We start from the raw sequence: 115,343 nt of genomic DNA, 5'->3' as shown, positions 1-115,343 counted from the left end.
GCTATGCGGCACTCGGCTCCGCCATCGCCGGCGCCGGCGCGCTGTGGCTGATGGGAAGCTACAGCCCGGACGGCTTCGCCTGGAAGGACAGGTTGACCGCACTTATCACGGTGGTGGTCGTCGGGCCCATCATGCTGGTGGCCTACGTTTTCCTGCTCAAGATCTTCCACGTAGCGGAACTCCGTGACCTGCTCCGCCCCTTGCTCGCGCGACTGGGCCGCGGCGGATCCGGACACTCGGAGCCAAACGGGGGAACGCCGTCGTCGGCTTCGGCTCCCGGTGACTCCGGCGGGGAACACCCGACGCCGGAACGCGCCACGGTCTCGGTGGACACCGGAATGATGCCGAGGATTTCAGGCGAATTCGATTCAGTATCGTTCCGCGCCGGGCCGGTGCCGGAACCCACCCCTCCCTCCACGGCACCAGGGCGGGTTCGCGAAAATGACGGCGCTGCTGCCGGGGGCGGTACCGGCGCACCCGAGGGGTACCTTCCGGCGGAGGACGTTCCGGGTACTGCCAGGGGCGGACTGCTGCGCGACGAGATTCCCCTCCCAGGCCGGCGCACCTTCCAGGGCAAGGCCGGCCAGAACCCCCATTTCAAGCCGCGACGGCCCCGGAAAAAGTGATTCCCGCCGCGTTCCCGGTCGCCTGTCGCCCGCGGCGGCCAAGGCCAATCGGCTAGGATCGACAGTGAACAGGGGTATTTGCAGGCAGGCGTCAGCCCGCTCGCTGGCCGGCTTTTGAGCGGTTTCCAGCAGGTGCTGGCCACCATCAGGCCGGCAATACCCGGACAGCCTAGGAGGAACACGTGTCCCACCCGATCGACGTTGGATCAGTACTCGGCGGCCGCTACAAGGTCACAGCCACTGTATTGACCTCACACGACCATGATCTGGTGCTGGACGGGGTGGACCAGGTTCTTAACCGTCCGGTCAGCATTCTGGTCGCCGGCCCGGACAACACCGAGCAGGTGGCGCAGAGTGCCCGCGAGGTGGCAACCGGTGAGCGCCCGGGAAACATGCAGGTCCTTGACCTCGGTGTCACCGAGGCCGCCACCTACCTGATCACCAACCACACATCAGCGGCAGACCTGCTGGACCTCGTGGTTGCCTCCAACCCGCCCTATGTTGAGCCGTTCTTCACGGACACTTTGGGCAGTGAAATTTTCGGCCAGGCACGTTCAAACGAACCGGAGCCTTACGACCACGAAGAAAACGTCGACGCCGGCTACATCAACTACGCGGATAACCACCCCAGCCAGGTGGACCCTTACCGGGCCGCCTCCCCGGCCGCTCCGCAGGCCGCACGGCCCGTGGTTCCGCCACGTCAGCCGGTCCGTCCGCCGTCGGCCCCGACCGGAGTGTCCGGGCGCGGCACAGGCGCCGGCCAGGGTGCAGCTGCCGCGGCCGCAGGTGCTGCGGCTGGAGTTGCTGCAGGGGCGGTTGGTGCCACTGGGAGGCAGCAGGCTACGTCACCGCAACCCGTTCAGCGCCCGGAACGGCAGGGATCCGGTCTCAATGACCCATCCGACTCCGGTCACAATAAGGGCGAGGCAGCGGAATCGCCCAAGGTCTCGTTGTGGTCTGAGGACGACTACACCTATGAGGACCAGGAAACCGGCTACGAGGAATCCCCTGACTCTGAGCGGTCCGCCCGGCCCGGCCGGGCAGCGGGCGCTTTCCCCTCCATTGCCCGGAAGTCGCCTCCTGCGGAAGCCGTGCCTCCGGCCGGCCCAACCGACGATTTCTACGACGACGACGAACCCGAGCGCGAACCCAAGTCCATGCGCTGGCTGGTGGGAGGCCTGCTTGCGGTATTGCTTATTGCGGGTCTGGTCTTCGCTCTGACCGGTTTGGGCGGCCTGTTCAGGCCAGATCCCGTAGCCAACCCGACGTCTGCTGCGGACGGCGGCAGTGCTTCCGCCACGGCAGCTCCAAGCCCGAATCCGAGCTCTGTTGCCCCCGTAGTGCCGCCGGCAATCGACAGCGTCACGCGGCAGGGCAACTTCGAATTCGCAGGCAACTACGACGTCGACCTGGTCAAGGCGTATGACGGCAACGCTGCCAGCTACTGGTCCGACATGGAGTTTGCCACCGAGGGTTGGGGCGGTCTCGCGGCGGATGGCGTGCCCCTGGTCGTCAAACTGAAGAGTCCTGCCTCTGTCTCTTCCATCACACTGACCCAGCTCGGTGCTTCAGGCGGCAACATCAGCGTCTTCACCAACGACAGGCCTTCGCTGGATGGGGCCAAGCTGGTGGGAACCAACAGCTTTACCTCAACGGACCTCACCATGCCCCTGGCCGAGCCCGTACAGGCGCAGTACGTGATCGTGTCCATCAAGACGCTCCCCAAGCTGGCCGCTCCGAAGACCCGGTACGGCTTCGGTATCCGGTTGGCCGAAATCAAGGTTCAGTAGGTAGAACCCTCGTGGCGGCTGTTTGGCCGCGGCTGTTCTGCGTGGAGCGCTGCGACTGCAGTAACAGGCGCGGCCCAGCTGTGTGCAGACGGTAATCTGGTAGGGCGTCCTGCAGGGCTGGCTCCGTGCTGGCCGCTCGAGGTTCTCCGTTCGCGCGGCGCCCGGAATATTCACTACCAGGATTCAGTTGTGCCATGTGGCCGGCCCCGAAAGCCGGCGCATCGATTAAGGAAGAGGTTCACCGTTCAGTGACCAACGCAGAAAACACCGCGTCCGAAGTACGTGATGTCATCATCGTCGGCTCGGGCCCGGCCGGCTATACGGCGGCTGTTTATACGGCACGCGCCAACCTGAAGCCGCTGTTGCTGGCCGGCTCCGTCACCGCCGGTGGCGAACTGATGAACACTACCGACGTCGAAAACTACCCGGGATTTCCCGAAGGCATCATGGGGCCGGACCTCATGGAGAACTTCGAAAAGCAGGCTGCGCGGTTTGGAACCGAAATCCAGTTCGAGGATGTCACGTCCTTGGAACTGGACGGCGCCGTCAAGACCGTCACCATAGCAACCGGAGAGACCTTCAAGGCACGGGCAATCATCCTCTCCACCGGATCGGCATACCGTGAGCTCGGCCTGCCCAACGAGAAACGCCTCTCCGGGCATGGTGTCAGCTGGTGCGCAACCTGCGATGGTTTCTTTTTCAAGGATCAGGACATCGCCGTCATCGGCGGGGGAGACTCTGCCATGGAGGAAGCGCTCTTTCTCACGAAGTTCGCGAAGTCGGTCACGGTGGTCCACCGCCGGGATTCGCTAAAGGCCTCAAAGATCATGGCAGACCGCGCCCTGGCACACGAGAAGATTTCCTTCATCTGGAACAGCACCGTTGATGACGTGATCGGTGAGAATAAAGTCACCGGGCTCAAAATCAGGAACCTCCTGGACGGCACCATTAGCGACCTCCCGGTGACTGGCGTCTTCGTAGCCATTGGAAATGATCCCCGGACGGACCTGGTCAAGGACATCCTGGACATCACCGACGCCGGCACTATCGCCGTCGAAGGCCGCAGCTCCAGGACGAGCGTCGCCGGCGTGTTTGCGGCAGGCGACGTCGTCGATCCGACCTACCGCCAGGCCATTACGGCCTCAGGCTCGGGGTGTGTTGCTGCAATTGATGTGGAACACTACCTGGCAGATCTTCACGCATAAAGCACTTACCGTCCATTCGAAGAGAGAGACACAAGGTTATGAGCAACGCTAAAGACGTAACAGATGCAAGCTTCGGCACAGACGTACTGTCCGCTGACAAGCCAGTGATTGTGGATTTCTGGGCCGAGTGGTGTGGCCCCTGCCGCAAGCTGGGACCGATCCTGGACGAAATCTCTGTTGAGTACAGCGAGAAGGTGGACGTGGTCAAGGTAAATGTTGACGACAACCCTGCCATCGCCGCCGAATACGGCATCACCTCCATTCCTGCCGTTTACCTCTTCCAGGACGGCCAGGTGAAGAGCACCGTCATCGGTGCCAAGCCCAAGCAGTTCTTCGAGAAGGAATTCGCAGACGTACTGTCCTAAGTTCGTGCTCGCCCTGAGCCTGCATCACGGCTAAGGGGTCCTGTGGCCACCGCTTCACTGAAGCGGTGGCCACACTGCTTTTGAGCGAATATTTTGACGCTGAACGACTCATATGGGTTGATGACTCGGGGTCGTGCTGTGGCTGCTGTGTGGCGCTGGGCCAAGTCGCCTAAAAGGGCCACGCCATCCTGGGTGTTGCCGCGCCAAAATGCCAGGTCAGCCCATGACGCGCGGGTTTCTTCAAGGAATGATTTGTTCCTTCTGGCAACGAGCCCACTGCTCCTCAAGGGGATGTTTCACGTGAAACATGTGGGAGGTTCTTCCTGAGCTGGCCGGGCCTCCTATGCCGCGCGGGCGTGGGAACTCGGAGGTTGCTCGGAGAAACGACCACTGCAGGAACTCAGAGGGTGCCCGGGGGACACAACCGCCGCGGGAACTCCGAGTCCGCTCGGCGAGACAAATGCCTCAATGGACCGCACTGGCGGCAGCAGTGCCTGGTCTGGATCCCGCGGGTACTGTACATCAGCGGCGTGCGAAAGTGCGACATCGTTCTGGTGTGCCGGCCATCATGCCCGACGATCACAGAAACAGTCCCGCTGGGAGTTTCGTACAGCAGAACCAGCAGGGGAATGGCCATACCGCTGCGAGCAGGCAACACATTGGGACACCCTGTGGCCACGCCACGGGACATGACCACCTTCCATCTGTCCCCGCGGCCAGGAAATGACGGCATGATTCTCGTAGCCAGGCTTGAAAGAGCCGGAAGCCTGAAATGCGTTCCCGCAGTGGAGGCGGGTTCGCTGTGCCAATGCCTTCACTAGTCATGTTCTGTTTCACGTGAAACATCGGGGACAGGCCCACAATGGCGCCGTCCTGCCATATCTCACCATCTCACCTTCCGCAGAAACTCGCCATCTCACCCCCCCGCCAAATCTCCCCAACCTTGCACGGTCCTGCCTCCCTGCACCTTCACCCCTTCACCTCCTCCTGTCTCTGTCTCTGTCTCTGTCTCTGTCTCTGTCTCTGTCTCTGCCCTCAGATTTAGCTTTGGCTTTGACTTTGCGCAACATATCGGCAGCAGCCCTCCAAAATTCAGCGGCGGTCTGCCAGTTTCTGTTGATATCAACAGCAACACACGACTGGCGTCACATGAACCGCGCACACAACCACCTAGAACACATGAGCCGGCGGGAAAGTCCGCAACCGATTGGGGACAGCCACACATATCGGTTCGGCTCCGGAGGGGGCCTGATCGTGCCAGGCTCAGCGATCAGGCGTTGTCGTCCGTTCTCAATAGTGCACCACCACGGTCGAGCCATTATTGAGTGAGCATTGGAACGCGATGCATTCTGTTGCATCAGTGAAAACGACGAATTTGCGGCTAGGGACCATTGTGTGTGCAGCTGGCGCTGCGTCGGCAGCCGCATTATCCGAACAACCAGGCCCTACGGGCGGAACACCATAAGTCCCATGGAATACCTGGCCATACATTCTCGATTGAACGCCCAAGTTGCTCGAAGTCGTAGCGTACTCAGTACAAATGACACAGCTGCAGTTGAACCTTTCCCTTGCAAACCGTCACTCATTCCAAAGGCCCGTGCACCCTCTAGTCGTCTTCCCGTTGGCCCACGCTGCGCAATTTTGCCTCAGAGGCTCTTCACCTATCCACATAGTTCCCCAGCCCGGCACAGCGCCATTCGACGTCCACCGGGGCGCGTTTTGATAGGCGGGATAGATTTGTTCTGTTCTAGGGCCAACCAGATAGCCGCACTTGAAGCATCAGTTCAGCCCGCTCGTTGCGGGCCACAATCAGTCTTTCGTCGGAGGCCCCACAAACCGGCGGCCCATAGATGTTGACTTCCGCACGGCTTCGGCCTGTCAGGAATGGCTGGAGTGCCCGAACCCTGGACTCCACGAAGGGACGGCTCACCGGCCCATCGCACGCCACGCAAGCGGGATCACAGTCTTTCAAGCTGAGCGACATAGCCGCCAATCAGTCGGGCCTTGGCCAGGCACCTGAGTGCCGCCTGGCTAGCCCCCAGCGCCATTAGATATCCCTACCGTAGCGGCGTCCCGACAAAATAGGGCGTGCTCTGGGATTACCACATAGCGCCCAATACTCTGTTGTCGATTGTCCATCGGATCTTGGTCTAATTTCTCGCGCGACAGCTAACGGAGTCAACATGGTGCCCTCCGCCGGACAGAGAGAGTAGGCATCCTCAGGCGTTGGGAACCGGATCAGATGTTTCACGTGAAACACTCGGGGAGTGGTGTGGCCGAGACCGGCAGTGGTTCCCACCTTGGACAAAGCCTGTGCCGGCCGCATTTGAACCTCCTGGCCAACCGTGGATAGCTCGTTTCCAGGGCGATGCCAACGCATGCCCGTGAGCGTGCATGGCTTGGCAGCAGTGCGATCGCTCAAAGGTGACAGATGTTTCACGTGAAACATCGTAAACCCAGGCCGCTTGGCAGCTTCATATTCAGACCCTCCGGAAGCACCGACTATCGCCAACGAAAACGGCGTCGGGCATGCACTAACTACGCTCCACCTATGACCTCGACAACTATGACCTCTACGCCGCGGGATCGTCGACGGCAAATGCGGGCTATTACCACTTCCGGATCTAGCCTGACTCGACCTCCCAAAGTGTCACTACTCATCACTGACAGATGCATGGTGCTTCCGACAGTAGCCAGTCCATCGCTAGGGTGCGCTGGCCCAGTACTGGGCAGACGGAGGCCGACCACAGAGGAGCCCCCGGTAGGTTCCCTTCCTCCAGCCTCATTCGACAGGCCCGAGTCGCGGGTAGGCGGCCTATCACGCTGACATGGGGACGAATGCAATTCCGTGAATCTACAATTGCGCGCGACATGATCCCATCGTCGTTCGCCTTGGATGGGGATTCGGCGGGCTGATTTTGGACCTCTATCCACAAGTTATCCCCACACGTTATCCACAGTCATATCCACAGCCAGGTTCGCAGGGAGCAGAGCGCTCGTATCCCTGCGTACCACGGCACGACACTGAGGGAGGCGAGTGGTTCTTAGCCGCATCCAGCGTGACCAAAACGCGAGGCCATCGTGGTGGCGAAAACTGGCGGAGTGGAGATACCGAAGTTGCAGCGTTCAAGCAAGAAATCAACTACTTTTGGCGATCTAAGACTAATTTGCCAGCGCGTTAGGACCCCTGACGGTCAGCGCAACATCCGGCGCTCACTGTTCACGTGAAACACTAACCTGCTGTCCTGGGCGAGGCTCATCGATAGTCGGAAAGGCAAGTGTGGAACTTGAGTGTGGCCCTCGAGTGACTAGGCTAACCCGGCTGTGAGATCCCTCTCCATCCACAAGGTTATCCACAGGGATATCCACTGCCCGCGTCGAGCCACTGTGGGTAATGTGCGTTCACTTTGGGACGCATACTCTGAGGCCAAAACGTGAGGCTGTGACCGTCAACCCGGCTGGCAATACTGTGCATCTCGGCCGGCCCGGGCATAATCTTCGATGCATCCATGCGCCAGCTTTCCCAGGGCATCAGCGGCAGTCCGATCCGCCCCAATTCAGCAAGTGGTCACTACGTCCATTCGGTGACGGGGTGGCTCCTTGGTCTTTCATGTCTTCTACGAGCTGACCGAAGTCATCCAGGACGAAACTTCTCTCACCCACCCTGCGTAGACAGCCTCCGTGAAGTGGCCGGCCGTGTATTGAGCCACAACCACAGCATGGCCGGGTTGGGGCCTGGGGCTCATTCTGCTGACGCGAACCCATCGCTAATGGGTCTCCGCCTATTACGTGTTTAGCCTGACAGCGTTGCGCCTAAACGGCCAAGGTCGAATTCCCGGAAGAACAGACCCTGCTTTTCCCCACGACAATCGGCTCGTGAGGCTGCGGTTTGGATGGGCTAGACGGCTTAGGCCGCCGTGCGTGCACCAGGCCGGAGTATCGATTGCAGGGACCACAAGTCAACGGGTAGATCGCCCATGTGGGTAGGCAGGATCGCTGCCAACTCAGTACGGTGCCGGTGAAGCCTGCCACGCTCATCTCCCACTGTCCTTCGGCTTGTGACTGCACCTGCTGCTGACATTCCCCCTCTGACATCTGCGGCGTGCTTGGGTGGCCGCACGCCGGTATGTTCTGTGCCAGACAAGGGCAGTTCCTACGCAGGTACGGCGGTCGCTAAGCTGCTAAAAGGTTCCAGTGCGTTGACCCTGTTTGTTCCTGGCGGCCGCAGTGGCCCTATCCCTCCGCACCGGTCAGCTCCCGGAGACGCTGTGCCGGCCCGGGGGAGACAAGCGCATGCTCAGCACTGAGTGATAGAGCCTCCGGCCGTCCCCTGCGGTTATCCACGCACAGATATACTCAATCAGCCGGTTCAAATCAGCTCCATGCACTGCCAATGGCCACGCAGTGTGCAAAGGGTATCGACGAGAACATCCTCCGGGGCGTCGGGTGGAACTGCACGCTCAAGGCCTCCTGGGGCCGCTCAAGCCGCTCTACGGCCTCAGAGATACTCCACACGCCGTTCCAGGATGACAGTCCCGTAGATGCGGGACGTACGCCATAAGCGACGCAGCCCCCGGTGGCTGGGGAGGGAGTTGTCTTGCCCTGTGCCTGCAAGTGCGCCTTCCAACCACGTCGGCATATCTGGGGCCGCCGCTATCCAAGCTAGAGCGTTCTCCTTGGCTATCTCTGAATCCATCGGTTCTACCATCCAGGCGCCCACAAATCTCGATATCCAGAAAACTGGGCGCCGGATCTCGCAGGCACAGCATGACAGCCATTTTTGGGCTCAGGGGAGTGGAACTGGCTGATTGGATCCAGAACTTTTGTCCGCACCAGAACAACTGGCTCGTTGCATTCCGCGACCTGTGTTTCACGTGAAACATGCTCCTTCGCAGGTCCTACTTCGGGTGAGTTTGGGAAACCCTAGCTGGCGGGGCCCTGGATACCAGGCCGGAAGTAGGTATCAGCGCATATGCGGCAGGGTTTACTGACCCACAATCCGCCCTATGCTGCCTCGCCGAGTCGGCCCACCCATGTTTCACGTGAAACGTGGAGGTGCTCGACGGGGCGGAATCATTTGCCCAAGCAAGCCATAAAAGCGCTGTGAAGTTTGACTAGGACTGTGGGGAGTAAACGTCAGTGAGCTCAAATCTCATGTGGGTGCAAAAAGTAGCCATTCGAGGGCCGCAAAGCGCAGCGTCAGGAGGAGGGGTCAGTGACAACAAGCCTGCACAGAAACAGTTAAGGCCCAGCCACAACCCACGGAACCGTGCCTGTCGCAGATTCAAACATCGGTTCCTAAGCCCCAAAATGCACAGATCACGCTAAAGCCCCCGGTTCCTCTTTAGGCAGGTATCGGTGCGCATTCGTCGCACCCACACAATGCGGACTCAGCGCGCCGCAAAGGCCCCGATGGACCGCAACGGGCCGCATCTGAATAGAGTCCACCACCAGTTATTTCTCGTACAGCCCGTTGAAACGGGGGACAATCGCAGGCGAAGAGCCAAAAAGGGAGGGCCTGTTTCACGTGAAACAGGCCCTCCTACGCTTTAGAACTAATTATCTGATCCCGGCGCCAATACTTCCATGATGCGGTTGAGATCCTCAACACTGGCGAACTCAATACTGACGCGGCCTTTTCGAACACCGAGCGAGATCTTTACGTTGGTATCCAAGCGATCGGAGAGGGAGGAGGCCAGGTAATCGAGCCGCTCATGCCGGGCCCCGGGCCGCGGAATGTTGTTTTTGGCCGGCTTTGTCGGATCCTGGTAAAGCGTCACTGCTTCTTCCGTGGCGCGAACAGACATTCCTTCGGCCACGATTTTCTGTGCAAGGCGTTCCATGGCGGCGGCATCCGGCAAAGCGAGCAGCGCACGGGCATGTCCGGCCGAAAGTACACTGGCGGCCACGCGACGCTGGACCAGCGGTGGAAGCTTCAGCAGACGGAGGGTATTTGAGACTTGGGGACGGGAACGGCCAATACGATCGGCCAGCTGTTCGTGCGTCGTCCCGAAATCTTCAAGCAGCTGCTGGTAGGCGGCCGCCTCTTCCAAGGGATTCAGCTGGCTGCGGTGCAGGTTCTCGAGAAGAGCATCCCGCAGTAGATCATCATCCGTAGTGTCACGCACGATGGCAGGGATGGTTTCCATGCCGGCGGCCTGAACTGCCCTCCAGCGGCGCTCACCCATAACAAGCTCATACGGTTCTCCACCCTTTTCGGTTGAAGTACGAACCACAATTGGCTGGAGGACGCCGATTTCACGAACGGAGTGAATGAGCTCCGCCATATCGTCTTCGTCGAAGACCGAACGGGGCTGCTTACGGTTCGGGTGAATGTCCGACACCGGGATCTCAGCAAAACGCACCCCGGGAACTTCCACGAGGTCCACGCCGTTATCTACTACTTCTACAGTCTCGTCATCCGGAGCCGACACCGCGGCGGGCTCGTCAACTGCACCCGCGTCCTCCGCCGGTGCAGGGGTGTTCGTCATGCCAGCGGTTGGTGGTTCTGCCGCAGCAGACGCCTTGGCAGGAGCCCCTGTCGCCGTTTTGGCAGAAGTCTTTGCGGACGCTGCAGTCGATGTCCTGGCGGGCGTCTTTGACGCCGACGCCTTGTCAGCTGACTGCACAGGGGCTGAAGTGGGTAGATCATCGCCCGAAATTGCCGCGCCGTTGTCTACGGCGTCATCCGGAAAGACTTTTTTGCGTCCCTCAGGAAAGAACAGATCCACGGGGCGCGAGGCAGCAGCACCGTTGCCCGATGCACTCCCGGCGGCGGAACTTGGAATGAGTGCGCCAAGACCGCGGCCTAAGCCACGTCGCTTCTCGCTCATGGATAAATCCCTCCGATGGAAGAGCCGGCCCCAGCCTGACTCCGGTTATTGCAGTTCTTGAAGATTTTAGCGCTCTGCGATTTCAGCAGCGGCTTCCAGGTAGGACAGCGCCCCACTGGAGGAAGGATCGTAAGTCATCACAGTCTGCTGGTAGCTCGGCGCTTCCGAAATCCGCACCGAGCGGGGAACCACCGCCCCAAGAACCTGATCCGGGAAATGTTGGCGTACCTCGGCAGCCACCTGGGCGGCGAGGTTGGTCCGGCCGTCATACATCGTGAGGAGAATGGTTGAAACAACCAGATCCGCGTTCAAGTGCTTCTGGATCATTTCGATGTTCTTCAGAAGCTGGCTCAGACCTTCCAACGCATAGTACTCGCACTGAATGGGAATGAGCACCTCACCGGCAGCGCAGAAGGCGTTGACCGTGAGCAGGCCAAGGCTTGGCGGACAATCGATGAAGATGTAGTCCAGACGTTCTTCACCGTTTTTCGCCCGGGTCTTGGCGTAGACATCGATCGCCCTGCGGAGCCGCTGCTCGCGGGCAACCAAAGACACAAGTTCAATCTCGGCGCCTGCCAGGTGAATGGTCGCGGGAGCACAGATCAGATTGCTGATGTCCGGGCACGGAGCCACGACGTCTGCGAGGGGAAAATCGTTGATCAGGACGTCATAGATGCTGTCCACATCGGCGTGATGCTCCACGCCCAAAGCAGTGGAGGCATTTCCCTGGGGATCAATATCGATGACCAGGACGTTGAGGCCTGCGGCAGCAAGGGCGGCGGCGATGTTCACCGTGGTGGTGGTCTTACCCACTCCGCCTTTTTGGTTGGAGACCGTAAAGATGCGCGTTTTTTCAGGCTTGGGCAGTTCGCGGCCGAGCAACCGTTCACGGCGTTTGGTCTCGTGCGCGAGCTCCCGGGCAATCGGGCTGGAGTCGTCCATCGTGTCAATGACGTTGGTTTTGCCACCAGCCGTTGTTTCACGTGAAACTGCAGCAAAGGCGGCCACATCTGCAACCACTTTGGGGTGTGTTTCAGTTCGGACCGGTGCAGAACCCAAGCCAGCAACTGATCGTGCTGACCCCAAAGACACAAACGGGGGGATCCGTTGTGTGGAGGCTTCGCTACTGGTCACTGGGACACACTCACTCTCGTTCAGCTTTTTGCTGCCGTTGTCTAGCCTAACCGCTTCGCCCTGCAGACCAAGGCTACCGGGCCCGGACTAGGCAATCTTTCCGGACTTGTTTACGACGATGCGCACCACCGTAGTGGGCTCCTCCAACAAATGTTCACCGACAGTCACCACCGAAGTCTGAATGCCCCCGAGCTTACGGATGACCTTCGCGGCCTTCTCGATTTCCTCGCCGGCACTGCGGCCCTTAATCGCCACCACTTCGCCTTTGCCGGCGAGCAGAGGGATGGTCAGTCCCGCCAGGTTGCTGAGCGCGGAAACCGCGCGGGCAGTTACAACATCAGCTTTGACGTGTCCCACCGCGAGCTCCGCCCGGCTCCGCATCACCGTGACGTTGGTCAGGCCCAGGTCATCCACCACTTCCTGGAGCCAAATGACCCTGCGCTCCAGCGGCTCAATCAGTGTCAGCTCCAGGTCGGGCCGGGCAATAGCCAGGCAGAGTCCGGGGAGTCCCGCCCCGCTTCCGACGTCGGCGACGTGGCTGCCATGCGCGATCTCACTTTCGATGACCGCACAGTTGAGAACGTGGCGGCTCCAGAGCCGGGGGATTTCCCGGGGACCGATGAGGCCCCGTTCGGTGCCGGACGTGGCGAGGTGCTCGACGTAGCGCTTGGCGAGATCCAGCCGGCCCCCGAAGATCTTCTCAGCCGCGAGCAGTTCAGCTGCCGTGATTTCAACCATGATTTAGCGGATCAGCAATTCTCTAGTCTGCGGATACAACGATGTGGCGGCCGGCGCCTTCGCCCTCGGACTCGCTCACCAGACCGAGGTCTGCGACGGCGTCGTGCACGATTTTGCGTTCGTAGGCACTCATCGGCTCCAGGGCAACGGCCTTGCCCGTCTCCTTGACCGATGCGGCCGCATCCTCGGCGATCTTCTGGAGGTGGCCCGCACGCTGCTGGCGGTAGCCGTTGATGTCCAGCACCAGGCGTGAACGGTTCTCGGTGGCCGACAGGACAGAAAGCCTGGTCAGCTCCTGCAGTGCCTCCAGGACTTCACCGTCTTCGCCCACGAGGCTGTCCAGGCCATCGGACTCCTCCTCGGCGACGATCGAAATATAGGTCCGGCCGTTCCTGACTTCGATATCAATGTCGCCATCGATGTCGGCGATGTCCAGGAGTTCCTCAAGGTAATCGGCAGCAACGTCGCCTTCCTCCTCAAGCCGGCTCGCGGCCGAGCCCTTCGGGGAACCTGCATCAGTCACGGACTCGTCGTGATCTTCGGTGACCTCGTCGGAAAGGGCGTGTTCGGTGCTCTCGGCTGACATTACTTCTTCTTCCTGTTCTTACGTTGTGGCTGGACGCGCTGTCCCTTTTGCTCGATAAGCGCAGCTGCGGCGGCTGCCTCCGCTTCGGCGTCGGCCTTCTTCCCGCCCAGGATGGGAAGGGCCGGCAGGCCCTTGGCGGCACGGCGCTCGGCCAGTGCCTTCGCGGCGGGGGATCCCGGCGTCGGCATGCGGCGGATGACGAAGAACTGCTGTGCCATGGTCCAGAGGTTGGTGGTGGTCCAGTAGATCAGCACACCGATGGGGAAGTTGATGCCACCCACACCGAACACGATGGGCAGGATGTAGAGCATCATTTTCTGCTGGCGCATGAACGGGCTGGCCATGGCCTCTTCCGACATGTTCTTGGCCATGATCTGCTTCTGGGTGATGAACTGCGAGGCCGTCATGGCCAGGATCATCAGGATCGACAGGACATACACAGCGAATGCGTTGCCCTCAGGATTGTGCAGCAGGGTTGCCGACAGCGGTGCCCCGAAGATGGTGGAATCATCGAACTGGACAACTTGATCGTGGCTCATGGCCCCGATCCCAAGGCCCTTGTCCCGGGCGGTGCTGATGCCGGACAGGACCTGGAACAGCGCGAAGAAGAACGGCATCTGGATCAGCATGGGCAAACAGGCGGAGAACGGATTGGTCCCGTGCTTCTTGTACATCGCCATCTGCTCCTGCGCCATGGCCTGGCGGGAAAGCTGATCGGTCTTGCCTTTGTACTTGTCCTGAAGTTTCTTCAGGTCCGGCTGCAGCAGCTGCATGCCGCGCTGCGCCTTGATCTGCTTGACGAATACCGGGATCAGAGCGGCCCGGATCACCAGCACCAGGCCGATGATGGAGAGCGTCCACGTCCAGCCGGAGGCTTCCGGCATGCCAATGGAGCTCAGGCCCTCATGAAAACCCACCATGATGATGGACACAAGCCACTTGAACGGAAACATGATTGTTTCAAAGAAGTCCATACGATATCCCTATTCGTCAGGCCGCAAAGCGGCCTTCTTCATCAGTCTGAGCAGCCAGGTACTTGTCCGGGTTGTTCAGCACAACAATTGTGGGGGTCCGGTGTTCGGGCCAGTGGCGGTGGCCGGCGGGGACATGGTCCACACCACCGGCATTCCAGGGATGGCAGCGCACGAGGCGCCGGACTGCCAGCCAGCTGCCCTTCACTGCACCGTGGACGGTGATGGCCTCAAGCGCGTACGCCGAGCAGGAAGGGAAGAACCGGCATACCTGGCCGTACAAGGGCGAAATCACCTTGCGATAGGCCATCAACAGCAGAATAAGAATGTTTTTGGGCAGGTTCCAGAGGAAGGTGCCCATGGCGGCAGCAACAGGTAGCAGGTGGTGGACGACGGCGGCAGTCACCTTACGCACGCTGTGTCCCCTCCTGTGTTGTACCGGTAGAACCGTCTACAGCAGCCTTTGGAAGGCGGCTGCCCAACCGGTTCATGGTTGATTCCAATGCGGCGTTATAGTCCGCCAGCAGTTGGTCCCAGCTGGCGGCAGCGGACGCAGGCAGCGCCCGGACCACTATGGTGAACCCGGTACCGTACTCGCGAAGCGAGGCAGCACCGGCTTCTCTCAATCTCCTCTTAACGAGGTTCCTGACAACAGCGTTCCCGACACCTTTGGAAACTATGAACCCGATCCGGCTGGGTTCGTCGGCAGCGATGGCTGCCGCATATAACACTACGTTCCGGCGTCCATTACGGACACCGGAACGCACAGTTGTTGAAAATTCGGTTGCAGTCCTCAAACGGTTACGGGTGGCCAGCACCTTAAACTCGCAAAGAAATGATTACCGACGAGTCAGAATCTAGGCCGACAGTTCGGTGCGGCCCTTGCCACGACGGGCTGCCAGGATGGCACGGCCGGCACGGGTACGCATACGAAGGCGGAAGCCGTGCTTCTTGGCTCGACGGCGGTTATTCGGCTGAAAAGTCCGCTTGCTCACGTTAGTTACTCCAGTGGATCAAAGGTGCGCCCACCCGATCAGTAAAAGGGGAAGAACTGGCCGACGCTAAGTTTTGTATATGCAACGCTTCCCCCGACTGCTCCAACGCGGTGCGCAGAGAGATTCAGATGGGGCCAAAAAGCGTACACAAAGGACTTCACAACGTTAGGGCAAAACGCCGGCCATAGTCAAACCGGGATGCCCTCCCTGCCCTGCCCCGGCTGTGGTTAACCCGGCCTCGCAGCCTGTGGATGAAGTGGCTCACAAGGCCTGTTTTCGAACCACACCGGTGTAATTATCCACAAGCTACTTCCCAGCTATCTTCTGGCCTTTTGATCCCCTAGAGTGGCTCAGTAGCCGATTATCCACGGACTGTGCATAACCCTGTGGATGAAGCTGGACCAGCATCCTGGTTCCGGACTTGGGGCTGCACGTAATGCAGGCACGCAAGTTTTGAGGAACTGATTGATGACAGTAGACGAAGCCAACCACGCCAATACTGTCGGAAGTTCCTGGCGGCGCGTGGTGAACCTCCTCGAGCAGGATGACCGCGTTTCACCGCGGCAGAGGGGCTTCGTCATCCTGGCCCAGGCCCAGGGCCTGATCGGTTCCACACTCCTCGTCGCAGTCCCCAATGAACTGACCCGTGAAGTGCTGCAGACCCAGGTCAAGGATGCCCTGGATGATGCCCTCCACAACGTTTTCTCCGAAGACATCCGCTGCGCCATCGATGTGGACACCGATCTGGTTCCCATCCACCAGGAGCCGGAACCTGTCGTCGTCCCTGCCTATTCGCCGGACCAGCTGATCGAACAGAAACCGCAGCCCATGCTGCCGAGCACGTCCCACGAATTCGGCCGGCTGAACCCGAAGTACGTTTTTGATACCTTCGTGATCGGCTCGTCCAACCGGTTCGCCCATGCTGCCGCTGTGGCCGTCGCCGAAGCACCCGCCAAGGCCTACAACCCGTTGTTCATCTATGGCGACTCCGGACTCGGCAAGACCCACCTCCTGCACGCCATCGGCCACTATGCCCGCCGGCTCTACAGCGGAATCCGCGTCCGCTACGTGAATTCCGAGGAGTTCACCAACGATTTCATCAACTCCATCCGCGATGACGAAGGTGCCAGTTTCAAGACCACGTACCGCAACGTGGACGTGCTGCTGATCGATGACATCCAGTTCCTGGCCGGCAAGGACCGGACACTGGAAGAGTTCTTCCACACGTTCAACTCGCTGCACAACAACAACAAGCAGGTGGTCATCACCTCGGACCTGCCGCCCAAGCAGCTCGCAGGATTCGAAGACCGGATGAAATCGCGCTTCGAGTGGGGTCTCCTCACTGACATCCAGCCGCCGGAACTTGAAACGCGTATCGCCATCCTCCGCAAGAAGGCCCTCAGTGAAGGCTTGTCCGCACCCGACGATGCCCTCGAATACATCGCCTCAAAGATCTCCAGCAACATCCGGGAGCTTGAAGGTGCACTGATCCGCGTGACGGCGTTCGCAAGCCTGAACCGCCAACCCGTGGATGTGGCTCTGGCCGAGATGGTGCTCAAGGACCTCATCACCGACGACGGCGCACAGGAGATCACCTCCAGCCAGATCCTCACGCAGACGGCTGACTACTTCAAGCTCAGCATGGAGGAACTCTGCAGCAAGTCCCGTACCAGGACCCTGGTGACGGCCCGCCAGATCGCCATGTACCTCTGCCGTGAACTGACGGACATGTCTCTTCCCAAGATCGGCCAGGAACTTGGCGGCCGGGACCACACCACGGTGATCCATGCTGACCGCAAGATCCGTGAGCTGATGGCCGAGCGGCGTGTGATCTACAACCAGGTCACGGAACTGACCAACAGGATCAAACAGCAGCAGCGCGACTCCTGAGCCCGCACTCCCTTACCTTATTAACAGGTGCATGTGGATAAGCCTGTGGATAGTTAAGGGGACAACAGTGCTTAATGGGCTTAAAACCCTTAAGCCACCTGTGGATTGGCTTGGGACCGAAAAATGTTATCCCCATCCACAGCCTGTTTAAAACTGCGCTCACCCACAGTCCATGAACAGGGCTTAACCGCCGGATCCTGCGGCCGGATCGAGTTATCCACAGTTTCCACAGCAGTTATTAACACTACTAATCCCAAGAAATTGATTTCCCTCAAACAACAATCTCGATCCACACCCAAAACGGGCCATGGTCCGAAGAGCGGCCAAGGGCCTGCGGACCGCAGGGGCGCCGGCCGGGGATGGGTTAATCGCTGATGTTCCGGCTAAGCTGTCAGCAGCGCTCCCATCCTTGGGTTTCTCTGTGGTTCGGTCACCGGATCACCATGCAGGTCCGGTGGTTGGGCGCCACTCATTTGGACTCCCCAACGGAGTTCCCGGTTTCGATATGGCAGCAGCAATGAAAGGCGGCACCCTTCCGTGAAGTTCAGAGTCGAACGGGATGTCCTGGCAGAAGCCGTCACCTGGACAGCCCGGTCGCTATCTCCGCGGCCGCCGGTTCCCGTGCTCTCCGGTCTGCTTTTGAAGGCTGAAGGCGGCACGGTCAGCCTCTCGAGTTTTGACTACGAGACCTCGGCGCGGTTGGAAATCGCTGCAGACATCACCACCGAAGGAACCATCCTCGTCTCCGGCCGGCTTCTCGCTGACATCTGCCGCAGCCTCCCGTCCGCCCCCGTCGAGGTGGAAACGGACGGCAACAAAGTCACGCTGACCTGCCGCCGCAGCAGCTTCCACCTGGCCACCATGCCGGAGGCCGAATACCCGCCCCTGCCGGCATTGCCCACCATCAGCGGAACCGTTCCGGGTGACGCCTTCGCCCAGGCCGTTTCCCAGGTCATCATCGCTGCGAGCAAGGATGACACCCTTCCCATCCTCACCGGCGTGCGGATGGAAATCGAGGACGACCTCATCACGCTGCTGGCGACTGACCGCTACCGGCTCGCCATGCGCGAAGTGCCGTGGAAGCCCGTCACCCCCGGCATCTCCACCAGCGCACTGGTCAAGGCGAAGACGCTCAACGAAGTAGCGAAGACCCTCGGCAACAGCGGCGATATCAACCTCGCCCTTGCAGACGACGACAGCCGCCTCATCGGTTTCGAAAGCGGCGGCCGCACCACCACGTCACTCCTGGTGGACGGCGACTACCCTAAGATCCGGTCCCTGTTCCCTGATTCCACCCCCATCCACGCCACGGTGCAGACTCAGGAACTGGTCGAAGCCGTCCGGCGCGTATCGCTCGTGGCTGAGCGGAATACACCGGTCCGGCTGGCTTTTACCGACGGTCTGCTTCACCTTGATGCGGGCACCGGCGAGGACGCTCAGGCCTCCGAGGAACTCGAAGCCCAGCTGTCCGGCGATGACATCACTGTCGCGTTCAACCCGCATTACCTGGTTGAGGGCCTCAGCGTCATCGAAACGAAGTTCGTCAGGTTCTCCTTCACCACCGCGCCGAAGCCCGCCATGATCACGGCCCAGGCAGACGCTGACGGTGAGGACCAGGACGACTACCGTTACCTGGTCATGCCCGTCAGGCTTCCCAACTAGTCCTCACCGCCACCCTCGCCTCGCAAGCTCGCCAGGGAACCCTGGCGGCGTGGGCCCAGACAGTTGTTGTCGTTCTGGGCCCTAAAACGACAACCGACACCCAATGGCAGAAAGAGAACCCCCATCGTGCATATCGGACTGATCGGCCTTGGAAAGATGGGTTTCAACATGCGCGAACGCCTGCGCAAGGGGGGCATTGAGGTCACAGGCTTCGACCGCAACCCCGAGGTCACGGATGTTGCCTCGGTGGACGAACTCATTGCGGCTGTCCCGGCGCCGCGGCTGATCTGGGTCATGGTTCCGTCAGGCGGGATCACCGATGCCGTCATTACCGAACTCGGGAACAAGCTCGACGCGGGCGACCTGGTGATCGACGGCGGCAACTCCCGTTTCACCGAAGACCAGAGGCATGGTGCCGCGCTGGCGGAAAAGGATATCCGGTTCGCGGACTGCGGCGTTTCCGGCGGGGTGTGGGGCCTGCAGAACGGTTACGGGCTGATGGCCGGCGGTGACGCGGCGGATATCGAACGGGCTCTGCCCGTCTTTGACGCCCTCCGGCCGGAAGGAGACCGCGCCGACAGCTTCGTCCACGTCGGCGGAATTGGTGCCGGCCACTACGCCAAGATGGTCCACAACGGGATCGAATACGGCCTGATGCAGGCCTACGCTGAGGGCTACCAGCTTCTTGCTTCCAAGGACATCATCAACGACCTTCCCGGTACGTTCCGCGCCTGGCAAAAGGGCACCGTGGTCAGGTCGTGGCTGCTTGACCTCGCGGTTAAGGCGCTTGATGAGGATCCCGGACTGCAGAACATCGACGACTACGTCGAAGATTCAGGTGAAGGCCGATGGACCGTGGAAGAAGCCATTGCCAACGCGATTCCTGCACCGGCCATCACCGCAGCACTGTTTGCGCGCTTTGAATCCCGTGAGGACAGCTCCCCGGCCATGAAGATGGTTTCCGCGCTGCGCCACCAGTTTGGCGGGCATGCCACCCGTCCCGCCAAGTAGCAACAACCCCGGGTCCCGCAGGGTTCCGAGAATTCTGAAGACCGCGTGTACCTAGAACACCTTTCGCTGACTGACTTCCGCAGTTACGCCCAGGTTGACCTTGTCCTCGAGCCCGGTGTCACGGTTCTGGTGGGCTCAAACGGCATCGGCAAGACCAACCTGATGGAAGCCATCGGCTACCTGGCCACGCTCAGCTCGCACCGGGTCAGTTCCGATGCTCCGCTGCTGCGTTTCGGAACCGACCGGGCGCTGGTGCGGGCGCGGCTGGTCCGTGGCGGGCAGACCACCGTGTTGGAACTTGAAATCAACGCCACCCGGGCCAACCGCGGCCGCATCAACCGCAGCAACCCGGTACGGGCAAGGGACCTGCTGGGGATCTGCCAGACAGTGCTGTTTGCGCCCGAGGATCTTGCCTTGGTCAAAGGGGATCCCTCAAACCGCCGGCGCTTCCTCGATGAGCTGCTGGTGAGCCTCATTCCGCGGCACTCGGCAACCCGCAGCGATTACGACCGTGTCCTGAAGCAGCGCAATGCCCTGCTTAAATCCGCACGGGCCGGCAAATTCACCGCGGGGCACGAGGCAACGCTGGATGTCTGGGACCAGCACATGGCAAAGGCCGGCGCCGAACTGCTGTACGCGAGGCTGGAACTTGTGGAGCGGCTGCGCCCGCACCTGGCCAAGGCGTATGCGCAGCTGACGGACGGCTCCAAGGAAGCGGGTGCTCTCTACCGCTCCACGCTCCAGAATCTGATGGACGACGACGGCGGCTCTCCGTCCGGCGCCGGATCCGGCGCCGGGATGGCTGTCCCTGCCCCTTCCGGACAGGGCGGTGGACCTGAGGATCTCCGGTACCTCTCCGTCGGGGAACTCACGGAACGCTACGTCCAGGCCTTCGCGGCATCCCGCCGCAAAGAACTGGAGCGGGGAATCTCGCTGGTGGGGCCGCACCGGGACGAGCTGGAGCTGGTCCTCGGCGAAGCGCCCGCCAAAGGATATGCCTCCCACGGCGAAACCTGGTCGATGTGCCTCTCGCTTCGGCTAGCCTCCTACTACGTCATGCTGGACGACGCCCGTACCGGCGGCTCCGCACCCATCCTGATTCTCGACGACGTTTTTGCCGAGCTTGATGTACAGCGGCGGCGTAAACTTGCGGCAATAGTCTCCGGCGCGGAACAGGTACTGGTGACCGCCGCCGTAGAGGCCGATATTCCGGCGGAACTGTCCGGCCGGCGGGTGAAGGTCATTCCGGGAGGAATCGATGAGTAGGGACGAGAAAAACGGCGGGCTGCAGCCCGGCCGCGATCCCGACAACATTGATGCCCCGCAGGCGGCGCTGAACCGAATGCGCGAGGCCGCTGCAGCGCGTGGGGAAATCCGGCGCAAAGCGTCCCCTCCCGTGGGTTCGGCCAAGACAAAACGCGGAATCCGGGACACCCGCGGCTTCAGCCAGTTCCACTCCACCGGCCGGGACCCCCTGGGCCTGGGCAAGGTGGTGGGACGCCTTGTGGCCGAACGCGGGTGGACCTCGCCCGTGGCGGTGGGATCAGTGATGGCCGAATGGGCAACCCTGGTTGGTCCGGAAATCTCGGCTCACTGCACGCCGGAAAGCTTTGCCGACACCACCCTGCATGTCCGCTGTGATTCGACAGCCTGGGCCACCCAGCTGCGGCTGCTGAGCATCAGCCTGCTGGAGAAATTCCGCACCGAACTGGGCGACGGCGTGGTGACCAGCATCCAGGTGCTCGGTCCGACGGCACCCAGCTGGCGCAAGGGCGGCCGTACCGTCAACGGCCGGGGACCCCGCGATACCTACGGTTAGCCCGCCGTCGGACCTTGAAAGTTCGTTCGGCGGCGTGTAGGGCGGTCTAACCGCCCTGAGGCGTATAGGCACCCGGCGACCGCACCGCAAGGGCGCCCTAGGCGTGATCAATGGCCAGACACAGGCAAAGACGGGTGCCGCGACGCCTCCGGAATGCAGGGTTGAGGCAGATTTCACGGTAGAATCACAGGAGATAACTGGGCGCCGGTGAAACGTTGACTGAGTCCGTTCTCCGTATGCCCTCAGCAGGCGGACTTCGGTTCTGCAGGTCGACCTACTCTTCAGCGCCATCAGCTTGTGCCTGTTGGCGGGTCTTTTCCCTTGGGAAGAAATCCGCTGGCCATCATCGAAAAAGAGGAGTCGACAGCACCTGTGGCTAACGACATGACAGACACCCAGGCAGTGGAGCGCGCAGCGGAGGATGTCCCTACCCCCGATACTCCGGCGGAAGCCGTGACGCCGAGGGAATACGGTGCCAGCGACATCACTGTGCTGGAGGGCCTCGAAGCGGTCCGGAAGCGCCCAGGCATGTACATCGGTTCCACCGGACTCCGGGGCCTCCACCACCTGGTCTATGAAGTGGTGGACAACTCCGTTGACGAAGCCCTTGCCGGCTACTGCACCCACATCGAAGTTGTCCTCCAGGCCGACGGCGGCGTCAAGGTTGTCGACGATGGCCGCGGCATCCCCGTGGACATGCACCCGACTGAGCACAAACCCACCGTCGAAGTGGTCATGACCATCCTCCACGCCGGCGGCAAATTCGGCGGCGGCGGTTATGCGGTTTCCGGCGGCCTCCACGGTGTCGGCATCTCCGTCGTCAACGCGCTCTCCAGCCGGGTGGACACCGAAGTGCGGCGCCAGGGGCACGTCTGGCGGATGTCATTCGCCGACGGCGGCAAGCCCCAGGGCGGACTGGTCCAGGGCGAAGAGACCGACAAGACCGGAACCACCCAGACTTTCTACCCCGACGCCGGGATCTTCGAATCCACCGAGTTCGATTTCGAAACCCTCCGCGCCCGGTTCCAGCAGATGGCGTTCCTGAACAAGGGCCTGCGCATCACGCTCACCGACGAGCGGACCTCCACGGAAAACTCCGACTCCACTGAGGACCTCGACCTTGATGCCGTGGTCACCGAAGGTGAAGTGACTGCTGAACACCGCACCGTGGTGTACCAGTACGACGACGGCCTGCTGGACTATGTAAAGCACCTGAACTCGGGCAAGAAGGTGGATGTGGTCCACGAGGACGTCATCTCCTTCGAAACCGAGGACACCGAACGCCACATCGCCTTGGAAATGGCCATGCAGTGGACCAATGCCTACTCGGAGAGTGTCCACACCTACGCCAACACCATCAACACCCATGAGGGCGGAACCCACGAAGAGGGTTTCCGCGCCGCCATGACCTCGCTCATCAACCGTTATGCACGGGAGAAGGGCATCATCAAGGAAAAGGATGACAACCTTACCGGCGACGACATCCGTGAAGGCCTGACTGCAGTCATCTCCGTCAAGCTCGCTGAGCCGCAGTTTGAAGGCCAGACCAAGACGAAGCTGGGCAACTCCGAGGTAAAGGGCTTCGTCCAGCGCGTGGTCACCGACGGTCTGGGCGACTGGCTGGAGCGGAACCCCGGTCCTGCCCGCGATGTCATCCGGAAGGCAATCTCAGCCGCCCAGGCCCGCATGGCTGCCCGGAAGGCGCGCGACAACGCCCGGCGAAAGAGTCCACTGGAGTCCTTCGGGATGCCCGGTAAACTCTCGGACTGCTCCTCCAAGGACCCCGCCCGCTGCGAGGTCTACATCGTGGAGGGTGACTCCGCCGGCGGTTCCGCCAAGCGCGGCCGCAACCCGGAAACCCAGGCGATCCTCCCGCTGCGCGGCAAGATCCTGAACGTGGAGCGCGCCCGCTTGGACAAGGCGCTCGGCAACGCCGAAGTCCAGTCCATGATCACGGCCTTCGGCACCGGCATCGGTGAGGACTTCGACCTCAGCAAGCTCAGGTACCACAAGATCGTGCTGATGGCCGACGCCGATGTTGACGGCCAGCACATCACCACACTGCTGATGACGCTGCTGTTCCGCTACATGCGCCCGTTGATCGAGAACGGCTATGTGTACCTGGCACAGCCGCCGCTGTACCGGATCAAGTGGTCCAACGCGCCGCACGACTACGTCTTCAGCGACAAACAGCGCGATGCCAAGCTGGTTTCCGGGCAGGCCGCCGGCCGCCGTATCCCCAAGGACAACGGCATCCAGCGCTACAAGGGCCTCGGCGAGATGGACTACACCGAGCTCTGGGACACCACCATGGACCCGGACAACCGCACCCTGCTGCAGGTCACCATGGATGATGCCCTGGCAGCAGACCAGATCTTCTCCACTTTGATGGGCGAAGACGTGGAATCGCGCCGCAACTTCATCCAGCAGAACGCCAAGGACGTCAGGTTCCTGGATATCTAGCCGGCCCGCCGCATAGATATTCCATGAACGACATATACCTGAAACGGAAAATATAGACGATGAGTGACGAGACACCTGAGAACCCGGCGGGATCCGCCGATCTTCCGGAAGACGTACTTGAAGGCGATGTGCTGGTAGACCGCGTGGAGCAGGTGGACCTGCAGACCGAAATGCAGCGCTCCTACCTGGACTACGCCATGGCCGTCATCGTGGGCCGCGCCCTGCCCGACGTGCGGGATGGATTAAAGCCGGTGCACCGCCGTGTGCTGTACGCGATGTTCGATGGCGGCTACCGCCCGGACCGTTCGTTCAACAAGTGCGCCCGTGTGGTGGGCGAGGTCATGGGCCAATACCACCCCCACGGTGACACCGCCATCTACGATGCGCTGGTACGCCTGATCCAGGACTGGACCATGCGCTACCCGCTGGCCCTTGGCCAGGGCAACTTCGGTTCGCCCGGCAACGACGGCGCTGCCGCCCCCCGGTACACCGAGACGAAAATGGCGCAGCTGGCCATGGAGATGGTCCGGGACATCGATGAGGAAACCGTCGATTTCCAGGACAACTACGACGGCAAGAACCAGGAACCCACCATCCTGCCGGCGCGGTTCCCCAACCTGCTGGTCAACGGTTCCTCCGGCATCGCCGTAGGTATGGCCACCAACATTCCGCCGCACAACCTGCGCGAGGTAGCCGACGGCGTCCAGTGGTACCTGGCGAATCCGACCGCCACCCGCGAGGAACTGCTTGAAGAGCTTCTGCTGCGCGTCAAGGGACCCGATTTCCCCACCGGAGCAACAATCCTCGGCCACAGGGGCATTGAGGATGCTTACCGGACCGGCCGCGGATCGGTCACCATGCGGGCAGTTGTCAACGTCGAGGAACTCCAGGGCCGCACCTGCCTGGTGGTCACCGAGCTGCCGTATCAGGCCAACCCGGACAACCTTGCCATCAAGATCGCCGAACTGGTTAAGGACGGAAAGATCTCGGGAATCGCTGACCTCCGCGACGAGACCTCCGGCCGTACCGGCCAGCGGCTGGTTATTGTGCTCAAGCGCGACGCCGTTGCCAAGGTGGTGCTGAACAACCTCTACAAGCACACCGAACTGCAGAGCAACTTCTCCGCCAACATGCTGGCAATCGTCGACGGCGTTCCCCGCACGCTGAGCCTGGACGCGTTCATCCGCCACTGGGTGACGCACCAGATGGACGTCATTGCGCGCCGGACCCGCTACCGCCTGCGCAAGGCCGAAGAAGAAGCACACATCCTGCGTGCACTCCTGAAGGCACTGGATGCCCTGGATGAAGTCATTGCGCTGATCCGTGCCTCCAACACCACCGAGGCCGCGCGAGACGGCCTGATGGAACTGCTGGATATCGATGAACTGCAGGCACGGGCCATCCTGGACATGCAGCTGCGCCGCCTGGCAGCCCTGGAACGCCAGAAGATCCAGGACCGCCACGCCGAACTCGAAGCGCTGATCGCGGAATACACCTCCATCCTGGAATCTGAACAGCGCCAGCGGGAGATCATCAGCACCGAGCTGGGCGAGATAGTCGCCAAGCACGGTGATGACCGCCGGACCAAGATCCTGATGGGCTTCGACGGCGACATGTCCATGGAGGACCTGATCCCCGAAGAGGAAATGGTGGTGACCATTACCCGCGGTGGGTACGTCAAGCGCACCCGCAGCGACAACTACCGGTCCCAGCAGCGCGGCGGCAAGGGCATCAAGGGTGCCCAGCTCCGCGGGGATGACGTGGTGGAACACTTCTTTGTGACCACCACCCACCACTGGCTGCTGTTCTTCACCAACCTGGGCCGCGTCTACCGGGCCAAGGCCTACGAGCTGGTGGAGGCCGGCCGTGATGCCAAGGGCCAGCACGTCGCCAACCTGTTGGCCTTCCAGCCGGACGAGCACATCGCCCAGGTCCTGGATCTGAAGGACTACCAGCAGTCTCCGTACCTGGTCCTGGCGACCAAGCGCGGCCTGGTCAAGAAAACCCGCCTGGAGGATTACGACACCAACCGTTCCGCGGGTGTCATCGCCATCAACCTGCGCGACGGTGACGAACTCGTCTCCGCCCAGCTGGTCTCCGAAACGGATGATCTGATGCTGGTCTCGCGGATGGGCCAGTCGATCCGTTTCACCGCCACCGACGATGCACTGCGCCCCATGGGCCGCGCAACGTCCGGTGTCACCGGAATGAAGTTCCGTGAAGACGACGAACTGCTGGCGGCCGACGTCGTCACTGACGGCTCGTTCGTCTTCATCGTCACCGGGGGCGGCTACGCCAAACGTACAGCCGTGGAGGAATACCGCCTCCAGGGCCGTGGTGGCCTCGGTATCAAGGTGGGCAAGTACCAGGAGGAACGCGGCCACCTGGTGGGCGCCCTTATTGTCCAGGAAGAGGATGAGGTCCTGGTGGTCATGGAGGGCGGCAAGGTTGTCCGGTCTTCAGTGGCCGGAGTTCCCGCCAAGGGACGCGACACCATGGGGGTCATCTTCGCGAAGCCGGACAAAAATGACCGCATCATCGAGGTGGCCCGGAACAGCGAACGCGGCCTTGAGGGCGAGGAATCCGCGGACGATGACGTAACGTTGGCTGAAGATGGCGGTTCCCCCGAGGGTGCCGCAGGGTCAGCATCAATGGCAGATACATCACCGGCTGTTGAGTCAGAGGACGCCTCCGGCGACGCTGAGCCGAACGAAGACTACACCGGAGGTAACGAGTGAGTAATCCCGACTCATATCCCAAGCCGAACAGCACTGCTCCCGCTGGAACACCGCAGCCCGCGGCCGCGCCGCGGGTGAATGCACCCGTCCGGCCGCAGCAGCGTCCGGCAGCGCCGGCGGGAGCTCCGTCTGCTGCTCCGGGCCAGCGTCCCGCCACACCAGGTCAGCGCCCGGCGCAGGGCCAGCCCGGCCAGCGCTCAGCCCAGGCACCGGCCGGCCAGCGTCCCCCGCAAGGCAGGCCTTTGCAGGGCCAGCCCGGCCAGCGCCCGGCCCAGGGCCAGCCCGGCCTGGTCAAGCCCGCACCCAAGGCCAAGGTCAGGCGTGCACGGCTGCTGGTCAGCAAGGTGGACCCGTGGTCGGTCCTGAAAATGGCATTCCTGCTGTCTGTGGCGTTGGGAATCGTCACCGTTGTCGCAGCCATCGTGCTGTGGACCGTCCTGGACCTCACCGGGATCTTCGATCAGGTGGACAGCCTCCTTGGTACCCTGGCCGGTTCTGAAGGCGGCGGGTTCGAACTGAAGAAGGTTGCATCCCTCGGCCAGGTGGCTTCCTTTGCCACCATCATTGCCGTGGTGAACGTTGTCCTGCTGACTGCCCTGTCCATGCTTTCAGCGGTCCTTTACAACATCTCCGCCACCCTCGTCGGTGGCATCGGTGTGACCCTCACGGACGACTGAAATCCCACTATTCTCCGGTTATTCTTCCGGAAAATGCCTCGATTTGAGATCGGGCCGGGATGTGCTGTAAAGTCATATCTCGGCCCGATGAGGCATCGGGGCGTATAGCTCAGGCGGTTAGAGCGCTTCGCTGATAACGAAGAGGTCCCAGGTTCAAGTCCTGGTACGCCCACGGAACCTGTGCAGGTTCTATGGAGGATCCGGTCTGTTTCGGCAGGCAGGATCGGAATGGGGTGCATGTGAAGAAGTTGCTCGCCATTGCAGCTGCGGTCGCAGGCATCCTGCTCTACAGGAAAGCACAGGAATCCGAGGCCCGGAAAACAGTCTGGAGCCAATCGACCGATTCGGTCGAATAGGCTTCGGTACCCGGTCCGGGAGCTGGCAAGAGGCTCCAGGGATTCAGGGTATGATTGACGGGTTGCTTCTTATGGGGGCATGGCGCAATTGGTAGCGCACCTGCTTTGCAAGCAGGGGGTTCGGGGTTCGAGTCCCCGTGCCTCCACCATAAGGAAAGTCCCGGACAGCGAAAAGCTGTCCGGGACTTTTTCGTTATGCAGACCATTAGGGTTGAACGGTGAACTTCTTTCTGGCGGCAATCGGCGTCCTTGGCGTGGCCTCTTCCGGGCCCCTGATTGCCGCTACGCTCGGTGCCACCACGGTCAGCGCCCTGGCCATCGCCTTCTGGCGGAACGCCATCGGGGCCGCTGTGATGGCCACTCCCACGCTGGTCCGTGAACCGCGGCAGTTCGGCCGGATTACCGCGCCCGAGTTCCGCTGGTCGCTGCTGGCGGCCGTGGCACTGGCACTGCACTTTGCCTGCTTCATCACCTCCCTCCAGCTCACCTCCGTGGCTGCCGCAACTGCGCTGGTCTGCCTGCAGTCAGCCTGGATTGCCGTCTTCCAGCTGTTCCGTGGAACGCGTCACCGCTGGCAGGTGCTGGTGGGGCTGGGCATTGCCTTCGGCGGCGTCGTCACCATTACCGGGTTCGATATGGGATCCTCGCCTGATGCCCTGGTGGGAGACCTCCTGGCGGTTGCCGGCGGTGCCCTGGCCGGCCTGTACACCCTGGCCGGCGGCAAAGCCCGGCAGACCATGACCACGGGAACCTACACCACACTGTGCTACGGGATGTGCGCTGCCCTCGTGGCCGTGCTGGCGCTCTTCAGCGGCCAGCCCCTGGTGGGGTTCGACGCCGTGGGCTGGCTGGGCATCGCTGCCATCACTGTCTGCGCTCAACTGGTGGGCCACACGGCCTTCAACCATCTGCTCGCCACCATGAGCCCGCTGCTGGTATCCATGATCATTCTGCTGGAGATCCCCGGCGCAGCCCTGCTGGCAGCCGTGTTCCTGGACGAGATGCTCCCCGGCGGTACCTATGCCGGTCTGGCTCTCATCCTGGTGGGCCTCGCCGTCGTGGTTCTCGGCCAGCGTTCCGTCGGCGCGCGGCAGCGCCGTGCTGAAGCAAGGACCGGCACCCAGGCGGGAGAACCGCCGTCGGACCGTCTGGCTGAACTGGGGACCGACTGACGCCTGCGGCGTTACTGGCCGCCGCGGCGGACGGGCTGGGCTGTATTGACGGTGTGGATCGCCCGCAGGAGCTTGGCCGGGAAGTAGACCGAGAAGAACACCACCATGGGCGCCTTGAGGGCCATCTTCTTGACGTTGTGTGCTTTGTACGTGCGGTCGAAGCGCGTCACGTAGTAGCGGTAGTCCCGAGGCGAATCCTCAAGCCGGCGTGCAGACATCCCGGACACCATCTGCGGCCAGTACTGGACCTTGAGATCGTGATCGGCGAGGTGCAGGGAGAGGTCAATGTCCTCGTGCATCTCGTCCTTCTCGTCGCGGCAGGTTTCGTCGCGGATGATCTCCCAGGCGGTGGCGCGCAGGGCCATGTTGGAGCCGAAGAGGAAGTGGTACTGGTGCTTGGCGAGCTTCAGCATCAGCTGGCGCATTTTGTCGTCAGCCTTGAGTCCGAAGCGCCGCATCGGCATGTCGTAGTAGACCACCGGCCCGGTGGCAGCCTGGACTGACTGGTCCTGGAAAGCCTTCTGTACCTGCTCCACCCAGTCCGGCTCCACCACCGAATCGGCGTCGATGCGGCCCAGGATGTCCCCGGTGGCGCTGTTCAGGCCGAAATTCCGTGTGGGAATCAGCCCCTGGTCCTGGTGCTGGCTCAATAGGAGGATAGGGCTTTCGGGGTATTCAAGCTGCATCTGGCCCACGATGGCCGCCGTGCGGTCCGTTGAGAGGTTGTCCACCACGATGATTTCGTGGGCCGGCACCGACTGGTAGACCGCAGCAATGAGGCACTGCCGGATCACACTTTCCTCGTTGTAAGCCGGGATGACAATGGACACGCGGGGCAGCTGTGCTGCGTCGTTCAAGGCATCCCCAGAGGATTTATCGGCTGACATCAGTCCAAATTTAGCACCGATCCACACCCGCCCGGCCGGCGACAAGGGTAATGACGCGGCTAACATCCGGAAAACACTGAAGGGGTCCCGCCCTGTGAACTGGTCACAGGGCGGAACCCCTTCAGTGGTGCCGCTGCTTAGCGGCGGCCCGTGTTCTAGTGCTCGGTCTTGTCCGCGGACCCGTTCATGTTCGATGCGATGTTCTTCATGGCCGTCTTGGCGTCCGGGGAACCCTTGGCGGCGGTGTCGGCCGAATCGTCGGCGAGGTGCTTGGCCGGCTCATCAGATGAGCCCTTGACGTCCTCTGCAGCATCGTCCGCTTTGTCGGCAACCACGCCGGCGGTGGAAGCTGTGGCGGCTGCGGCCTTGCTGGCCGCATCCTCGGTTGCGTCCTTGACCTCGTTCACCGTGGTGGCAGGAACCGGAGCCGGGGTGGGCGCCACAGGAGACGGGGTCTTCCACGGGTCCTCCACAGGCTTGGAGGCCTTCCAGGCGGCAACACCGGCGGCGACCGCCGCAGCGATAATGCCGAACACCAGCCAGCCGCGCTTCTTGGGCTTTTCCGGCTCCGCCAGCTGGATGCCCACGGCCTTGCCCGCTTCATGCGCGGCCGCCTTGAGGTGGGTTCCTGCAGTCTGTGCCTGATCCTGGAGGGTGTGGACAATGCCAACGCTTCCGAGCTTGCGGGCCACCGCATCCACCTGTGCCGGGGCGCTTTCCAGCGTGCGGTGGACGGCGTCGGAGGCGTGGCCGATCTGGTCAGAAAGGCGCGGCAGGTATTCGACCACTACGCGGTCACGGGCGTTGAGGATAACCGGGGTGGCTTTGTCCAGTGCTTCGTGAAGGCGCGGGGTGGTGCCTTCTACAGCGTCGTGGATTTTCGGCGCGAGGTGCGCGAGTCCGTCCTGGATGCGCGGTGTCACTGTTGCGACGCCGTCGGCAAGGTTGTGGGCAGCGGACTTAAGGCCCTCCTGGATCTTGGGAGAAGCGGTATCCAGGCTGTGCTGCAGGCGGGGCACTGCCCAATCCACTGCTGCTTCCACGCGGGGGGATGCCCAGTCCTTTGCATACTCGACTGCGTTGTTAACTGACTGCTCGAGGTCACGGGCAATACGATCCGACTTCTTCACAACTACCTCCCGATTAATGTGACGGTTTTGTTGTTAGCCTACGTGGATTGACCTGCACCGGCTATTCTTCCCGCGGATTTACGGCCGATTTCACCCAGCGCGGAACTGTCCGCGGAGCCGCTCCGGCGTTGACCCGCCGTGAAAGAATGAGCGGTATGACTGCAATCGCAACAGCAAAAGCAACCATCCACACCAGCCTCGGCGACATCGTCGTTAACCTCTTCGGCAACCACGCGCCCAAGACGGTCAAGAACTTCGTTGGCCTCGCCACCGGCGAGCAGGCCTGGACGCACCCGGAGTCCGGCGAGGACAAGACCGGCACACCGCTTTACGACGGCACCATCTTCCACCGGATCATCAAGGACTTCATGATCCAGGCCGGGGATCCCCTGGGCCGTGGCATTGGCGGACCGGGCTACAAGTTCGACGACGAAATCCACCCCGAGCTCAGCTTCAACGCCCCCTACAAACTGGCCATGGCCAACGCCGGCATCCAGGGCGGCAAGGGCACCAACGGCTCGCAGTTCTTCATCACCACCATCCCCACCGACTGGCTCCAGGGCAAGCACACCATCTTCGGTGAAGTGGCTGACGACGCATCCAAGAAGGTAGTCGACGCCATCGAAGGCGTCCGCACCGGCATGGGCGACCGCCCGGTTGAGGATGTCACCATCAACAGCATCGACGTCGAGCAGCTCTAACCCATCGCATGAGCTACGGAATTCCGGCGGCTGAGCCGTCCGCCCAGGTTCCCGTGTGCCCCCGGCACCCGGACCGGCCCTCCTACGTGCGCTGCCAGCGGTGCGGGCGCCCAGCGTGCCCGGACTGCCAGCGGGCGGCCGCCGTCGGATTCCAGTGCGTTGACTGTGTCAACGAAACAAGGCGTACGACGCCGGAGGTCAGGACTGTCTACGGCGGTGCCGTTGCAACCGGCAAACCGCTGGTGACGTTCAGCCTCATCGCGGCATGTGCCGTGCTCTTTGTGCTGCAATGGATCGTCCCTGCAGATGCCGTGTTCAGGAATTTCGCCTTCGCTTCGGTCTACGCCGCTCCGGAGTTCGGAGCCTTCGAACCGTGGCGTCTCCTGACATCGGCCTTCCTGCATTCTCAGGGCTTTATCCTCCACATTGCGCTGAACATGTACATGCTGTGGATGTTCGGCCAGGCGCTGGAGCCCCTCCTCGGCCGGCTGCGTTTCCTGGCCGTGTACCTCGTTTCCGCCATTGGCGGTTCGGTCGGCTATCTGGTCCTCACCCCGCTCCTCCCGCCGGGCGGACCCGTAGGTGTGGTGGGTGCGTCAGGTGCCATCTTCGGGCTCTTCGGCGCCATGCTGGTAGTACAGCGCCACCGCGGCGGGGACACCCGCCAGCTCTGGATCCTGATTGCCATCAACGGAGTTATCGGCTTCCTGGTCCCCCAGATAGCCTGGCAGGCCCACCTTGGCGGGCTGATCACCGGAGGCCTCTGCGCTGCCGTGATCGCGTACGCACCAAGGGGCAAGCGTCAGGGCCTCCTGCAGGCTGCCGGCTTGGTGGCCGTGCTCGCGCTGCTGATCGTGGTGAGCTGGGTCCGGATCGCTGCAGGCTGACGCCCGGCCGGCCTTTACTCCATCCCTAGACCCCGATGTCCACCCGGACATCGGGGTTTTTTGCGCTGCCTACCGGGCATCTCCGGTTATCCACAGGGGTTATCCACAATGTTGGTAACTTACATCCGTGTAGTTCACCGTGCTGCTGTCTCTCGGCCCCCGCCGCTCCGCTGTTTCGAAGGTTTTCCCGGATTCAACAGTCCACAGTTGTGGAAAACCGAGTGAGTGCGGCTGTGGGTAAGTGGAAAACCTGCCTGTTTTGCCGGCCTCTGTGGAAAAGTGCAGGAATCCGGGCCGATCGAGGCCGCCGAGCAGTCATGGGAGAGGCTGTTTCAACAGGGTTATTCACAATGTTAATAACTTACAGCCGTGTAGTTAACTGCGGATGTTTGGCTCGCCATGGCTCCTGAGAGCCCCTACCGGTCCGCCCTGTGGATTGTTGTCCACACCTGTGGATAAGTTGTGGGTACTCGAGTGTTAGTAAGTGGAAAACCCTGACATATGGGAGGGTGAACCTACCGATGCCCAACAGAGAGATCTCCAGCCAAGGAGGACCGCCATGAGCGCCACCACCACCGAGCACATCTTCCTTGATAAGCAGCATCCTGCAGTGTGGCGTGCCCTGAACGGGTTGGGGCTCAAGGCCCGGGACGCCGCTGACGAAGCCGGCATCGACCGGAAGACCGTTGAGCTGCTCAACGTCCGGACCTCCCAGCTGAACGGCTGCGCGTACTGCCTGGACATGCACGTGCGGGATGCACTCGAAGGCGGAGAGAGTTCCCAGCGGCTTGCCGTCCTTCCGGCGTGGCGGGAAACCTCGCTGTTCACCGCCAAGGAGCGGGCAGCCCTCACCCTTGCGGAAGCCCTTACGGAACTTCCGGGGCACCGGACCATGGAGCACGAAGAAGGCTACGCGCGGGAACACCTCAGCGCTGATGAATTTTCTGCGGTGAGCTGGCTGGTTATCACCATGAATGCCTTCAACCGGGTGTCCGTCATCAGCCACCATCCGGTCAGGCAGGACCGGTAAAAAGCACTGATATTGGGCGCCCTGACTCGGGCGGACGCCCCTAAACCGCCCGGAACTCTTGCACAACGACTCCGGTAAGGCAGGTTATCCACAGCTAATTCACACTGTTAATAACCAATGGGGGCCGTGACCCGGATCCGAATCCGGTGCGGCGAGGCGGCCGCCCGGATTTATCCCGCGGCGTATCCCGAAGTTATGCACACTGTGGATAACTTTCCCAACAGTTGGGGAAAAGTTGTCGCCCAGCCGGGCTGCTTTACGCCTGCGCCTGCCAGATGCCGGAAGAGCCACGGCGGTGGCTGTGCACGAGATGGGTATCCACCATGCCGATGGCCTCCATCAGCGCAAACATGGTGGTGGGGCCCACGAACGAGAACCCCTGCTTCCGCAGGGCTTTGGACAGCGCCACGGATTCCGGGGTCTGGGTGGGGATATCGGCGTGCGTAGCCGGCGCGGGGGTGGCTTGCGGCTTGAACTGCCAGACGAAGCCGACAAGGCCGCCCTGTTCCCTCAGGGCAATGGTGGCCTGGGCATTGGTGATCGCCGCACGGATCTTCAGCCGGTTGCGGACGATGCCCGGGTTCTGGAGCAGACGCTCGATGTCAGCCTCCGTATATGCGGCAACAACATCGGGCTCGAAATTGTGGAAGGCCTCACGGAACGCGGGCCGTTTGCGCAGGATGGTGGCCCACGACAAGCCGGCCTGGAATCCCTCCAGGCTGATGCGCTCGTACAGTCCCTGCTCATCCCGGACAGGGAGGCCCCACTCGGCGTCGTAATACTCGCGCAGGAGCGGATCGTTAGCTGCCCACGGCGGGCGGCCCAGGCCGTCGTCGCCCGTTACCGTTCCGTCCGGAACTGGACCTTTGGCCTGTGGCCCGTCCGCTTTTATCCCGTCCACGGGGAGGCAGCTGTTCCCGTCCAGCGGCCAGGATCAGGAGCGCCAGCGGGTGGTCATGAGGAACCCGATGATGGCAATGCCGAAGCCGGCCACGATGTTCCACGATTCCCACGCCTGGACCGGAAACCGGCCTTCGCTGATGTAGAACGTGATGATCCACAGGAGCCCAATGATCATGAGCCCGAACATGACGGGCTTGAACCAGACAGCGTTGGGCTTGTACGCCTGCGTGCCGGCAGCGGCCCGCGTGGCGGTGGAAGTCTTCTTGCGTGGCTTTGACTCGGGCACGTGGTCTCCTTGGCGGACTGAGCAAGCTCGGCCGCGCGGGCTTGATATCCTGCAAGAAGGAAGTTGCCAGCGGTCAGCGCGATCTTGGTCAAATCTGGATTCTTACTAGCAGTCAATTCTAGCCGTAGTTCAGGGCACCCCAACGCCCATCGCGACCGCCCCGACAGGAGAACGCGTGGTATTGCAGGAGAAGGTGAGGCCCGCCGTGGCGGCGCCCACCAGCGCCGACGTTGTGCGGGGCACCGTGCAGGTGGTGGGCGAGCTGCTCATCACCGGCGGCATCATCCTCCTGCTGTTCGTGGCCTGGCAGCTCTGGTGGACCAACGTGGAGTCGGACGCCAGGCAGAGCGCCGTCATCAAGGAATTTGCCCAGGAGCTCGGCGGCACGGCACCTGCCCCCGCGGACGCACCTCAAGGGACGCCGGCTGAACCCGTTGATTACGGAACACCGGCGGTGGCCGCAGCCCCCGGGCATGCAGGCACGATAGGCATCATGTACATCCCGCGGTTCGGCAACAGCTACACCCGGCCCATCGTGCAGGGAACCACCGGGGATGTGCTGGACACGCTGGGGCTGGGCCACTACAGCAACACGGCCATGCCGGGCGCAGTCGGCAACTTCGCCGTGGCCGGTCACCGCCAGACCCACGGCGCCGTGCTGGACAACATCCACACCCTGGTTCCGGGCGACAAAATCTACGTCCAGACCAAGGACGGCTACTACACCTACGTCTTCCGTAATAATCAGATAGTCATGCCGTCCCGCACCGATGTCCTGGAGCCGGTCCCCACCCGCCCGGGCGTCACCCCCACCGAAAGCTTCCTCACCATGACCAGTTGCAATCCGCGCTTCGGTGCGGAGGAACGCATCATCGCCTACGCGCTGCTGGATGGCTGGCGCCCCGCCTCGGCCGGACCGCCGGCCGAGATCGCAGCCCAGGTGGCCGCAGCTGTAGGGGGTAGCTGAGCATGTACGGCTGGATTTTCCGCCACCTTCCCGGACCCCTCTGGATGAGGATCCTCACCTCTTTGGTCCTCGTGGCGGGCGCACTGGTCCTGATGGTCCAATTCCTGTTCCCCTGGATGTCCGGTTTCACCCAATTCACCGACTCAACGATTGGTTCCGTAAGTCAGCCATGACCACAACTAAGATCCTGGTCGTAGACAACTACGACAGCTTTGTTTACACCCTGGTGGGCTACCTCCAGGAGCTCGGCGCGGAAACCACTGTTGTCCGCAACGATGACGTCACCCTGGCCGAGGCCATCGAAATGGCCGAAACCCGGGACGGCGTCCTGATCTCACCCGGCCCCGGCAACCCGGCGGAAGCCGGTGTGTGCATCGACCTGATCAAGTGGTGCGGCGAGAACAACAAGCCCATGTTCGGCGTGTGTTTGGGGCACCAGGCTTTGGCCGAAGCGTACGGCGGTAAGGTGACGCATGCGCCGGAGCTGATGCACGGCAAGACGTCCCTCGTGGAGCACAACGGCACCAGCGTCTTCGCCGGGCTCCCCTCCCCCATCACGGCAACGCGGTACCACTCGCTGGCGGCCGTCCGCGAAACCATCCCCGACGTCCTGGAGATCACCGCCGAGACGTCCTCCGGCGTGGTCATGGGCCTGCAGCACCGGACCGCGCCGCTGACCGGGGTGCAGTTCCACCCGGAGTCAGTCCTGACCGAGGGCGGCTACCAGATGCTCGGCAACTGGCTCGAGTCCCTGGGAATGACCGGTGTGGCCGCCCGTGCCGCCAAGCTGAGCCCTCTTATCCAGCACTGAACACCCGCCGCAAACTGCAACGCGGGGTCACTTCACGCCCTCCCGGAAGGGAAAATCGAGCGTGAAGTGACCCCGCGTTGGGTTTAACGGGTTTAGGTCAGCGGGATCTGGTGGACGTGGGGGTGGGGGTCGGCGTCGGGGTGGGCGTTGCCACCGGCGGCGGGGGCGGCGGCTCCTTGGCCACCACAATGGCGATGGTCTTACCCTGATCGACGCTGGAGTTCACGCCGTCGCTCTGGTCCGTGACCCGGCCGGCCTCAACCTCTGAGTTCTCCACTTCCTGGACGACAGGCACCAGTCCCAGCTCCTTCAGCGCCGCCTCGGCGTCGGCGCGGGTGCGGCCGCGCAGTTCGGGCATGGCCACCTTGCCGGTGGAAATGACGATCTCCACGGTGCTTCCCACGGCGACCTGCTGGCCGGGTGCAGGGCTGGTGGTGATGACACGGCCCCCGGGGACCGAGGCGCTGTTCGCCGTGGTCGTTGAGGCGGCACCCAGCAGTCCGTTCTGGCGCAGGATGTCCCGGGCCGCAGCCTCCGTCTGGCCCGGCAGGTTCTCCGGAATCTTCACAGCGGCGGGACCGTCGGAGATATTCAGGATCACCTCAGCGCTGGGATCGAGCTCCGTTCCGGCCACAGGATCGGTGCCAATGGCAACACCTGCGGGGACGGTTTCGTGTTTGACGCGCTGGCTCTTCGGACGGAGGTTTGCTCCATAGAGTTCCTGGAGTGCTGCGGACTCCGTGAGCGCGGCCACCACCGGGACGGGGATCTTCGCTGGTGGCGGGGCCGGACGGTTCACGATGTTATACACCCACAGACCGCCTCCTCCCAGAACCAGGAGGGTGAAGATCACCAGGGTGGCGATCCACGTACGACGGCGGGACTTCTGCCGGGCGGTGCGCTCACGTTCCGGAGCGAATCCCAGGGGCAGTTCACCGCTGTCCGGGCCCGACGAAGCGCCGGCGCCCGTCACAGGAAGTATTGGCCCGTCGGTGCGGGTGTCATCGGCCGAGCGCTGGCCCGCCGGGGCGTCATCCATGAAGTTGGCACCGGTCAGTGCGAAGGCTTCTGCTGCAGGCGTGCGTTCGGGGGTTGGGACGTGGTCATGGGGATCCGTGGGGGCCTCGCTCGAGGCAAGGGCAGGAACAGCAACTCCCGCCCGTGCGGCGCGCAGCGCACGCCGGAACGCGGCCGCATCCTGGAACCGGTCGTCCCGGTTCTTCTGCAGGGCTTTGGCGAGGACACTGTCCAGCGCCGGTGATATCTCAGGGTTCAGGCTGCTGGCAGGCTCCGGAATCTCCCGGACGTGCTGGTACGCCACTGAGACCGGGCTGTCACCGATGAACGGAGGGCGGGAAGTCAGCATTTCGTAGAGCAGGCATGCAGCGGAGTACAGATCGCTGCGGGCATCCACGGTTTCGCCCCGCGCCTGTTCCGGCGAGAGGTACTGGGCCGTTCCCACCACGGCCTGGGTCTGGGTCATGGTGGCTGAGGAGTCAGCCATGGCCCGGGCGATCCCGAAGTCCATGACCTTGATGGAGTTAGAGCCTTCGCAATACATCACGTTGGCTGGTTTGATGTCCCGGTGGACTATGCCGGCCTTGTGGCTGTATTCAAGGGCAGCGAGGACGCCCAGGGTGTATTCGATGGCCCGGTCGATGCTGACTTCCTTGGCCCGGATCAGATCCCGCAGCGTCTTTCCCTCAACGAACTCCATCACGATGTACGGGACACGGATGTCCTCGGTGCCGTCCGGGACGACGTGCTCGCCGGTGTCATAGATGGCAACGATCGAGGAGTGGTTCAACGCCGCCACAGACTGCGCTTCACGCTTGAAACGGGCCTGGAACTGCGGATCCCGGGCCATGTCCGGACGGAGCAGCTTGATGGCCACGGTCCGCCCAAGCCGGGTATCAACTCCGCTGTGGACATCTGCCATCCCCCCACGGCCGATCAGGCCGCCGAGTTCGTAGCGTCCGCTCAGGACACGCTGGTTATCCACCGGGAGGCTGTCCTCCCGGTGGAGCGGGGTGCGGGTTGAATCATTCATGGGAGATCCTGGCGGTTACGGCGTGCAGGTAGCAGGCGTACCCGGCAGCTGGCCGGGATCGCAGGTGGCGATTGCGGACGGGGCGGCGGAAGCCGGCGGCGAGGAAGTGGTCGGTACCGGAGCCGTAGTGGGGATGGCCACGGCATAGGTCACGGTCACCTCTGTTCCCTTCGGCACGGTGCCGGTGGGGTTGACCTGCAGGACCGTTCCGGCGGCGGCAGTGCTTTGCTGCGGAATGACGCGCACGGACAGGCCCATGGTTTCCAGGGTTGCCTGGACCTGACGGTAGTCCTTGCCCAGGTAGGCGGCCGAGATGATATCCACGGTGGTGGGCGTCGGCGGTGGGGTGGGCGTGGCAGTGGTCCGGGTGGGTGTGGGGGTTGCGGACGTCGCCGTAACTGACGGGCTGGCACTGGTGGGGGGCGGGCTGCTGGACGCGGACGTTGTCACTGCGTCCTTGGCCGGAAAAAGAATCCCCTGCTGGCTCAGGAAGAACCCCACCAGCGCGAACAGGACCAGCAGGATCAAGGCGATCAGCGGCCACGTCCAGGGGCTGCGGCCGCGACGATCGGGCTCATCGGCGGGCTCGTCGTCGTACGTTTCCTCTTCCTGGACCCAGCTGCGCTCGGCGGCCAGGGCGTCCGCACGCGAAAGCGTGCTCCCGGTTCCGGCGCCTGCAGCACCTGCAGCGGCACCCGCGGCTGCGGCTCCGAGGACTGGCAACGCGGAGGTGGACGCTTCCCTATTGTCCTTCTGGCTGATGACGCCGGTGGGTGCCGTGGCAATGTCCACCGGCGCAGTGATGGCGCCGGTACCACCTTCGAACAGGAGCATTCCGGGCACGGCGGCATGAGCGGCGTTGATATCGCCGTTGCGGATGGCTTCCGCGGCTTCGGAAAGTTTGATGGCGTTGGCCGGGCGGTTCTTGGGGTCCTTGGCGAGCATGGACATCAGCAGGGCGCGGACCGGTTTGGGCAAGGTGTCCGGCAGCGGCGGCGGGGCGTCGTTGACCTGGGCCAGGGCGATCGCGATCTGCGACTCACCGGAGAACGGCCGGTGTCCGCTCAGGCACTCGTAACCGATGACGCCGAGGGAGTAGATGTCCGAGGATCCCGTGGCTGTCTGGCCGGTGGCCTGCTCCGGGGCGAGGTACTGGGCGGTACCCATCACCTGGCCGGTCTGCGTGAGCGGGACCTGGTCTGCGAGGCGGGCGATGCCGAAGTCGGTGACCTTGACGCGGCCGTCCGGGGTGATCAGCAGGTTGCCGGGCTTGATATCGCGGTGCACCAGCCCCTGCGCGTGGGCGACCGAAAGCGCCCGTGCCGTCTGGGCAATCATGGACAGCGTACGGTCCGGGGACAGAACCTGTTCGTGTTCGATGATGCTGCTCAGCGGCTGGCCCGGAACGAGTTCCATGACCAGGTATGCCGAACCCTCTTCCTCGCCGTAGTCAAAGACGTTGGCGATGCCCACGTGGTTCAACAGAGCGGTGTGGCGTGCCTCGGCACGGAAGCGCTGGAGGAAGCCGGGGTCCCCGGTGTACTCCTCCTTCAGCACCTTGATGGCCACGATGCGGCCCAGGACAAGGTCCTTGGCCTTCCAGACCTCCCCCATCCCGCCGATCGCGATCCGCGTGGTCAGCTGGAATCTGCCGCCGAGGGTGATTCCTGTTGTTGGCCTCACTTGTTCAACACCGCCTCAAAAATCTTTTTCGCGTTCGGACTGGTTAGCTGTGCGCCGGTGGTGATGTCTACGCCCTCCATGACGATCGTGACACCCACCTGCGGGTTGTTCGCCGGGGCGAACCCGGTGAACCAGGAGTTGTTCAGGCCATTGCCCAGTTCGGCGGTTCCGGTCTTACCTGCAACCTGAACGCCTGAGACGGCGGCTCCCCGGGCGATGCCCTGCGAGACCGCGCTGGTCATCCATTCGGTGATCTGCCGGGCGATTTCCGGTGTGGTGGACGTCCGGAGCGCTTCGGGCTTGGGTTCGTCAATAACCCGGAGGTCCGGGGAGCGCACCGTTTTGACCAGGCTGGGGCTCATCTGTACTCCGCCGTTGGCGATGGCCGCTGTCATCAGCGCCACCTGCAGCGGCGTGGCCCGCACATCCTTCTGGCCGATCGCTGACTGTGCCAGGCCCGGAGCGTCAAGATCATCAGGGAAGCCGTCTCCCTTGGCGTACTGGAGCTTCAGCTGGTCGCCCAGATCCTCCCCGAAGCCGAACTTCGCCGCCTGCTCGGCTATGGCGTCACGGCCGAGGTCGAGGGCAATGCTGGCGAACGGCGTGTTGCAGGACTGCTGCAGGGCGAAGGCGAAGCTGGCGGTGTCCTGGGTGTAGCAGCTTCCGCCGGCGTAGTTGGGCAGCGTGTACTGGATTCCCGGAAAAGGCATGTTGGCCGGATTCGGCAGCTCGCTGTCCTTGTTGTACTTCCCGGAGCTGAGCGCTGCCGCAGCATCCACGAGTTTGAAGACCGAGCCCGGTGCAAGCAGCTCTCCCGTGGGGCCGCTGACGTTCTGGTTCAGGTTAATCCCCGGGACCTTGACCAGCTCGTTGATGTTGGCGCTCTCGGCGTCGGGATCCTGGGTGGCGATGAGGTTGGGATCGTAGGACGGCTTGGAGGCCATGGCCAGGATGGAGCCGGTCTTGGGGTTGGTGACCACAATGGATCCGCGCTGACCGTCCGGGATGAGATCGTAGGCGAGCTTCTGGATCTCAGGATCTACAGTCAGCTCCACGGATGCACCCTTGGGCTGGTTGCCCAGGAAGAGCTGGCCGATCCGGTCCAGGAACTGCTGGTCAGAGCTTCCGGCCAGCTGCTCCCGCATGGCCTGTTCCAGCCCGGTGGCACCGTAGTTCTGCGAGAAGTAGCCGGTGAGGCCCGCGTAGAGTTCCGGCTGCGGATAGGTCCGCTGGAACTTGCACTGCTCGGAGCCTTCCACCGATTCCGCCACAGCTGCGCCGCCGACGATGATGGCACCGCGGTCGTTGCAGTAGTCCTGGAGGATGGCGCGTTTGTTCCAGGCGTTGGCTTTGAGTTCGTCGGCGCCGATCACCTGGACGAAGCTGATGGCTCCGAATATGAGTGCGAACATGGCGATCGCGGCCACCCAAGAGTTCCTGATTGCCTGGTTCATCGGGGGTTCACCGCCTCGGTTGGTGCTTCCATGACCTTTGCTTCTACTCCATCGCCCGCAGGCAACGGCGTAGTGTCCACGGGGCCGCGGGCAGTGTGCGAAATCATCAGCAGCAGGCCAACAATGATCCAGTTGGCCAGCAATGATGAACCGCCGGCGGCCAGGAACGGCGTTGTCAGGCCTGTCAACGGAATCAGGCGGGTGACGCCGCCGATCACCACGAAGCACTGCAGGGCCACTGCGAAGGAGAGCCCGCAGGCCAGGAGTTTGCCGAACGCGTCCCGGGTGCCCAGGGCCGCCCGGAAACCGCGGGTGAACAGCAGCAGGTACATCATGACGATCGCGAAGAGACCGATCAGGCCCAGCTCCTCACCGAGCGAAGCGATGATCATGTCGCTGTTGGCGAACGGGACCAGGTTGGGCCGGCCCTGGCCAAGTCCGGTTCCCACCAGCCCGCCGTTGGCCATGCCGAAAAGGCCTTCCACGATCTGGCCGCTGCCGCCGGGTGAACGGCCATAGACCTCTTCGGTGAAGGCGTTCAGCCAGCCGTCGATCCGGAGGCCGACGTGGGAGAACACCCGGGAGGCGACAAAGCCGCCGCCGAGGATCAGGGCGACGCCGATGACCACCCAGCTGATCCGGCTGGTGGCCACGTAAATCATAACGATGAACAGGCCGAAGAAGAGCACTGAGGAGCCGAGGTCGCGCTGGAAGATCAGGACGCCGATGCTGACCAGCCAGGCGGTGATCATTGGGCCCATGTCCTTGAACCGGGGGAACTGAAGCGGCCCGATCTTCCGGCCGGCCAGCAGGATCAGGTCCCGGTTGGAGGACAGATACCCGGCGAAGAATATAGCCAACGTGATTTTGGCGATTTCGCCTGGCTGGAAGGTCATGGAACCTACCCGGATCCACACGCGGGCACCAAGGATCTCACCGGCGGAAATTCCTGGAACCAGGGGGAGGATCAGCAGGAATGCGCTCACGGCCAGCGAGATGTACGTGAACCGGCGAAGGACGCGGTGGTCCTTGAGGAACCAGATCACGCCGATGGCGACGGCCATGGCGATAAGGGTCCAGCGCAGTTGGTTGTTGCCGGTGTCCTCGCCGGGGGCGTCCAGGCGGTGGATCATGGCCAGGCCGAGCCCGTTCAAGGCCACCACCAGCGGAAGTATTACCGGATCGGCATATTTGGCCCGGAGCCTCAGCACCACGTGGAAGACCAGGGCGGCAACGGCGAGGAGGCTGGACTGGAACCAAAAATCCGAGTCGAACGCCTTCTCCTGGTCCACGCCCACCATCATGTTGGCGCCAATTCCGATGGACAGGGCAAGCACCAGCAGCACGAGTTCAACGTTGCGCCGGGGTTTGGGGACGGTGCTGAGCTGGCTCATTGTCCTCCCTCGCAGCTGACGGCGGGGCTGGGCGTTGGTGAGGGGGCCGCTGCTGCCGCGGATGAATCAGGTGAGGGCGCCGGAGTGGTGGGGGCAGTCGCCGGATCCGTTGCAGGCGGAGCTGACGGGTCTGTGGTGGCGCCGGAAGTGGGCGGGGCAGTCAGGCATTCGTCCGCGGGGGCGATGGTTCCGGTGCCTTCGAGATTCTTGACGATCCGTTGGGCGTCGTAGAGGTCGCGGGCCGGTACGGTCTGCCGGACACGCTGCTGTGAGAACTGGGGCAACGAATCCATCTGGATTTCTGTCACGGCTTCCAATGTTGAGAGCTGGATGGGCCCCAGCCGCTGCGAAACCCCGTTGTAAATGGCAACACGGGAATCAAACTCCCCGATGTAGTAGCGGGTCTGGGTCCAGGCGTAACCAAGCCAAAGGCCCACGGTCAGCACCAGCAGGACCGACGCGGCAATGGACAGGGTGACCCACCGGCGTGGCTTGGGCCGTTCAAGGATTTCATCGTCATCGGACGCGGGGCTCTCGGCCTTGTGGGTCAGGACGGTTGCGGCACGCCTGGCAACAGTGCGCCCGGCGATGGAGGGAATGGAGCCTGACTCAGCTGCAGCAGCAGCGGCGCCCACCAGTTCGTGGGGGCGCGAGGCCAGTTCCTGGCGCAGGACCTCGGCTGAGAGGTGCTCGCCCAGGTGCGGGTCGGTGCTGGACTGTTCGGCGGCGGCAGACGTCTCACCCTCAGCTGCGGGGCGTTCACCTGCCTCAGGGGCGTCACGGCTACCCGGCTTTCCAGATGCGTCAGGATCCTCCCGGGCGTCCGGCGCGGCAGCAGCGATCGGAGCAGCGGCGGCCGGCAGCGAAGGGACGACGTCGACGGCGGCGGTAGTGACGTCGTCGCGCGTTTCCTCAACGATTTCCACCATGACCACGGTGACGTTGTCGGGGGAACCGTTCTCAAGCGTGAGGTCAACCAGGGTTTCAACGCACTCGCGGAGGTCCTTCGTCTCGCGGACCGTCCGCTCCACCACGTGGCCGGCAACATAGTTCAGGCCGTCCGAGCACAGCAGCCAGCGTTCCCCGGGTTTGACGTCCAGGGTGTCAAGATCCAGCTCCGGGCTGGCATCGACGTCGCCCAGGACACGCATCAGGACGTTCTTGTGCGGGTGGGTTTCGGCTTCTTCGGGCCGCAGCCGGCCTTCATCGATGAGGCGCTGGACGAAGGTGTGGTCCACGCTGATCTGCTCAAACTCGCCGTCGCGGAGGCGGTAGGCGCGGGAGTCGCCGATGTGCGCGAAGTGCAGTTTGCCTTCGGCGAGCAGCAAGGCGGTGACGGTGGTTCCCATCCCGGCCAATTTGGGGTTGATGTGGACCAGTTCGGACAGGAGCGAGTTGGCGGTCTGGATCTCGTCCGCCAGGATGGTGCCGGCGTCGCCCGCGTAATCTCCCTTGTCCAGGTGCAGCATGTCCAGGACGGTGGCGGCCGAGGCGACGTCGCCGCCGGCGTGGCCGCCCATGCCGTCTGCAACCACTGCCAAGTATCGGCCCACGTACGCGGAGTCGTCGTTTTTGGCGCGGATGCGTCCCACATCAGAACGCGCTGCATAGCGCATGATGAGGGGCCGCTGGACGGGCTTGGACTCGCCGGCGGGAACTTCAGCGGCCATTGCTATGGCCTCAATTCGATGACCGTCTTGCCGATTCTCACGGGTACGCCAGGCTCAACGGGCAGCGCCCGCGTCAGCTGCTGATCGGCGAGGTACGTGCCGTTCGTGGAGCCGAGATCCTCGATGAACCAGCGGCTGCCCTGGGGAAAGAGCCGCGCGTGGCGGCCGGAAGCGTAGTCGTCCTCAAGCACCAGGGTGGCTTCCTGGGCGCGGCCCAGGAGGATGGGGCTCGCTGCCAGCGGGATGGTGGTTCCTTTGAGCGGACCTTCGGTGACCACCAGTTGATGCGCCTGCTGCTTCTGCGGCGGCGCGGGCGCCTCGGCGAGTTCAGGATTTTTCCGGACCTGCCGCGCTGTTGGAGTGCCGGCAGCGGCCTTGCGGCCCACCATCAGATCACGGCGCATGGCCGAGACGATGCTGAAAATCAGGACCCAGAGCAGGATCAGGAAGCCGAACCGGAGCGCGGTGATGGTCAGTTCACTCATGGGCGGCCACCGGTGTTGGCAGGCAGAAGGCGAAAGATGATTTTTGTCCGTCCCATGGTGATGGTGGAACCGTCGGTCAGTTCTGTGCTGCCGGCAACCTTGTGGCCGTTGACGTAGCTGCCGTTCGTGGAGCCCAGATCCACGGCGCTGGTAACGCCGCTGGCAGTACGGATCTCGAGGTGGCGGCGCGAAACGCCGGTGTCATCGACGAGGATATCCGCCTCCGAAGACCGGCCCAGGACGATGGACGGCGCGTTGAGGGAATAGCGCTGGCCGTCGATGTCCAACACCGGCTGCAGGCGTACGGGCTGGCGGCTGGGCGCTGCCGGCACATGGGGCCGTGGCGCCGCGTCACCTGGACTGCCCTTGGCCTTTTCGGTGGAAGAGACAATCTCGAAGTCACCGGCCCGCATGTCCTCGGCCCGGCGGAAGGAAATCCGCACGGATCCCTGCAGCGTATAGCCCTGGCTGCGCACATGGTTGATGACGACGTCGCAGAGTTCCTCGGCCAGCGGCGTACCCCAGTCCTGGGCGCGCCTGAAGTCCTCGTCACTGAGTTGAACGTCGAAGACATTCGGGGCCAGCGTGCGCCCCGCTGCGACGGTGAGGGCTTTGTTGTCTACCTCGCGGCGGAGGCGGCTGGCGATTTCCACAGGTTCAACCTGGGCACGCGAGCCTGTGGAGAAGACACCGCGGACGGCTTTTTCAATGCCACGCTCGACCTTGTCCAGCAATCCCATGGTCCTTCTCCTTTCCTCCCGGCTGCGGGGTAGTTTTCGCTCCGGAACTCACTACAGAGCATTGTTCAGAACGCAGTGGCCAGCCGGAGCGCGGCAGGCACTACTACATCAGATACTACTGGGCAGGCCTGTGAATGACCTTAATCCCCAACGGCCGGGCGTCGGGAAAAGTTCACTTTCCCGGCCCCTGCATCCTTGTTCGGAGGGGCGCTGCAGCGGCGTCGCTGCCCTCAATTGGTGTTTTGCCGCCGATGTCCGTTATGCTTGATCTCGCTGCTTTTACAAGGTTGCGGTTCCGGGAAACCGGCCGTAAATCATGGAAAAGAAGTTGCGCGCGAGTGGCGGAACGGCAGACGCGCTGGCTTCAGGTGCCAGTATCCGAAAGGGTGTGGGGGTTCAAATCCCCCCTCGCGCACGCAAATATACAAAAGAACCCCGGTCTTCGGACCGGGGTTCTTTTGCGTCCGGGCTCCGGCCTGTTGCGGGGTCCGGCCTGTGGGGGTCCGCACCGGTTGTGCGCCAGCACACGCCGCCGGAGTACCTGGTCCAAGACGACAAATCCCCGCCGCGTGGTCCTTTCCCCGCGGATCGCAGCGGGGAAAGGACCACGGGACAGGGAATAGCCCGTGGAAGCTATTAGCGGGCGGGCGCAGGCTCCAAAGATTCCGATACGGCCGGGGCCGACGCCTTGTTGGGCTCCGCGTCCTTATGGGACTGCCCAGGCGTAGGAGCCGGGGCTGGCGTGTTGCGGCGTTCCTTGAGGAAGTAGACCAGGCCGGCCGCCACGGTGGAGGCTGCGGCAAGCGCGAACAGGCCCGGAATGACGCTTCCCGTGGCCTCCTTGATCAGGCCGAAGCCGAACGGAGCCACAAAGCCGCCCAGGTTGCCCAGCGAGTTGATGATGGCGATGGCCGGGGCGAGGACCAGGGGGTGCAGTGCGGACTGCGGGATGCTCCAGAACAGCGGGGATGCACTCTTGAAACCCATGGCGGCGATGGCCAGGAAGACGAGGGCAAGGACAGGGGTGGCCATGGCCGCGGCCAGGGTTCCGACGGCGGCGACCAGGAGCGCGGCCACCAGCAGCGGCCGCTTGGACTTCGCTTTGTCCTGCCACTTGGCGGCGAAATACATCGCGAAGACGGCGCACACCCAGGGGATGGCGGACAGGAAGCCGACGCTCAGGTCAGTGGTCCCCGGAATCTGCTTGACGATGGTGGGCAGCCAGAACGTGTTGGCGTATATGGAGAGCTGCACGGAGAAGTAGATGCCGCAGAGCAGCAGGATCTGCGGGTTGAGCAGCATCTTCCAGCGGTTGACCTTCCCGCCATCAGCAGTAACGTGCTGCGCGTCCTCGTCAGCGATGGCGTTCGCCAGGGCGGTCTTTTCGCCGGCCGAGAGCCACGTGGCGTCCTGGATCCTGGCATCAAGGAGGAAGAACACCACGATGCCCACCACCACGGAGAGCAGCCCTTCGAAACCGAACAGCCACTGCCAGCCCCGGATCCCCAGGACATCGTGGAGGCTGAGGAGAAGGCCGGCGATGGGGCCGGACAATGCTGCGGCGATCGAGGAGCCGGCTATGAAGATGGCCGTCGCCTTGCCCCGCTGGCCGGCGGGAACCCAGCGGGCGAAGTAGAAGATTACGGCCGGGAAGAAGCCGGCCTCGGCAGCGCCCAGCAGGAACCGGAGCACGTAGAACATCATCTCGTTCTGCACAAAGGCCATCAGGAAAGACACGATGCCCCAGCTGACCATAATGCGGGCCAACCACACCTTGGCGCCGTACTTCTCCATCATGACGTTGCTGGGAAGTTCGAAGATGGCGTAGGCGATGAAGAAGAGGCCTGCGCCGAAGCCGTAGGCCGCAGCACCGATGCCCACATCGGCCTCGAGGTGTTCGTGGGCATAGCCGATGTTGGAGCGGTTGAGCTGGTTGCACACCAGCATGACCAGCAGGATGGGCAGTACCCGCTTGAAGAATTTCTTCGTGGCCAGGGCCACATCCTTGACAGCGGTGTCTACAGACTGCATGGGGGAATTCCTTAGACATTGCGGTGGGGACCAGCGGTCCCCGTGTGGAGTGCTGTGGTCCGCACCACAGCGAGTGCAACCACTGTATTCAGGAATTTCGATGCCCGTCCAACACGGATGTGGCATGACGTGATGCCGTCGCAGCATCACCAAGGGTCAAAGCCGGGTGGCTACTCTGCCGGCGGACGCACCGACGCCTTGAACCGGCGTCGTGAGTTCGCCAGGTGACTCCGCATGGCGGCGGCAGCGGCTGTTTCATCGCCATCGGCGATGGCGGCAGCGATGGAACGGTGCTCATGCACCACCTGATCGAAGTGGTCGCGGGCGTAATGTTCGACGCCGGTCATCAGCCGGGTGCGCGGCATCGCGATCATGGTCTGCCCCAGGGCAGCAAGGCAGTCCGAGTAGAACGGATTCCCTGACGCCGCGGCGATGGCACGGTGGAACTCGAAGTCGAACTTCATGGCGTGGCCCGGGTGATCCGAGCTCGCGGTGAACTGTTCAAGGGCTGCATCGACTGCCCGGAGCTGACGGTCGGAGTGGTTGCGCGCAGCCAGCGCGGCGGCCTCCGCCTCCACGCCCATCCGGAATTCCAGCAGGTGGAGGCGGTCCTCGACGCTCGCCACCGGCCGGCTGCCCGGGATGGGCTGGGGACCGTCGTCGGGCGGGGTCAGCGCGAAGCTGCCCCGACCGCGTTCGGTTTCCACCAGTCCTTCAGCCTGGAGGCGCGTCAGCGCCGAGCGCACCACGGTGCGGCTCACGCTGAATTCGCCCATCAGCGCGTTTTCGCTGGGCAGCTTGTCGCCGGGCTGGATGACGCCGTCCACAATGCGGGTGCGCAGGTCAGCGGCGAGGTCCGCGGTCAGGTTCCGGCTCATGCGTTCAAGGTTACGCGCCGAACTCCACGGAATCGGTGGTCCAGGCGCGGGCCTGGTCACTGAGGGTCACGCCGAGGCCCGGGCGGTCCGGAACAATCATGCGGCCGTTCTTTGTTTCGAGGCGTTCGTTGAACAGGGGATCCAGCCAGTCGAAGTGCTCCACCCAGGGCTCGCGCGGGTAGGCGGCGGCCAGGTGCAGGTGGATCTCCATGGCGAAATGCGGTGCCAGCCCCAGTCCACGCTCATCCGCGAGGGCGGCGAGGCGCAGGAACTGGGTGATGCCGCCCACGCGGGGAGCATCCGGCTGGATGATGTCGCAGCCGTTGGCGTTGATGAGGCCCTTGTGTTCGGCGACGGAGGCGAGCATTTCGCCGGTGGCGATGGGGGTGTCCAGGACGTTGGCCAGATGGGCATGGCCTTCGAAGTCGTATGCGTCCAGCGGCTCTTCGATCCAGATGAGGTTGAATTCCTCGAGCTGGCGGCCCATGCGCAGGGCGGTGGCGCGGTCCCACTGCTGGTTGGCGTCGACCATCAAGGGGACGTCCCAGCCGATGTGTTCGCGGATTCCGGCGACGCGGCGCAGGTCCTCGGCGCTGTCCGGCAGGCCCACCTTGATCTTGATGCCGCCGATCCCTTCGTCCAGGAGGACGGTGGCGCGGGCTTTGACCTCGTCCAGGGAGGCGTTGAGGAAACCACCTGAGGTGTTGTACGTCTGGACGGAGTCACGGTACGAGCCCAGGAACTTGGCCAGCGGGAGGCCGGCGCGCTTGGCCTTGAGGTCGTACAGGGCGATGTCGATGGCTGCGAGGGCCTGGGTGGCGACGCCGGAGCGGCCTACGGAGGCGCCGGCCCACAGGAGCTTGGTGTAGAGCTTGCCGATGTCGTTGGGGTCCTCGCCGATGATGCCTTCGGCGACCTCCTTGGCGTGGGCGTACTGTGCGGGGCCGCCGGCGCGCTTGGAGTAGCTGAAGCCGATGCCGCTGTGGCCCTGCTCGGTGGTGATCTCGGCGAAGAGGAAGACCACCTCGGTCATGGGCTTCTGGCGCCCGGTGAAGACCTTGGCGTCACTGATGGGGACGGCGAGGGGGAGTCTCGCGGTGGAAAGTTTCACGTGGCGGATGAGGTCTACGGTGCTCATGGGTGCTCCTCGAAAGCAGGCTGTCCGGGCTGCGTTGCCCTCCTACTTAGAGTACAAGTATCTAACTTGTATTACAAGTAAAAAGCCTTCCCGGGTTGCAGCGATAAAAACTCGCGGGGACAGCCGGCTCAGACCAGCCAGGCAACAACCAGCAGCGCGCCCACGCTGAGCACGGTGGTGCAGAGGATGACATCGCGGGCCACGGTGGTGCCGCGGCCGTACGGCGAGGCGAAGAGGAAGACGTTCTGGGCGGTGGGGAGCGCGGCCATGATGACGCTGGCGAGGAGATGCTGCCCCTCCAGTCCGAAGACGAAGCGGCCCAGGACCCAGACAATAAGGGGCATCCCGGCAACTTTGAGGAATGTGGCAACGAGGGTTTCCGTCCGGCCGTCGCCTTTCTGCAACGGTGCCCTGCCTGCCAGGGACAGGCCGAACGCCAGCAGCACCATGGGTACGGCCCCGCCGGCCAGCATGTCGATCGGCTTCTGCAGGAGGTCAGGGGCCTCCCAGCCGGTAAGGGCGACGGCGACTCCCAGCCCCGAGGCGATGATCATCGGATTGCCGAACGGCTGGAGCAGCACCTTCCGCCACGAGATGCTGGAGCCGGACGCCAGGCCCAGCACCGTGAGGTAAAATGGCGCCATGACCAGCAGTTGGACCAGAAGCACGGGGGCGACGTGCTGGGCGGTGCCGACGGCATAGAGGGACACCGGAATGCCGATGTTATTGGCGTTCGCATAGCTGCTGGCCATGGCGCCGACGGCGGTCTCAGCCGCGGGCCGGCGGAAGAACAGGAAACTGAGCAGGCAATACAGAAGCCCCACTATCGCTGCGGAGAGCAGCGCGAGCGGGGCATCGGTTCCCAGGGCGGCGCGGATATCGCTGCCGGCCACAACAGTAAAGAGGAGCGCCGGGTTGGTGATGTAAAACGCCGTGCGGGTCAGGGCGCCCTGGACTTCAGGCCCCAGGATTTTCAGCCGGGCGGCGAAATAGCCCACGGCAATGACTGCGGAGACGATCAGTATGCCGGAGACAACGCCGCCCACAGTGCGCCCTTCTCTTTAATTGTCGGGATTCCGCACGGCCGTCTCCTGTTGCGGGGGAGGGCCGGCCGTGCGGAAGTCGGGTGGTTGAAGTCCTTCTACCGGACCAGGCAGGGACGCTTCGGGTCGAAGGTCCAGCCGTCGATGTAGTACTGCATGCCGATGCTGTCATCGCGGGCGTCGAGGCCGTGCTGCAGGTACAGCTCATGCGCCTTGTCCAGGGCGTCGCGGTCCAGTTCGATGCCGAGTCCGGGGGCATCGGGCACCGAGATGGCGCCGTCGCGGATCTGCAGCGGGTTCTTGGTGAGCCCCTGCCCGTCCTGCCAGATCCAGTGCGTGTCCAGTGCCGTGATCTCGCCCGGAGCCGCGGCGCCGGTGTGCGTGAACATGGCCAGCGAAATGTCGAAGTGGTTGTTCGAGTGCGATCCCCAGGTCAGCCCGAACTCGTTGCACAGCTGCGCGACGCGGACAGAGCCGTGCATGGTCCAGAAGTGCGGATCAGCCAGCGGGATGTCCACGGCGTTGCTGCGGATGGCGTGCGACATCTCCCGCCAGTCCGTGGCGATCATGTTGGTGGCCGTCTTCAACCCCGTGGCGCGGCGGAATTCAGCCATCACCTCGCGGCCGGAGAAACGGCCCTCGGCGCCGCACGGGTCCTCGGCATAAGCAACGACGCCCTGCATCCTCTTGCCGAGGCGGATGGCTTCCTCCAGGAGCCAGCCGCCGTTCGGGTCGAGCGTCACGCGCGCTTCGGGGAAGCGCTTGGCGAGGGCAGTCACAACGTCAACTTCGTCGTCGCCGGACAGCACGCCCCCCTTGAGCTTGAAGTCGCTGAAGCCATAGCGTTCCTGGGCAGCTTCGGCCAGGGCCACGACCGCCTCCGGCGTCATGGCTTCCTGGCGGCGCAGCTTCTCCCAGCGGTCCGCCGGCGCGTCTTCCACGAGGTAGGGAAGGTCAGTCTTGGCGTGGTCACCAATGAAGAAGAGGTAGCCGAGCATCGGCACGGAGCTGCGCTGCTGCCCATCGCCCAGCAGTTCAGCGACGGGGACGCCAAGAAACTGGCCGTGCAGGTCCAGCAGGGCGGACTCGACGGCGGTAACGGCATGCACGGTGGTGCGCAGGTCGAACGTCTGGAGTCCGCGGCCGCCGGCGTCGCGGTCCGCGAACTCAGCCGCGATCTCCCGCAGCAGGGAACGGTAGCGGGCCACCGGCTGCCCGGTGATGAGGGTCCCGGCTTCCTCGATGGTGTTCTTGATTTTCTCGCCGCCGGGAACTTCGCCGAGGCCGGTCCTGCCGTCCGAATCGGTCACTATGACGATGTTCCGGGTGAAGAAGGGCCCGTGGGCACCGCTGAGGTTCATCAGCATGCTGTCGTGGCCGGCGACCGGAACGACCTCCACGCGGGCAATGGTGGGCTGGTTGCTCATGCGTTGACCTCTGCATCTGCAGCGACGACGGTGCCGTCGATGCGGCGGTTCAGGTGCCAGGGGTTTTCATCCTGCAGTGATGCTGGGAGGAGTTCCTGGGGGATGTTCTGGTAGGCGACCGGGCGGAGGAAGCGGTTGATCGCGAGTGTGCCGACCGAGGTGGTACGGGTGTCGGAGGTGGCGGGGAAGGGTCCGCCGTGGACCATGGCGTGGCCGACTTCCACGCCGGTGGGCCAGCCGTTGACGATGATGCGGCCCACCTTCTGCTCGAGCGCGGGGATCAGGGGTGCCGCCGTCGGGTAGTCCGCTTCGGTGAGCTGGAGGGACGCGGTGAGCTGGCCCTCAAGCCGGTTGACGGCTTCGAGGAGTTCCCCGGTGGAGGAGTAGCGGATGACCAGGGACGCTGCGCCGAAGATTTCCTCATGGAGCACGTGGTTGGTCACGAAGTCCCGGACCTGGGTGCCGAAGATGGTGGGGGCGGGGGCGTTTTCGGTGGGGCCCTGGGTGCCCTGCCCAACGACGTCGACGCCGGCGGCCGAGCCGAGTGCCCCGGCACCCTGGTTCCAGGATGCGGCGATGCCTGCGGTGAGCATGGTCTGGCCGGCGCAGGTGGAGATGGCGCGGCCGACGGCGGCAGCCAGTTTGTCGCCCAGCTCGCCTTCGGGGGCGAACAGGAGGCCGGGGGAGGTGCAGAGCTGGCCTGAGCTGCCGGTGACGGCGGTGACGTACTGCTGTGCCAGGGCGTCGATCTGATCGGCAAAGCCGCTGAGGGCGCCTTCGAAGACGAAGACGGGGTTCAGGGAGGACATCTCCGCGTAGACCGGGATCGGTTCGGGGCGGGCGGCGGCGGTCCGCATCAGGGCGATGCCGGCGGCCTGGGAACCGGTAAAGCCGACTGCCTTGATGGCGGGGTCCGCCACGAGTGCCTGGCCGATCGAACTGCCGGGTCCGTAGATCAGGGAGAACACGCCGGGGTGCAGGCCGTGGTCCTTGACGGCTTTGACGACGGCCTGGCCGACGAGTTCGCTGGTGCCGGGGTGGGCGTTGTGGGCCTTGAAGACCACCGGGCAGCCGGCGGCGAGGGCCGAGGCGGTGTCTCCACCCGCCGTCGAGAAGGCCAGGGGGAAGTTGCTGGCGCCGAACACGGCGACGGGGCCCAGGGGGATCTGGCGCTGGCGGATGTCGGCCCGGGGCATGGGCGTGCGGTCCGGGAGTGCCGGATCGATGCGGACGCCGCGAAAGTCACCTTGGCGGACCACGGTGGCGAAGAGCCGGAGCTGGCCGGTGGTGCGGGCGCGTTCGCCCTGCAGTCGGGCGGCGGGCAGGCCGGTTTCCTGGCCGGCGCGGATTACCAGTTCCTCGCCGATCGCCTCAATGTTGTCCGCAATCGCTTCGAGGAACGCGGCGTGCGTTTCGGGGTCCAAAGTGCTGAAGGACTGGTACGCGGCCGCAGCGGCGGAGGTCGCCGTCGTCAGCTGTTCCCCGGTGATCAGCGAGTAGGCGGGGTCGAGCTGTTCGTTGGTGGCGGGGTTGAAGCCAAAAGCGGTCTTGCCGCTTCCGACGACGGGCTGCCCGGCGATCAGGGAATGTCCGGTGAGTGTCACTGTGGTTACTCCTAAAAGGGGGTGATCAAGTGCGGGTGATCAAGGACCAGTTGATCAGGAAACGGTGGCGATGAGGGCTTTGAGGTCTGCGAAGTCCTGCGGGGCGAGGTTCTGCAGCGGGGGACGGACGCCGCCGGCGGAGCGGCCGATGGCGTCAAGGCCGCCTTTGACGATGGAAACCGAGTAGCCCTTCACGCGGTCGCGGATGTCCAGGTACGGGATCACAAAGTCGTTGAGCTTCTTGTTCACGGCCACGCGGTCGTTGCTGCGGACGTCCTGGTAGAAGTCGAGGGCGAACTGCGGGACGAAGTTGTACATGGCACTGGAGTAGGTGCTCATGCCGAGCTGGAGCAGCGGAAGGGCGAAGGTTTCCGCGGTGGGAAGCCCGCCCAGGTAGAACAGGCGGTCGCCCAGCTTGGCGTAAACGCGGGCATCGTGTTCGAGGTCGCCCACACCGTCCTTAAAGCCGATCAGGTTCTCGTGCCGGTCCGCGAGAGTGGCCACGGTGGTGTCCTTGTAGATGGCGTTGGCACGGTTGTAGATGATGACACCCAGCGAGGTGGCGCTGCAGATGGCGCTGACGTGGTCGATCAGGCCGCCCTGGTCCGCTTCGGTCAGGTACGGGGGCAGGAGCAGGAGGCCGTCTGCACCGGCTGCCTCCGCAGCTTTGGCGTTCTCGATGGCCTGGGCCGTGGAGCCGCCTGCGGAAGCCAGCACGGGAACCCGTCCGCCCACTTCGTCGACGGCGGCGCGGACCACGCGCTCGGATTCTGCCGGCGTGAGGGAGAATCCTTCGCCGGTGCCGCCGGCTGCGAAGAGGCCGGCGACAGGGAAGCTTGCCTGCCACGCCAGGTGCTTGCGGTAGTTCTCCTCGTCGAACTGCAGCTGCGCATCGAAGGACGTCACCGGGAACGACAGCAGGCCTTCCTTGAGGGTGTCTGCCAATTCCTGGGGGGTGTACTTTGTTGCCACGATGTTGTCCTCTGTCTGAAGGCCGCGTGGTGACTGCGTCGGGCGGCTGGATGCTGGTTCCTGTCCAGAGTAGGCAGGCAACGTGATGCCTGTCTAAGGCCCTTTTCGTATTGATTGATACCCGAACGGCATCACCATAGCGGAACGCTCATGACTTGGATCGGTGCTAGTCGGTCCTGAATTCCAGGTCCAGCAAGAGCCTCCGCAGGGCAGGGTTAGCCACCTTGCGGTTCCAGATGGCGTGCAGCTCGACCGGCTCCTCGCCGCTGCCGCCCGCCAGCGGCAGGAATTCCACCCCCTTGATGGCCAGGAGGGTGGCGGAATGCGGGACAAAAGCAACACCCCGCTTGGCTGCGACCAGGGAGACCATGGTGAGGATCTGGCTCACCGTATGAATGACATTGCCGTGCTGGATCGAATGCATGCGGATAACGAGATCGTAGAAGTAGGCGGCTTTGGTGGGTGAATGCATGATGAGCGGCTCGTCCCGGAGGTCGTCGTCCGCTACCGGCCTGGAAAGTCCGGCCAGGCGGTGGCCTGTTGGTACGGCCAGCACCATGGCCTCGCGGTAGAGCAGGTGCGAATCGAAAACGTCGCGGTCGAACGGCGGGCGGGCCAAGCCCAGATCGAGCTCTCCGGTCAGCAGCCCCTGGATCTGTTCGCCCGTCACGAGCTCCTGGAGGTCGATGTCCACTTCCGGCAGGATTGACGCGATCTCTTCAAGGAGAGGTCCCAGGATGCTGAAGCCACTGGCGGCGGTGAAGCCCACCCGAAGGACTCCGGAGCGGCCGGTGGCGATCCGGCGGGCCGTCACGGGCGCCCGCTGGGCCAATGCCATCAGCCGCTTGGCTTCGTCCAGGAAAGCAGTTCCGGCCGGAGTGAGCTGCACCTTGCGGTTATCGCGTTCCAAGAGTTCGGTGCCGATACTCTTCTCCAGCTTCTGGATCTGGCGGCTGAGCGGGGGCTGGGTCATATTCAGCCTTTCCGCTGCCCGTCCGAAGTGAAGCTCCTCCGCGACCGCGATGAATCCAGCCAGTTGGTCGAAAGTAAACATGATGCCTTTCGGGTATCACTTGATGCATATTAGGGCTTAGACATGCATCATAACGCGTCTCTATAGTCGGTGAGCGAGCCAGAAGTGATTCGGTTCACAGCGAAGAACCGGGTTTGCCCCGAATCTCTATGAGGAGTACCAATGATGCACTTCCCCACCCGCCGCACCCTTCTCGGCGCGGCCTCCGCCGTCACTCTGCTGGCGCTTACTGCCTGCGGCAACGTGGCAGGCGGCGCTGCGGCTGATTCCGCCAAATACCCCTCCGGCCCCGTGAGCCTCTCCGTGGGCCAGGCCGCCGGCGGAAGTACCGACCTCATCGCCAGGGCCCTCGCCGAAGGCGCTTCCAAGACGCTCGGCCAGCCGATGCCTGTGGTGAACAAGCCCGGTGCCAACGGCGCCCTGGCCACCAAGGAAGTGGCGGGCAAACCTGCAGACGGCCAGGAACTGGTCCTGCTCAATGCGTCCCTCATCACCATCACACCCCTGGCAGTCTCCGCAGATGAGGCCGTGAACATCGATGACCTGGACATCATCGCCGGGCTGTCGCAGGACGACTACGTCCTCGTTGCCAGCGCCCAGTCCGGGTTCAAGACGTTCAAGGATGCATCCGACGCCGGCCGTAACGTCACCTTCGGCACCACCGGCGTGGGCACCGGAAGCCAGCTGGCCCAGACCGTGCTCTTCAAGCAGGCAGAAGTAAAGGGCACGGATATCCCCTTCGACAGTGGAAAGCCCGCCCTGACAGCAGTCCTGGGCAACCAGGTGGAGCTCGCCACCATCCAGCTCGGCGAAGCGATGCCGCAGATCCAGGCCGGAAAGGTATCACCGCTCCTGGTCTTCTCCGAGGAACGCACCAGCTTCCTCCCGGACACTCCCACGGCAAAGGAAGCCGGTTTCGACGTCCCCGTTGCCCAGTACCGGGCAGTGGCTGCACCGAAGGGCACCCCGAAGGAAGTCAAGGACAAGCTGCTCGCCTCGTTCCAGGAAGCCTTCACGTCAGACGCCTACAAGGAATTCAACAAGAAGAACTCGCTGACCCCGAAGGAAATCTCGGGCGAAGAGGTTGTGGCGGAGTGGAAGAGCTACGCAGCCAAGTACAAGGAACTGGTGGAGAAGTACGACATCAGCCTCAGCGGAACTAAGTGAAGATGACGCCGGATACCAACCTGGATGACCTGACGCCGGAGCAGCTGGCTGCCCAGTGGGAAGAGGAAAAGCCGCCTGCGGCCGGAGCCCTGGCCAACGCAGCGTCATCCCTGGTGGTCCTTGCAGTCGGCATCGCAGCAGCTGCCCTGTCCATAGCGATGGGGCTTGGCACTCCCGACAAACCTCAGCCCGGCCTCTGGCCCTTCGTCATCAGCATCGTCATGGTGGCCCTGGGGCTTTTCCAGCTGATTGCCGGCCGGCACAACCGGGATGCGGAGAAATTCACCCGCATGTCCGCTGCGCCGCTGACCGGCCTGGTGACGCTCGCCGCCATGGTGTCGCTGATGCCCCTGATCGGCTTTGAACTGCCGGCCCTGGTGCTGTGCGTTATCTGGATGCGGTTCCTGGGTGGCGAAACGTGGCGCTCGACGCTGGTAGTCAGCGCCGCCGTCGTGATTTCCTTCTACGCGATTTTCGTCCTCGCCCTCAACACCTCCGTCCCCCACCTCTTCTAGGAGACCCCCGTGGATTTTCTGAATCCCGTTATCAACGGATTTGCGGTTGTCCTGGAGCCGACCAACCTCCTGTACTGCCTGATCGGTGTCGTCATCGGCATGCTGATCGGCGTATTGCCCGGCCTGGGGCCCGCGGCAACCATCGCCATCCTCCTTCCGCTGACGTACAACGTGGAACCCGTCACCGCCATCATCATGCTGGCCGGTATCTTCTACGGCGCCCAGTACGGCGGCACCATCACGTCCGTGCTGCTGCGCCTTCCCGGTGAAGCGTCCTCGGTTGTCACTGTTTTCGACGGCTACCAGATGGCCAAACAGGGCAGGGCCGGCACGGCGCTGGGCCTGGCATCGATCGGCTCCTTCATCGGCGGCACCGCCTCCATCATCGGACTCACGTTCCTTGCCCCCATCGTGGCGAGCTTTGCGCTGGACTTCGGGCCCCCCGAGTACACCGCGCTGGCGATGCTCGGCATCCTCCTGGTGGCGACCATCAGCAGCGGCTCGAAAGCCAAGGCGCTCATCGCCGCAGCCCTGGGACTCCTGCTGGCCACGGTGGGCCGGGATATCTTCACCGGCGAAAGCCGCTTCACCTTCGGCAGCCTGCAGCTGGCCGACGGCATCGACTTCGTGCCGATCGCCATGGGCATCTTCGGCCTCGGCGAGATCCTCTACAACCTGGAGGAACGGCACCGGGCCGCGAAGGCGCCGTCGAAGGTCACGAACGTCTGGCCTTCCCGCAAGGACCTCAAGCAGGCTTCCGGGGCAATCGGCCGCGGATCCGTCCTTGGCTTCTTCCTGGGGATCCTTCCCGGCGGCGGCGCCACGATCGCCTCCATGGCGTCCTACGCGATGGAGAAGAAGCGGGCCAAGCAGCCGGAGCGTTTCGGAAAGGGTGCTCCGGAGGGTGTCGCCGGCCCGGAAACCGCCAACAACGCCGCGGCAACCTCGTCCTTTATTCCGCTGCTGACCCTGGGTATCCCCGCCAATGCCACCATGGCGCTGATGTTCGGCGCCCTGCTGATCCAGGGCGTCACCCCCGGGCCGCAGCTGGTGGAGCAGAACCCGGAGCTCTTCTGGGGCGTGGTGAACTCCATGTACATCGGCAACATCCTGCTGCTGATCATGAGCCTGCCGCTGGTGGGAATCTTCGTGAAGATCCTCCGCGTCCGGGCAGCCATCCTGGCGCCAGTCACCGCCCTGATCACCCTGCTCGGTGCGTACACGATCAACAACAGCATGTTCGATGTCACCCTCGTGGTGGTCTTCGGCATCGTGGGCTACCTCATGAAGAAGTTCGGATTCGAACCGGGTCCGCTCGTGCTGGCCTTCGTGCTGGGCGAACTGCTGGAAAGTTCCATGCGCCGCTCGCTGCTGGTCTTCGGCGGCGACCCCCTGGGCTTCTTCGGCCGCCCGATTTCCGCGACTCTGCTGCTGGTCTTTGTCCTGGTAGCTGTGCTGCCGGTCATCCGCGGCGCTATCGCCAAACGAAAAAACACTGTCACAGCATCAGCCGCCACGCCGGACATCAAGGAGAAGGTATGAGCATCATCGTCGGATTCGTTCCTACGCCAGCAGGGGATGCCGCCCTCACAGCCGGCATTGCCGAAGCCAAACTCCGCAACGAGGACCTGGTAATCGTCAACTCCGCCAGGGAAGGCGCGCTGGTGGACAAATCCGTCGCATCGGAGGACGTGATGGAACGCGCCGCCGCGCGTGCAGCGGAGGAAGGGGTCCGGGCCACCGTAATCCAGCCGCCGTACCTGCACGATCTTGCCGATGAGTTCCTTGACGTTGCCCGGGAAGCCAACGCGTCCCTGATCGTCATTGGCCTGCGGCACCGCACCCAGGTGGGCAAGTTCATCCTGGGCAGCCACGCCCAGCGGATCCTGATGCAGGCCGATCGCCCCGTCCTGGCCGTCAAGGCCGACGGAGCCCACTTCTAGGCTCGCTTACGCGCGCGGCAGATCAGGGATCTGCGAGGCCAACGCGGGGTCACTTCCGGCTCAATCCAACGAGGATATTGGGCCGGAAGTGACCCCGCGTTGCTTTAGGGCGACCGGGAAATTCGTTGATGTGAGGTGGAAAATAAGCATGCTTACCAATAGGCTGGCGAGCGGGGAACTTCCCCTTTCGACCCAGAACGAGGTGAGAGCATGACGGACACTGAGAGCATCAGCAAAGTTACTGACATCATCAACAGTGCCCACATCGGGATGTTGACCACCATCAACGCAGAAGGCGCCCTGGTCAGCCGGCCGCTGGCCGTCCAGGACGTGAAGGACGACGGCGACATGTGGTTCTTCACGGGACTCGGCACCTCGCAGGTCGCCCATGTCCGGGCAGACCCGCGCGTGAACGTTTCGTTCGGCAAGAACACGGAGTGGGTTTCCGTGGCCGGAACTGCCGAAGTCATCACGGACCGCGCCAAGATCCACGAAATGTGGAACCAGGTGGTGGAGGCATGGTTCCCGGACGGCCCGGATACGCCGGAGGTGTGCCTGCTCCGCGTCGATTCGGACTCCGCAGAATACTGGACCAGCCCCGGTGGCACCGCTGCCACGGTGCTTCAGTGGGTCAAGTCCAAGGTGACCAACAGCCGGATGAGCGTTGGCGAAAGCGGCACCGTCGAGCTGTAATTTGACCTGCCGACCAAGCCGGGCAGCAGCATTCGCGGCTGCCCGGCTTCACTGCAGGAAAAAGTAGAAGACCAGTGCCAGGCCGGGACCAAGCGCCTGTCCTACGGCACTGATGAGCAGGCGCTTTTCGGTGATCCACAGCCAGATGCCTAGGAAGAACTGGCTGGCGCAGCAGAAAAGCACGATCGCTGAGCCGCCGGCGGCATCGCCGGAGAAGTTCACCATCCACAGTCCTGCGGCGATGCCCAGCGCAAAGGCGATGTTGTAGGCGCCGATGTTCATCGCCCACATGCGCACGGCCGGAACCTCATCGGGCTTGATCAGAAAGATCCTGAATAAGCGGCGGTCCCCGTGACGGAAGATCTCGAGCAAGCCCACGCTGAACAGGGCGAGGGCAGTTGCCCCGGCGAAAATCTGACTCAATAGATTCATCCGTGCCCTCCGTGCCCAGGCCGCCATCCCACTGCTTTGCTGTGCAGGTTACGCCGCGCAGCAGAGGCCCATCAAGGGGTACCGTACGGAGGTTGACCCGCCGGGCCACCCCGCGATGCGGCCCTTCAGCTTTCGTCGCAGAGCAGGTGGTACCAGTTGTCCGCCAGGACCTCGAGGGCGTGTTCGCGGTTCGGCTCGAACTTCCGCCGGGTCCAGAGCGTGGCCACGTAATCGAGGGCGGTGAAGGCGAGGGTTCCGCGGATGTGGCGGGTTTCCGCCGGGAAGCGGCCGGCCTGTTCCATTCCGCGGACCAGGTCCGTGATGACCTCTTCGTGCCAGCCCTCCACCATGGCCCGCATGTCGCGGTCCACAGCGGCGGCCTCGTCGAGCACGTCAAGATAGGGGCGGAAGACCGGCCAGAGCGCCGCCCGCGACTCCAGCCAGGCCAAAATGCCCGGCAGTTCGCCCGCGCGCACCACGTCGACGAGGTCGGCCGCCGTCGAACCGCTGTCCGGGCCGTCCGCGCGGTCCAGTACCTCGTTGACGCGCGCCATGAAACGGGGTAACCGCCGACGCCGATCTGGTGGTGGGTGCCGACGGCATCAAGTCCACTGTGCGCGAGCAGCTGTTCAGCGACAAGGGCCCGGTGTTCTCCGGTGAGCACGCCTACCGCGTAGTGATCTCCGCCGATGACGCACACGGCATGGTGGTGGATGACAACCTGCGCATGTACATGGGCCGGGGCACAAAGGTCTACCTGCTGCCGCTGCGCCACCGCAACCAGATGTCCTTCGACATCACCGCCCTGAACCCGGACGGCACCTGGGCACCCACCATCACCAAGGAACAGCTCCTGCAGACCGTGGAAGGCTTCGACGAGAGGATCGCGGCGATCGCCCGTGGCCTGGACATGGACACCGTGAACATCCGCGCGGTCTACGACATCGATCCCGTGGACACCTGGCACACCAATAACGTCGTCCTCATGGGGGATGCCGCACACTCGATGCTGCATCACCAGGGCCAGGGTGCGAACTCCGCCATCGAGGACGCCGGAGCACTGGCCGACGCGCTGGCCGAAACCGGCTCGGTCAAGGAGGCGCTGGCCCTGTTCCAGGCAACCCGCAAGCCGGTGACGGACGAACTGCAGCGCATTTCCCGTCAGGGCTGGAGCGAGGAAGAAGTCAACGATGTCTTCCCGGGCCAGAAGCCCACGTCACAGCAGCCCGCTGCGGCACAGGCCTGAGCCATGACACTGCACCCCGAAATTGCCAGGATCCTCGGCACCCTGCCGCCGCCTCCGCCCGGACCGCTGAACCCTGAGGCAATGCGCGACGGCGAGGCAGCCCAGGTGCCGCCGCTGGAGGACCGCCTCCCGCTCCATTCCGTTGAGGATGCCACGGCAGTCGCACCCACCGGCGACGTACCGGTCCGGATCTACACTCCGGTTGAGGCAGATTCCTACGGCCTGCTGGTGTACTTCCACGGCGGCGCATTCTTCCTGGGAAGCCTGGACACCCATGACCACGTGGCCCGGGCCCTCGCCAAGGAAACCGGCCACAAGGTCATCTCGGTCGGCTACCGGCTGGCACCCGAGAATGCTTTTCCGGCCGGGCTGGAGGACTGCTACGGCGTGGTCCGCTGGGCCGCGGAGCAGGGCGGAAGACTGCAGTGGGACGGCAAGAACCTCGCCCTCGCCGGCGACAGCTCGGGCGGAACCTATGTCGCAGCCGTCGCTGCCAAGGCCCACGACGACGGGTTTGGGAAGATCACCCACCAGGTGATGTTCTACCCGTCGCTGGACCTGGATTTCGACGTCGACCGTTACACCTCGCTGCGGGAGAACGCCGAAGGGTACGGGCTGGAGACGGCCGGACTGAAGCCGTTCAATTCCTTCTACCTTGAGAGCGGGGCTGATCCGGCGGATCCCCTCGTCTCGCCGATCAAGCGCGAGGACCTCGCCGGCCTGCCGGCCGCGCTGGTCATCACCGGTGAGCACGACCCCCTGCGCGATGAGGGCGAACTCTACGGCCAGCGGTTGAAGGACGCCGGTGTGCCGGCCACCGTGAGCCGCTATGCCGGTGCCGGTCATGGATTCGTCCAGCACTTCTCCTGGATCCCGGATTTCTACCGGCCATTCCATGAGACGGCCGGGTTCCTTAACAACGTGCGGGCAGCGACATGACGGTTGCTGTCCATCCGCTGGTTTCGCCGTGGGGCCGGTTCGGGCTCTACAGCTTCTTCATCGACGCCCCGGAGCCGGCCATTGTGGATACCGGTATCGCGTCCTCGCCGGCTGAGGGCATGGTGCCGGCGCTGGAGGCAATCGGCCGCCGGATCGAGGATGTCCGCTGGATCTTCCTGACCCACGGGCACATCGACCACATCGGCGGCGCGTACGCCCTGTGGGAGCTGACGGGACGCCGCGCCCAGGTGGTCATCCATGAGGCCGATGCGCCGATGCTCCGCTCGTGCCGGGCCCATGTGGACGAATACCTGGCCGGCCGGGGGCAGTATCTGCAGGACCCGGAGGGGGAGGCGAAGCTGACGGCGGCGACCAACGCCGTCATCTCGGGCGAGATGGAGCCAACCATGCTGGTGCGTGGCGGTGAAACCATCTCCCTCGGCGGTGATGTCACGGTCTCTGTCCATTCGATCCCGGGCCACACGCCGGGGTCCGTGGCTTACGTCATCGACGGTCAGGATGACGTGTTCGTGGGCGATGCCGTGCAGGTCCACGGCGCGGCCAACGGCTTCCCCGGGTTCGTGGACCCGGCCGGGTACCGCTCCAGCCTGAAGTACCTGAGCGAGGAGGTCCGTCCCCGGCACCTGTACCTCGGACACCCGTACCGGCGGGCAGACGGGACACGCTACGGCGTCGAACTCGATGCCGAACAGGCGCGTGAAGCGCTGCAGGGGAGCCTGGAGGTTGAGGCCCGGGTCAGCGACGCGTCCTGCGGCTGCCTCAAGGCCGGGCTGCAGGAGACGGACTCGCCGTACTCACCGTTCGCCCCTGTGGCAGAGGACCTTGGCTACACAGGGGACCCCGGCCTGGAGCCGTCCCCGTTTTTCACCACGCTCCACGGCTACCGCACAACGTTTGACCGCACGACGTTCGACCACACCCCAGAGGATGAGGAGCTACGCGCTCATGGATGAGTTTCAGTTTTGGAATGCCGGCGCGGAGGTGATCGCCATCCGCAAGGACCTCCGGGTTCCGATGCGCGACGGCGTGGAGCTCGCCGCGGACGCCTACCAGGGTACGGACGAGAAGCCGCGCCCCGCGTTGGTGGCGTTGAGCCCTTACGGCAAGGAGCTGCAGGCCCTCGCGCTGACCACCCCGCCGCAGCGGCGCCCGAGCCCGATGTGGGACGGCTGCATCGAGGCCGGCGATATCGCCCGGATCGTGAAGGAGGACTACGTCCACGTCATCGGTGACCTGCGTGGCTCAGGACATTCCGGTGGGGAGCACATCGGCAACTACGACGCCGGCGGGGTCTCGCTGGGTCAGGACGCCTATGACTTCATCGAGTGGGTGGCCGCGCAGCCGTGGTGTGACGGGAACGTGGGCATGGTGGGCATCTCCTACTTCGGCTCCATGCAGGTCCTCGCCGCGGCCGAGCGGCCGCCGAGCCTGAAGGCGATCTTCGTGTCCGGCGGCCATTACGACTTCTACGAGACCACCTATCACGGCGGCATCATGTGGTTCATGCCGCGTGCTGCCCGTGAAGGCCGCGGCGGCGATTCCGGCTGGGCGTTCACCGACGGCGTGAAGTCCCGCATGATCGAAAAGTACTCCCCGGAGGAGCTTAAGGAGCTGGTGGCCGAGCGCCTGCAGGACCAGGACGTCGCCGCGTGGCCCAACCTGGTCCATGTCCTGCATTACCCGAAGAACCATGAAGCCTGGTTTGACATCGTGATGAACGAGCTCGACGGCGACTGGTACGAGGAACGCAACCCGATCACGCTCGCCCGAACATCGACATCCCGGTGTGGCTGCAGCTGGACCAGGGCCGCGGCTGGACCCTGGACGGCACCATCGACCTGTTCAACGAGCTCAAGGGCCCCAAAAAGCTGGACATCGGCCCGTACCCGCCGATGCAGTCCCGGCCCTTCATCGAAGAGCACGACAAGATGTTCCGGTGGTACGACTACTGGATCAAGGGCATCGATAACGGTGTCATGGACGAACCTGCCGTGAGTGTCTTCGTGGAGGGTTCCCGCGAGGTGGTGACCGCAGAGCAGTGGCCGCCGAAGGAGATCGAGTACACGAACCTCTACCTGCGCCCGCGCCGCCTGCTGTCCACCGAACCGGAACTGATGGGAACGGAGTACGCGGCCCCGGACGGTTTCTACCAGGCGCCGCTGACGGTCACGGACAAGGTGGAAATCATCAGCTGGTCCACCCCCGTGTTCGAGGAGGCTACGGAGATGATCGGCACCGGTGCGGCGCACATCTTCGCCGAAATCGACCAGCCGGACACCAACTTCATCCTGCGCCTGTGGGATTACGCCCCCAACGGCATGCGGCAGCTCATCACCAGCGGCTACCTCAAGGCCTCGCACCGCGAGCTCGACGACGAACGGACCACCGAGGGCAACCCCCGCCACCCGCACACCCGCGCCGTGCCGGTGGAACCGGGGCAGATTGAGGAGTACGTGCTGCGGCTCTTCCCGTTCGCGAACACGTTCATGCCCGGCCACAAGCTCACGGTGGAACTGTCCAACGATGAGCCGCTCGCGGACGAGCACAACGCGCTCCTCCCGCCGGATGCGTTCCACCTGCCCGTCGGCCGGCCGGTCACGCACAAAATCTACCGCGACGCCGCCCACCCCTCCCGCCTCGTCCTGCCGTTCATCACGCGCAAGGCGGAAGGCTAACGACGGCGGGGGGCTGCGGCGTTCCTTACTGCCCGGCGGTCAGCGCGTCGAGGACCGCCGGCAGGAGGACGTCGTTCCGGCCCCAGACAGGGTCCAGGATTTCCACATACCAGGAGTCGGCGAGGAGCAGGGCGAGGGTGTCGTTGGTTTCGTTCGCCCAGTCCTGGATCTGCTCTTCGTCCACCGGGTTCTCACTGGAGCCGAGAACGGTGACCACTTCGCCGCCGTCGAGCGTGACCGGGATGGCCGCGGTGCTGGACTCGCCCGGTGCATGCGCCACCGTCACCAATTCTGAGCGTGTGGAGAGGGCCAGGAGATCGGCGGCCGTTTCGGCGCTGCAGAACGCGGTGACGTACTGGCGCTGCGCCGTTTCCCCCTCCCGTAGGCCGGGCTGGGACTCCTTGGTGAACAGCCCGTTCCTGTTCAGGGCGGCGAGCTCAGACGCAATGGGTGCCGTCTCGTCGTCGTACGTGGGTGTGGTGGTGGCCGCCTGGTACTGGCTCTGACCCTCGAGCCAGCGCGCCGTCAGTTCACCGGCGGCCGCCAGGGTGATGGCCTGCCGCCAGGCCCCTTTGTCCACGAGGCGCCGGCCGAACTCATCAAGGACTTCCGCTTCTGTGGGTTCCATCCTCGGATGCTACGGCGTGCGATCCGCGGACTCCAGTGGCGGCGACACACCGGTTAATCTGCCCGGCTATTTCCCGGGAGCCGGAATCCCGGCCGCCTGTTCGGCGGCGCTCAGGGCAAGGCCAAGGCGGACGACGGCGGGAGCGTAGCCCTGGTGCCGGGCAGCCCGCAGCTGCTCAGCCTCCCGCATGGCCCGGACGAGTGCCGCGGTTTGCGGCAGCCGGACATCGGTCATGGCCGGGTAGTCGATGCAGTACGCGGGGTCCAGTTCGTAGCGGCGCCAGCGGGTCAGCAGGGAGTCATGCTCGGCTTCCGCCGCGGTGTAGACGGGCCGGTCTTCCCGTTGCTGCCGGCGCTGTGACTGCCAGGCCGTGATCCGCGGGGTGCCCCGGTATGCTGCCAGGCCCGCACCGGCAGCCAGCGCTGTGAGGAAAACACCGGAGATGGGCGACGCGAGCGTGGGGATGAGGAGTGCCGGGATTGCCACGGCGGACCCCATAAAGACGTCCCAGAAAACCGTATCTGCCGCCTCGCGCTCCGGGTCCGGCGTCGAGTGGCGGCGGACAGCAAAAACGGTGCCAGCGACCGCGCACACCAGCACTGCCCCCCAGAACACCAGCTGGAACGCTCCGGAAAGGACGGATTCTGCTATTGCCGGCACCGCGGCACCTCCCAGCGTCAGGCCCGGCCCAGGTATCCGGGTTGTTCCTTCCATTCCAGCGCTTCCGGGGTGCCGGGTCAATGGGGTGGGCGGGGCGGTCGGGGGCGGTGAGGGTTCGCTGACAGCTGCACTGCCGGCATTTTCTTCAGAAGTCGCCTGCACTAGCCTGAATCATGGTCAAGAGTCATCTGTTGCACAACGGCACGGAGACGCCACGACCAGCTCGACCTCGAACTGGACCGGCATGGTGCGGGTCGACGACACTGCTCTGGCCGTCACCGATTCAGGTGGCTCCGGGACACCGGTGATCTACCTCAACGGCCAGTTCGCGACCCAGGGATACTGGCGGCGGGTCATCGCCGAACTCGGGCCAGACTGGCGGCACATCACCTTCGATGAGCGGGCCCGTGGGCGCAAGTCGGGACGTTCGGCGGATTATTCGTTCGTGGCCGCCGTCCGCGATGTCGATGCCGTGCTCGACGCTCGAGGTGTCGACCGGGCGCTGGTCGTCGGGTGGTCTTACGGCGCCTTCATCGCCGCACACTGGGCGAGCCGCAATCCGGACCGGACGATCGGCGCTGTGCTGGTCGATGGGGCACAGCCAAACGACTGGCTCACGGACGAGATGGAGCAAGGGATCCAAACGGCGTTCCGGCGCCTGCAATGGCTGATGGTGCCACTCCGCCTGACGGGACTCACGCCGCGAATGACCGCCCTGGAGATGGCCGCATGCAACATCGAAGTCGGCAAGCTCGCGCGTGAACGGGAACTCGGTCCGGTGATGGACCGGATCACCGTCCCGACCCGGTATGTCCTCGCATCCGGAACGTCGTTCGGCAGCAAGGGGGATGGGCAGGAGAAGATCCGCGCCAGCGTGCCTGCAGTTGCCGAACGAAACCCGCACATCACCATTCACGCAAAAGTCGCGAGCAATCACGGCGCGATCCTCCGCAAGGACTTCCGCGTGATCGCCGAGGCGGTCCGCGGCGTCGCCGGTTGAGGCAGTCTGGCGTGCCCCTCGCTCGAGTGCTGGGCTAGCTGGTCGTTGTTTGTAAGGCTGCACCCACGACGCCGGCAGAGTTTTCCAAGCTGGCTGGAACGACCGGGGCGTGTAGTGACAGGTGTGGCAGGTATTCGTTGCTGCATGCTGAAATTCCCCCACCGATGATGATCAGGTCAGGTGAGAAGAGGAACTCCACATGTGACAGGTACTGTTGCAGCCGGTCGGCGTACTCCAGCCAGCTAAGGCCTTCATTTTCGCGGGCGATTGCCGATGCCCGGGATTCTGCTTTGTAGCCGTCGATTTCCAGGTGGCCCAGCTCGAAATTGGGTACTAGCTTTCCATCAACAACGAGTGCTGATCCGATGCCCGTTCCCAACGTTAGGACCAGGACAACGCCGTGTTTGTCCTTCCCAACGCCATAATGGGTTTCTGCCATACCAGCTGCGTCAGCGTCATTCACCACGCAGACAGGTCGACCAAGACGTTCCCGCAAGTAAGCCTGAACATCCAGTCCGATCCAGCTGTCGTGCATGTTTGCTGCCGACCTGGCCACTCCATGCTGGATTATCGAGGGGATAGCGACCCCGACAGCAGGGTCGGTATGCCCAAGGCTTTCGGATCCGAGCTCATCGATGAGCTGGTCCAGGGTGTCTGCGACTGCATCCACAGTGCGGGAGGTAGGTGTCCGAAGGTGACGGATGTCGCCGACCGGGGTACCGCTACTTATGTTGACGATTGCACCCTTGATCCACGTCCCGCCGACATCGATTCCTATCCGGAAATCCACTCCGGACGGCACGTCGGTGGTAGCGGTCGAGAGTCGTGTCATCACGTTTCCTTTGCCTGGTTACGGGGTCATGACCGGATTGGCTTGGTTCGGGTTCAATGGCGTTGCTGATGTGCAAGGAGGAGCCTCCCGGCGCCTGGGCGCCGGGAGGCTGGTTTGATGCCTGGTACTGCTACGTCTGAAGCCAAGCAGTGGTCGCTCCGGGCAGGGAATCTGCCTTGATTAGCGAACTGGAGACCAGTACCTTGCCGGCGGGCAGTCTGAAGGCTTCCGTGCCGAAGTTCGTTACTGAGATCCAGCCGTTGGGGCGTTGGAAGGCCACGACGTCGGTTCGGCCGGTTTCCAGCCATTCCAGCGCTTCGGCGGTTTGCAGCTGTGACCTTAGAGCCAGCGCCCCGCGGTAGAGGGACAGGGTTGATTCCTCCTGCCCATCCTGGGCTTCCACCGAGTGACTGGCAAACCATTCTGGCTGCGGCAAGTGGGCGCCGCCCGTCCCGAAACCGAACGAGTTGCCCGAAGCTGTCCAGGGCAACGGAACACGGCAGCCGTCGCGGCCGATCTCCACGCCTTTATTGCGGAAGAAGGCCGGGTCCTGGCGCTCTGCGTCGGGAATCTCGCTGCCGACTTCCTGCAGGCCCAGTTCCTCACCTTGGTACAGGTACGCGGAGCCTGGAAGGGCGAACATCAACAACGACGCGGCGCGTGCTCGGCGCAGTCCGAGTTCGACGTCGACGTCCTCCTGCTTGCCGCCGGCAAGCAGCCACTGCTTGCCCGCCTGCCCGGCCATGATCTCACCCTCGAGCGAAGGCCCGGACACGGGAAGCCCGTAGCGGGTGGCGTGCCGGACGACGTCGTGGTTGGAGAACACCCAGGTGGAGGAAGCGCCGGACGCCTCAGCCTCGGCGAGGTTCTTAGTGATGATTTTCCGGAACTGGGCGCCGTCGAAGTCTGCCTGCAGCAGGTCAAAGTTGAAGGCCTGGCCCAGCCCCTCGGGGCTGGCGTAACGGGCGCGGCGGTCCGCATGTACCCAGGCTTCTGCAACGGCAGTGCGCGGCGGGTTGTATTCGTTGAAAACCTTGCGCCACTCGGCGTAGATCTCGTGGACTTCGTCGCGGTCCCAGTAAGGATGCGAACCGGCAAGGTAGAGCGCTTCACCCTGGGCTTCAAGGTCTGCCTTGGTGGGCAGGGACTCTTCGAGGTTCTTTGTCAGAGCATGGGCGACGTCGATGCGGAAACCGTCCACGCCCCGGTCGGACCAGAAGCGCAGGGTCGTCAGGAAGTCTGCGCGAACCTCCGGGTTGTCCCAGTTGAAGTCCGGCTGTTCCTTGGCGAAGATGTGCATGTACCACTGCCCGGGGGTTCCATCGGGTTCTGTAATGCGCTCCCATGCGGGACCGCCGAACACGGAGTCCCAGTCCGACGGCGGCAATTCACCTTTTTCGCCCAGTCCGTCGCGGAAGATGTACCGGTCGCGGGCCGGGGACCCTTTGGGTGAGGCGAGGGCTTCCTGGAACCACTCGTGGCGGTTCGAGGAGTGGTTGGGCACGATGTCCACGATCAGCCTGATGCCGGCGGCGCGCAGGGCGGAAGCCATGTCGTTGAAGTCCTCCAGCGTACCGAGCCGCGGGTCAACGTTACGGTAGTCGTCCACGTCATAGCCGCCGTCGGCGAGGGCTGAAGGGTAGAAGGGGCTCAGCCAGACAGCGTCGATTCCCAGATCCTTCAGGTAAGGGACCTTGGCAGTGATGCCGTTGATGTCGCCGATGCCGTCACCGTTGGAGTCAGAAAAACTGCGGGGGTAGATCTGGTAGACCGAGGCCTGGCGCCACCAGTTGGGGTCGGCCATGTGCAGGTCGTCGGTTCGGGTTGCCGTGGTGGCGGTGGAAGGCAAGTCTGGGTCCTTTACTTTTTTCTTAGTGGTCGGTTTCGCGGTTGCAGTCACTTGACGGCCCCCTGAGTCAGGCCGGACATTACCCAGCGCTGGGTAAACAGGTAGACGACGATCGCGGGTGCCATCGCCATCAGGTACGAGGCGAAGGCGACGTTGTAGCTGTTGCTGAACTGTGTCTGGAAGATCTTCTGCAACACCGGGATGGTCTGCAGTTCCGGGTCGGAGATGATGAGTGACGGCATCATGAAGTCGTTCCACGAGGCGATGAAGGCGAAGATTCCGACCGTAGCGCTCATCGGTCCGAGCAAGGGGAAGATGAGCTTCCAAAAAACCTGCCACGTGCCGGCGCCGTCAATGCGCATGCTTTCTTCCAACTCCAGCGGGATGGAGCGCAGGAACGCGGTGAACAGCATCGTGTTGAACGCCAGGGCAAAGACGATGTGCAGGATCGCGACGCCGAGCGGGTTGTCCAGTCCGACAAGGCCTGTGAGCTGGATCTGCGGCAGCGCCACCACGGGGAACGGGATGAACATCGCGGCGAGCAGGTAGAAGAAGGACCAGCGGAAAAGCCGGCGGTCCCAGTTACGGACGATTGCGTAGGCTGCCAGCGCCGACACGATGACTTCCCCCGCCACGGCGGTCACCGACACGAACACGGAGATCGCGAAGCCGCGGGGGAAGTTCGTGAGCGTCCAGGCCTGGACGAAACTGTCGAAGGTCAGGGGGCTCGGCAGCGAGAAGGCGTTGCCGTCCACCGCCTGGCCGGTGGTTTTAAACGCCATGCTGAGGGTGACGTAGAGCGGGACGAGCACGCTGAGCGTGCAGACGATAAGGACGATGGTGGCGGGCCAGTTGCTGCGCTCCGGGGCGGTGCGGACCCGTTGTCTCTTACCGGCGGGTGCGTGTCCTGCGGGAATGGTGCTGGGTGCGCTGCTCATGCGGCGATCCCTCCTTTGCCACGTGTGAAGCGAAGCTGGATAAGTGCGATGACGATGCTGATGAGGAAGAAGATCACGGCATTGGCCATCTGGTAGGCGTAGTCGCCGCCTTCGAAGCCACGGAAGATCGACATCGCGACGCTGCGTGTGGCGACGCCGGGGCCGCCGTCGGTGAGACCGACGATGATGTCGTAGGCGTTGAGGTAGTTCTTGAAGCCGAGGACCGTATTGATCACTGCATATCCGGCGACGAGCGGCAGGGTGATGTGCCGCAGGTTGTGCCAGGGCGTTGCTCCGTCGATGGAGCTTGCCTCGTAAACCTCGGGGGGAACCGTGAGGAGCCCTGCGATGTAAATCAGCATCGCACTCGGAATCGACTGCCACGCCGTGACAAAGACGATCGCCAGCCACGCCAGGTCGGGGTTGGCGAGGATGCTCGTCGCCAGCGGTTCGACTCCCATGCTTTGGCCCACGAGTGGCAGCGAATTCGAGAAGAGGTATTGGAAGACGAACGCGATGACGATGCCTGAGATCACCATGGGGATAACAAATACCGTGCGGAGTGCGGCACGGAAGCGGACCCGGGAGGTGAGGCCCAGGGCCAGAAGGAAGGCCACCGCGTTCACAACGATGACGGTCACGAGGGCAAAGGCGAGCGTGAAGCCGTAGGCGCTGAGGACTCCTTCATCCTGGAAGACTGCGATGAAGTTCCGGATGCCTATGAACTCGAAGTCGCCGAAGCCAACGGAGTTCGTGAAGCTGTAGACGAATCCGAGTATGGCAGGCAGCGTGACGGCGAGGGTGAAAATCGCCAGCGAGGGGAAGAGGAAAAAGTAGTAGAGCGGATCGGTGCGGCTCTTGCGCGCATTTGTCGCTCTAGCCGCTGCCGGGGCCGTCACCACCGTTCCAGTGGAAAGCTTAGTCGTCGATGACATGGATGGTCCTCGTTTCGTGCATTAAATCGGAAGTGTGATCACGCGCGGAAGGCCAGGCGCGCCCAGTCGGCGTCCATCCGGCGCAGGGTGCTCTCGGCGTCGGCGCCACCGATGATCGACTGGAGGTAGTTGGCGGCGGGAATCGAGTTCGGAATGAACTGTGAGGCGCCCATGTAGAAGCGGCCCTGGTCGTAGAACTTCTGCATCTCAACGATTCGGGGGTCTGTGACAGCTGGTGCGTCCTTGCTCGTGCCGAATCCCAGGAATTCGGCGTTGTAGGAGTTCTGGATCTCCGGCTGCATGAGGTATTGAAGGAAGGCGCGGGCTCCGTCCTGTGAGTTGGCGACTTCGGGAACCCAGAGCGAAAGGTCGATGTTGACGCGAACCTTCAGATCGGCGGGGTCGTTGGTCATTGGCAGTGGGAAGGTGCCGAGATCCACATCCGTGCCGGCCTTTTCAATTTCTCCGAAGGCCCACGGCCCCTGGAAGTACATTGCAGCCTGGCCCTGGGCCATGGCAGTGTTGCCGTCCCCGTAGCCGCGGCTCGATGCATCGGGGTTGACGTAGGTCGTCAGCTGGACCATGCGCTTGACTGGTTCGAGCATCGTGTTCTGGAACGACACGTCGGAGTCCGGTCCGGCGTTCTCGCCGATATCATGCATCGATTTGTAGAAGTCGCGCACATTGACCATGCCGCCAACCGTGTAGTCGAACAGGCCCTGCGCGATCGTCCAAGGGTCGCGGAAAGTGCCGTAGATGGGTGTGATGCCTGTTGCTTTGAGCACCTCACATACCTCGATCAGTTCATCCCAGGTTGTCGGGACGGCCAGCCCTTTCCGCTCGAAGATGCGGCGGTTGTAGATGACAGAGGCGGCCATGACCGAGTAGGGGATGACGCTCGTACGGCCCGGGTAGCTGGGGTACCAGTTGGTGAGGTCGAGAACGTCGTCCCGGATGGAGGCTGCTGCCGGGAGATCGGAAAGGTCCGAGAGCGCCCCGCGCTCCATGAACCGGGCCATCTCAAGGTTGTAGTTGAGGCAGCCAAGATCCGGCGGACTGCTGCGCACAAAGCTGGCAGAAAGATTTGTGGCCATGTCGTGCAGAACGCGGACGCGGTCCTGCGACGCGGTAAATTTCGCCGCCAGATCGCGGAAATACGGCACGGCTTCCGGTTTTGACTGGTGGAACGTGACGGTGGGACGTGTACCTCCCGGGGCACACCCAGCCAGGCCGAAAGCGGTCAATGCGCCCCCGGCAGCGGCAAGGAAAGTGCGTCGGGAGACTCGCGTCCCTTTGGACGTCAAAGGTGGCAACATCGGCTCCTAAGGGGTCTCACTTCGAATTTATTTGGATCTTATATTTAGGTCCTATACAAGGGTGAGGGATATTGGCGATATCGTCAAGGGGTGAATGAAACCACAGCGAGCTCAACGCAGTTGTTACGACAGATCAACTCCGATGCATTGCTGCGCTTCGCCCTTCAGGAAGGAGTCTTCACAGCTGGAGAGGCCATGGCCATGACCGGGCTGACACGCGCGACGGTGCTCGGTGTCTGCGATGGTCTGGTCGACGCCGGCTGGCTGGAGGAAGTGGATGACAGTCAAGCCGCTGGCCGCACGCACAAGGGCCGGCCAGCCCGCCACTACCAGCTGCGCGAGGCTGCCGGTGTTGTTGTGGGGCTGGACGCCGGAGAAACTTCCTTCACAACCATCGTCGCGGATCTGCGCGGGCGCGAGCTGGGCACTCGTCGCCAGAGCATTGACTCGCATGCAGTGGGACGCGGGGGCCGCGGCGCGAGAGCACGGGAGCTGATCCGGCTGGCCCTCGACGACGTCGGGCGCACCCTCGACGACGTCTTGCTCACGGTCGTTGGCGTTCCCGCTCCGATCGACGCTAACGGCAAGTCGCCTGAAGGAGAATTCTGGCACCTGATGAATTCCGGATTCGCCGCGCACCTTCACGGCATGGTCGTCGTCGAAAATGACGCCAACCTAGCCGCTGTTGCCGAGCGTGCCCACGAGCCATCCGCTAACCAGGCAACGTTGCTGACAGGCGAGCGATTCGGCGCGGGCCTGATCGTCGATGGGCGCTTGCTGCGGGGACCGCGAGGCGGCGCAGGGGAGATGCGATTCCTCGACACGCTTACCGCCGGCAAGTTCGTACCCGATGAAGGGGGTGCGGACGGGTTCGGAGCACTTGCGCGGAAGTGGGCACGCTCGCGCATTCACTCATACGAGGGAGAGACCATGCTGCGACAAAAGCCCGAGGGGGAGATTAACGCGGAAGACGTGTTCCAGGCGGCCCGGGAGGGGGATCCGTTTGCAGAGGACATCATCGCCCGGCTCGGCGCCCGGCTGGCGCGGATTGCGGTTGTGCTCTCGAGCCTCCTGGACATTGAGCGGGTAGTCATCGCAGGCGGCATCTCACGGGCCATCGAACCTGTCCTCGAACACGCACGCAGCCTGCTGCCCACCGATACCGGCTTACCGCTTCCGGAACTCGTCGCGAGCACATTCGGCGCCAAGGTGGTGGTTAAGGGAGCCATCGAGTCCGCACTGACACAGGTCAAGCGCGAACCCAACGCGTTCCTCCCCCGCGCCGCCCGATCCTGACTCATCCACAACTGTTTCGACTCGTCCCGCTTCAGCGCCATAATCGGGGCAAAGTTGTCGTGGCGCTATCCGCGGCCTATCGGACGCGTCGACAGGGGAGTTTGCAGCTCGGGTTTTCCAATATTGAAAAGCCCACCCGGGGGTTTCCAAGTTACGGTTTCTGTGACACCGGCATTCCAGCGTCGGTCGCATCGCTGGTTCGTTCTAAGAGATTACTGATCGATGTTGTGACGACGGTTCAGGCCGTCCAATAGTGACTGTTGTGTGTATTTCGGTCTCTATCTGAGTGTCCGGCCTCGCAGCTTTGCGCCTTCTGAGCCATTTTTCTGTCAGGCCGATGGCCCGGGTTGCTGCGGCCCAGTAGAGGGTGCCTGCTGCGAGGGATGCGATGACGGCCAGGCCCTTGTGCGCCGGGTCCACGAGCGGGTAGACCAGCCAGTGGGTGACGTAGATGTACAGGGACGCGCTTGCGAGCAGGGCGGTGAGCCGGTGGAGGCCGCGGGGGACGGGCAGGGTGGGAAGCCAGAGCAGAATGAGGAAGCCGGCCAGGATGGTTGCGCTGCGGTACTGGTCCTCGAAGGATGCGGGGATGGTGAGCAGGGCAATGGCTGTCACGGCTGCCCGCTGCCAGAGTGTCCGGGACGCGGCTGCGGCCCAGCCGAGCCCGAACAGCCATAGGACAGGGCCCTGGCCCGGATAGCGGCTGTCGACGAGATCGAAGAGCAACGGCAGGTCGATGGCTATCAGTGCCAGGGAGAAGGCCCACGGCCAGCGGCGTTGGGCGCGGTCGGCTGCAGGAATCGCGAGCAGGGCGGTGAGGCCCAGCAGGATGTGGACCAGGATCTCGATGAACCAGAACCGGGAATAGTCGGTCCATCCCTCCGGGCCCAGCAGGGGGTTGAGGAGGAAAACGTTGGCCCAGGTGTAGGTGTCCGTTAGGGCGAAGGCCACGCCGATGACCGCAACGCTGGGCACGACGATCCGGGCAACGCTGCGCAGTTGCCGCCGGAGCCGGGCACGGCGGGTCCCGCTCAGTTGGAACCGAGCGAAGTTGTAGCCGGCGACGGCGATGAGTACGTGGGCGGTTCCTTCCCAGTGGAAGAACCCGATGTGGGTGGAGACGATGAAGATGATGGCGACGGCGCGGAGCGCTATCCCTGTTTCCATGGGGGCCAGCATCGCCCGGTGCCAGCCCCGCAACGTTCTCGCGGCCCGGCCGGCCCGGTGGCCGGAAGTGTCATCTGGGGCCGCGGCGGCCCGGGTCTGCCGGTGGCGCCGGACTGGGGCAAGTTCGCGGACGGGCATCAGGTGCCAGCCCTGCGGGATGTATCCGAGCGCGCGCTCCAGCCTGACCGATGCTGCCACGTAGGACAGTGAGTCACCGCCCAGGGAAACGAACGTGTCTGTATCGGCGATGTCTTCCTGTTCAAGGACTTCCGCGAAGATCCTCCGCACGTCCGCCGGGGATGCCACCGCTGCTGGTTCCGGGATGGCGGTGCTGCCGGGCCGACCCGGGGCGGCCAGGGCCAGGATGGCGGGGTAGTCCGGCTTTCCGTTGGGGAACCGTGGGACCGACCCGACGGAATGGAGTTGGATGGCCGTCCGTGGCAGGCCCAGGTCCTGGGCGAGGGTTTTGGCGACGAGGGCGAGGTCGTGGCTGCCTTCGACTGCGGCGACCACGGCGTCGTCCGAGCCTGCAGCCGCGGCGGTCAGGCCAAGGTCGGCCAACAGCCGTTCGACCTGGCCGAGGTCTATCCGCAGGCCAACGATTTTGACGAATCGGCTGCGTCTGCCAACGATTTCGTAGAGGCCCTGGGGACAGCGGCGGGCCAGGTCCCCGGTGTGGAGCTCCGTGATGACCCGTCCAAGGGCGAGGTCTTCGGGCCGTTCGGCGTACCCCAGCATGACGTTGGGTCCTGAGTAGACGAGCTCGTCGGCGTCCAGTCCGGGGACCGGGACCAGCCGGAAGGCCCCGCCGGGCACGGCCACTCCAATGGCGTGCGGGTGCTCTGCTGCCAGGTCAGGGGGCAGATAGGCCATGCGGGCGGTGGCCTCGGTCTGCCCGTACATGACGAACAGGTCCCAGCCCTGCCGCTGGCCCAGTTCCGCGAGGGAACGCACGCGGTCAGGGTCCAGACGGCCGCCGGCCTGGGTGATGTAGCGCAGGTTGGGCAGGGACAGGTGCTCGAAACCCACCCGGTCAAGGAGGTCGAAGGTGTAGGGCACGGCGGCGAACGACGTCACTTTTGCGGTGCGGGCCAGTTCCCAGAAACACGGGTCCACCACGGACAGGTCGGTCAGTGCCAGGGACGCGCCTACCAGAAGGTGGCTGTTCACCACGCTCATCCCGTAGCAGTAGGAGAGGGGGAGCGTGGTGGCCGCGGTGTCGCCGGGACGCAGGTGCAGGTACTGGGCGATCGCTGCGGCGTTGGCCTGCACGGCGTCGGCGGACAGACGGACAAGTTTGGGGGAACCGGTGGATCCGGAGGTACTGAGCAGCAGCGCCAGTTCCGGGTGCAGCTCATGCCGGGATTCGTCCCGCCGTACCTCCAGTACCGCCTCACCGCCCGAGGCATGGACCACGATGTCGGGGTCGTAGGCGGCAACGAGCGCCTCGGCGGCGGTCCCGCCGCCTGCGGGCAGGATCAGCAAGGGATGACCGGACGACAGGGCTGCGAGGTAGACCACCAGGGAGGCCAGGGAGTTCTCCGCCTCGAGGGCAATCAGCCGCCGGGCAGGCCCGAAGACACGGCACATCTCTTCAACGCGCCGGGACAACTGGGTGTAGCTCACTGATTCGTTATCGGTCCTGATGGCGGTGCGGTCTCCGAAGGCGGCCAACGTGGCAGCAAACGAGACTCCGGCCAGTTCGGGCTGTACAGTCACGCCCTGAACGTTAGAAGGTTACCCTTACCTAACTCAAATGGACTTTGTCTCCAGCCGTCACATCACGGCGGTCCGCCGGCGGCATGTGCCCGGTCCGCCGGTTGTTCCGAGTGGGATGAGGTCTCGGCAGACCCCGCCTTGAGAGTCACCCGGGCCGGCCCGGGCAACGCCTGTGCGACTCCGCGGGGCCATGCGCCGGTGGACGTGGCGAAGGTGGTGGTCCGCGACCAGAATCGCCTGCGTTCCTTCGGCGGCTTGGCGGGGCAGCGCGTCCCGGACCTTTGCCCAGTGGTGCGCCGAGACCAGTCTTGCCTTCCTTGGCAGCCGTCGGGGGAATCACTTCCGCCCAATGGAAATGGATAGGACTGCAGCCACGGACACGAGGGCGTTCGAGGGGGAGCTTGACGTGGAACGGATGCGCTTCCCAGGCGCTTCTCACCCCGGAGGCCGCCCGGTACGTTGGGACCATGAGAATCAAGATGTGCAGCATCCACGTCCAGGATCCCGCCGCCGCCCATAAGTTCTACACCGAAACGCTCGGGTTCGACACACTGATGGCGATGCCCGAGTACAACCTCTACATCATCAAGGATCCCGGTGCTGATGCCGGCTCGGTGGGGCTGCTGCTGGAGCCCAGCGACAACGCGATCGGTGCGACCTATATGAATGCGGTGCACGAGGCGGGGCTTCCAGCGATCGTCTTCGGCGTTCCGGACGTCAAAGCCGAATATGACAGGCTCATCGCGGCCGGCGTGAAGTTCAAGGGCGTACCGTCCGAGGACCCGTCCGGCATCAGCGCCGTGTTTGAGGACGGCTGCGGCAACTACGTGCAGCTTCACCAGGACTGATAACCCCGGACACAACAGAGGCTTGTCTGTGGATCCCTACACTGACGGTTCGGATCCCCGGACAAGCCTCGGTTCGCAGGTGGGCGGGGACTACTCGGCCTGGCTGCGGGCCTTTTTCGCGTCCTTCTTGGCAGCCTCGTCCTTGACCCGCTGGGCTTCGGCGCGGACGGCCGCGTGCGTGGAGCGCTCGGTGACCAGCCACGCCGGGGGAGCCTGCAGCAGCGCGGTGATTTCCGCCGTCGTCAGCGCTTCCTCAACGCCGCCGCGGGCCAGGCCGCTGATGGAGACGTTCAGTTTCTGGGCCACTACCGGGCGGGGGTGCGGGCCGTTGCGGCGGAGCGCCACGAGCCACTCCGGCGGGTTGGACTGGAGCTCGGCGAAATCGGCGCGGGTGATGGTCGAATCCTGGAACTCCTGCGGTGTTGCCGGCAGGTAGATGCCAAGCTTCTTGGCAACGGTGGCCGGCTTCATGGACTGGGAGTTTGCAGAGGTCATGCTTCAAGGGTATCCGGGCGGGCGGTACTGTGAAGACGTGCCCGCCGACAATGAATCCCCGCAGAACGCGTCCGTTAGTGAATCCCGGGAGGCTGACGCGCCGCGCGTGCTGCGTTTCGCCTACGTGGCAGGTGTGACGCCGGGGAAATGGATCCGCCGCTGGGAAGAGCGCGTGCTGGACATCCCGCTGGAGTCGTTTATGTCCGACGACGGCGCCCAGGTGTCCGTATTAACGGACGGTTCGGCGGACCTCAGCTTCGTCCGGCTTCCGATTGAGCGCGGGGACCTGAACGTGATTCCCCTCTACGAGGAACAGCCGGTGGTGGTGGCGCCCAAGGGGCACGAGATTTCGGTGTTTGAGGAAGTGGCGCTGGAAGATCTGGCTGCGGAGACTTTCCTGAACGTTGCGGACATGGGCGGGCCGGAAGCCGCAATGCAGGTGGTGGCCTCGGGAGCCGGCCTGGTGGTCCTGCCGATGTCCGTGGCCCGGCATTTCAACGTCAAGGACACTGTGGCACGCCGGCTGACGGGTGCGCCGGTGACCGAGATTGCGCTGGCCTGGCCCGCGGACTCCACGGACGAGATCATTGAGGAGTTCATCGGAATCGTCCGCGGCCGGACGGCGGCAAGCTCCCGCCAGCCCTCCGCTCAGCAGGAAAAGCCCAAGAAGGAGCCGAAGCCGGACCGGCGTGGACCGGCCGTCAAGAAGCCCAAGGTGGCCCAGCGCTACGCCCCGAACCCGGATAAGGGCCGGGGCAAGGGCTCGCGCAAAAAGGGCAAGCGCTAAGCCGATATTCGCCCTGAGGCGCCATTCGGTCCTCCACTCAAGATTGTCAGCTTGGTATTTAAGGCTTTCACGACGGTCTGTCGAGAAAACGCCCAACGGACCTTATTCTGACGCACTCATTGACGGCATCCTGACGTCAGGTTGGGGTGTACTTCACGCTGAAGGAGACGAGTGCCCCTGCCGGAGCCTGCCGTTGACATGGGCCGCACCCGCGGCCACTGTACATCCGCGCCTGAATCTATCTATTTGCACTAAGAGTACTAAAATGCAAAAATGTACTCTATGACTCAAAGTGCAATTATCGACGGGGGTTTGCGGGGGCGCAAGCGTGCAGCAACACGTGCGGCGATCACCACCGCAGCACGCTCCCTGACGGCCGAGCTGGGCCTTAATGGCTACACCGTGGAAGAGGTTTGCGAGCAGAGTGGAATCTCCCGCCGGACATTCTTCAACTACTTTCCTTCAAAGGAAGACGCCATCCTTGGTCACGTCGACGATGACATTCCCGAAGATGCAATCAATGACTTCATAGCCGGCGGCAGCTCATCCCCATCGGGTGAGATCTCTCCATCGCTCTTCCACGACCTGATAGTGCTGTCTTTGAGACTGTCCGAAAACATTGCGGCCTCCGAAGAGGAAACACGCCAGCTGATCGGCGTGATCAAGAAGGAACCGCAACTGATGCTTCGGATCATCGGCGCCACAAAGGAACGCGAAGCACAGTTCGCCCAGGTCCTCGCGTTGCGGGAGAACGTGCTGTCCGACCATCCGGTGGTTCGAATGGCTGTACTGCTACTGGGCAGCATCTCCCGGAAGACGAGCGAAGCGTATTTCTTCGAGGGCAACACCCGCCTCTACAGGGACATATTCCTTGAGAACGTCGAAGCCGCCCGAACACTTTTTTCCCAGCCTCTTGACCTCCCCCTGCCCACCCCCACCGAAGGATCCCGATGAGCACCGCTGTCAGTCCCAAGGCAGCAGCGGGCCCGCTGCTGCTGACCCAAAAACGCATATGGATCATCTTTTCGGCGCTCATTGCCGGAATGCTGCTCTCCAGCCTTGACCAGACCATTGTCTCCACGGCCATGCCCACCATCGTGGGTAAGCTTGGCGGCGTGGAGCACCAGGCCTGGATCACTACCGCCTACCTTCTGGCCACCACCATCGTGATGCCCATTTACGGCAAATTCGGTGACGTCCTGGGCCGCCGCAACCTCTTCCTCGTGGCCATCGCCCTGTTTACGCTCGCCTCTGTTGGTTGCGCCTTCGCCACCGACTTCTGGGGCTTCGTCATCTTCCGCGCCCTTCAGGGTCTGGGCGGCGGCGGCCTGATGATCCTCTCGCAGGCCATCATCGCCGACATTGTTCCCGCCAAGGACCGTGGCAAGTACATGGGTCCCCTCGGCGCCGTCTTCGGCCTCTCGGCAGTGGCCGGGCCCTTGCTCGGTGGATTCTTCGTGGACCACCTGACGTGGGAATGGGCCTTCTACATCAACATCCCCATCGGCATCGCCGCGTTCACCATCGCCTGGTTCACGCTGACGCTGCCCAACAAGAAGGCCGAGAAACGCATCGACGTCCTGGGCGTGCTCCTGCTGTCCGCCGCCACCACCTCCCTGATCTTCTTCACGGACTTCGGCGGCAAGAAGGATGAGGGCTGGGATTCACCGCTTACCTGGGCCTTCGGCGCCGGCCTTGTGCTCGCGACTGCCGCCTTCGTCATGGTGGAACGCCGCGCTGAAGACCCCATTATCCCGCTCAGCCTTTTCAGGAACCCGATCTTCGTCAATGCCACAGCTATCGGCTTCACCCTGGGACTGGGCATGTTCGCCGCCATCGCCTTTGTCCCCACCTTCCTGCAGATGTCCTCCGGCACATCCGCCGCAGAGTCGGGTCTCCTGATGCTGCCCATGATGGTCGGCCTCATGGGCATGGCCATCTATTCGGGAATCCGGATCTCCAAGACCGGTAAATACAAGATGTTCCCCATCCTCGGCGCCTCCCTGACGACTGCGGCGATGCTGTGGCTGACGACACTGACCGCCGAAACGCCCATCTGGGTCATCTGCGTCCAGCTGCTCGTGTTCGGCGCAGGACTTGGATCGATCATGCAGGTCACCGTCCTGGTGGTCCAGAACTCCGTCCCGGCAGACCAGATCGGCACCGCCACCAGCACCAACAACTACTTCCGGGAAGTCGGCGCGTCACTCGGCGTGGCAGTATTTGGTGCAATCTTCACCAACAGGCTCTCAGAATCGCTGACGAAAGCCTTCACCGGCGCCGGGGCCTCCAACGAACAGGCGGCACAGTCCACCAGCAGCCTGGACCCACAGGCCCTCAGCCAACTCCCGGAGCAGCTGCGGGACGCGATCGTAAACGCCTACGCAGAATCCCTTGCCCCGGTGTTCTGGTACCTGGTTCCATTCCTCGCCATAGCCCTGGTCCTGGCCATCACCCTGAAGCAGATCCCGCTCTCGGACACCGCAGGAATGGTGGCCCGCGGCGAGGCCGTCGGCGGCGAAGAAGCCGAACTCATCGAAGCCGAACGGCACGCCGCACACCGCGCTTTCACAGAAACTGCAGCCAATGCGGAAGATGGCGAAGCCGCCCGTCTAGGCGGCTAGGCTCAGGGCCTGCAGGGGGCAGGGAGCTCCTATCTTTTGTGGCTTCCTGCCCGGTTGACCATCAACTGGCACCCGAAGCTGCTGCCGTGGCCTTCCGAAGGAGGAATGTCGAAGATCCGGCTGCGGAGACTTCCGATCCCTGAGTGCCAACTTGCAGCCGCCTTTTTGATGCCTGTCGTGTTCCGGAACTTCTCCGGAACACAACCTATTGAAGACAGCTTGTTGACCGGCCGTCAAGAAAGATGGCGGCACTGAGGCCGTCCCCTACAGTCCGTGCCCGTTCAATGAAACTGGGTCCTCTTCAAGGGGAGCGCATTCGGATTTTCGACGGAGTCAGGCAGCAATCCCCGGTCGGGCGGCTATCGAACACGCCAAAGGCTGCGAGCCAAGAAGCGCGGGCTGTTGACGCGCGTGACTAAAGGCAGGTATCGTCGTTGGTGACGCGCGTCACCGGGAAGTGTTCGCAGCCTGGTTTCCGCTGCGCACCGCGGCGAAACGCTAAGCATCAAACGACAAGGAAGTCTCATGACCTACGGTTCCGTTCCGCCGGCCCCGATTTGCGTCGCCAAGGAGTTCGCGGCCGGGACGGAGGGGTGCACGCTGACTGCTTTAGAAGATGATGCGCAGATGGGCAACGCACGCTGTAGCCGGACGCTTCGCGGCGTTAAACCAGTTCGCGACTTCGATTCCGCAATTCGCAGCGCCGGTCATCCCGCCCATTCCCCTCCTGGTAGGGGTGACAGGCGGTGACAAAAATTTTCCTCTGGTCTACCTGGTGGCATCTGCTCTTGCCGTCACCGGCGGCCTGATCTTCGTGCTGCCTGTTCAATCGGCACGCTGAGACGAATAACCCATCAACGCGCTATTGGTGCGCTGAGCGCTCCGTTGAGGACGGATTGCGCGAACTGAAAGGACTGGCACATGGCCGAACGGCAATCGAATCTTCCGTATGGAAACGGATTCTTGTGGGGAGCGGCGTCCGCTCCCCACCAAATCGAAGGAAACAACGTAAACAGCGACTGGTGGGACCGGGAGGTCCAGATTCCAGGGATGCAACTGAGCGGCGATGCCGTGGACAGCTATCACCGGTATGACGAGGATATGCGTCTGCTCGCAGACGCAGGATTGACGTCGTATCGGTTCGGCATCGAATGGGCACGAATTGAGCCTCGTCCAGGGCAGATTGCCCGAGCGGAACTCGCGCACTATCGAAGGATGATCGACACGGCGACCGCGTATGGTTTGAAGCCGGTCATCACTTTGAACCATTCCTCTGTCCCGCGCTGGTTCGCAGCTGAGGGAAGCTGGCTTGGAGAACGGGCCACTGAACGTTTCGCATCCTACGCGGCGGCGTCGGCCAGCATCCTCGACGGGGTGGAGTGGGTGGTGACGCTCAACGAGCCGAACATGACCGCCATGATGATGACGATGATCGATGCGGCAAAGTCGGGCCGAATGGCAGAGTGGCAGAGTCCCACAACGCAGAGCCAGTCCTCTGACGTCCTTGACCTAATGGCAACAATCGGTGCCCCTGACCCGAAGTTCGGGCCGCCGTTGGTCGACGCGCACCGGGCCGCTCGGGACATCATCCGCGCACGCACAGGAGCGAAAGTCGGTTGGACGATCGCTAACCAGGCACTCACCGCCACCCCAGGTAATGAGCAAAAGCTTGCAGAGGTCAGCTACGCGTGGGAAGACCTCTACCTTGAGGCTTCGCGCGACGACGACTTCGTAGGGGTTCAGGCATACTCGACCCAGCCCGTCGATGAGAAGGGAGTCGTCCCGCACCCTCCTCACCCTGACAACACACTCACCGGGGCGGCCTACCGGCCCGACGCGCTTGGCATTGCCGTGCGCCATGCCTGGGAAGTCACTCAAGGTGTTCCTATTCTCGTGACCGAGAACGGTATTGCCATAGCTGACGACGAACGCCGGATCGCCTACACAACAGAAGCGCTGCGAGGACTCGCGGACGCGATCGGTGATGGCATCGATGTACGCGGATACCTCCACTGGTCCGCCCTCGACAATTACGAGTGGGGTCATTGGGAACCAACATTCGGCCTCATTTCGGTGAACCGGGACACGTTCGAGCGAACGCCGAAGCCGAGTCTTGCCTGGCTCGGCCGGGTCGCCCAATCCGGCCAACTCTAGGACGCGCCCGAGAGAACTCCATCCCGGCCTCATCACCGGACAACCCAGGCCACCCGTCGGAACTCCAGGGATATTCTCCTGTTCGGCCGATGAGGCTGTTCCTTTTCCATTCACCACCTCTGTGCACCTGCAACGTCAAAGGAAATCATGTCTGAGCCGCTCTACCGAGACGCCGCCGCCCCAATCGAGGGCCGGGTCGCCGATTTGCTCTCCCGTCTCACCCTCGAAGAGAAAGCAGGACAGCTGTCTCAGTTCTTCTACTTCGGAGGCCAGCAGACCCCCGAAGGGTTCGATATCGAATCCGTCCCGCCCGAGCATCGCGCCTTCATGGAGCAGCCCAAGATGGTCGAAGCGGCCATCGCCGGCGGCGGCACCGGATCCGTGCTTTTCGCCAAGGACGCTCCGACCACGAACCGGCTGCAACGCATCGCCGTCGAACAAAGCCGCCTGGGCATCCCGTTGCTGTTCGGCTTCGACGTCATCCACGGTTTGCGAACGATCTTTCCCGTACCGATCGGGCTGGCGGCATCGTGGTCTCCCGACATGATCGAGAGTGTCCAAACGGTCGCCGCCCGGGAAGCCCGCGCCGTCGGCATCCACTGGACATTTGCTCCGATGATTGACATCACCCGTGATGCGCGCTGGGGTCGCATCATCGAGGGCGCCGGTGAGGATCCAACTCTCTGCGCGGCTGTCGCTGCCGCCCAGGTGCGGGGCTTCCAGGGTGATCTTGGCCCGGAGAATGTGCTGGCCGGCCCGAAACACCTCGCCGCATACGGGGCCGCACGCGGTGGCCGGGACTACGAGGAAGCAGACGTCTCGGATTCGGAATTGTGGAACGTATACCTGCCCCCGTTCCGGGCAGCCATCGAGGCGGGTGCACGCAACGTCATGAGCGCCTACATGGATCTCAATGGCGTCCCGGCCGCGGCGAATCGTTGGCTCCTCACGGACGTGCTCCGTAACGAGCTGGGTTTCGACGGCTTTGTCGTATCCGACGCCAACGCTGTCGTTTCTTTGACGACCCAGCACTTCGCCGAAGACCTCACCGACGCGGCAGGCCGCGCCGTCACTGCCGGTCTGGACATGGAAATGACCACCTTCGACGCAGCCTTCTCACGCCTGCCGCAGGCAGTAGCCGAAGGCACAGTGGACGAAGAGGCAATTGACGAAGCAGTTCGACGCGTCCTCACGGCTAAGTTCCAGCTGGGTCTGTTCGAGAAGCCCTACGCAGACGAAGCTGCCGCCACCGGTGTGCTCGGATCGAGCAGCCACCGCGATCTCGCCCGCCAGGCTGCAGAGCAGTCGATGGTCCTGCTCAAGAACGAGAACAGCACCCTGCCGCTGACGGTCGAGACCCTTCAGAAAGTAGCCGTTATCGGCCAGCTGGCCGACAGCAAGCGCGACACCCTGGGGCCTTGGGTGTTCGATCATGAAACAGCCGAGACCGTGTCCGTCCTGGAAGGACTCCGGGGCCGGCTGGGAAGCAGCATTCGCGTCGAGCACGCCTCGGGAGCCGGGATCACCGAGCGTGTCTTCCCGTCCCCCTTCGACCGTATGGACATAACAGTGTCCGCGACAGCGCCCGACCATGACGACGAGGCGGAAATCGATCGAGCTGTCGCACTCGCGCGTGAGGCTGACGTTGCCATCGTGGTTGTGGGGCAGCGCCAGAACCAGATCGGCGAGAAGGCCTCCGCATCGACGCTCGAGCTCCCGGGCCGACAGCTGGAACAGCTACAACGGATCCACGAGACCGGGACACCTGTGGTGCTCGTCGTTATGTCCGGCCGCCCTCTGGACCTGCGATGGGCGGACGCACACATTCCCGCCATCGTGCAGGCGTGGTACCCCGGTACCCGGGGCGGCGAAGCCCTCGCCTCCATTCTCGTGGGCGACACCTCACCGGCCGGGCGGTTGCCGTTCAGCTGGCCACGGCATGTCGGCCAGGTCCCGATGGTCTATTCGCACTACCGCACGTTCAGTCCCGAGGACCAGGGGCAGCGCTACTTCGACGAAGAGAGCACACCGCTGTATTCATTCGGGCACGGGCTCTCCTATGCCCAATTTGAGTATTCCAATCTCCAGCTCGAGCGGTCTTCCCTCGAGGTGGGTTCGACCGTCACTGTCTCAGTAGACGTTACGAACACGACTGAACAGGACGCAGACGAGGTCGTTCAGCTGTACATTCACCAACGGTACGGTTCGGCGTCCCGCCCTGTGCGCGAATTGAAGGGGTTCGAGAGGATACTGCTCTCGGGCGGCAACACAAAGACGGTCACCTTCGAGCTTGGTCCGGATCAGTTGCGGTACTGGAGTGCGGGCGCGCAAGGCTTTGTCCAGGATCGGACGACACTCGATATCTGGGTCGGCGGGAACTCGCAGGCCGAGTTGTCGGCCGTACTGGATGTGACGGCATGAGCACGACAAAGCCGGTCTCCGTACACAATGACACCACCGGCCCGGCGGCGGGTGTGACGCCACCGATCGATCGCGAGTCACTGGTGCGTCGGCACAGTATTGTCCTGGATGGGGCCGACCCGGAGTATGTGCTGTCCGTGGGCAACGGCGACTTCGCCTACACGGCAGACGTCTCGGGCATGCAGACCTTCACTGATTTTCACAGTGCCGGAAAGGCTATGCAACAGGGCAAGGTCGCGGTCAACACCGGGACGATGAGCACCTGGGGGTGGCACGAGATGCCCAACCCGGAAGGCTACGTTCTTGCCGACGCGATGACTCAGTATGAGACCGCACGCGGCCCGGTCTTGTATCCGGACCGGTACGACATGATGGCTGCAATGCAGGGCCAGATCACCGACGAGAACCGCGCGGGGGCGTGGCTTCACAGCAACCCTCAGCGGATCGATCTGGGGCGCATAGGACTGGAGCTACGCCAGGAAGTGGGGGCCGAGGCCGAAACAGACCCCGCGAGCCTCCGAGACGTCAGACAGCAACTCGATCTTTGGACCGGCCGCATCCAGAGCAGCTACACCTACGCAGGAGAACCCGTCAGCGTATCGACAGTCGCCGCGCCCGACGCGTCCACTGTTGCCTTTCGAATCACGTCTCCGCTCCTAACTGACGGAAGGGCACGCATCTGCGTTCGGTTCCCTTATGCGCACCAAGGGTTCTTCCAGACCGTCGACTGGGAGGCATCAGACCGGCACTCTTCACGCCTCACGCTTGGAGAAAAGGGACTAGCAGTCATCGACCGGACCCTGGACGAAACCGCGTACCGGGTGGCGTTCTCCTTCTCGAACGGCGCAATGAGCCCCTCGGCGGAGCCGCATACGTTTACCGTCGACGCGGACGAGGACAGCATCGAGCTGGTGGTGCACTTCTCGCCGCACCGTACGGCCGGTGCAGAGGCCGAGTCCTACCAGGACGTCGCTGCACGATCTGCTGATTCGTGGAAGGCCTACTGGCTATCGGGTGCCGCCATTGATCTGAGTGAAAGTACGGACCCGCGCGCACAGGAACTCGAGCGGCGTGTAGTGCTGTCGCAATACTTAACTGCTGTCCATTGCGGAGGGTCCAACCCTCCGCAGGAGACCGGGCTGGTGACAAATTCCTGGGGAGGGAAATTTCACCTGGAGATGCATTTCTGGCACGCTGCGCACTTTGCCGTCTGGGGGCGGCCGGAATTGCTTGAGCGCAGTCTGGGTTGGTACCGCACCATTCTGCATCAGGCACAAGCGACCGCGACCCGGCAGGGTTTGCCGGGTGCCCGGTGGCCAAAGCAGGTAGGACCGGACGGCCGCGAGAGTCCCGACCCGATCGGGTCGCTCCTCATCTGGCAACAACCGCACCCGCTCTACCTGCTCGAGCTTGTGTGGAATGCATCCAGCGAGGCGCGGCAAGCTGAGCTGCTGGCAGAATTTGGCGTACTCGTTGATGAGACGGCGACGTTCATGGCGGCGTTTCCGGAGAACCGGGACGGTGTCTTTCATCTCGGCCCCCCGGTTATGCCGGCGCAGGAGTTCTATGACGCCCGCACCACCGAGGACCCGACGTTCGAGCTGGCGTACTGGTGGTGGGGACTCGAGATCGCCCAGATGTGGCGCGAGCGGGCTGGATCCGGGCGCCGCGAGGACTGGACGACCGTGCAGCAAGGTCTGGCACGTCCGCGCGTCATCGACGGGCACTATGCCGCGGTCGCGAACGACCAGGAAATGCGCCTCGACGATCACCCGTCCTTGCTCCTCGCTCTCGGGGTCGTTCCGCCCACTCCGGTCATTAATGCCGAACTCATGGAAGCGACACTCATCGACGTTCTCGGCAATTGGGAGTGGACCTCGGCCTGGGGCTGGGATTTCCCCGTAATGGCCATGACCGCGACCCGCCTGGGCCGTGCTGATCTCGCCATGGACGCGCTGCTCCGCGCCGAAACCAAAAATCATTACACCGCGGTCGGCCACAACCCCCAAATGGGTGCGATCCTGCCGATTTACCTTCCGGCAAACGGCGCTCTCCTGTCGGCCATCGCCCTCATGGTCGGCCCGGACGGGTCATTGCCGGGGTTCCCCAAGGACGGATGGACCGTCCACGCCGAGGGCTTTGTGGGTTGGCCGTGACTCCTGGACCATCAGACAACCCGCCCGCCCCTTGCCGACAAAGGATAAATAGATGACTCGTGTCTCGTTCAATGACGGATGGACAGTCCGGCCTAAAACCAGCATTTTCGCCCAGCTGCAAGGTGGCGCTGAGCCCGGCAAACCGGTAACGCTGCCTCATGACGCAATGATCGAACTCGACCGCTCTGCCGAGCACGGGGAAGGGGCCCGGAACGCCTACTTCCCGGGGGGAGCGTTTGAGTATGCCAAGACCTTCGACGTCCCGGAGGACTATCGCGGTAAGCGGGTCAGCCTCGAGTTCCAAGGCGTATATCGCGATGCGATGGTCTACATCAACGGGACATTTGCGGCCCAGCGCCCATTCGGATACTCAACCTTCTCCGTACCCCTGGACCCCTACCTCCGGTATGGAGAGGCGAACACGGTACGGGTCGATGCACGAGTACACGAAGACTCCAGATGGTACAGCGGTGCTGGCATCTACCGCGATGTCACGCTCGCCGTCACCGAACTGGTGCATATCGCAACCGATGGCGTCCAAGTCACAACCCCAGATATTGACGCCGAACGAGCTGTCGTCGAAGTGGCGACAGTCGTCCGAAATGGAGGCGTCGAGACGATCACCGTCACGGTCGCCACAGAAATTTCAGATTCCGACGGCAACGTCGCTGCGCAAGGCTCTGCACCCGTGACCATCCGTGCCGGAGGAACGGCAACGACCCGTCAACGGCTCTATGTCCTCAAGCCGGGTCTCTGGAGCGCGGATCATCCAACGCTTTACACCGCCGCAGTCTCCGTCCACACGGCTGCCGACCTCCTGGAATCCCAAACGACGACATTCGGAATCCGATCCCTGCAGCTGGACCCATTCCGGGGGCTGCGCATCAACGGCGAAACCGTCAAGCTTCGCGGTGCATCCATTCATCACGACAACGGCATCCTTGGATCGGCTGCCATAGGTCGCGCCGAGGAGCGGAAGGTCGAACTGCTCAAACAGGCGGGCTTCAACGCGATCCGCAGCTCGCACAACCCCGTGAGCCAGGCGCTGCTCGATGCATGCGACAAGCACGGCATGTATGTGATGGATGAGACCTTCGATATGTGGGCCGAAGGCAAAACGTCGTTCGATTATTCGCTCTCGTTCCCCGAATGGTGGCAGCGTGACATCGAAGCGTTCGTGGCGAAGAACTTCAACCACCCCAGCGTGATTTTCTATTCAATCGGTAACGAGATTCCCGAGGTGGGTGACCCGCTAGGTTCCGAATGGGGGCGCAAACTTGCCGAGAAAGTTCGGTCGCTGGACGATACGCGGTTCGTGACCAATGCAATCAACGGATTTGTGGCTGCACTCGCAGAAGTTTCCGCAATGATGATGCGCGGGGCAGGAGCAAATGACGGAGAGGGAGGCGTCAACGCCGCCATGAACTCCGCAGGAGACATGCTGAATCGCGTCAACGCGTCGGAACTCGTGACGAACAAGACCGCAGAATCCTTCTCCGTACTCGATGTGGCCGGGATGAATTATGCCGCCAGTCGCTACGAGATGGATCGCGTACTTTTCCCGGACCGGGTCATCATCGGAACGGAGACATTCCCGTCCCACATCGATGTCAACTGGAAGCTTGTCCAAGAGAATACTCACGTCATCGGTGATTTCACCTGGACTGGCTGGGACTATCTCGGAGAGGTGGGCATCGGCCGGATACAGTACTCTGACACCGCCCCAAGTTTCGAAGCGCCGTTTCCGTGGATCACCGCGTGGTGCGGCGACATTGACATCACGGGGCACCGTCGCTCGATGTCCTTTTACCGGGAGACGGTTTTCGGGCTGCGCCACGAACCGTACATTGCCGTCGAGCGTCCGCAGAATTACTCCCGTGAACACGTGATAGGCCAGTGGGCATGGACGGACTCGATCGCGAGCTGGAGCTGGGACACGCCTCCAGGGTCACCGATCCGTCTAGAGGTATACAGCGACGCGGAGGAGGTGGAACTCCTGCTCAATGGCGAATCCATCGGTCGACGACCTGCCGGCCCTGAGCATTCGTTCAAGTCCGCATTTGAACTCAAGTATCAGCCGGGGACACTGGAGGCCGTCGCCTACATCGGAGGTATCGAAATGTCCCGCACCCAACTGCGTTCAGCTGTGGGTCCCACACGGCTGGTGGCGGTTCCCGATCGAACCCGCCTTCGCTTCGATAGTTCCGAGTTGGCCTTCATAGCCATCGAACTCCAGGACACCGACGGAAATCCAACGGGAGACGGCGAGCGGGAAGTAACGGTGGAAGTTGAAGGGCAGGGCGTGCTGCAGGCATTTGGCAGCGGGCGCCCCGATAACATCGAGCGTTACGACTCGGGTCATCACACGACGTTCGATGGGCGCGCGCTTGCTATAGTCCGACCGACGGGCGCCGGTCTGATCACTGTCACGGTTCGCACTGAAGAACTCGAAGCCGTCACGATCATTTTGGAAGTCGAAGACGGAGACGTGCCTGACGCGATGCAGACACGTGCCGACGAGAGCTTCGCGGAAAGTCTTCAACGCTGAGGGCGTGCCGGATCAGGTCACACATGGACTAACCCCCGACATCAGCCGGCACCATTTTCTGCGGTGGTGAAGGGACAGTGGTGAAGGGACCGTTGGTGCGGGCATACAACCCCTGAGGCGCTGGCCGGGAGTATTTATACCCGGACAGCGCCTCCACCTTTCTGCCTGGAAACCGGGGACGGGAGTAGCTCCCTAAGCCAGTGCATCCGGGTTGTTAACCGGCTGGCCTGCAACAGATTCAGTGTGCTCCGCACATGATTGAGGGCCAGCCAAGCGCTCACTCGCCTGCCTGCACATACGCCCTGAAACAGTATTTAGTCCTGCAGGGCCTTAGGTTGTCTGCCCGGAAATCACGCGGAAGTGCTGTGACCTGGTGCGTGGCGCTGACGGCTCCGAAAGCAGACGTTCCCGCAACTCGGCAGCGAGGTCATCCACGAGCCCCTTGAGGTCGGTATCAACGGTCGACAGTCGAGGCCGCCATAGTTGTCCGAGAGGCGTATGGTCAACGCCTACCACCGAGACCGTACCGGGAACATCAACATCGAGCTCCCGGGCCGCGGCAAGGAGAGCCAGCGCCACGTCATCGTTGTAGCAGGCGATTCCTACCGGCCCGGCGCCGCCCAAGACCTCTGTGAGTGCTGCCATAGCTCCGTCCAGGGCGAGGGGCACGCGGATCTGCTGAGGTGAGCCGATCCCCACTTCCTCGCAGTAGGCACGAAGCGCGGCCAGACGTCCGGGGCCGTATGGGTCGAGCCGCGAGTCCGAGAGCGACGCGAACCATAGAGTGCGGGGTCCTCCCTCGAGCAGTGCAGTGGCCTGCAGTCTGCCCACACCACCGTCCTGGACGGCAGCATCGACGGGAATCAGCCTCGGGACGGTGATCGTCCCGCGCTTTTCGAGAAGCTCACGGTCCGCTCTCGACAACACGCCGAAATCGACCACCGCGCGCGGGCGGAGCGACATGACGGCTGCGACGGTGTCCTGCGGAGTAGTGCCCGCAAAGCGCACGACGACATTGCCCCCGACCTGGCGGGTGCCGATCACGACCTGGCCCACCGCATCTTGGAGGTTGCCGCCGAAGGTGGTGTTCGGGAGCAGCACAACAATTGTGTCGCTGCGGCCACTAACGAGGGAACGACCTGCGAGCGAGGGCTGGTAGTCGAGCTTGTTCGCCGCCTCGAGCACTTTCTTCCGGGTAGATTCCGGGAATCGAGCGTCCTGCCCGTTGAGGATGTAGCTGACAGTCGAGCGGGAAACACCGGCGAGCCGGGCAACATCGATGCTTGTGGCAGGGCGGTCAACAGTCGTCATGCAACCAGTTTTGCACACACGTGTGACCGCACTGGGCTTTTCCGTTGTACACAGGGGCTAGACGGGGTGACACGTGTGCCCTACGATTAAGTCGCGCGTGTCACTAAGAGCGGTCACCACCGCGTGATCGTCCGTGAGATTGGCACAATTCACAGCTACTGATGCAGCTGACAAAGGAGTCCTGATGAAAATTAATGTACGAACACGGGTCGCGGCAGTTGCCGCCGCCGTGGCACTTGGCCTGGTGGGATGCTCGTCGACGACCAGCGCACCTGTCAAGGAAGAGAACCAGATCCTGCGGCTTTCGCAGGGTGCACCGCCTGCTGACTTCTCCATCGGCAACTGGGCAGGCGGGGACGCGACTTTGTTCATGTCCATCTATGACACCCTTGTCCACCGAGCGGTCGACGGAGAAATCAAGCCTGGCATCGCTGAATCTTGGGGGTACTCCGACGACAGACTTACCCTGACGTTCCACCTTCGCGATGGCCTGAAGTTCACCAACGGTGACGTTCTCGATGCTCAGGCAGTGGTCGCTTCCCTTGAGGCGTCCCGCGTTGGACCAGCCACCTCTGGCAACTTAAAAGCTGTCACCAAAGTCGAAGCCACCGATGCTTCGACGGTAGTACTGACGCTCTCCCGGCCTGACGCGGCGCTGCTCCCGACTTTTAGCGGTGTCCACGGCGGGGTTGGCGTTCCGGGTCTGTTGAAGGACGCAAGCAGCAAACTAAACCCCGTTGGTTCCGGTCCGTACACCCTCAATAAAGAGAAGTCCACGGTGGGGTCCGTGTACGTCCTGGACCGCAACCCCGGCTACTGGAACGTTGACGCCTACCCCTACGAGAACGTCCAGGTGCGTATCATCCAGGACCCGACGGCGGGGCTGAATGCCATGCAATCGGGACAGCTGGACTACACCGGTCTTAGCGGTAAGGAGGTAGTAAGCCAGTTCGACCCGAACAAGTTCACGACGGGCACTAACAAGCCATCTGCAACCGGTGTTTTGTGGCTGGTCGATCGTGAGGGCGCGATTGTGCCCGCACTCAAGGACGTCCGCGTTCGACAGGCAATCAACCACGCCATCGACCGCAAGTCGATCGCCGAGCGGCTCAACCCCGGAACCAACAACCCGACGGCGCAGTACTTCAGTTCCATTGGGAAGGTTTATGACGAGAGTCTAAACGAAACGTATCCCTACGACGTGACCAAAGCGCGCAAGCTGATGGCTGATGCCGGCTACGCGGATGGCTTCTCGGTCAAGATGCCCAGCACCGTGGTCTCGACACCGTATGAGTCAGTTCTTTCTCAGTCACTCGGGGAAATCGGCATCAAGGTCGAATGGGAGACCGTCCCGTTCCAAGACTTCTATGCAAAGGTGTTCGGCGGCAGTTACGGCATGTTCTTTATGTTCAACGGCTTCTCCGGCTCGGACGCCCAGGACGCAGTCGCTACACTCGGAGGCATCTTCAACCCGAAGCAGCAGTTCCCTGCCGAGCTGCAGGAACTGATGAATGAAGCAAACCGCGTCCCCGAGGACAAGCAGGCCGAGGCGCTGCGTGCGGTCAATGAGTGGCTCGTCAAAGACGCGTGGGCAGCTCCGATCTCTAACGTGGGTGGCTTCTATGCCGTTCCCAAGACCGTCAACTACACTCCGCCGGTTCAGTTCGGCATTGGTGTCGAACCCTTCCAGCCGGCTAAGTAACGGCCCATCAAACAGCGGCGGCGCGGGAGTCCTGCTTCCGCGCCGCCCTCCTTGGAGTATCAAGTGCAAACCTTTATCCTGCGGCGCATCGGCGCCGGGATCTTCCTGATATTTATTGTCACGGCGATCACATTCTTCCTGACCTACGGCGCCAACATCCCGGTGGCGCGGAATCTCCTGGGCCCCAGCGCGAAGGAAGAGCAGATCGCCGCATTGAATGCCCAGCTTGGCCTTGACCGGCCCGTCGTTGAGCAGTACCTCAACTGGCTGTTCGGCGTCTTCCGCGGCGACCTCGGCGCGTCGTATTTTACGAGCGAGCCCGTGAGCCAGGCAATGGCTACTCGTCTGCCGGTAACGCTGTCGGTCGTCCTTTTGTCGATGCTCATCACGCTGGTCATCAGCACCCTTCTGGGAGTCACCTCAGCCGCCCGTGGTGGCGTCATCGACGCCATCCTGCAGGGCATTTCCACGATCTCTTTCGTCTTCCCCGCGATCATCCTCGGAATCGGCATGGTGTTCATCTTCGCCATCACCCTTAAATGGGTGCCGGCCGTCGGTTTTGTTCCCTTCGCCGAATCGCCTGCTGGCTGGTTTGCGTCCGTGGTCCTTCCTGCCATTGTTCTCTCCATCGGCGGTATCGCGGCTCTCGCGGCACAGATCCGCGGCTCACTGATCGACGAACTCAGCCGAGGCTACGTCCTTACCCTTCGCAGTCGTGGAGTTTCCGAGCGCTCGATCCTGCTCAAGCATGCACTGCGCAATGCCTCCGGTCCGGCCTTCACTACGTTTTCCCTGCAGTTCATCTCACTGTTTGGTGCCGCGTTGTTCATTGAAAAAATCTTCGCCCTTCCCGGCTACGGCAGTTACGCCTACAACGCGACAATCCAAGGCGACCTTCCCGCAATGCTCGGCGTGTCCCTTTTCGGTGTTGGCCTCGTTGTGGTGGTTAACCTCGTTGTGGATCTCGCGTATGGCTGGCTCAACCCGAAAGCGAGACTCTCGTGACTGCCCCTGAAATCGAGACGATGGTCTCAACAGACCAGCCCGGGACAAAGCGCCGCGCCGGCGCGTTCCGTCGCTTGCTCAAAAAACCCCTCGGCATCGGTTCACTCGCCGTGCTCCTGATCATCGTCCTCCTCGGGCTGCTGGAGCCCGTTTTGAGCCAGCACGACGTGAACTACAGTTCCCTGGACCTCATCAACGCGCCAGCAGGAACACCGGGGTACATACTCGGCGGCGACCAGTACGGCCGTGACATCTTCTCGCGCGTACTGGCGGCCATCAATGTCTCCGTCATCTCCGCACTCATCGGTGCCAGCGTGGGAGTCGGTCTCGGCAGCATCTTCGGCCTCATCTCCGGATACATCGGCAAACGGACTGATGCGGTGACTTCGTGGCTGTTCAACCTGCTGATGACCTTTCCGGCATTGATCCTCGTCATCGTTCTTACCCCCATCACGGGCGGTTCGTATCAATGGACAATGGCGATCTTCGGCGTCTTCCTTGCGCCCGGAATCTTTTGGCTGGTCCGTAACCTGGTCGTCGGTGTGCGCAACGAACTCTACGTTGATGCCGCCCGGGTGTCCGGTCTGTCCAACCGCCGGATCCTCTCCCGGCACGTCCTTTACGTGGTCCGCGGCCCGATCATCATTTCCGCGGTGTTTCTTGCAACGGCTGCAATCGGCGTGCAGGCCGGCCTCGCATTCCTTGGCTTTGGATCCACGCAGGTTCCCAGCTTTGGTTCCATGACCAATGACGCCTTTATCAACATGTACTCCCACCCGGTTCAGCTTCTCTGGCCGTCCCTCTTCCTCGCATTGATGAACGGTTCCCTGGTCCTTCTGGGGAACGCGTATCGTGACGTACTTGCCGGGCCGCAGGCGACCGCAAAGCTCCCACGCGGGTCACGCACGCCAGCGGGGGAGCAGCCCACTGCCGCCAGCCAGCACGTCTCCGTCAGCGCACCCGGCGGGTTGTTGGCTGTCCGTAACCTGCGCGTGGAGTACCCGCAGACTGACGGCACCATGAAAAGCGTTGTCCGAGGCGTCTCGCTCGACGTCAAACCTGGTGAGATTGTCGGTCTCGTTGGCGAGTCGGGGTCGGGCAAGAGCCAGACCGCATTCTCCATCCTCGGGCTCCTGCCCCAGGACGCCATTGTCAGCGCCGATACACTCTCCATTGCTGGTGACTCCTTGCTCACAAAGGACCCCTCAGCCATGCGACGAATCCGAGCCGGCGTAGCGTCCTACATCCCGCAGGAACCCATGTCGAACCTCGATCCATCGTTCACTATCGGAAGCCAGCTCGTCGAAGGCCTGTCCACCTCGATGCCACGCAAGGAGGCGAAAACAGCCATCCTCGCCCTACTCGAACGCGTCGGCATCGTCGACCCCGCCAGGGTGTTCGCCTCCTACCCTCACCAGATCTCAGGGGGAATGGCCCAACGTGTGCTCATCGCAGGTGCCATCGCACACCGCCCCAAGCTGCTCATCGCAGACGAACCGACAACTGCACTGGACGTGACGGTCCAGGCAGAAATCCTGGACCTGCTGCGTGACCTTCAAGGCGAGTACGGGATGGGGGTCCTTCTGGTGACGCACAACTTCGGTGTCGTGGCGGACCTTTGCGATCGCGTCATTGTGATGCGAACGGGCGAGTTCGTGGAAGAAGGCGACGTGCGAACCATCTTCAATGCCCCGAAGCACCCTTACACCAAGGAACTGATCGGCTCGATTCTCGACGAGGAGACCCTCCGCGTCGACCCGGTACCGTCACTCGTCGCCAGCAAAGGAGAAGTAAAGTGACTGCATTGTTGAAGACAGAGGACCTCCGACTCCGATATCCCGGGCGCGGTTTCCGCACAAAATCTCCCGAGGTGCTCCGCGGAATAAGCCTTGAAGTTGCCCCCGGGGAAACTCTCGGTCTCGTCGGCGAGTCAGGGTCAGGGAAAACAACCATCGGTCGCGCTGTTCTGGGCCTTGCAACGCCGACCGGCGGGTCCATCACCTTCGAGGGACGCGACATCACGCACCTGCACCCAAAGCAGCGTCGGGAGATCGCACGGGATATCCAGGTGATCTTCCAAGACCCGTACACCTCGCTCAACCCTGCACTGCAGATCTCAGACACACTCTCAGAGCCGCTCATTGCCCAGGGCCAGACGGCACGGGATGCGGAGAAGAGAGTGCTTCAGCTTCTGGACCAGGTGGGTCTACCCGCTGACGCGGCACAGCGCTACCCCCGGGAATTCAGTGGAGGCCAGCGCCAGCGCGTAGCAATCGCGCGGGCACTGGCCCTGAAGCCCAAGCTGATCGTGTGCGACGAACCAGTGTCCGCGCTCGACCTCACCACACAGGCACGCGTGCTCGATCTGCTGGTCGATATCCAGCGGGAAACAGGTGTCGCGTATCTCTTCATCACCCACGATCTCTCCGTAGTGCGCCACATCAGCCATAGGGTGGCGGTAATGTACCGCGGCGAGATCCTCGAAACGGGCTCAGCCGCAGAAGTGACATCCCATCCACAGCACGAGTACACCAAGGCTCTGATCCTTGCCGCGCCCACTGCCGACCCGGACCGACAGCGCGAGCGTCGCATGGCTCGGCGGCAGCAGCGGCTCACCGCCACGCCGGCATAAGAATCATGTCCCGGGGGAGGGGATGCCGAGTGCGTGACCGGTCCGCCTGAGACGCGCTGCCTCCCTAAACCGCCCGATCCTGACCAGAAAGAGTGCGCATGACCACACTTCCCCAAACCTTCCTGCGGGGTGGCGCTACCGCCCCGCACCAGCATCAGGGCAACGACGTACACAGCAGCCTCAAATGGCCCGGAACCTCCGCTCGGACCAACGGAACCGCTCTGGCGGTGAAAGTGTGAGGACCCAACGCTGGGCCGCGATAGGGACCGGAACGATCTCGCGGAGCGTCATTCCCGACCTGCAAAGCTGCGACAACGCGGAAGTCATGATCGTACAAAGCCGCGACGCCAACAAAGCCGCGCGGTTTGCCGAGGACTTCGGCATCCCGGCATCCACCGGCGACTACGACGCCGTCCTCGCCGACCCCTCAATCGACGCCATTTATCTGGCCACCCCTTTTGCCACCCATCACGCCATGACCCGCGCGGCATTGCTGGCAGGCAAACATGTCCTCGTCGAAAAGCCGATGACAATGAACGCCGCCGAGGCATCGGATCTGTTCGCCCTCGCCAAAAAGCAGGACCTCTTTTTGATGGAGGCGATGTGGATGAAATTCAACCCGGTCATCATCAGACTCCGCGAAGAGATCCAAGGAGGGACAATCGGTGAGCCCCGCAACCTGCGGGCGACCTTCTCCATGCCCTGCCCGAACGAGGGCAACAGCAGCAGGTGGGACCTCGCCCGCAGCGGCGGTGCCCTGCTCGACCAAGGTATCTACCCCATCACCCTCGCACACACGATCTTCGGCGAACCGACCGGCATCCATGCGGCCGGCACAGTCCGCGAAGACGGACTGGATGTCGCGGAGCATTTCACCCTGGAGTATCCAGGCGGACGCTACGCACAGTGCGCGAGCTCGATGGGGGAATTCGGGGAGTTATCGGCCTCAATCGGCGGACCGCGCGGCTGGCTGACCCTGGCGTCCCCGTTCTGGGCGGCCGCCACCCTCGAGATCCATGCGGGCGGCATGCGGCAGATCTTCCACACCCCCGACCTCGTCGAATACTCCCGCGAGGGCAACGGCTACGTCCCGATGTTGCGCGCCGTGATCGGCGCCATCGCACAGGGAATGACCGAACACCCCGTACACACCGCGGCTGAAACGATCGCCGCATACCGGACCGTGGACGAGATCTTCGCGCAGATCCGAAAAAGCCGTCCGCACATTCCTCAAAGACTAAAACGCGAGGACAAAAGCAATGCCACCCTCTCCGACCGCGATCCCGATCTCCCCGTGGCCGAGCGCGCCGAGGACATACTCGCCCGGACGACAAGCCAGTAAGGCAAAGCCAAGCAGGCCAGAAAATCCACCCGCCGCCCTTGTGAAGCTTCATAAACGCCAGGCGCTCCGGAAGCAGCGTGTCCACGGCTTGATCACCGGCTTGGGCGGCCGCCTGCACGAGATCCAATGACACGGCCGCCGAAGAAAGGACGAGCATGCAGAAACCGACGCGCATGAAGGACGTGGCCCAAGCCGCCGGCGTCGCAAGGAGCACGGTACACAACGCCATCCATCGACCGCACGCTGTATCCCCTGACACACAGCAACGCGTGCAAACGGCTATCACCGCCCTGGGCTTTGATGCCGGCCAACAACAGGCCACGCGTGATACGGGGCAACGACCAACAGAAGGCGCCGGGCCACGCTCGACGTGCCTATCGGGGGTCGGCCTGAGCGCCTCAATTCAGGAGAATCCAACATCCTGCGAGGATTCGAGATGGTGGCACACACTGAAAGCAGGAGACCGTATCCAAATCCTCCACAATGGCCAGGTAATTGGCGCAGGCAGCGTCGATACCCTCATGGATGACGGCTCAGTTGTCTGGCTCTGGCAGGACAAGGGGCTAGGACGGATCTTGGTTGTGCCCGGCGAGGGTACCCGTCTGCTGCGCCTCGGGGATGGCCGTGACCTCGACAACTGTAAAGGCCACTGAACCCACCTCGGACTTCCCCCGCAGATAAGGCTGGACACGGGACACCACCTGCTGATGCTGCTGCCCCCAGTCGCGGCGTTTGAATTGCATCGCCTAGAGGGAAAAGGCGATGAGCCGAACCTCGTCAACCACGCTTGGTATATGTGGCAACGGCCCCCGGCTCTCCTCCGGCCGTCATCACCCAAGGCTCCGCCACGACAGCTTCCGGCCCCGCAACAAGCGGGACGTCAAAACAGAAGTCTTGATCCCATGGGTCAAATAACGGAAAACAAGCAGATAGGAAATGAAATATGGTACCCACCGAAATCCAAGAACAGTGGCGGGAAGCCGTCACCAGCGGACGCTTTGCAGAAAAAACGGTCATCGTCACCGGCGCCGGATCGGGCATCGGCCAGGCCACCGCATTGCGTATCGCCAAGGAAGGTGGCCGAGTCATCGCCGCCGACATCAGCGAGGAACGCCTGGACGACCTGGTCGCCAAGAACGCCGGCCTGGACTTGGTCCCCGTGGCCGGTGACATCTCCACCGAACAGACCGTGGCCGCCGTCGTCGCTGCCGCCGGCGGGCGGGTGGGCGCGCTGGCGAACGTTGCCGGCATCATGGACAATTTCGCGCCTATCCACGAGGTGGACGATGACCTCTGGGAGCGCGTGCTCCGGATCAACGTCACCGCACTGATGCGCCTCACCCGCGCCGTGGTGCCCCTGATGCTCGACGCCGGCGCAGGCTCCGTGGTCAACGTCGCCTCAGAGGCCGGGCTGCGCGGGTCCGCCGCGGGCGCCGCCTACACGGCGTCCAAGCACGCCGTCGTTGGTCTGACCAAGAACTCCGCCGTTGTCTACGGCCCGAAGGGGCTGCGCTTCAACGCCGTGGCCCCGGGCCCCACGATCACCGGCATCGCGGCAAACTTCGGCTCACAGCTCGCGGCCGAACGCCTCGGTCCGCTGATGCAGGCCAATGTTCCCATCCCCGCCACCGCAGCGCAGCTCGCGGCGTCCATCACGTTCCTACTCAGCGAAGACGGCACCAACATCAACGGTGCCATCCTCGCGTCCGACGGCGGGTGGTCCTCCATTTAGCGACACCCAGTCCGACGCGGAAGAAGACACTTTGAGTGCCCGGAAGTGGATGATGGTCCATGTTCCTCGCCCGCTACGGGTTTCCCGGGATTATCCGATGCTTCGCACGTCTTGCCGGAGTGCCGGCTGATCGATTTGCCCTGTTTCGGCGGCTTCTGCAATGGCGAGAAGGGTGTCCAGGACGTGCGCGGCGAGCTCGCCGCTGGTGGTCTCCGCCGGGCTACCGCGTAGTGCCAGGGCGAGGTCTACGACGCCGGACCCGCGGCCGTAGGGGGACCCTGTCCCAGGCAGTGTCGTGGGTGCCTCCCATCCGAACCGCCACAGGGTGCTAGCGCCTTCGAAGGTGTTCGGGTCAGGAAGCACAAGCGTGCCTTCGGTGCCGCTGATCTCGACGATCCCGTAGCGTGTGAGTGCGTTCTGGAAGCTAAAGGTAGTCTGCGCGGGCTGTCCCAATTTGAAGCTGATCAGTGCGGCGTGGTGCATCGGGACCTCCACGGGGAATCGCTGCCCCGCCCGTGGGCCGCTCCCGATGGTGCGTTCGCCATGTGATCGGGACGATACAGCTGTCACTCGTTCGACGAGAGTATTGAGATTATGTCAGCCTCGTGGACGGCGTCCTATTGCCATCGGAGTTGGCCAAAAATCCGCCGCGGGTTCGGCCATCACGACCGGGGTGGGAGGAATTCGATGTCACGTAGGCTACGCGCTGCTATCAGTGCATCCTGCGGCCGCAGGGCCTGTGCTGAGTAACCCCCTCGGCAAGTCTGGCCAACTAGCGTGTCAAGGACTCCTACGTCGTCCTGGCCAGCGGGGGTCTGGCGCTTGAATGCGGCCGCGAGGGTGTCCGGGACATCGGGTGGCTAAACGGCGAGGCGAGCCTCCCCGTTTACAGCCTCTTTTGCGACACTCCCCCAGCCATTTGAAACGCCGATAACCGGCCTTCCGTCAAGCTATCGTCCGCCGGAGGGCACGTCGCGTCGCTCCTTTCCCGACGAGCAGCACTATCACCGGAAGTGGAACCCGGCGCCAAACCAGGCGAATTAACAGGCCACACCAGACTGCCCGGAAACAGAAAAGAACTGCAGATCAACCGCGGGCCTAAGCATGGGGCTATCCCCGCCCGTCATGATAAATCGAGGCTAGCTAGCTAATGGATTGAACAGTAATCACGGTATTTTCCTGTCGCTGAGGGTAGGACTGCCGCTAATGACGTTGTGAGCCCTGGCTTGTATTTGACGTCGTACCAGCTCAGGCAAGCTGGCGGTCCCGTTCGTGGGAACCAATCAGGACGTCGCACGGGTCCGTAATGATGTGCGGCAGCATGGTCGTTGGCTGCTGAACGGCGAGAGCTCCCCAGGAGACGGCGCGCCGCAGCGCATTGTGATGCCAGTCAGTCGCCTTGTCGTTAGGTCGGGCGACGCTGAGATAGCCTGCCAGTGCCGCGTCTCCAGCGCCGGTGGTGTTGATCACCTGCGCTTCGGGACCTCGCGCCCACAAAGTCCCTCGGTCGCTGACCTCAAGAATGCCATCTGGGCCCAGGCTGGCAAGAACCGTGTCGACGCCGCGCGCCCTTATAAGGGCCGCTGCCTTCACGGCGTCGCGGAGGGACCTCACGGGCATTCCCGTCAGGATGGTCAGTTCTTCAGCGTTGGGCTTTACGAGGGTGGGTGGGCATTCCTCGGACCACCCCAATAGTGCCCCGCCTGCACCGGCGTCCAAGCAGATGGACACTCCGAGGGAGCGCACAGCGCGGAAGAGGGGCCGTATGTCGACTGGGGCGCCGGTGCTCGTACCGATAGGAAGCGCGCCGCCGAGCACAAACCAATCTGCGTCGATCCTCTGGATCTCGTCGGTGACGGCTTTGCATAAGCGGGACCACTGGTCAGGGCCTAGAGGAGCCGGGAGTGCATTAATGTTCGTTGTCGTCCCCGATTCGTCGACAAGGATCACATTGGTACGCAGCGGGCTACCGACTTCGACGCCGCAGATTACCTGTAGGAGATCGTCATCGCGTCCGACTGTGGCGACTGTTTCCCGGTCAACCGGGAGGACCGCAGAAACCTCATTGCCAGCCAGATGGAGGCTCCGAGCTACGTTAACCCCGTTCCCCGCAAAGTACGTGGCCACCTTCGTGGCCCGGTTAACTTGCCCTGCCCGGACATGACGAAGGAAGTAGACTCTGTCGATCGAGGGTGCGGGGGTAAGGGTCACGACCCGAGGGGCTGCCAAGTAGCCCTCAGTACCCTGGTGGGTGCGGTTATGAGCTTGGACGTACGGTGATTCAGACCCGCTCAATTCAGCCGTCAGTTGGACGTCGGAGTGCCCGTGGTTGGACAGGGTCGGCGTCATGGTCTTGTCTCTTTCAGTGTGCTTTGGGCAGAAGAAATCGCGGCTACCGCGGTTAGTCCGCTCAGGAAACGGGGGAGGGCTTGACTGAGCCCGGTCTGGGTTACGTCCATCACCGCCAACGGAAGCGACTTAGACACCCTGCTCAGGCGGAAGGCCGAACCCCGTCCCCCAAAGTGTTTTGCGGGGTCCAGGGCTCGGCCGATACGCGTCAGAGCGGGTACGATCCAGGTTCCCGCCGCATTGTGATCCAGCGTGTTTCGGTGAAGGCGTCGATGCTTGCCTGGGCGCCACCGTGACGGGATCCGGTGCCCGAGGCGCCGACGCCACCGAACGGCGTGTTCGCTTCGTCGTTGACCGTCTGATCGTTGATGTGCACGATGCCGGTGGGGATGCGGCGTGCCATTTCAAGGGCTGCCATGACATCGGCTGTTACGATTCCCAGGGAGAGCCCGAAGTCGGTCTCACCGGCCAGTTCGACAGCCTCTTCGTCTGAGGAGAACGGGACGACTGAGGCGACGGGGCCGAACACTTCATCGCAGTACGCGGCGGCATCCCGCGGGGTGTTGGCGAGAACAGTTGGCCTGTAGAACAGTCCTTCGTAGGTTCCGCCTGCGCGCAGGACGGCACCTTGGGCGACAGCGTCCTGTACCAGCGCGTGCACGCGGTCGCGCTGCACCTCGTCGATGAGTGGACCGAGGTGAACTTGTCCGGCGGCGGGATCGCCGACATGCATGGACTCGGCCTTCGCAGCGAGCTTGGAAACGTACTCCTCGAACAGGGATTCATGCACGAGGTGGCGCCCCACGGTCATGCAGATCTGTCCCTGGTGCAGGAACGATCCCCACGTGGCGAGGTTGACGGCCTTGTCCACGTCAGCGTCGTGGCGTACGAGGAACGCCGAGTTGCCCCCGAGTTCGAGGTGGGCGCGAGTGAGGTGGCTGCCCGCCAGTTCACCGACGATGCGACCGGCGCGGGTGGAGCCGGTGAAGGCGATGACGCGGACCCGCGGATCGGCGACCATCGCCTGGCCGACGTCGGCGCCGCCTGGGACGAGCTGCAGCAAGCCCGGGGGGAGTCCTGCCTCTTCGAAGATTCGTACCATGGATACGCCGCCAGTGATAATCGTGCGCGGGTCCGGTTTGAGCAGCACGGCGTTGCCGAGGGCCAGCGCCGGGGCGACGGCCCGGATTCCGAGGATCAGCGGTACGTTGAAGGGCGAGATTACGCCCACGACCCCTACCGGAACCTGCTCGGCCAGCGAGAGGCGCGGTTCCTCGCTGGAGAGAACTGTGCCCCGCGGCGCGGAGGGAAGAGCGGACGCTTCATAGCATTCAGCGGCCGTGACGTGAAGTGCGAATCCCGCAAGCGGTGGAATTGCGCCTACCTCGCGTACGTTCCATCCCGAGATTTCCGTTGCGTGCTCTTCCCACAGTTGTCCGGCTCGGCGGAGCACGGCGGCGCGGGCAGGATGGGGAGTGGCTGCCCACTCCTTTTGTGCGCGGGCGGCGCCCTCGGCTGCCCGTGTGACATCGTCCGGGCCGGCCAGGCCTACCATCGCCAGAGTCGCCCCGGTGGCGGGCTCGATTGAGGCGATCTCGCCTCCCGTTCCGGTGATCCACTCGCCGTCGATGTAGATCTTGCCCGCGAATGTGGCCTCGTCAATGAGAGCACCGCGAACTTCAGTAGTCGTAGTCATTTTGCTGCCTTTCCTTGCATTTGTTTGGTCGTTATTCACACGGAGCCGGCGAAGCTGGCTGCCCGGCCCGCTTCGATCATGTGGGATGCGTCAGCTGCGAAGGCAGCGCCGTCGTCAAAGGGGGACCGCCAAATTGAGAGCATGTCGGCCACTGCGGTGTCGAGGGTCGAGCGTGAGAACGCCTCGATTCCCCACCGTCCCTGGTATCCGTCGTTCAGGGCTTGACGCACGATGCCAGGGATGTCGACCGCGCCCGAGGAGAGCGGGCCCCTCCCGGACTGGCCGAGCTCGATGTAGGCGAGCCGTGGCAGTGCGGTACGGATGGCCGCCGACGCGTCTGCCTCTTCGATTGCCATGTGGAAGGTGTCAAGATGGATCCATAGGTGTTCGGAGCTGCTCGCTGAGACATAGTCCATCGCCTGAGCGGCGGTGTTGACGACGGATGTCTCGTAGCGGTTGAGCACCTCGAAGGTCATGCGGATCCCGCAGTTGTGGGATGCGTCGGCGATTCGTCCCACCTCCGCCGCGGACCTCTCAAACGCCGCTCGCTCCGTGGGGCCGGTCGGGTGGCCGAAAACGCCGTAGGGCACCCCGTTCAGCTGATCTGCACCGAGGGCGATGGTCAGATCGAGTGCCCTGCGGAGCAAGATGGCCCCGGCTTCACGAACTTCTTTGCTTGCTGAGGAGACGTCGGCATCCGGGGCCTGGCCCGCCATAGTGATCGGCGTCAGACCCCGGGCTGCGAAGAGCGCCCTTAGCGCAGGGACGTCGATGGCATCCGGATCCAGCGGCGGTAAAACGACCCGTCGATAGCCCGTGGCGGCGATGGCATCGAGCGCAGAGGGCAGATGCTTTGAGGACAGATCAGCCACGAAGATGTTCAGGTGGCAGGCCACATCCAGATCGGAGTCCATAATTCGTTCCTTAGAATGATGGCAGGACGAAGCGCTGCTTGAAACTGGAATACCCGTCATCGACGTGCACCACCGTTCCGTTGATCACGTTCGATTCGTCGGAGGCGAGGAAGGCTACGACGTCGGCGATCTCGCTGGGCTCGGTCATGACGCCGCGCAGCTGTTCCGATGCGAACGTGCGCTTCAGCTCGGCGCTGAACTGATTGATGATTGGTGTGCCGACACGGCCGGGGGTGATCGCCACCGCACGCACGCCGTACTCCGCGAGCTCATACGCTGCCGAGCGGGTAAATGAGATGACGGCCGCTTTGGCGGCACTGTACGAGAAAGCCAGCTCAGCGGCCTGCTCGCCATAGATTGATGAGGTGCTGATAATGACACCGCCCGTGCCCTGGTCGCGGAACTGCCGGCCGGCGGCGAGGATGCCGTGATAGACGCCGTCCTGGTCGATACGGATCATCGGCTGGTAGTCGACCTCGGGGTCATGATCAAGCAATGCCTTGCCGCCGGCGATTCCAGCGTTGTTGAAGATGATATCGAGTTTTCCGAACACTTCGACTGCCCGGGCTACGACTGCTTCAACCTGCGCGAATATGGAAACGTCCACACGAGCGGCACATGCCGCGCCCGCGAAACCCATCGCTTCGATCTCGGCGACGACCGACTCTGCTTTGGCGAGGTCGATGTCGGCAACGATCACCTTCGCCCCTTCCTGAACAAATTTCTTGACGGTCGCGTGACCGATTCCGCTCGCGCCGCCGGTGATGATGGCGACTTTGTCTGTTAAACGCATGGGTCTGCTCTCTTTTGAGGTCGGACGGGGACGCAGCGGGGACGGGTAGGTCGTCCCCGCTGCTCTCTGACGTGGATTACTTCAACTTGTCCGAAGGGGTAACGCTGGCTGCGTTGGAGACGTCGACGAGGGTTGTTTTGACCGCGTCGTAGTTCTTCGCCGGGCGCGTGCCGTCCTTGTGGTAGCTGGTCATGTCGGCGATTACCGTGTCGAGGATCTGCGGCCACGGCTGTTCAATCGTTGCCAGGAAGTTGCCGCCGGACTGGATTTCGGCGATGGCTTCGCTGGTGGCGTCCACGCCTGTCAGTTTCGCCTTCGAACCGGCCTCGGAAAGGGCTTTAGCGGCACCGAGTGCCGCGTCGTCCCAGCCGACCCAGACAGCGTCGAGGCCGCCGGGGTGGGCCGTGAGGTAGTCAGCAACCAGGGCAAGTGCCTCGGTCCGGCCAGTGGCGGGGGACTTGACCTTTTGGATGTCTCCGCCAGCAATGTTGGCGCCCCCTGCGGTGAAGGCGTCTTTTGCAAGGTTGGCCCGCATGCGGATTCCGGGGTGCGGATCGTGGCCGATCACCATGATGTTCTTGCCTTTGAGACCGCCCAAGGACTTGCTGATGGCACCGGTGGTGCTGTCCACGATGCCTTGCTGGTCTGTGGTGATGTTGACGGCGAACGCGCCGTTCGGAGCTGTTGCACTGTCCATGGCGAAAATGGGGATCTCGGCTTCTTTGGCGGCGTTGACGATTGAACCTATGGACGCAACGTCTGTGTAGCCATCCAGGATTGCGTCTGCGCCCTGGCCGATGGCGCTTTCGACGGCAGGATTCATCTTCTGAAAGTCAAAATCGCCCTGGATCATGGTCACGTCCCAACCCAGGTCTTTGCCTTTTTGGGTGACCGCCTTCACCCACCAGGCGCCGATGGGCGTCTGGTTTCCTGAAGTGAAGGCAATGACCTTGAACGGTTTCTTCTCGCCGCTGGCGCTCCCTGCGGCCGAACAACCGGTCAGTGCCAGTGCTGCGGCTGCAGCAACAGCCACCAGTCCTTTGAATTTGGTACGCATCTACTACTCCTTTGTTGTGCATGCATGTATGTGTTGGGCTCCCGGACACGTTTGACCGTGCCGGCTTGTAGTTGAAGGTGTGTGCTTTACCTCTCGCGGGTCTTCAGTGATGAAAGAGTCACAGCCGCGATGATGATCAGGCCGGTAACAACCTGTTGGATGTAGGAGTTCACGCCGAGAATGTTCAACCCGTTGCTCATGACCCCGATGATGCTGACTCCCACCATGGTCCCGCCAAGGTTTGCCTGTCCCGATCTGATGACGGTCATGCCCAGGAAGACGGCGGCTACCGAGAACATCATGTTCTCGCTGCCTTGTACCGCGCTTGCACTTCCGAGCCGGGCGGCCAGCAGGACTCCGCCGATCGCGGCTACCAGGCCGGCCACCGCGAAAGCCAGCAGGCGGGCCCGGCGGACGTTGACACCGGACAGACGGGAAACTTCGGCGTTTCCGCCAACTGCATGCCAGCTGCGGCCAATTGTCGTGAAGCGCAAAACAGCCCACAGGATGACCGAAATGACGATCGCGATGTATACGGGCAGGGGTACGTTGAATAGTTTGCCCTGCCCAAGGTTGTCGAACTCACCGGGGAGGCTGAAAAGGGTCGTCCCTGCAGTCACCAGATAGGCCAACCCCACCACGGATGTCATGGTCGCCAGTGTCGCGACGAACGCCGATAGGTTGAGGTAGGCGATAAGGAGCCCGTTAGCCAGACCGATCAGTAATCCCACAACCAGTGCGGCGGTGATCGCCACGGGCATGGGAACCCCGGATAGCATCAATGCGGCAGCGACTGCTCCGCAGAGGCTGGAGATTGCGCCGAGGGAGAGGTCAAAATCGCCGACGACCATGACGATCGTCTGGCCGCCGGCGATTATTGCCAGGATGGAGACCTGGAAGAGGATATTCTTGATGTTGGTGAACGTCAGGAAGATGTCCGGACGCATGGCAAAAAAGAATGCGATGAGCGCTATGAGGGCGATCACGGTGCCGCCCTGCAGGAGTATATTCCCGAGGGATCTGTTGGGTTTGGCGGGCTCGTAGGCTGAAAGCGTTTTAGTCTGCTCTGATGTAGTCATTTTCGTCTGCCCTTCCGTAGCAGTAGGAAAGAAGGATGTCCTCGGTGGCTTCTTCGGCTTGGACCTCACCGGAGATGCGTCCCTCGTGCATGATGAGAATGCGGTCGCTCATGCCGATGAGCTCGGGAAGCTCGGAGCTGACAGCTATCACTGTTGTCCCCCCGGCTGCGAGTTTTCGGATCAGTCGGTAAATTTCAGCCTTTGTGCCAACATCAATTCCCCGGGTCGGCTCGTCCACAAGCAGAATCTTCGGCTTTCGGGCCAGCATTTTTGCCAGAACTACCTTCTGCTGGTTGCCGCCGGAGAGTTCGCCTACCGGCTGACGTGGGCTATGGGCTTTTATCTGTAGGTCGAGCATTCCTTGTCTGGTGATGTCGTTGATTCGCGCACCCGAGACCCAGCCCATGGAGCTGACGGCGGGGATGTTTCCTATGGCGATGTTGTCCCGAATGGTTGCGCTCAGAATCACGCCTTGGCTTCGGCGTTCTTCCGGGACGAGGGCTATTCCCGCCAACAGGGCCTTACCTACGCCCGGGGAAGCGGGCAACGTGGTTTCACCGACGGTGATAGTTCCTTCTTTATGTTTTTGAGCCCCGGAAAGAATCCGCAGTAATTCGCTGCGTCCGGACCCGGCAAGGCCACCAATACCCAGAACTTCGCCCTCATGGGCTGTGAAAGAAACATCCTTCACCCGGCGTCCGTCAACCTTTTGAACGGTGAGAGCAACCTTTGTCGTGGCTGTGCCCCGGTTCGGATAAAGCTCTCCTGCCGCCCGGCCCACCATCGTGGAGATCACTTCATCAATGTGGGAGTCGGCAACGTCTTTTGTGAGGATGGTTGCACCGTTTCGCATGATCGTCAGGCGGTCGCAGAGTTCGAAAACTTCCTCGAGGCGGTGCGACACATAGATGATTGCTACGCCCTGGTCTCGCAGGGAGCGGAGCACCGCGAACAGATCCTTGATTTCTGTGTCTGTGAGTGACGCAGTTGGCTCGTCAAGAATGAGAACACGTGCATCGGTGGCTAGAGCGCGGGCAAAGGCGACCATGGTCTGCTGGACGGGCGATAATTCACCGGCGAGCTTATTCAGCGGGATTTTCTGGTGCAGACTGTCCAACTGCTCCTGAGCGCGGCGGCGAAGTTCCTTCCACTGCACTAAGCCGCCGCGGCTGGGAGTCTGCTCGCCCAACAGTATGTTCTCGGCCACGCTGATGGAGGGAATTATGGAGAGTTCCTGGTACAGGGCGACCACCCCGGCCCGGTTGGCGGCCCGGACGGTAGGGAATTCCACTTCTTGACCGTTGCGCAGTATTCGTCCCGAATCGGGCGTGTAGAGACCTGTCACGATTTTCACGAGCGTTGACTTGCCGGCACCGTTTTCGCCGAGCAGCGCGTGAATCTCCCCTTTGCGGACAGCGAGTTGGGCTCCGCTGAGTGCGTGGACGCCATCGAAGTGCTTGAAGATGTCGTGGGCCTCGAGCGCCATGGACGTATCCCGCTGTGGTGCCTGAGTCATCATTTTCCTCCCGTGTCGGTCATCTGATTGCAGCGGATGATGACTTTGGGAAAGCGCCCGCTCACATGCACTTCGAAGGCTTCTGTTGCATCCTCGAGGTTGAACGTCGATTGCGTGAGCTCGGCCAGGTTCAGGTGCGGCAATATCTGGAGTGCCCGGGGGAACGCGTAGGGCGAGATAAAGACCCCTGTGAGGGTTAGCTCTTTGAGATACAGGTAGTCGGAGAGGTTCAGCGGCATTTTGAAGTCATGCGGATACATGGCCCCATAAACGACCGTCGCACCTTTAGCCGCGATGTCCAGGAGACCGCCGACGGCATGGGGGGATCCGGAAGCATCGACTACCACATCGAAACCTTGGCCACCGGTGATCTCGTCTGCCCGCCGCTGCTGGTCCTCAATGATCGGGTCAATCACTGCATCGGCCCCGTGACGCAGGGCCATCTCGCGGCGCTCCGCTATCGGCTCGATGAGCGTCAAGGAGGTTGCCCCGTTCATCTTCATGACTTGAAGCACCAGCTGCCCGATGGGACCGCCGCCGCAAACAGCAACCCTGTCACCGACGCGGATGTTGGTCTTGTCGGCAATGCGGACGGCTACCGACGTGGGTTCGAGCAGGCATCCCTCCAACAGGCTCACATCGGGTGGGAGGGGGTAGACCTGGGATTCGTGCCAGGTCACCGTCTCCGCCATACCAGGGCGGTTGTATTCCTGAATGTGCTCGCAGAACTGCTGCTTCCCGGCCCGGCACGGCGTGCAGGTCCCGCAGAAACGCAGGAAGTTGCCGGCGACCCGATCTCCCACGCGCAGTCCGTTGCGGTGAGCGTCCGCGCCCAGGGCTTCGACGACTCCCGAAACCTCGTGGCCGAGCCCGATGGGCACGTCCGTGCCGAAGAAGCCCTCGGCGAGGTGAGGATCAGACCCGCAAATCGCCGAGTAGGCAACGCGGATCCGGACGTCCTCCGGACCCAGCGGCTGTTCAGGGAAGTCAACGACACCGACGCGGCCGCGAGTGTCCACGTCCGGATCCCGTAGGCTGCCAATTTTAGTTACTGCTACGGTTCTCATGAAGTTTCTCCATTGATGCTCATGATTTTCCAGGTAGGTCAGGGTTGGGCGGCTATTGCACGGCGTGTGGCTGCGATGGTAGCTGTAAGTCCGTAGCCATACTTGTTGCGCAGCTCTTCATCCTCACCAAAGCCGGCGAAGACCTGTGGTATGCCGAGCCGCTCGAATGCCGTGAGGTGCACTGCCTTGTCTGCCACAACGTCTGCCACGCGTGAGGCAAGACCGCCATAAGCGAGGTGATCTTCAACGATGACGAACCGGCCTCCGGTTTCTGCTGCGCACCGCACGATAAGCTCCTCATCGATGGGTTTGAGCGTGAACATGTCAACTACCCGCACCGAGTGGCCCTGCACAGCAAGTTCCTCTGCTGCCTGTAGTGCCTGCGCGACGACGGTGCCATGGGTGAATATCGTGGCGTCGCTGCCTTCGCGGGCGACGATGCCTTTACCGATCCGGATCTCATGCTCGCCGGGCGCGTAGAGGACTTTGTCGCTTTTGCCTACCGCCAGTCGAATGTAGATCGGGCCTGTCATGGTCATTGACTGACGGAGGATTTCGCCTACCATCAGCGGGTCGCCGATGGAGGTTACGGTCATGTTGGTCAAGGCGCACATCAACGCAAGATCCTCTACCGCGTAGTGAGTTGAGCCTCCGTTGCCGACCAGGCCGCCGTGGGTGCCGATGATCTTGACGGGAAGGTTCGGGTAGCATACGTCGGAACGGACCTGCTCGAGTGCGCGCATGCTCAGGAAGGGCAGCATCCCTGAAACGACCGGGATGTTTCCGTCGTAGGCCAGGCCCGCGGCGATGCCGACGCATACCTGTTCGGCCAGACCCACGTCGAGGAATCGCTCCGGGTACTTGTCCCGGAACTCGACCAGCGTTGCGCCGATGTCAGGGGTCAGTACCCAGAGGTTGTCGTGTGTTTCCCCGAGCTCGGCGAGGGTCGATCCGATGACGGATCGGGCCGACAGCATTTCTCCAAAGGTAAATGTTTCGCCCATTAGACGGACTCCTTCTCGCGAGTGGAGTTGAGCGCCGTGATCGCACGCTCAAGATCGGCGGCTCCAAGACGGCCGGCATGCCAGCCGAGGTTTCTTTCCATGAAGTCCACGCCTTTGCCCTTGATGGTTTCGCAAATGACAACAGTGGGCCGGTTGCTCTCTGCCGGTGGAAGGCCGTCGATCGCTGCAACGAGCTGTCCCATGTCGTGGCCGTCTACCGCAACGACGTTCCAGCCGAATGCGGCCCACTTGTCCGGGTACGGTTCGAAGACCACGCGTTCGTCATCGAAGCTGGTCATCAGCTGGCGATTGCGGTCGATGAATGCCACCAGGTTGCCGAGTTCATTACTTCGGGCCGCCATCGCCGCCTCCCATACGGAACCCTCGCCGGTCTCCCCGTCCCCGAGTACGCAAAAGACCCTGTGCGACTCGCCCCTGCCCCGTGCGCTCAGTGCCATACCCGCAGCGATGGGCAACCCATGGCCCAGCGATCCCGTCGAACACTCCACGCCCGGCAGTTGAACTTTGCATGGGTGCATTCCGTACGCACTGTCCAGCTGGCCGTAGGTTTCGACAATCCCCTCATATGAGAAGAACCCCCGCATCGCCATGGCGATGTACATGCAGACAGCGGCGTGGCCCTTGCTCAGTACGAAACGGTCCCGATTCGGATTGGCGATATCGGTTGGATCGACTTTCAGACCGTAGTGGTAGAGAACCGTCAGGATGTCCGCGACCGAGAGGTCCCCTCCGATGTGCACGGCACCTTCGTAGGTACCGCACAGATGTAAGAGCTTTGACCTCAGCTCAAAGGCGAGGTCTTCCAACTCCTCGACGGTGTGCGGGCTTACACCCGTATGCAGGCTTATTTGGTCCATCTCATGTCTCCTCATTGAATGACACGGATGCCGATTTGCCGCCTCTTCGTGGCGTCCTCATCGACTCACTCGCGATCAGCGAGCCGGTCTTCCGGCTCCGATAGAGAGACACTAACACCATCCTGTTTACCTGTATACAGGTTTACATTTTAACTTCCTTGGTAGAATCGGAAAGAAGCCGCTGCGGCGGAGCGTGGAAACGGGCACTCGGAGCAGAGAGTCGACGACGAGAGGGTTGGTGCAATGATGACCAGCGCGGCCATAGGTGGCGCCTTGCGGGAACATGGTTGGCCGCGGCGGGTGGAGCCTCGATTGCCGGCGCCGCACGACTTAGTGATAAACGCCAAAACGCCAAAACCCCAGAAGGAGTGCCATGCCCAGCGAAATTGATCAGAGGCCCGGCGCGCCCACACCGCCGGAAGCTGTTACTGCGCCACTCTTGGACACGATCGACCCGGAGAACTTCACGCCGAGGCTTCTCGCTTTGCTTTCCAACGCCCTCGTGTGGCGAGAGTCCCGTGAATTGCGCCGGCAATTCCGGCTCGGCACTAACGACTGGCGAGTCATATCGGCCTTGGCCACTCGTCCTGGATCATCGGCCACCGAGGTCTCGGATTTCCTCGTGCTCAACAAAGCGGTCATTTCCAAGAGCGTTAATATTCTGCTCAAACGTGACCTGCTGCTCCTGATCGATGGGCCACGTGGATCGCGGCCAATGTACCTGACCCCACCGGGAGTGGAGATGCACAACGCCATGTTGCCTATCTCGATGCGTGGACAGGAGTTGATCCTGGCCGATCTCACCGACGACGAGATTGCCGGACTAAATCACCTCCTGCGCCGCATGCTCGACAAGGCCCGAGAAGTGGAGATGATCGAAAATGAAGAAGAACTCTGAACTTCCCCGGCATCCGCAGGCTGTTTCGGACCAAACAGGAAAATATCCGCGTCTCCGCAGAGACGCACTGGACTAGCCGCCGCTCGGCAAACCTTGGAATGAAATCGATCCGTGAGTGGATTGCCGCCG

97 protein-coding genes, 3 tRNA genes and 2 pseudogenes (1 of these 102 only partly in view) are annotated in these 115,343 nt (G+C 62.9%); 51 read left to right on the top strand and 51 right to left on the bottom strand.

Annotated features, from left to right (window positions below):
• From murJ to trxA, 4 genes are all read left to right on the top strand, one after another.
• A protein-coding gene (gene murJ / locus AC1MCA_RS10310) for a murein biosynthesis integral membrane protein MurJ (protein WP_479803223.1) crosses the window boundary here: on the top strand, positions 1–626 show its 3' end. Its footprint begins 1,564 nt before the window's first position; the window shows 626 of its 2,190 coding nt (coding positions 1,565–2,190); its start codon lies beyond the left edge, outside the window; the stop codon is at positions 624–626.
• Between the two features lie 182 nt (positions 627–808).
• The gene (locus tag AC1MCA_RS10305) at positions 809–2,416 is read left to right on the top strand and encodes an ABC transporter substrate-binding protein (protein ID WP_479803222.1); all 1,608 of its coding nucleotides are present in this window, start codon (positions 809–811) and stop codon (positions 2,414–2,416) included.
• A 248-nt stretch (positions 2,417–2,664) separates the two neighbouring features.
• Complete coding sequence (gene trxB, locus AC1MCA_RS10300; RefSeq protein WP_108597621.1) at positions 2,665–3,621, top strand: thioredoxin-disulfide reductase; 957 nt, start codon at positions 2,665–2,667, stop codon at positions 3,619–3,621.
• 38 nt (positions 3,622–3,659) lie between these two features.
• Entirely contained in the window at positions 3,660–3,986 is a 327-nt protein-coding gene (trxA, locus tag AC1MCA_RS10295) for a thioredoxin (RefSeq protein ID WP_108597618.1), read from the top strand.
• A 5,555-nt stretch (positions 3,987–9,541) separates the two neighbouring features.
• On the opposite strand, the gene AC1MCA_RS10290 is transcribed toward trxA, so the two are convergent.
• From AC1MCA_RS10290 to rpmH, 8 genes are all read right to left on the bottom strand, one after another.
• Positions 9,542–10,819 carry a ParB/RepB/Spo0J family partition protein gene (locus AC1MCA_RS10290; protein ID WP_479803220.1) on the bottom strand — a complete coding sequence of 426 codons (1,278 nt, stop codon included), beginning with the start codon at positions 10,817–10,819 and terminating at the stop codon, positions 9,542–9,544.
• Positions 10,820–10,885: 66 nt separating this feature from the next.
• On the bottom strand, positions 10,886–11,953 hold the full coding sequence (locus AC1MCA_RS10285) for a ParA family protein (RefSeq protein WP_308810171.1): 1,068 nt from the start codon (positions 11,951–11,953) through the stop codon (positions 10,886–10,888).
• Between the two features lie 87 nt (positions 11,954–12,040).
• Positions 12,041–12,691, bottom strand: a complete 651-nt coding sequence (gene rsmG, locus AC1MCA_RS10280) for a 16S rRNA (guanine(527)-N(7))-methyltransferase RsmG (protein WP_479803218.1) — start codon at positions 12,689–12,691, stop codon at positions 12,041–12,043.
• Positions 12,692–12,713: 22 nt separating this feature from the next.
• Positions 12,714–13,277, bottom strand: coding sequence for a Jag family protein (locus AC1MCA_RS10275; protein WP_479803216.1), 564 nt, complete (start codon positions 13,275–13,277; stop codon positions 12,714–12,716).
• The gene (gene yidC, locus AC1MCA_RS10270; protein WP_108597614.1) at positions 13,277–14,251 is read right to left on the bottom strand and encodes a membrane protein insertase YidC; all 975 of its coding nucleotides are present in this window, start codon (positions 14,249–14,251) and stop codon (positions 13,277–13,279) included. The genes AC1MCA_RS10275 and yidC overlap by 1 nt, the downstream gene beginning before the upstream one ends.
• 16 nt (positions 14,252–14,267) lie before the next feature.
• Positions 14,268–14,663, bottom strand: a complete 396-nt coding sequence (gene yidD / locus AC1MCA_RS10265) for a membrane protein insertion efficiency factor YidD (protein WP_479803214.1) — start codon at positions 14,661–14,663, stop codon at positions 14,268–14,270.
• A complete protein-coding gene (gene rnpA / locus AC1MCA_RS10260) occupies positions 14,656–15,015 on the bottom strand; it encodes a ribonuclease P protein component (RefSeq protein WP_375134872.1) in 360 nt (119 codons plus the stop codon). Before rnpA ends, yidD begins: the two co-directional genes overlap by 8 nt.
• Before the next feature lie 90 nt (positions 15,016–15,105).
• Positions 15,106–15,243 carry a 50S ribosomal protein L34 gene (gene rpmH / locus AC1MCA_RS10255; RefSeq protein ID WP_003800212.1) on the bottom strand — a complete coding sequence of 46 codons (138 nt, stop codon included), beginning with the start codon at positions 15,241–15,243 and terminating at the stop codon, positions 15,106–15,108.
• A gap of 468 nt (positions 15,244–15,711) precedes the next feature.
• On the opposite strand from rpmH, the gene dnaA reads away from it, so the two are divergent.
• The 12 genes from dnaA to AC1MCA_RS10195 all read left to right on the top strand — a co-directional run bounded on the left by dnaA (position 15,712) and on the right by AC1MCA_RS10195 (position 29,031).
• The gene (dnaA, locus tag AC1MCA_RS10250; protein ID WP_108597611.1) at positions 15,712–17,133 is read left to right on the top strand and encodes a chromosomal replication initiator protein DnaA; all 1,422 of its coding nucleotides are present in this window, start codon (positions 15,712–15,714) and stop codon (positions 17,131–17,133) included.
• Positions 17,134–17,670: 537 nt separating this feature from the next.
• Complete coding sequence (gene dnaN / locus AC1MCA_RS10245; protein WP_131683526.1) at positions 17,671–18,795, top strand: DNA polymerase III subunit beta; 1,125 nt, start codon at positions 17,671–17,673, stop codon at positions 18,793–18,795.
• Positions 18,796–18,921: 126 nt separating this feature from the next.
• Positions 18,922–19,806 carry a phosphogluconate dehydrogenase (NAD(+)-dependent, decarboxylating) gene (gene gnd / locus AC1MCA_RS10240; protein WP_479803212.1) on the top strand — a complete coding sequence of 295 codons (885 nt, stop codon included), beginning with the start codon at positions 18,922–18,924 and terminating at the stop codon, positions 19,804–19,806.
• 45 nt (positions 19,807–19,851) lie between these two features.
• Entirely contained in the window at positions 19,852–21,072 is a 1,221-nt protein-coding gene (recF, locus tag AC1MCA_RS10235) for a DNA replication/repair protein RecF (protein WP_479803211.1), read from the top strand.
• On the top strand, positions 21,065–21,625 hold the full coding sequence (locus tag AC1MCA_RS10230) for a DciA family protein (protein WP_479803210.1): 561 nt from the start codon (positions 21,065–21,067) through the stop codon (positions 21,623–21,625). The genes recF and AC1MCA_RS10230 overlap by 8 nt, the downstream gene beginning before the upstream one ends.
• A 372-nt stretch (positions 21,626–21,997) precedes the next feature.
• A complete protein-coding gene (gene gyrB / locus AC1MCA_RS10225; protein ID WP_479803209.1) occupies positions 21,998–24,088 on the top strand; it encodes a DNA topoisomerase (ATP-hydrolyzing) subunit B in 2,091 nt (696 codons plus the stop codon).
• A gap of 59 nt (positions 24,089–24,147) precedes the next feature.
• The gene (gyrA, locus tag AC1MCA_RS10220; RefSeq protein ID WP_479803208.1) at positions 24,148–26,826 is read left to right on the top strand and encodes a DNA gyrase subunit A; all 2,679 of its coding nucleotides are present in this window, start codon (positions 24,148–24,150) and stop codon (positions 26,824–26,826) included.
• Positions 26,823–27,503, top strand: coding sequence for a DUF3566 domain-containing protein (locus AC1MCA_RS10215; RefSeq protein WP_479803207.1), 681 nt, complete (start codon positions 26,823–26,825; stop codon positions 27,501–27,503). The genes gyrA and AC1MCA_RS10215 overlap by 4 nt, the downstream gene beginning before the upstream one ends.
• A gap of 98 nt (positions 27,504–27,601) precedes the next feature.
• Positions 27,602–27,675 (top strand) — tRNA-Ile (locus AC1MCA_RS10210).
• A gap of 19 nt (positions 27,676–27,694) precedes the next feature.
• Positions 27,695–27,859 (top strand): DLW-39 family protein, encoded by a 165-nt coding sequence (locus AC1MCA_RS10205; RefSeq protein WP_258228996.1) that lies wholly within the window; start codon positions 27,695–27,697, stop codon positions 27,857–27,859.
• 73 nt (positions 27,860–27,932) lie between these two features.
• Positions 27,933–28,008: transfer RNA gene (locus AC1MCA_RS10200), tRNA-Ala, on the top strand.
• 69 nt (positions 28,009–28,077) lie between these two features.
• Positions 28,078–29,031 (top strand): DMT family transporter, encoded by a 954-nt coding sequence (locus AC1MCA_RS10195; RefSeq protein WP_108597363.1) that lies wholly within the window; start codon positions 28,078–28,080, stop codon positions 29,029–29,031.
• Positions 29,032–29,042: 11 nt separating this feature from the next.
• On the opposite strand, the gene AC1MCA_RS10190 is transcribed toward AC1MCA_RS10195, so the two are convergent.
• Both AC1MCA_RS10190 and AC1MCA_RS10185 read right to left on the bottom strand, forming a co-directional pair.
• Complete coding sequence (locus AC1MCA_RS10190) at positions 29,043–29,918, bottom strand: glycosyltransferase family 2 protein (RefSeq protein WP_108597364.1); 876 nt, start codon at positions 29,916–29,918, stop codon at positions 29,043–29,045.
• Positions 29,919–30,073: 155 nt separating this feature from the next.
• Positions 30,074–31,048, bottom strand: a complete 975-nt coding sequence (locus AC1MCA_RS10185; RefSeq protein ID WP_479803205.1) for a hypothetical protein — start codon at positions 31,046–31,048, stop codon at positions 30,074–30,076.
• A 155-nt stretch (positions 31,049–31,203) separates the two neighbouring features.
• Here AC1MCA_RS10185 and AC1MCA_RS10180 point away from each other — a divergent pair, with 155 nt between their 5' ends.
• The 3 genes from AC1MCA_RS10180 (at position 31,204) to AC1MCA_RS10170 (ending at position 33,666) form a co-directional block, all read left to right on the top strand.
• Entirely contained in the window at positions 31,204–31,749 is a 546-nt protein-coding gene (locus AC1MCA_RS10180; protein WP_108597366.1) for a peptidylprolyl isomerase, read from the top strand.
• 8 nt (positions 31,750–31,757) lie between these two features.
• Complete coding sequence (locus AC1MCA_RS10175) at positions 31,758–32,636, top strand: rhomboid family intramembrane serine protease (RefSeq protein ID WP_479803203.1); 879 nt, start codon at positions 31,758–31,760, stop codon at positions 32,634–32,636.
• A gap of 559 nt (positions 32,637–33,195) precedes the next feature.
• Positions 33,196–33,666 (top strand): carboxymuconolactone decarboxylase family protein, encoded by a 471-nt coding sequence (locus tag AC1MCA_RS10170; RefSeq protein ID WP_479803201.1) that lies wholly within the window; start codon positions 33,196–33,198, stop codon positions 33,664–33,666.
• A gap of 256 nt (positions 33,667–33,922) precedes the next feature.
• Here AC1MCA_RS10170 and AC1MCA_RS10165 read toward each other — a convergent pair whose 3' ends face one another.
• A complete protein-coding gene (locus AC1MCA_RS10165) occupies positions 33,923–34,567 on the bottom strand; it encodes a DNA-3-methyladenine glycosylase I (RefSeq protein WP_479803199.1) in 645 nt (214 codons plus the stop codon).
• Positions 34,568–34,600: 33 nt separating this feature from the next.
• Positions 34,601–34,855 (bottom strand): cell division protein CrgA, encoded by a 255-nt coding sequence (locus AC1MCA_RS10160; RefSeq protein ID WP_108597370.1) that lies wholly within the window; start codon positions 34,853–34,855, stop codon positions 34,601–34,603.
• A 175-nt stretch (positions 34,856–35,030) separates the two neighbouring features.
• Here AC1MCA_RS10160 and AC1MCA_RS10155 point away from each other — a divergent pair, with 175 nt between their 5' ends.
• Complete coding sequence (locus tag AC1MCA_RS10155) at positions 35,031–35,822, top strand: class E sortase (RefSeq protein ID WP_479803197.1); 792 nt, start codon at positions 35,031–35,033, stop codon at positions 35,820–35,822.
• A 169-nt stretch (positions 35,823–35,991) separates the two neighbouring features.
• Entirely contained in the window at positions 35,992–36,633 is a 642-nt protein-coding gene (locus AC1MCA_RS10150; protein ID WP_479803195.1) for an aminodeoxychorismate/anthranilate synthase component II, read from the top strand.
• A 97-nt stretch (positions 36,634–36,730) separates the two neighbouring features.
• On the opposite strand, the gene pknB is transcribed toward AC1MCA_RS10150, so the two are convergent.
• Genes pknB through AC1MCA_RS10115 form a run of 7 tightly spaced genes read right to left on the bottom strand, consistent with a single transcriptional unit; the run spans position 36,731 to position 46,109 of the window.
• Complete coding sequence (gene pknB / locus AC1MCA_RS10145) at positions 36,731–38,683, bottom strand: Stk1 family PASTA domain-containing Ser/Thr kinase (protein WP_479803194.1); 1,953 nt, start codon at positions 38,681–38,683, stop codon at positions 36,731–36,733.
• Positions 38,684–38,698: 15 nt separating this feature from the next.
• Positions 38,699–40,366, bottom strand: coding sequence for a protein kinase domain-containing protein (locus AC1MCA_RS10140; RefSeq protein WP_479803192.1), 1,668 nt, complete (start codon positions 40,364–40,366; stop codon positions 38,699–38,701).
• Positions 40,363–41,820, bottom strand: coding sequence for a peptidoglycan D,D-transpeptidase FtsI family protein (locus AC1MCA_RS10135; protein ID WP_479803190.1), 1,458 nt, complete (start codon positions 41,818–41,820; stop codon positions 40,363–40,365). Before AC1MCA_RS10135 ends, AC1MCA_RS10140 begins: the two co-directional genes overlap by 4 nt.
• Positions 41,817–43,214: an FtsW/RodA/SpoVE family cell cycle protein gene (locus AC1MCA_RS10130; protein ID WP_479803188.1), complete on the bottom strand. Its 1,398-nt coding sequence runs from the start codon at positions 43,212–43,214 to the stop codon at positions 41,817–41,819. Before AC1MCA_RS10130 ends, AC1MCA_RS10135 begins: the two co-directional genes overlap by 4 nt.
• Entirely contained in the window at positions 43,211–44,884 is a 1,674-nt protein-coding gene (locus AC1MCA_RS10125) for a PP2C family protein-serine/threonine phosphatase (protein ID WP_479803186.1), read from the bottom strand. Before AC1MCA_RS10125 ends, AC1MCA_RS10130 begins: the two co-directional genes overlap by 4 nt.
• Positions 44,885–44,886: 2 nt before the next feature.
• Entirely contained in the window at positions 44,887–45,369 is a 483-nt protein-coding gene (locus tag AC1MCA_RS10120) for an FHA domain-containing protein FhaB/FipA (RefSeq protein WP_108599386.1), read from the bottom strand.
• Complete coding sequence (locus tag AC1MCA_RS10115; protein ID WP_479803184.1) at positions 45,366–46,109, bottom strand: FhaA domain-containing protein; 744 nt, start codon at positions 46,107–46,109, stop codon at positions 45,366–45,368. Before AC1MCA_RS10115 ends, AC1MCA_RS10120 begins: the two co-directional genes overlap by 4 nt.
• 332 nt (positions 46,110–46,441) lie before the next feature.
• Here AC1MCA_RS10115 and AC1MCA_RS10110 point away from each other — a divergent pair.
• Positions 46,442–46,524: transfer RNA gene (locus AC1MCA_RS10110), tRNA-Leu, on the top strand.
• A gap of 221 nt (positions 46,525–46,745) precedes the next feature.
• Here AC1MCA_RS10110 and AC1MCA_RS10105 read toward each other — a convergent pair.
• From AC1MCA_RS10105 to AC1MCA_RS10070, 8 genes are all read right to left on the bottom strand, one after another.
• Positions 46,746–48,140: an MFS transporter gene (locus AC1MCA_RS10105; protein WP_479803183.1), complete on the bottom strand. Its 1,395-nt coding sequence runs from the start codon at positions 48,138–48,140 to the stop codon at positions 46,746–46,748.
• A gap of 170 nt (positions 48,141–48,310) precedes the next feature.
• Entirely contained in the window at positions 48,311–49,018 is a 708-nt protein-coding gene (locus tag AC1MCA_RS10100) for a FadR/GntR family transcriptional regulator (RefSeq protein WP_479803182.1), read from the bottom strand.
• A 10-nt stretch (positions 49,019–49,028) separates the two neighbouring features.
• Complete coding sequence (locus AC1MCA_RS10095; protein ID WP_108600535.1) at positions 49,029–50,156, bottom strand: L-talarate/galactarate dehydratase; 1,128 nt, start codon at positions 50,154–50,156, stop codon at positions 49,029–49,031.
• A gap of 128 nt (positions 50,157–50,284) precedes the next feature.
• The gene (locus AC1MCA_RS10090; protein WP_479803180.1) at positions 50,285–51,202 is read right to left on the bottom strand and encodes an AEC family transporter; all 918 of its coding nucleotides are present in this window, start codon (positions 51,200–51,202) and stop codon (positions 50,285–50,287) included.
• Positions 51,203–51,297: 95 nt separating this feature from the next.
• A complete protein-coding gene (locus AC1MCA_RS10085) occupies positions 51,298–52,626 on the bottom strand; it encodes an enolase C-terminal domain-like protein (RefSeq protein ID WP_479803178.1) in 1,329 nt (442 codons plus the stop codon).
• A complete protein-coding gene (locus AC1MCA_RS10080; protein WP_479803176.1) occupies positions 52,623–54,230 on the bottom strand; it encodes an aldehyde dehydrogenase (NADP(+)) in 1,608 nt (535 codons plus the stop codon). Before AC1MCA_RS10080 ends, AC1MCA_RS10085 begins: the two co-directional genes overlap by 4 nt.
• 54 nt (positions 54,231–54,284) lie before the next feature.
• Positions 54,285–55,202: a 5-dehydro-4-deoxyglucarate dehydratase gene (gene kdgD, locus AC1MCA_RS10075; RefSeq protein ID WP_479803174.1), complete on the bottom strand. Its 918-nt coding sequence runs from the start codon at positions 55,200–55,202 to the stop codon at positions 54,285–54,287.
• 166 nt (positions 55,203–55,368) lie between these two features.
• Positions 55,369–56,256 carry a LysR family transcriptional regulator gene (locus AC1MCA_RS10070; RefSeq protein WP_479803172.1) on the bottom strand — a complete coding sequence of 296 codons (888 nt, stop codon included), beginning with the start codon at positions 56,254–56,256 and terminating at the stop codon, positions 55,369–55,371.
• Between the two features lie 141 nt (positions 56,257–56,397).
• On the opposite strand from AC1MCA_RS10070, the gene AC1MCA_RS10065 reads away from it, so the two are divergent.
• From AC1MCA_RS10065 to AC1MCA_RS10045, 5 genes are all read left to right on the top strand, one after another.
• Positions 56,398–57,402, top strand: a complete 1,005-nt coding sequence (locus AC1MCA_RS10065; RefSeq protein ID WP_479803170.1) for a Bug family tripartite tricarboxylate transporter substrate binding protein — start codon at positions 56,398–56,400, stop codon at positions 57,400–57,402.
• A gap of 2 nt (positions 57,403–57,404) precedes the next feature.
• Positions 57,405–57,917 (top strand): tripartite tricarboxylate transporter TctB family protein, encoded by a 513-nt coding sequence (locus tag AC1MCA_RS10060; RefSeq protein ID WP_479803168.1) that lies wholly within the window; start codon positions 57,405–57,407, stop codon positions 57,915–57,917.
• 9 nt (positions 57,918–57,926) lie between these two features.
• Positions 57,927–59,459 carry a tripartite tricarboxylate transporter permease gene (locus AC1MCA_RS10055; protein ID WP_479803166.1) on the top strand — a complete coding sequence of 511 codons (1,533 nt, stop codon included), beginning with the start codon at positions 57,927–57,929 and terminating at the stop codon, positions 59,457–59,459.
• Positions 59,456–59,860 (top strand): universal stress protein, encoded by a 405-nt coding sequence (locus AC1MCA_RS10050; RefSeq protein WP_108599294.1) that lies wholly within the window; start codon positions 59,456–59,458, stop codon positions 59,858–59,860. Before AC1MCA_RS10055 ends, AC1MCA_RS10050 begins: the two co-directional genes overlap by 4 nt.
• Before the next feature lie 210 nt (positions 59,861–60,070).
• On the top strand, positions 60,071–60,553 hold the full coding sequence (locus tag AC1MCA_RS10045) for a pyridoxamine 5'-phosphate oxidase family protein (protein ID WP_108599295.1): 483 nt from the start codon (positions 60,071–60,073) through the stop codon (positions 60,551–60,553).
• 48 nt (positions 60,554–60,601) lie between these two features.
• Here the strand turns inward: AC1MCA_RS10045 and AC1MCA_RS10040 are convergent, their stop codons facing one another.
• Both AC1MCA_RS10040 and AC1MCA_RS10035 read right to left on the bottom strand, forming a co-directional pair.
• Positions 60,602–60,985 carry a DUF1304 family protein gene (locus tag AC1MCA_RS10040; RefSeq protein ID WP_479803164.1) on the bottom strand — a complete coding sequence of 128 codons (384 nt, stop codon included), beginning with the start codon at positions 60,983–60,985 and terminating at the stop codon, positions 60,602–60,604.
• 125 nt (positions 60,986–61,110) lie between these two features.
• A complete protein-coding gene (locus AC1MCA_RS10035; protein WP_479803162.1) occupies positions 61,111–61,539 on the bottom strand; it encodes a hypothetical protein in 429 nt (142 codons plus the stop codon).
• A 23-nt stretch (positions 61,540–61,562) separates the two neighbouring features.
• Between AC1MCA_RS10035 and AC1MCA_RS10030 the strand changes: the two are divergent.
• The 5 genes and pseudogenes from AC1MCA_RS10030 to AC1MCA_RS10010 all read left to right on the top strand — a co-directional run.
• A pseudogene (locus tag AC1MCA_RS10030) lies at positions 61,563–62,231 on the top strand (FAD-dependent monooxygenase); the annotation flags it as partial.
• Positions 62,232–62,234: 3 nt separating this feature from the next.
• Positions 62,235–63,170: an alpha/beta hydrolase gene (locus AC1MCA_RS10025; RefSeq protein WP_479803160.1), complete on the top strand. Its 936-nt coding sequence runs from the start codon at positions 62,235–62,237 to the stop codon at positions 63,168–63,170.
• Positions 63,167–64,144, top strand: a complete 978-nt coding sequence (locus tag AC1MCA_RS10020; protein ID WP_479803158.1) for an MBL fold metallo-hydrolase — start codon at positions 63,167–63,169, stop codon at positions 64,142–64,144. The genes AC1MCA_RS10025 and AC1MCA_RS10020 overlap by 4 nt, the downstream gene beginning before the upstream one ends.
• Positions 64,137–65,186: a CocE/NonD family hydrolase gene (locus tag AC1MCA_RS10015; RefSeq protein ID WP_479803156.1), complete on the top strand. Its 1,050-nt coding sequence runs from the start codon at positions 64,137–64,139 to the stop codon at positions 65,184–65,186. Before AC1MCA_RS10020 ends, AC1MCA_RS10015 begins: the two co-directional genes overlap by 8 nt.
• Positions 65,168–65,866 carry a CocE/NonD family hydrolase C-terminal non-catalytic domain-containing protein gene (locus AC1MCA_RS10010; protein WP_479803154.1) on the top strand — a complete coding sequence of 233 codons (699 nt, stop codon included), beginning with the start codon at positions 65,168–65,170 and terminating at the stop codon, positions 65,864–65,866. Before AC1MCA_RS10015 ends, AC1MCA_RS10010 begins: the two co-directional genes overlap by 19 nt.
• 25 nt (positions 65,867–65,891) lie before the next feature.
• Here the strand turns inward: AC1MCA_RS10010 and AC1MCA_RS10005 are convergent, their stop codons facing one another.
• Both AC1MCA_RS10005 and AC1MCA_RS10000 read right to left on the bottom strand, forming a co-directional pair.
• Positions 65,892–66,494, bottom strand: a complete 603-nt coding sequence (locus AC1MCA_RS10005; RefSeq protein WP_479803152.1) for a DUF6919 domain-containing protein — start codon at positions 66,492–66,494, stop codon at positions 65,892–65,894.
• A 66-nt stretch (positions 66,495–66,560) separates the two neighbouring features.
• Positions 66,561–67,154, bottom strand: coding sequence for a hypothetical protein (locus AC1MCA_RS10000; RefSeq protein ID WP_479803150.1), 594 nt, complete (start codon positions 67,152–67,154; stop codon positions 66,561–66,563).
• A 244-nt stretch (positions 67,155–67,398) separates the two neighbouring features.
• Here AC1MCA_RS10000 and AC1MCA_RS09995 point away from each other — a divergent pair, with 244 nt between their 5' ends.
• Positions 67,399–68,154, top strand: coding sequence for an alpha/beta fold hydrolase (locus AC1MCA_RS09995; RefSeq protein ID WP_479803148.1), 756 nt, complete (start codon positions 67,399–67,401; stop codon positions 68,152–68,154).
• A 34-nt stretch (positions 68,155–68,188) separates the two neighbouring features.
• Here AC1MCA_RS09995 and ppgK read toward each other — a convergent pair whose 3' ends face one another.
• The 5 genes from ppgK to AC1MCA_RS09970 form a co-directional block, all read right to left on the bottom strand.
• Positions 68,189–68,986, bottom strand: a complete 798-nt coding sequence (gene ppgK / locus AC1MCA_RS09990; RefSeq protein ID WP_479803146.1) for a polyphosphate--glucose phosphotransferase — start codon at positions 68,984–68,986, stop codon at positions 68,189–68,191.
• Between the two features lie 130 nt (positions 68,987–69,116).
• A complete protein-coding gene (locus AC1MCA_RS09985) occupies positions 69,117–70,835 on the bottom strand; it encodes a glycoside hydrolase family 13 protein (RefSeq protein WP_479803144.1) in 1,719 nt (572 codons plus the stop codon).
• Positions 70,836–70,882: 47 nt separating this feature from the next.
• Positions 70,883–71,773 (bottom strand): carbohydrate ABC transporter permease, encoded by an 891-nt coding sequence (locus AC1MCA_RS09980; RefSeq protein ID WP_479803142.1) that lies wholly within the window; start codon positions 71,771–71,773, stop codon positions 70,883–70,885.
• Positions 71,770–72,708 carry a carbohydrate ABC transporter permease gene (locus tag AC1MCA_RS09975; RefSeq protein ID WP_479803140.1) on the bottom strand — a complete coding sequence of 313 codons (939 nt, stop codon included), beginning with the start codon at positions 72,706–72,708 and terminating at the stop codon, positions 71,770–71,772. The genes AC1MCA_RS09980 and AC1MCA_RS09975 overlap by 4 nt, the downstream gene beginning before the upstream one ends.
• Positions 72,709–72,746: 38 nt before the next feature.
• On the bottom strand, positions 72,747–74,024 hold the full coding sequence (locus AC1MCA_RS09970; protein WP_479803138.1) for an ABC transporter substrate-binding protein: 1,278 nt from the start codon (positions 74,022–74,024) through the stop codon (positions 72,747–72,749).
• A 90-nt stretch (positions 74,025–74,114) separates the two neighbouring features.
• Here AC1MCA_RS09970 and AC1MCA_RS09965 point away from each other — a divergent pair, with 90 nt between their 5' ends.
• The gene (locus AC1MCA_RS09965) at positions 74,115–75,320 is read left to right on the top strand and encodes an ROK family protein (RefSeq protein ID WP_479803136.1); all 1,206 of its coding nucleotides are present in this window, start codon (positions 74,115–74,117) and stop codon (positions 75,318–75,320) included.
• Positions 75,321–75,524: 204 nt separating this feature from the next.
• On the opposite strand, the gene AC1MCA_RS09960 is transcribed toward AC1MCA_RS09965, so the two are convergent.
• Entirely contained in the window at positions 75,525–78,206 is a 2,682-nt protein-coding gene (locus AC1MCA_RS09960) for an AMP-binding protein (protein ID WP_479803134.1), read from the bottom strand.
• Between the two features lie 467 nt (positions 78,207–78,673).
• Between AC1MCA_RS09960 and AC1MCA_RS09955 the strand changes: the two genes are divergently transcribed.
• On the top strand, positions 78,674–79,054 hold the full coding sequence (locus AC1MCA_RS09955) for a VOC family protein (protein WP_479803132.1): 381 nt from the start codon (positions 78,674–78,676) through the stop codon (positions 79,052–79,054).
• A 90-nt stretch (positions 79,055–79,144) separates the two neighbouring features.
• Here the strand turns inward: AC1MCA_RS09955 and AC1MCA_RS09950 are convergent, their stop codons facing one another.
• Positions 79,145–79,549, bottom strand: coding sequence for a DUF5997 family protein (locus tag AC1MCA_RS09950; RefSeq protein WP_479803130.1), 405 nt, complete (start codon positions 79,547–79,549; stop codon positions 79,145–79,147).
• A gap of 37 nt (positions 79,550–79,586) precedes the next feature.
• Between AC1MCA_RS09950 and AC1MCA_RS09945 the strand changes: the two genes are divergently transcribed.
• The 7 genes from AC1MCA_RS09945 to AC1MCA_RS09915 all read left to right on the top strand — a co-directional run bounded on the left by AC1MCA_RS09945 (position 79,587) and on the right by AC1MCA_RS09915 (position 92,239).
• On the top strand, positions 79,587–80,336 hold the full coding sequence (locus AC1MCA_RS09945; protein WP_479803128.1) for a LysR substrate-binding domain-containing protein: 750 nt from the start codon (positions 79,587–79,589) through the stop codon (positions 80,334–80,336).
• A 282-nt stretch (positions 80,337–80,618) separates the two neighbouring features.
• Complete coding sequence (locus AC1MCA_RS09940) at positions 80,619–81,290, top strand: TetR/AcrR family transcriptional regulator (protein WP_479803126.1); 672 nt, start codon at positions 80,619–80,621, stop codon at positions 81,288–81,290.
• Positions 81,287–82,960: an MDR family MFS transporter gene (locus AC1MCA_RS09935; protein ID WP_479803124.1), complete on the top strand. Its 1,674-nt coding sequence runs from the start codon at positions 81,287–81,289 to the stop codon at positions 82,958–82,960. Before AC1MCA_RS09940 ends, AC1MCA_RS09935 begins: the two co-directional genes overlap by 4 nt.
• A gap of 921 nt (positions 82,961–83,881) precedes the next feature.
• Positions 83,882–85,114, top strand: coding sequence for a family 1 glycosylhydrolase (locus AC1MCA_RS09930; RefSeq protein WP_479803122.1), 1,233 nt, complete (start codon positions 83,882–83,884; stop codon positions 85,112–85,114).
• Between the two features lie 147 nt (positions 85,115–85,261).
• On the top strand, positions 85,262–87,535 hold the full coding sequence (locus AC1MCA_RS09925) for a glycoside hydrolase family 3 N-terminal domain-containing protein (RefSeq protein WP_479803120.1): 2,274 nt from the start codon (positions 85,262–85,264) through the stop codon (positions 87,533–87,535).
• Positions 87,532–89,691 (top strand): hypothetical protein, encoded by a 2,160-nt coding sequence (locus AC1MCA_RS09920; RefSeq protein ID WP_479803118.1) that lies wholly within the window; start codon positions 87,532–87,534, stop codon positions 89,689–89,691. Before AC1MCA_RS09925 ends, AC1MCA_RS09920 begins: the two co-directional genes overlap by 4 nt.
• A gap of 52 nt (positions 89,692–89,743) precedes the next feature.
• The gene (locus AC1MCA_RS09915; RefSeq protein ID WP_479803116.1) at positions 89,744–92,239 is read left to right on the top strand and encodes a glycoside hydrolase family 2 TIM barrel-domain containing protein; all 2,496 of its coding nucleotides are present in this window, start codon (positions 89,744–89,746) and stop codon (positions 92,237–92,239) included.
• A 330-nt stretch (positions 92,240–92,569) separates the two neighbouring features.
• Here AC1MCA_RS09915 and AC1MCA_RS09910 read toward each other — a convergent pair whose 3' ends face one another.
• Positions 92,570–93,550 carry a LacI family DNA-binding transcriptional regulator gene (locus tag AC1MCA_RS09910; RefSeq protein ID WP_479803114.1) on the bottom strand — a complete coding sequence of 327 codons (981 nt, stop codon included), beginning with the start codon at positions 93,548–93,550 and terminating at the stop codon, positions 92,570–92,572.
• A gap of 184 nt (positions 93,551–93,734) precedes the next feature.
• On the opposite strand from AC1MCA_RS09910, the gene AC1MCA_RS09905 reads away from it, so the two are divergent.
• From AC1MCA_RS09905 to AC1MCA_RS09875, 7 genes and pseudogenes are all read left to right on the top strand, one after another.
• Positions 93,735–95,252, top strand: a complete 1,518-nt coding sequence (locus AC1MCA_RS09905; RefSeq protein ID WP_479803112.1) for an ABC transporter substrate-binding protein — start codon at positions 93,735–93,737, stop codon at positions 95,250–95,252.
• A gap of 63 nt (positions 95,253–95,315) precedes the next feature.
• The gene (locus AC1MCA_RS09900; RefSeq protein ID WP_479803110.1) at positions 95,316–96,257 is read left to right on the top strand and encodes an ABC transporter permease; all 942 of its coding nucleotides are present in this window, start codon (positions 95,316–95,318) and stop codon (positions 96,255–96,257) included.
• Positions 96,254–98,056 carry a dipeptide/oligopeptide/nickel ABC transporter permease/ATP-binding protein gene (locus tag AC1MCA_RS09895; RefSeq protein ID WP_479803108.1) on the top strand — a complete coding sequence of 601 codons (1,803 nt, stop codon included), beginning with the start codon at positions 96,254–96,256 and terminating at the stop codon, positions 98,054–98,056. The genes AC1MCA_RS09900 and AC1MCA_RS09895 overlap by 4 nt, the downstream gene beginning before the upstream one ends.
• The gene (locus tag AC1MCA_RS09890) at positions 98,053–98,889 is read left to right on the top strand and encodes an ATP-binding cassette domain-containing protein (protein WP_479803106.1); all 837 of its coding nucleotides are present in this window, start codon (positions 98,053–98,055) and stop codon (positions 98,887–98,889) included. Before AC1MCA_RS09895 ends, AC1MCA_RS09890 begins: the two co-directional genes overlap by 4 nt.
• Before the next feature lie 98 nt (positions 98,890–98,987).
• Positions 98,988–99,128: a hypothetical protein gene (locus AC1MCA_RS09885; protein WP_479803104.1), complete on the top strand. Its 141-nt coding sequence runs from the start codon at positions 98,988–98,990 to the stop codon at positions 99,126–99,128.
• A complete protein-coding gene (locus AC1MCA_RS09880; protein ID WP_479803103.1) occupies positions 99,125–100,231 on the top strand; it encodes a Gfo/Idh/MocA family protein in 1,107 nt (368 codons plus the stop codon). Before AC1MCA_RS09885 ends, AC1MCA_RS09880 begins: the two co-directional genes overlap by 4 nt.
• Before the next feature lie 155 nt (positions 100,232–100,386).
• Positions 100,387–100,518: pseudogene (locus AC1MCA_RS09875) on the top strand (LacI family DNA-binding transcriptional regulator); the annotation flags it as partial.
• Between the two features lie 276 nt (positions 100,519–100,794).
• On the opposite strand, the gene AC1MCA_RS09870 reads toward AC1MCA_RS09875, so the two are convergent.
• The gene (locus AC1MCA_RS09870; protein ID WP_479803512.1) at positions 100,795–100,974 is read right to left on the bottom strand and encodes a hypothetical protein; all 180 of its coding nucleotides are present in this window, start codon (positions 100,972–100,974) and stop codon (positions 100,795–100,797) included.
• A 200-nt stretch (positions 100,975–101,174) separates the two neighbouring features.
• On the opposite strand from AC1MCA_RS09870, the gene AC1MCA_RS09865 reads away from it, so the two are divergent.
• A complete protein-coding gene (locus AC1MCA_RS09865; protein ID WP_479803101.1) occupies positions 101,175–101,963 on the top strand; it encodes an SDR family NAD(P)-dependent oxidoreductase in 789 nt (262 codons plus the stop codon).
• A 90-nt stretch (positions 101,964–102,053) separates the two neighbouring features.
• On the opposite strand, the gene AC1MCA_RS09860 is transcribed toward AC1MCA_RS09865, so the two are convergent.
• The 11 genes from AC1MCA_RS09860 to AC1MCA_RS09810 all read right to left on the bottom strand — a co-directional run bounded on the left by AC1MCA_RS09860 (position 102,054) and on the right by AC1MCA_RS09810 (position 114,316).
• Positions 102,054–102,446, bottom strand: a complete 393-nt coding sequence (locus AC1MCA_RS09860; RefSeq protein WP_479803099.1) for a hypothetical protein — start codon at positions 102,444–102,446, stop codon at positions 102,054–102,056.
• A gap of 765 nt (positions 102,447–103,211) precedes the next feature.
• The gene (locus AC1MCA_RS09855) at positions 103,212–104,312 is read right to left on the bottom strand and encodes a 1-phosphofructokinase family hexose kinase (protein ID WP_479803097.1); all 1,101 of its coding nucleotides are present in this window, start codon (positions 104,310–104,312) and stop codon (positions 103,212–103,214) included.
• A 208-nt stretch (positions 104,313–104,520) separates the two neighbouring features.
• Positions 104,521–106,008: a benzaldehyde dehydrogenase gene (locus AC1MCA_RS09850; protein WP_479803095.1), complete on the bottom strand. Its 1,488-nt coding sequence runs from the start codon at positions 106,006–106,008 to the stop codon at positions 104,521–104,523.
• A gap of 35 nt (positions 106,009–106,043) precedes the next feature.
• Entirely contained in the window at positions 106,044–106,922 is an 879-nt protein-coding gene (locus AC1MCA_RS09845) for a sugar phosphate isomerase/epimerase family protein (protein WP_479803093.1), read from the bottom strand.
• Between the two features lie 10 nt (positions 106,923–106,932).
• The gene (locus AC1MCA_RS09840; protein WP_479803091.1) at positions 106,933–107,715 is read right to left on the bottom strand and encodes an SDR family NAD(P)-dependent oxidoreductase; all 783 of its coding nucleotides are present in this window, start codon (positions 107,713–107,715) and stop codon (positions 106,933–106,935) included.
• A 76-nt stretch (positions 107,716–107,791) separates the two neighbouring features.
• On the bottom strand, positions 107,792–108,772 hold the full coding sequence (locus AC1MCA_RS09835; protein WP_479803089.1) for a sugar ABC transporter substrate-binding protein: 981 nt from the start codon (positions 108,770–108,772) through the stop codon (positions 107,792–107,794).
• A gap of 86 nt (positions 108,773–108,858) precedes the next feature.
• Positions 108,859–109,851: an ABC transporter permease gene (locus AC1MCA_RS09830; RefSeq protein WP_479803087.1), complete on the bottom strand. Its 993-nt coding sequence runs from the start codon at positions 109,849–109,851 to the stop codon at positions 108,859–108,861.
• Complete coding sequence (locus tag AC1MCA_RS09825; protein ID WP_479803085.1) at positions 109,829–111,337, bottom strand: sugar ABC transporter ATP-binding protein; 1,509 nt, start codon at positions 111,335–111,337, stop codon at positions 109,829–109,831. The genes AC1MCA_RS09830 and AC1MCA_RS09825 overlap by 23 nt, the downstream gene beginning before the upstream one ends.
• A gap of 29 nt (positions 111,338–111,366) precedes the next feature.
• Positions 111,367–112,434 (bottom strand): alcohol dehydrogenase catalytic domain-containing protein, encoded by a 1,068-nt coding sequence (locus AC1MCA_RS09820; RefSeq protein ID WP_479803083.1) that lies wholly within the window; start codon positions 112,432–112,434, stop codon positions 111,367–111,369.
• A gap of 38 nt (positions 112,435–112,472) precedes the next feature.
• Positions 112,473–113,411, bottom strand: a complete 939-nt coding sequence (locus tag AC1MCA_RS09815; RefSeq protein WP_479803082.1) for a transketolase family protein — start codon at positions 113,409–113,411, stop codon at positions 112,473–112,475.
• A gap of 26 nt (positions 113,412–113,437) precedes the next feature.
• On the bottom strand, positions 113,438–114,316 hold the full coding sequence (locus AC1MCA_RS09810; RefSeq protein ID WP_479803080.1) for a transketolase: 879 nt from the start codon (positions 114,314–114,316) through the stop codon (positions 113,438–113,440).
• Positions 114,317–114,689: 373 nt separating this feature from the next.
• Here AC1MCA_RS09810 and AC1MCA_RS09805 point away from each other — a divergent pair, with 373 nt between their 5' ends.
• Positions 114,690–115,214 carry a hypothetical protein gene (locus AC1MCA_RS09805; RefSeq protein ID WP_479803078.1) on the top strand — a complete coding sequence of 175 codons (525 nt, stop codon included), beginning with the start codon at positions 114,690–114,692 and terminating at the stop codon, positions 115,212–115,214.
• Positions 115,215–115,343: the final 129 nt, after the last annotated feature.

This window comes from Arthrobacter sp. BK1 (assembly GCF_056680055.1).
The sequence above is the reverse complement of the archived record's forward strand: the minus strand, read 5'-3'. Positions and strand labels throughout refer to the sequence as shown.

Bases quoted from the DNA above. Each gene is read 5' to 3' on its own strand.
- AC1MCA_RS10130 (WP_479803188.1), bottom strand. From the start codon at position 43,214: ATGAGCCAGCTCAGCACCGTCCCCAAACCCCGGCGCAACGTTGAACTC.
- AC1MCA_RS09980 (WP_479803142.1), bottom strand. From the start codon at position 71,773: ATGAGCAGCGCACCCAGCACCATTCCCGCAGGACACGCACCCGCCGGT.
- AC1MCA_RS10065 (WP_479803170.1), top strand. From the start codon at position 56,398: ATGATGCACTTCCCCACCCGCCGCACCCTTCTCGGCGCGGCCTCCGCC.
- AC1MCA_RS09975 (WP_479803140.1), bottom strand. From the start codon at position 72,708: ATGTCATCGACGACTAAGCTTTCCACTGGAACGGTGGTGACGGCCCCG.
- AC1MCA_RS09915 (WP_479803116.1), top strand. From the start codon at position 89,744: ATGACTCGTGTCTCGTTCAATGACGGATGGACAGTCCGGCCTAAAACC.
- AC1MCA_RS09920 (WP_479803118.1), top strand. From the start codon at position 87,532: ATGAGCACGACAAAGCCGGTCTCCGTACACAATGACACCACCGGCCCG.
- AC1MCA_RS10095 (WP_108600535.1), bottom strand. From the start codon at position 50,156: ATGAGCACCGTAGACCTCATCCGCCACGTGAAACTTTCCACCGCGAGA.
- gyrA (WP_479803208.1), top strand. From the start codon at position 24,148: ATGAGTGACGAGACACCTGAGAACCCGGCGGGATCCGCCGATCTTCCG.
- AC1MCA_RS09820 (WP_479803083.1), bottom strand. From the start codon at position 112,434: ATGAGAACCGTAGCAGTAACTAAAATTGGCAGCCTACGGGATCCGGAC.
- AC1MCA_RS10020 (WP_479803158.1), top strand. From the start codon at position 63,167: ATGACGGTTGCTGTCCATCCGCTGGTTTCGCCGTGGGGCCGGTTCGGG.
- AC1MCA_RS10105 (WP_479803183.1), bottom strand. From the start codon at position 48,140: ATGCAGTCTGTAGACACCGCTGTCAAGGATGTGGCCCTGGCCACGAAG.
- AC1MCA_RS10115 (WP_479803184.1), bottom strand. From the start codon at position 46,109: ATGGGATTGCTGGACAAGGTCGAGCGTGGCATTGAAAAAGCCGTCCGC.
- AC1MCA_RS10125 (WP_479803186.1), bottom strand. From the start codon at position 44,884: ATGGCCGCTGAAGTTCCCGCCGGCGAGTCCAAGCCCGTCCAGCGGCCC.
- AC1MCA_RS10035 (WP_479803162.1), bottom strand. From the start codon at position 61,539: ATGGCGCGCGTCAACGAGGTACTGGACCGCGCGGACGGCCCGGACAGC.
- AC1MCA_RS09840 (WP_479803091.1), bottom strand. From the start codon at position 107,715: ATGCGTTTAACAGACAAAGTCGCCATCATCACCGGCGGCGCGAGCGGA.
- AC1MCA_RS09970 (WP_479803138.1), bottom strand. From the start codon at position 74,024: ATGTTGCCACCTTTGACGTCCAAAGGGACGCGAGTCTCCCGACGCACT.
- AC1MCA_RS10040 (WP_479803164.1), bottom strand. From the start codon at position 60,985: ATGAATCTATTGAGTCAGATTTTCGCCGGGGCAACTGCCCTCGCCCTG.
- AC1MCA_RS10150 (WP_479803195.1), top strand. From the start codon at position 35,992: ATGACCACAACTAAGATCCTGGTCGTAGACAACTACGACAGCTTTGTT.
- AC1MCA_RS10010 (WP_479803154.1), top strand. From the start codon at position 65,168: ATGGACGAACCTGCCGTGAGTGTCTTCGTGGAGGGTTCCCGCGAGGTG.
- AC1MCA_RS09950 (WP_479803130.1), bottom strand. From the start codon at position 79,549: ATGACCTCTGCAAACTCCCAGTCCATGAAGCCGGCCACCGTTGCCAAG.
- AC1MCA_RS09835 (WP_479803089.1), bottom strand. From the start codon at position 108,772: ATGCGTACCAAATTCAAAGGACTGGTGGCTGTTGCTGCAGCCGCAGCA.
- AC1MCA_RS09855 (WP_479803097.1), bottom strand. From the start codon at position 104,312: ATGACGCCGACCCTGTCCAACCACGGGCACTCCGACGTCCAACTGACG.
- AC1MCA_RS10005 (WP_479803152.1), bottom strand. From the start codon at position 66,494: ATGGAACCCACAGAAGCGGAAGTCCTTGATGAGTTCGGCCGGCGCCTC.
- AC1MCA_RS10100 (WP_479803182.1), bottom strand. From the start codon at position 49,018: ATGAGCCGGAACCTGACCGCGGACCTCGCCGCTGACCTGCGCACCCGC.
- AC1MCA_RS10275 (WP_479803216.1), bottom strand. From the start codon at position 13,277: ATGTCAGCCGAGAGCACCGAACACGCCCTTTCCGACGAGGTCACCGAA.
- AC1MCA_RS09860 (WP_479803099.1), bottom strand. From the start codon at position 102,446: ATGCACCACGCCGCACTGATCAGCTTCAAATTGGGACAGCCCGCGCAG.
- AC1MCA_RS10045 (WP_108599295.1), top strand. From the start codon at position 60,071: ATGACGGACACTGAGAGCATCAGCAAAGTTACTGACATCATCAACAGT.
- AC1MCA_RS09805 (WP_479803078.1), top strand. From the start codon at position 114,690: ATGCCCAGCGAAATTGATCAGAGGCCCGGCGCGCCCACACCGCCGGAA.
- AC1MCA_RS10170 (WP_479803201.1), top strand. From the start codon at position 33,196: ATGAGCGCCACCACCACCGAGCACATCTTCCTTGATAAGCAGCATCCT.
- AC1MCA_RS10025 (WP_479803160.1), top strand. From the start codon at position 62,235: ATGACACTGCACCCCGAAATTGCCAGGATCCTCGGCACCCTGCCGCCG.
- AC1MCA_RS10175 (WP_479803203.1), top strand. From the start codon at position 31,758: ATGAGCTACGGAATTCCGGCGGCTGAGCCGTCCGCCCAGGTTCCCGTG.
- AC1MCA_RS10180 (WP_108597366.1), top strand. From the start codon at position 31,204: ATGACTGCAATCGCAACAGCAAAAGCAACCATCCACACCAGCCTCGGC.
- AC1MCA_RS09930 (WP_479803122.1), top strand. From the start codon at position 83,882: ATGGCCGAACGGCAATCGAATCTTCCGTATGGAAACGGATTCTTGTGG.
- AC1MCA_RS09845 (WP_479803093.1), bottom strand. From the start codon at position 106,922: ATGGACTCCGATCTGGATGTGGCCTGCCACCTGAACATCTTCGTGGCT.
- AC1MCA_RS10085 (WP_479803178.1), bottom strand. From the start codon at position 52,626: ATGAGCAACCAGCCCACCATTGCCCGCGTGGAGGTCGTTCCGGTCGCC.
- AC1MCA_RS09810 (WP_479803080.1), bottom strand. From the start codon at position 114,316: ATGGACCAAATAAGCCTGCATACGGGTGTAAGCCCGCACACCGTCGAG.
- AC1MCA_RS09825 (WP_479803085.1), bottom strand. From the start codon at position 111,337: ATGGCGCTCGAGGCCCACGACATCTTCAAGCACTTCGATGGCGTCCAC.
- ppgK (WP_479803146.1), bottom strand. From the start codon at position 68,986: ATGACACGACTCTCGACCGCTACCACCGACGTGCCGTCCGGAGTGGAT.
- AC1MCA_RS09995 (WP_479803148.1), top strand. From the start codon at position 67,399: ATGGTGCGGGTCGACGACACTGCTCTGGCCGTCACCGATTCAGGTGGC.
- AC1MCA_RS10060 (WP_479803168.1), top strand. From the start codon at position 57,405: ATGACGCCGGATACCAACCTGGATGACCTGACGCCGGAGCAGCTGGCT.
- AC1MCA_RS09940 (WP_479803126.1), top strand. From the start codon at position 80,619: ATGACTCAAAGTGCAATTATCGACGGGGGTTTGCGGGGGCGCAAGCGT.
- AC1MCA_RS09815 (WP_479803082.1), bottom strand. From the start codon at position 113,411: ATGCTGTCGGCCCGATCCGTCATCGGATCGACCCTCGCCGAGCTCGGG.
- AC1MCA_RS09925 (WP_479803120.1), top strand. From the start codon at position 85,262: ATGTCTGAGCCGCTCTACCGAGACGCCGCCGCCCCAATCGAGGGCCGG.
- AC1MCA_RS10070 (WP_479803172.1), bottom strand. From the start codon at position 56,256: ATGTTTACTTTCGACCAACTGGCTGGATTCATCGCGGTCGCGGAGGAG.
- AC1MCA_RS09870 (WP_479803512.1), bottom strand. From the start codon at position 100,974: ATGCAATTCAAACGCCGCGACTGGGGGCAGCAGCATCAGCAGGTGGTG.
- AC1MCA_RS09955 (WP_479803132.1), top strand. From the start codon at position 78,674: ATGAGAATCAAGATGTGCAGCATCCACGTCCAGGATCCCGCCGCCGCC.
- trxA (WP_108597618.1), top strand. From the start codon at position 3,660: ATGAGCAACGCTAAAGACGTAACAGATGCAAGCTTCGGCACAGACGTA.
- yidC (WP_108597614.1), bottom strand. From the start codon at position 14,251: ATGGACTTCTTTGAAACAATCATGTTTCCGTTCAAGTGGCTTGTGTCC.
- AC1MCA_RS10205 (WP_258228996.1), top strand. From the start codon at position 27,695: ATGGAGGATCCGGTCTGTTTCGGCAGGCAGGATCGGAATGGGGTGCAT.
- AC1MCA_RS10290 (WP_479803220.1), bottom strand. From the start codon at position 10,819: ATGAGCGAGAAGCGACGTGGCTTAGGCCGCGGTCTTGGCGCACTCATT.
- pknB (WP_479803194.1), bottom strand. From the start codon at position 38,683: ATGAATGATTCAACCCGCACCCCGCTCCACCGGGAGGACAGCCTCCCG.
- AC1MCA_RS09830 (WP_479803087.1), bottom strand. From the start codon at position 109,851: ATGACTACATCAGAGCAGACTAAAACGCTTTCAGCCTACGAGCCCGCC.
- AC1MCA_RS09935 (WP_479803124.1), top strand. From the start codon at position 81,287: ATGAGCACCGCTGTCAGTCCCAAGGCAGCAGCGGGCCCGCTGCTGCTG.
- AC1MCA_RS09850 (WP_479803095.1), bottom strand. From the start codon at position 106,008: ATGACTACGACTACTGAAGTTCGCGGTGCTCTCATTGACGAGGCCACA.
- AC1MCA_RS09910 (WP_479803114.1), bottom strand. From the start codon at position 93,550: ATGACGACTGTTGACCGCCCTGCCACAAGCATCGATGTTGCCCGGCTC.
- AC1MCA_RS10135 (WP_479803190.1), bottom strand. From the start codon at position 41,820: ATGAACCAGGCAATCAGGAACTCTTGGGTGGCCGCGATCGCCATGTTC.
- AC1MCA_RS09865 (WP_479803101.1), top strand. From the start codon at position 101,175: ATGGTACCCACCGAAATCCAAGAACAGTGGCGGGAAGCCGTCACCAGC.
- AC1MCA_RS10190 (WP_108597364.1), bottom strand. From the start codon at position 29,918: ATGTCAGCCGATAAATCCTCTGGGGATGCCTTGAACGACGCAGCACAG.
- AC1MCA_RS09885 (WP_479803104.1), top strand. From the start codon at position 98,988: ATGACCACACTTCCCCAAACCTTCCTGCGGGGTGGCGCTACCGCCCCG.
- dnaA (WP_108597611.1), top strand. From the start codon at position 15,712: ATGACAGTAGACGAAGCCAACCACGCCAATACTGTCGGAAGTTCCTGG.
- AC1MCA_RS09905 (WP_479803112.1), top strand. From the start codon at position 93,735: ATGAAAATTAATGTACGAACACGGGTCGCGGCAGTTGCCGCCGCCGTG.
- AC1MCA_RS10120 (WP_108599386.1), bottom strand. From the start codon at position 45,369: ATGAGTGAACTGACCATCACCGCGCTCCGGTTCGGCTTCCTGATCCTG.
- rsmG (WP_479803218.1), bottom strand. From the start codon at position 12,691: ATGGTTGAAATCACGGCAGCTGAACTGCTCGCGGCTGAGAAGATCTTC.
- AC1MCA_RS10015 (WP_479803156.1), top strand. From the start codon at position 64,137: ATGGATGAGTTTCAGTTTTGGAATGCCGGCGCGGAGGTGATCGCCATC.
- AC1MCA_RS10230 (WP_479803210.1), top strand. From the start codon at position 21,065: ATGAGTAGGGACGAGAAAAACGGCGGGCTGCAGCCCGGCCGCGATCCC.
- AC1MCA_RS10050 (WP_108599294.1), top strand. From the start codon at position 59,456: ATGAGCATCATCGTCGGATTCGTTCCTACGCCAGCAGGGGATGCCGCC.